The sequence below is a fragment of the Gordonia sp. C13 genome (assembly GCF_023218005.1).
GTDB lineage: Bacteria > Actinomycetota > Actinomycetes > Mycobacteriales > Mycobacteriaceae > Gordonia > Gordonia namibiensis.
Genome location: NZ_JALPSY010000018.1, coordinates 1 through 99,956 on the forward strand (window position 1 = coordinate 1; position 99,956 = coordinate 99,956).

The window sequence follows — 99,956 nt, forward strand, 5'->3', positions numbered from 1 at the left end:
ATGCGGCTCATCAGTCCCCACTCCTCGAGTCCCTCGTAGAGCGGGAAGTCGAGGGCGAGCTTGGACACCCGGCCGCGCAGGGCCGAGACGTCGGCCGACGAGCCCGCGGCGAGTGCCGTCGCGATGATGTCGGCGACCTCGGTGAACTCTTCGTCGCCGAAGCCACGGGTGGCCAGCGCCGGGGTACCGATGCGCAGACCCGAGGTGACCATCGGCGGGCGCGGGTCGAACGGCACCGCGTTGCGGTTGACCGTGATCCCGACCTGGTGGAGCAGATCCTCGGCCTGCTGGCCGTCGAGGTCACTGTTGCGCAGGTCGACGAGCACGAGGTGGACGTCGGTGCCGCCGGTCAGGACCGAGACGCCGGCCTTGGCGACATCCTCACCGTTGAGGCGTTCGGCGAGGATGCTCGCACCCGACAAGGTGCGGCGCTGACGCTCCGCGAACTCCTCGGTGCCGGCGATCTTCAGTGCGACGGCCTTGCCGGCGATCGCGTGCATGAGCGGTCCGCCCTGCTGGCCGGGGAACACGGCCGAGTTGAGCTTCTTGGCCCACTCCTGCGTGGCCAGGATGATGCCGGAGCGGGGTCCGCCGAGGGTCTTGTGCACGGTCGAGCTGACGACATCGGCGTGCGGCACCGGCGACGGGTGCAGGCCGGCGGCGACGAGTCCGGCGAAGTGCGCCATGTCGACCCACAGGTGGGCGCCCACCTCGTCGGCGATGGAGCGGAACGCCTCGAAGTCGAGCGTGCGCGGATAAGCCGACCAGCCGGCGACGATGACCTTGGGCTTCACGTCGAGGGCGATCTTGCGCACCTCGTCCATGTCGATCCGGAAGTCTTCCTTGCTCACGCCGTAGAAGGCGTTCTCGTAGAGCTTGCCGGAGAAGTTGAGACGCATGCCGTGCGTGAGGTGGCCGCCGTGGGCGAGGTCGAGACCGAGCATGGTCTCCCCCGGCTCCATCAGGGCCTGCAGCACGGCCGCGTTGGCCTGCGCGCCCGAATGGGGCTGGACGTTGGCGAAGTCGGCGCCGAACAGCTCCTTGGCGCGGTTGCGGGCGATGTCCTCGACCACGTCGACGTATTCGCAGCCGCCGTAGTAACGGCGTCCCGGGTAACCCTCGGCGTACTTGTTGGTGAGCACGCTGCCCTGCGCCTGCAGCACCGCACGCGGCACGAAGTTCTCCGAGGCGATCATCTCGAGAGTGTCCCGCTGACGGCTGAGTTCGCCGTTCATGGCGGCGGCGACGTCGGGGTCGAGCTCCGCCAGGGACATCGAGTTCACGGATGACGAGTTCGCGGTCATGGCGACAAGTCTAGGGACCTGCGCCGCGATCCCCTAACCCGCTACCAGCTCACGGCGCAGGCTCGCCGGGATGAGCGGTTCGTCGAGCAGCCGTCCGAAGGCAGCGGCGCGGTCGCCGGCGGCGTCGAGCCAGGTCTCGAGCAGTTGGTAACCCTCGACGTAGGTGCTGATGTAGGCCCGCCACAGCGGCGAGGTGAGGAAGCGCAGCATCTGCCGGGCCCGCTCGGGCGGTGCGAGCAACCAGGTCTGGAGGAAGTCGGCGACGGTGTCGGCGTCGGCGTGCTGGTCGTGCAGCATGAGGGCCGCATCCTGGCGGACGGTCAGCAGTCCGGAGGTCGCGCGTCCGACGCGAATCGCCCGATCGGCGTCGAAGCGCAGGCCGAGGTCGGCGTAGATCTCCTGCGCCCAGGCGCCCCACTCCTTGCCCATGATGGCGGTCAGGGCGTGGTCGGCGAGCCCCTCGGCCATCAGACACTGCGGGGTGTTGACGAGGAAGATCGACTGCTCGTGCTGGCCGGCGCCGACGAGTAGTTGTTCCTTGCGGCAGTGCTCGGTGTGGTGGCCGGGGTAGGCCTCGTGGGCGATCAGGTGCGGGAGCGAGGACATGTACTGCGTGAGGTCGGTGTTGATCGCGACCCGCGACCGGTAGTCGCCGAGGTAGTAGTTGAACCCCGACCACGGCTTGTCGGTGACGACCTCGAAGTCGACGATCTCGTTGTCGGGCAACGGGTACTGCGCGCGAACTCGTTCGCGCAGGGCACCGCTGAACGCCCGGACGCATTCGTCGACCTTGTCGGCGGGGATCTCGTCGGCCCGACGATGGGCGGCGTACGCGTCGCGGAGTTCGTCACCGGTGGCGTCGGCAAGGCCGAGCGCCTCGGCGAGTTCGGCGTGGGCCTGCCGGTAGCGGTCGGCGTCGGCGAGGGCGATGTCGACGTCGAAGTAGGCGCTGACCTCATCGACGAAGGAGATCTCATCGCCGGTGAACTTGCGGGCTGAGCATTCGAGCGCCCGCAGATGGGAGCCGATGAACTCCGCGCGGTCGGCGGGCAGATCTCCGGGGAGTTCGGCGCGCAACGCCCGGGCCTGCGCGGCGAGCTTCGCCGGATCGGGCGCGGGCCCGTTCGCGATCTCGGCGCGCAGGGCCGGGTCGCCGGTGAACGCATCGACGAAGCCTTCTTCCAGCCGGTCGAACGCCAGCCCCAGCCGCAGGTAGTCGGTGACGAGGTCGGGGGTCGCGTGGTCGGCCGGCATACCGGGCACGTTACCGCGAGCGGAGGCCCCGCGTGGACCCACCGCGTCGCGGCGAGCGATGGGCCCTAAGCTGTTACGCATGATGACCCGGGCAGCCGCGCTCACCACTACCCCGGAGCTGCGCTGATGGCTCGCAATGCCAGTGATCGGGACCCCAGTCTGTACCTGGAACTCGACCGCCGGCAGTGGCGCGAACTGCGTGAGTCCATGCCTCTCGTGCTGAACGAGTCCGAGCTCTCCGAGCTCGTGGGCCTCGGTGAGCAGATCGACCTCGAGGAGGTCGCCGACGTCTATCTGCCTCTATCGCGTCTGATCCATCTGCAAGTCGCTGCGCGCCAACGACTGTTCGCGGCCACCTCGACCTTCCTCGGCGAGCGTCAGATCAATCGGCAGGTCCCGTTCGTCATCGGCATCGCAGGCAGTGTGGCCGTGGGCAAGTCGACGACGGCGCGCGTTCTCGCGGCGTTGCTCGCCCGGTGGGAGTCGCATCCGAAGGTCGACCTGATCACCACCGACGGCTTTCTGCTGCCGACGGCGGAGATGCAGCGTCGAGGAATACTGCACCGCAAGGGTTTTCCCGAATCGTATGACCGGCGCGCGCTGCTCCGCTTCGTGACCGAGGTGAAGTCGGGTGCGCGCGAGGTCGCGGCGCCGGTCTATTCACACCTCGCCTATGACATCGTGCCGAACGTCTATCACTATGTGCGGCAACCCGACATCCTCATCCTCGAGGGGTTGAACGTCCTGCAGACCGGCCCGACGCTGATGGTGTCGGATCTCTTCGACTTCTCGATCTACGTCGACGCCAAGATCGAGGACATCGAGGAGTGGTACATCTCGCGCTTCCTGCAGATGCGGACCACGTCGTTCGCCAACCCGGACTCGCACTTTCACGCGTACGCCTCGCTCACCGACGAGCAGGCCACGGCTGCGGCCCGGGACCTGTGGACCTCGATCAACCGGCCGAACCTCATCGAGAACATCCTGCCCACCCGCCCACGCGCCTCGCTGGTGCTCCGCAAGGACGTCGACCACGCCATCAACCGGGTCCGCCTGCGAAAGCTCTGAAAAATCACGCCGGCGTGAGCATCAGATCGACCAGTTCCGCGCTGTGGCGGCCTGCCGCCGCGCGATCCTCCTCGGAATAGGACAGGTGCAGCGCCCCGATCCCCATCGCGAAGATCCAGTTGGCCCGCACGGATGCGATTCTCGGGTCCAGCCCGTGGTCGAGGAGACACCGGCGCACCGCTTCTCGCGCACGACGATCGGAGGTGCGGATACTCGCCTCGGCCTCCGGATCCGAGCGCGCCCATTCCCGCATCGCCCGTTCGATCATCCAGTGGCGCGGACTCGTGAGCTGAGCGATCAGGCCCAGCAGACGATCGCGTGGGGGTAGGCCGGCCAGCGCCGCGAAGTTCTGGTGCTCCTCGTCGCTCCACTCGCCCCATCGTGCGACCAGCGCCGCGCGGTAGGCCGCGATGTCGGTGAAGTGCCAGTAGAAACTGCCTTTGGTGACCCCCATGCGCTTGCAGACGGTGTCGATCTTGATCTGCTTGAACCCCTCCTCGGCCAGGATCGCGTACCCGAGCTCGATCCAGTCGTCGGCCGACAGATGGCCGCCACCTCGCTCTTGCGCTCGCCCCATTCGCTCACCCTAACTGCGCTTTCCGGCCCGAACCGGGTATCCCATACTTTTCTGTATGTTACGTTCCGATCCGTGGACACCCCGACATCCGGAACGGTGCGGATCACCGACGAATTCATCGCTGCCCTGGCCGAACGCGCCGGCCGGGCGGAAGATCTACGGCAACTGCCGGCCGAGACCATCCGCGACGCGACCGACTCCGGCCTCCTGGATCTGTTGATCCCCAGCAGATTCGGCGGACTCGAAGCACCCTTCCCCGAGATCCTCGACCATGTCCGACGCCTGGCCCATGGCTGCACGTCGAGCGCCTGGACACTGGGTTTCTACACGCTGCACGGCTGGATCACCGCGCTGTTCAGCGAGGCGGCGCAGGAGGAGGCATTCGCAGATCGCCCGTACCTCGCACCGGCGCCACTGGCGCCGACCGGGACCGCGGAGCCGCGGGAGGGCGGTTTCTCCCTATCCGGACGCTGGTCCTGGGCCACCGGCATCATGGCAGCCAACTGGGTGATGGTGGGCGCTGTCGTCACCGGCGACCGACCCGACGCCATCCTCGCCCTCCTGCCGATCGACGACGCGCGCGTGGAGGACGTCTGGCACACCGACGGCATGCGGGCGACCGGATCCAACGACGTCGTCATCGAGGACGCCTTCGTACCGGCCCACCGCACGGTCCGGGTTCGAGATCTCTACGCGGGCAGGACACCTGGCGCGACGCTGCACGACAACCACTCGTATCGCTGGCCGATGGTCCCCGCGCTCGCCCTGCTGGCTGCGATGCCCGCCCTGGGCACGGCCGAGCGGGTCGCCGACCTGTACGCGGCACGGCTCTCCGAACGCGTCCTGGCGTACCAGATGGTCAAACAGAAGGACAAGCCCGCGGCGCGGATTCGCCTGGGGGATGCCCGAATCCGACTCCGGGCTCTCCGCGGCCTCCTCGCGGAGACCACGGCGACCATCGACGGCATCCTCGCTGCCGGCGGGACGGTCGACGTCCCCACGCGGGCACAGGCACGTCTTGCCGCGGCCCGCATCGTGAACGAGTCGAGAGCCGTGATCGGCACGCTGCTCGAGGCGTCGGGCGCCAGTGTGCACTTCCTGGACCATCCGGTGCAGCGTGCGCGCCGCGACGTCGACGTCCTGTCCGGCCACGTGGTCTTCGACTACGACGAGATCAGGGAGATCGCCGGATCTCTCGAGATCGGTATGGAGATCTCCCCGTTCGCCATGGCGTAGCGCGGCTGATGCCCGTGGCACCCCTCTACCGGCTGATCCGACAGAGCGCGACGCACCCAGGCCCGATGCCTGATGTGCGAGGAGCGCAAGCGACAGCCGGCCTCGCTGCCTGAGGTGTGAGGAGCGCAAGCGACAGCCGGCCTCGCTGCCTGAGGTGTGAGGAGCGCAAGCGACGAGCCACGAAGGCCTGGTGAGACACCGTCGCCCACCTAACTACCGGTCGACGTCAACCCGACCGGCAGACTTCGATCGACGTCTACCGGTCGAGTTGAGGTTCGGCAGTCGGGATCCGGGCGCTTCTCAGAAGCTGGGGAGATGACCTCGGAACGGTGGCGGGTTGTTGCGGTCCACTCGTCGAGTCGTCGACGGCGGGTGTCGGTTCGCGCCGCCAGCTCGTCGGTGAGTCGTTGCCGGCCGGTTGTTGGGTTGGCTGGATTCAACGACGCGAACGGCGGATCAGGTCGTGTATCAACGACTTCGGAAATACAAGTTTCCCGCGTGACCGATTCCTTCCCGCTTACCGGGTAGCGCTCGCGGGAAGGAAACAGTCCCGCGGGAGGGAACAACCAGCGGTCAGCCGAACGCGGGCGACACACGCCGCTCGTCGAGCCCGGCCGGGTAGCCGCCGGCGATCGCGATCCGGTTCCAGGTGTTGATCATCGCGATCGCGGCGACGAGTTGTCCGGTCTCCACGGCGTCGAAATGTGCTCGCACGTCGTCGAACACGTCATCGGTCACCCCGCCCTCGCCGAGCTCGGTGAGTTGTTCGGCCAACCCGAGGACGGCGCGCTCCCGTGCGTCGAACACGGTTCCGGCCTCGCGCCAGGCCGGGAGCATCAGCAGCTTGTGCGGGTCGATCCGTGCGGCGAGTGCATCGCCGGCGTGCATGTGCAGGCAGTATGCGCAGCCGTTGAGCTGCGACACCCTCATCGAGATCAGCTCGCCGATCTCGGCGTCGACACCCGCCGACGACGCGCGCTGCAGGGCGACGAGAGCCTTGTAGACCGCGGGATTGTCCTGCGGAATCCACATGCGTGTCGACGGGCGGGTCCGGACACTCATCGCGCACTTCCCGCCGGGGCGTCGGCGTGGCGTGCCAACCACTGCTCGAGGGTGGTCGGGGTGACGACATCCGGGTTCGCGGGCACCAGACCCCCGCCGCGGATCGCCGGCCCGCCGACGGGCGCCCCGAGAATCCAGCGCGGCGATCCACGTTGCGCCGCAACGGCTTTTGCCACTCCGAGGAGGTCCATCTCCGCCGGTCCCGCGACCTCGATCTTACGGAGCCCACCCGCCCCGACCGGGGCGGGCGCGGTGGTGGCCGTGTCCGCGACCACCTTCGCCACGTCCTCCGCGGCCGCCGGGCGGCACCGCATCTTCGGCACGATCGCGACGGGACCGACGGCCATCCGCCCCATCATCTGTTCGGCGAGTTCGAACCACTGAACCGACGCGAGGATGGTGAGTGTCGCCGGGTCGACGACGTCGCGGTACGCGGCCTCCTGAGCCGCTTTGCCCTGGTAGTAACCGAATTTCGCGTTCACCGCCGGATCGTCCGCGTTGACGATCGAGACGCAGACGACGTGCCCCACCGCAGCTGCGGTCGCCGCCCGCCCGATGTTGTGCGCCGTCGTCCGGAAGAAGTCGACCGCTTTCTTCGCGCTCAGCGTCTCGACACTGAGGCAGTCGACCACGACGTCGGCCCCGGACATCGCCTGGGCCAGCCCCTCGCCGGTATAGGCGTCGACCCCGGCCGTCCGGTTCGCCCGCACCACCTCGTTGCCGCGCTCGGCGAGCAGATCCGCCACCCGGCTGCCCAGTACCCCGCTCGCTCCGATCACCACGATCTTCATCTCGCCCCTCCTCGCCGACTTCGTCGGTTGTTGTGTCTCCATTTGTCTTCTGGACCTAGGCTAATGCGAGATTAGCGCAAGAAAGTGGTCCAATCTGATGGAAGAAAACAGGGTCAATCAAGGCGACGTCCCTCCCGACCCGTGGGCGGAGGTGGCTGCTCGCCTCGGCGCCGATCTGTTCCTCGACCTGCAGCCGGACCCCGGGGCGAGTGCACGCGGGCGCGGTGCGACGCTGCGTCGAACGCTCATCGAGGCGCTGCGGTCGGCGATCCTCGACGGGCGCCTCCCCGCGGGCACCGCCCTTCCGCCCTACCGTTCGCTCGCCGCCGACCTCGGCCTCGCCCGAGGCACGGTGTCGGCGGTCTATCAGGAGCTGATCGCCGAGGGCTGGCTGACCGCGCGCCAGGGTTCGGCCACACGCGTGGCCGAGGGCGCAGCACGCCCCGACGCCGCCGGACGGGACGACGAACGCCCGCAGGCGCACCCGATGTTCCGCTTCCCGCACGACTTCTCGCTCGGACAGCCGTGCGCCGGCATGTTCCCGCGGACGGACTGGATCCGTGCCACCCGCCGCGTTCTCACCGACGCCGGCGACGATGCGTTCGCACCCGCGCACCCGCAGGGTCGCCCGGAGCTCCGGCACGCCCTGAGCGCATACCTGGGCCGGACCCGCGGCGTCCGCACGACCGCCGACCGGGTGGTCCTCGGGACCGCGGTACAGTCCTCGCTGGAGTTGCTGTCGCGCAACGTCTTCGGCGACGCCTTGGCGGTCGAGAGTCACGGCCTCCCCTTCCATTGGCGGGCCGTCGAACGCGGCGACACCCGAACGATCCCGATCCCCGTCGACAATGAGGGGATGGTGATCGACGACCTCGAGCGCAGCGGCGCCTCGGCGGTCCTGCTGTCGCCGAGCCACCAGTTCCCGACCGGGGTGCCGCTGTCGCCGTCGCGGCGCATGCGGGTCATCGAGTGGGCCCGGCGGACCGGGGCGATCATCGTCGAGGACGACTACGACGGCGAGTTCCGGTACGACCGTGACCCGGTCGGCGCTCTGCAGGCGCTCGGCCCGGATGTGGTGGTCCACGCCGGGTCCATGTCCAAGAGCCTCTCTCCCGCCGTGCGCGCCGGGTGGCTTGCGCTGCCCCCTCAGCTGGTGGACGTCGTGGTGGGCGCCAAAGGACTACGCGAAGGCGACGCGAGCATCGTCGATCAGCTGATCCTCGCCGAGCTCATCGACTCCGGCGCCTACGACCGGCACATCCGCCGCAGCCGGCAGGTGTACCGGCAGCGCCGCGACGCACTCGTCGAAGCCGTCACCGCATGCGGTTTCGCGCTGCCCGGCATCGCCGCCGGACTCCACGCGGTCATCCCGGTCGACCATGCGGTCGAGGGCCCACTCGTCCATGAGGCGTTCCGGCGCGGGATCGGGCTCGTCGGCTTGTCGTTGTTCCGTCACCCGGACGCCGATCCCCTGCCACACGGCGGCCTGGTCGTCGGCTTCGGAACGCCCGCGGCGTCGACCTTCACCGCCGACCTGCAGGCCCTTCGCGACCTACTTGCCGAATCGTCGGCTGCGCGCCGAGTAGTCCCGTAGCGCGCGCAGGAAGTCGACCCGGCGGAACTCCGGCCAGTACGCGTCGGTGAACCAGATCTCCGAATAGGCGCTCTGCCACAACAGGAATCCCGACAGTCGTTGTTCTCCGGAGGTCCTGATCACGAGGTCGGGGTCGGGCTGCCCCTTGGTGTAGAGGTTCGCGTCGATCGCCTCGACGGTGACCGCCTCGATCATCTCCTCGGGAGTGGCACCGGCGGCACGCTTCTCGTCGAGCAGTGCCCGCACCGCGTCGACGATCTCCTGTCGGCCCCCGTATCCGACGGCGACGTTGACGTTCATGCCGTGCCGTTCGGAGGTGCGGTCGGCCGCGGCCCGCAGCCGCCCGGCGACGGCCTCGGGCAGGGCGTCGAGGGTGCCGACGATGCGGATGCACCAGTCGCCGTCGGGCGAGGAGATCTCGTCGACGATGTCGGGCACGATCTCGAGCAGTGCGTCGAGCTCGTCGGACGACCGGTTCAGGTTCTCGGTGGAGAGCAGATAGATGGTGACGGCCTCGATGCCCAGACCCGCGCACCAGCCGAGCATGTCGGCGATGCGCTGGGCACCCACCCGGTGTCCGTGGCTGACGTCGTCGAATCCCGCCTCGCGCGCCCAGCGGCGATTGCCGTCGCAGATGATCGCGACGTGCCGCGGTAGGCGCTGGGTGTCGAGGAGTTGGATGAGTCGACGTTCGTAGATGGTGAGAGCTGGACGGCGCACCCGATCCGGCAGCAGCTTCATCCTTCGCGGCCTCGTGTCACGTGGGACACCTTACGCGCCGGGATGCGAGCAGGATGACCCCGCCGACCTCCACGAGCTTCCCTACAGGCGAGTAAGTTACGGTACCGTAGGTTCCGTGAACACACTGTCGAGCCCGCCCCCCCCGGACGTGGCTGATCGCCCCCGTCTGCGCGGCGTGATCCACCACTACTCCGCCTACGTGGCAGCGGTCGCCGGTATCGCGCTGGTCGTCGGCGCCGCGTTCATCGACGGCGCGGTCGCCGCACTGACGTGCGCGATCTATGCGGTCACCGTCGTCGGACTCTTCACGGTGAGCGCCACCTATCACCGGATTCCGTGGAAAACAGCGCGTGCTCGCATCCGGATGAAGCGTGCCGACCACGCGATGATCTTCCTGTTCATCGCCGGCACCTACACTCCGTTCTGCGCCCTCGGCCTCCCGTCGCCGACGAGTTGGTGGGTACTCGGCATCGTGTGGACCGGCGCGCTCGGCGGGTCGCTGCTGAAGATCCTCTGGCCGGGCGCTCCGCGCTGGCTGGGCGTGACCCTCTACATCCTGCTCGGCTGGGTGATCGTCGTGGTCGCCCCGGCCCTGGTCTCCCAGACCGGCTACCTGATCATGGTCCTGCTGGCCCTCGGGGGCGTGCTCTACAGCGTCGGCGGCGTCCTCTACGCGATGCGCTGGCCCAATCCGTGGCCGCACACCTTCGGCCACCACGAGGTCTTCCACCTCTGCACCGCGGTCGCCGCGTTACTCCACTACGCCGCCGCCTGGCTGGTCGTCGTCAACTGACCAGCCAGGCGCAGGGCGGAACTCAGGCGCGGGCGAGTGCGTCGAGCACGGTGGCGCTGGCCTCCCAGCCCATGCACTTGTCGGTGACGGACTTGCCGTAGACCAGCGGGGTGGCGTCGGTCGACTGCGCGCCGGGCTCGAGGAAGCTCTCCAGCATGACGCCGCTGATGTTCGACGCCTTGCCGGCCTCGCGGGTGGCACGCAGGCTCGCGGCGATCTCGGTCGCGACCTCCGCCTGGCGGACGTGGTCCTTGCCGGAGTTGGCGTGCGAGCAGTCGATCATCACGCGTGCGGGCAGTCCGGCCTTGTCGAGGGCCGCGGCCGCCGACGCGACCGACTCGGCGTCGAAGTTGGGTCCACGGGTGCCGCCGCGCAGGATGATGTGGCAGTCCTCGTTACCCGCGGTCTCGACGACCGCGCCGTTGCCGAAGTCGTCGACTCCGAAGAAGACATGTTCGGCCGCAGCGGCTTTCACACCGTCGATGGCGACCTGGACGTTGCCGTCGGTGCCGTTCTTGAAGCCGATCGGCATCGACAGACCCGACGCGAGCTGGCGGTGGACCTGCGACTCGGTGGTGCGGGCGCCGATGGCACCCCATGCGACGGCGTCGGCGATGTACTGCGGGCTGGTCGGCTCGAGGAACTCACAGCCGACGGGCAGTCCGAGGTCGATGATGTCGAGCAGCAGCGACCGGGCGGTGCGCAGGCCGCGCTCGACGTCGAAGGTGTTGTCCATGCCGGGGTCGTTGATGAGACCCTTCCAGCCGACCGTCGTGCGCGGCTTCTCGAAGTAGACGCGCATGACGATCTTCAGACGATCGGCGTAGGCCTCGGCCAGCGGTGCGAGACGACGTGCGTAGTCGATCGCGGCGATCGGATCGTGCACCGAGCACGGTCCGACGATGACGAGCAGACGGTCGTCGCGGCCGGCGAGGATGTCGGCGATCTCGTCGCGGTCGCGGGCAACCGCCAGCGCACGGCGTGCGGTCAGCGGGAGTTCGCTGCGGACGGTGTCGGGCGACGGGATCGAACGGAAGGACTTGATCCGACGATCGGAGGTCGATTCGGCCTTGTCGGCCGTGCGGGTCGGAAGATCCGGGAGAGTGGTCACGGTATGTGCCTTTCGAGGTCGTGCCCTGTCGGTGATCCGATCGGGGCACGCCTTCACAGTGGTGGAGCCCCGCTCAAAACAAAGAGCAGCGACCGTATGGTCGCTGCTCGGGCTCCGGGTGTTACGTGCGCGCGCTTGGTCAGCGCTTTATCGTGGCCCCACCCGGAGCCTCGATAAAGCGCCAATATGCGCGCACGGTGCTGATCACGGTGACAACACTAGCACAGCGGGTTCTGCGGGTCGCCGGGGTCTACGGATGACCGCGGTCGATCAGTTCACTGAGCACGATGATCGACTCGGACTTGTCGACCGGCCCGGCCGCACGGATGCGCTCGAGCGCCTGCTCGAGGTGGCGGACATCACGGGCCCGCACCCGGAGGATGGCGTCGGCCTGACCCGAGATGGTCGCCGCGCTCACGACCTCGGGAATCGGTTCCCACGACGCCTTGAGTTCATCGGGCGAGATGTTGCCCCGGCAGTACACCTGCACATAGGCCTCGGTGGTCCATTGCATGGCATGCGGGTCGACGATGGCGGTGAATCCCCGGATCACCCCGTCGGCGAGGAGACGGTCGACGCGACGCTTGACCGCCGGCGCCGAGAGCCCGACCTCGTCGCCGATCTGCGCATACGTCGCACGGGCGTCGCGGGTGAGGCAGGCGAGCACCTTCTCGTCGAGATCGTCGAGCGTACGCAACGGATGACCACCTTCCGACCCTGACATGACAATTTGTTGCAGCGATGCGCAATTCACGGCGATTGTTTGCACCAATGGCCGACGATACGCTCGATTCATGACTCTGACGAGCCCGGGCATCGGTGCGCCCCTGGTCCGGGAGGCGCGGCTACGGACCTACGCGATGACCCCACCGGTGCACTTCACCGTGTCCTATGCGATCAATCCCTGGATGGACACCTCGGTCCCCGTGGACACCGACCGCGCCCTCTCCCAGTGGCACACCCTCCGCGCGGCGTACGAATCACTCGGCCACACTGTGCATCTGGTGGACCCGGCGCCCGGCCTGCCCGACATGGTCTACGCCGCGAACGGCGGTCTCAGCGTCGGCGACACCGTCATCGCCGCGAGCTTCGCCTTCCCGGAGCGGGCCGCCGAAGGCGACTTGTACGCGGAGTGGTTCGCCCGCAATGGATTCGGCACGGTCCACCGCACCACGGGCATACAGGAGGGCGAGGGCGACTTCCTGGTCGTCGGCGACCGAATCCTCGCCGGCACCGGTTTCCGCACCCAGCGCTCCGCGCACGACGAGGTCGCCGCGATCACCGGCCGCCCGGTCATCACCCTCGACCTCGTCGACCCGCGGTTCTACCACCTCGACACCGCACTGGGCGTCCTCGACGACGCCACGATCGCCTATTACCCAGCCGCGTTCTCCGAACGCTCACGCCGCCTGCTCGACGACCTGTTCCCCGACGCCCTCATCGCCACCGACGCCGACGCCGAGGTACTGGGCCTCAACCTGGTCTCCGACGGGCTCAACGTCGTGATGACCGATCGCGCACCGCATCTCGAGACACTGCTGCACGACGCCGGGTTCCGTCCGGTGACCGTCGATCTCTCCGAGTTGCTCAAGGGCGGCGGCGGGGTCAAGTGCTGCACCTTGGAACTGAGGAGGACCCGCACCATGTCCGACACGCTCATCCCCCACGATGTGACAGCTCCCGCAGGTCCCACGATCGACGCCGAACCGCATGTGGCACAAAACTATTCCCCTATCCCCGTCACCGCTGCCACCGCCGAGGGCGCGTGGATCACCGATGTCGACGGCAGGCGCCACCTCGACTGCCTGGGCGCTTATTCCGCGGTCAACTTCGGCCACCGCCATCCGCGGATCGTCGCAGCGGCACTCGAACAGATCGAACGGGTGACCCTCACCAGCCGCGCGTTCCGCTCAGACCGTCTCGAGCCGTTCTGCGCCGCCCTCGCGGAGTTGTGCGGCAAGGAGATGGTGTTGCCGATGAACACCGGCGCCGAGGCCGTCGAGTCCGCGATCAAGGTCGCCCGTAAATGGGGTTATGACGTCAAGGGCGTCCCCGACGGCCGCGCGACGATCATCGTCGCCGGCGGCAACTTCCACGGCCGCACCACGACGATCATCTCGTTCAGCGACGACCCCGATGCCCGCACCGGATTCGGACCGTACACACCGGGTTTCGTCCGCGTCCCCTACGGCGACGCCGACGCGATCGCCGCCGCCATCGACGAGACGACCGTCGGCATCCTGCTCGAACCCATCCAAGGCGAAGCCGGCATTGTCGTCCCGCCCGACGACTACCTTCCGCGGGTGCGCACCCTGTGCACCGACAACGACGTCCTGCTGATCGCCGACGAGATCCAGTCGGGCCTCGGCCGGACCGGGCGCACCTTTGCCGTCGAACACTGGGGCGTCGAACCTGACATCTACCTGCTCGGCAAGGCACTCGGTGGCGGGATCGTGCCGGTCAGCGCGGTCGTCGCGAATCGAGAGGTCCTCGGCGTCCTGCATCCCGGACAGCACGGCTCGACTTTCGGCGGCAACCCGCTCGCCGCGGCCATCGGCCACACCGTCGTCGACATGCTGGCCGAGGGCACCTGGCAGGAACGCGCGACCGATCTCGGCGACCACCTCCACACGCGGCTGCGGGAATTCGTCGGTCACGGCGTGGTCGCGACGCGAGGTCTCGGGCTCTGGGCGGGAATCGATCTCGATCCCGCACTCGGCACCGGCAAGGACTTCTGCCTCCGACTCGCCGAGCACGGCGTCCTGGCCAAGGACACCCACGGTTCGACGCTGCGGCTCGCCCCGCCGCTCGTCATCACCGTGCACGAGATCGACTGGGCCATCGAACGATTCGCGGAGGTGCTGGGCGAACTGCGTTCCCGGTCAGCGTGATACGCGCTTGCGGTCGCGGTTGAGCCACCACGTCGACGTCGACAGGACCGTGGCGAAGGCGCACCACGCCGGATAGGCGGCGAGCGCGGCCCCGGCCTTCGGATTCACGGCCGCGGTCCGCCGTGTCAGGTCGGCACTGCTGACCGTGAGGACGGCCGATGCCACCGACGCGGTGCCCAGTGCCCCTCTACCGAAGTAGATCCAACTCCATGCCCCGTTGAGTGCGAGATTGGCACCGAGCGCGGCGATGTACGCCTGCTTCTCGTCTGCGGCCGGCCACTCGCCCAGGCCGTCGATCGTGGTGGCGGAGGTGACCGCGATGTCGGCGTAGAGGGCGGTCCAGGCCACCGGGAACACCCAGGCCGGCGGGACGAAGGGCGGTTTCTTCAGCCTCGGATACCAGGTCTCGACCGCGGGTTTGGTCACCACGCTGCCGATGGCGCCGGCTGCGGCGGTGGCGAGCGAGGTCCCGATCAGAGTGGAGATGCGCATACCCATCAATACCCGTTCCGGCGAATCCGACACCTGCGCCGTCGAGCTGCCCTCAGCCGATCTGGGCGGCCAGGTTCTCCTCGTCCGTGACCGGCAGCCCGCAGACCGTTCCCCGGCACACATAGGCGGCGTCGCGTCCGTCGACCGGACCGCGTGCGACGAGCAGCGGATGCGAATCCTGTTCGCCGGCAACGACGACCGCCCCGCCGGGGACGTGAGCCCAGGCCGCCCGGGTCAGGGAATGATCCGACGCGGGGCCTTCGGCCACGGCTACCTGGATCGGCCCGGCGACCCGCGCCGACATCACCGACATCCAGTGCCCGGCCGATCGCGGCAGCTTGGCGACGATCACCGACGCGCGGGACAGGCTGTCCTCCAGTAGTTCTGCGTAACCGACCGCCTTGGCCGAATCGGCGAGCATCGATGCGGTGAGCAGCGCCTCGGCCATGAGCGACGCCCCCGACGGGGTGGCACCGTCGATCGGATCCCGGGGCCGGGCGATGAGCCCTTCGCCGGTGGCGTCGAACCAGGCTCCGGGCGCCTCCGGGTCGGCGAAGCGCTCGACCGCGGAGTCGAGCAACCCCAACCCAGCACCCAGCCATCGGGTTTCGCCGGTCACCTGGAACAGCGTGAGAAGAGCCGTGCTCAGGGCCGCGTGGTCGTCGAGCCCGCCATCGGTCTCCCCCACGTGCCCGCCGAGCGACGATCGTCGGAGCCGGCCGCCGATGAGGTGCATGCCCAGCAGCTTGTCTGCGCACCGAACGGCGGCGTCGACGTAGGTGGCCTCGCCCAGCCCGGCACCGGCCTCGGCGAGTGCGGTGATCGTCATGGCGTTCCACGCGGTGACGACCTTGTCGTCGCGGGCGGGTTGGACGCGCCTGCCCCGCGCGTCGAGGAGAGCCGCACGTACGGCGTCGAAGCGTTCGCGGTCGTCGGGGTCGGACGGCAGTTGGAGCGTCGAGCGGCCGTGTTCGAAGGTGCCCCGCTCGGTCACGACGAACAGTTCGGCGGCCCAGCGTCCGGTCTCCGGTCCAAGGACCTCGGCGAGCTCCGCCGGCGTCCACACGTAGGTGGACCCCTCAACCCCGGCGGCATCGGCGTCGAGCGACGAGGCGAACCCGCCCGGCACCCGCAGGTCCCGCCGGAGGAAGGTGACCGTCTCCTCGACGACGCGGCGCGCCAGCGGATCTCCGGTCCGCCGTGCGAGATGGGCGTACGCCCGCAGCAGCTGCGCGTTGTCGTAGAGCATCTTCTCGAAGTGGGGCACCACCCAGCCGGCGTCGACCGAGTACCGGGCGAAACCACCGGCGAGCTGGTCGTAGATGCCGCCCCGGGCCATCGCATGCAAGGTCCTTCCGGCGGCGTCGATGGCAGCTGAGTCGCCGGTGCGTTCGGTGTGCCGGATCAGCGCTTCTCCGAGCGCCGAGGGCGGGAACTTGGGTGCGCCGCCGAAACCACCGAACTCGGGGTCCTCCTCGCCGAGGGCGGTGCGGACGCCGTGCGCGAGCAGTCGGTCGTCGACGGCGACGGTGCCCACCGGCAACGGGGCCGTGTTCGCCACGATGTGTTCGCGCACCTTGGCGGCGGTGTCGTCGAGATCGGCTCGACGCTGCGTCCATGCGTCGCTGACCGCGGTCAGAACCTGTCGGAAAGAGGGAATCTGACCGTGCGGCCGCGGCGGGTAATAGGTGCCGGTGTAGAACGGGTCGCCGTCCGGCGTGAGGAAGCAGGTCATGGGCCAGCCACCCTGCCCGGTCATCGCGACGGTGGCACTCATGTAGATGGCATCGATGTCGGGACGTTCCTCCCGATCGACCTTGACGCAGACGAAGTCACGGTTCATCTGCGCCGCGGTGGCGTCGTCCTCGAAGGACTCGTGCGCCATCACGTGACACCAGTGACAGGCCGCGTAGCCGACCGACAGCAGAACCGGCACATCGCGTTCGCGTGCCTGGTTCAGTGCGGCGTCGGACCACTCCTGCCAGTGGACGGGATTGTCGGCGTGCTGCCGAAGATATGGGCTCGTCGCCGAGCCCAGCATGTTCGACGAACCGTCAGGTGTCCGCCGGGCGTCGCTCATCGGTCCCGGTGGTGCTCGTCGCGTCCTGGTTACCGGGTGCGGCGTCGTCGGCGGCGGTGACCGGCCCCGACGGGTCGGTGCCCTCGTCGAACGCCTGGTCTGCCTCGGGGTGCTCGGTGTCGAAGGACTCGGGCAGCTTCTTTAGCTGGCGACTCATCGACCAGATCAGGAACGCGGTCCCGACCAGCAGCAACAGGATCACCAGCAATCCCAGCGGCGACGACTTGCCGAACTCCGGCCCCTGCGGCTCCTCGGCCGCGACGACCATCACGGTGTTCACGATGGCGATGTTCATGACACCTCGATTCCGGTGAACAGATCGGTTTCGGGCAGGGCGGTCTTCACGCGCGTCTTGGCCAGCTCGAACTCCTCGGTCGGCCAGAGTCGCTGCTGCCACTCCAACGGTACGGCGAAGAACATGCCGTTGGGATCGATCTGCGTCGCATGTGCGCGCAACGCATCGTCACGCTGCGGGAAGTACTTGGCGCACTCGACCTGGGTGGTCACCCGACCCATGAGGTCGCCCCGGCTCGGGTCCCACTTGCTGAGCCACTCGGTGAACGGGCTCTCCTGACCGTGGCGCTCGAACTCGTCGGAGAAGAGCTCCATCCGGTCGCGGATGAAACCGTGCGTGTAGTACAGCTTCGACACCGTCCACGGCTCACCGGTTCCGGGGAATGCGTCGGGGTCGCCGGCCTGGTCGTAGGCCGCGACCGACACCTCGTGGCACCGGATGTGATCCGGGTGCGGGTACCCGCCGTGCTCGTCATAGGTGATCATCACGTGCGGACGGAACTCGCGGACCAGACGGACGAGCGCCTCGGTCGCCTCGTCGAGCGGAACGGTCGCGAACGAGCCCTCCGGCAGCGGCGGCAACGGGTCGCCCTCGGGGAGCCCGGAGTCGACGAAGCCCAGCCACGTCTGCTTCACGCCGAGGGCCTCGGCGGCCCGGGCCATCTCCTCGCGGCGGACCTCGGTCATCCGCTCTTTGATGCCGGGACGGTCCATCGCCGGATTCAGGATGTCGCCGCGCTCGCCACCTGTCAGGGTGACGACGAGCACCTCGTTGCCTTCGGCCGCGTACTTGGCGGTCGTGGCCGCACCCTTGCTCGACTCATCGTCGGGGTGCGCGTGGACCGCCATCAGACGGAACACACCCGGCTGCGGGCCGTCGGCATGGGATTCGGTCACAGTTCCTCACCTTCGGATCGTTACTGGTCCCATGGTAGGTATTGACGCGTGAACAGTTCGGATGGGGGCGCCGCGGAGCGCCCTCGCAGCGGCCCGCGCGCGACCTACCCGGAGAATTCCGCGTCCGCTCACACCCGTCGCCGCTGGTTCCTCGCCCTGTCGATACTCGTCGTCGTGGCCGGCGTCACGCTGGCAGCGATCGGTTACAGCAAGTTCGGCACCGCGGACGTCTCCGGTGAGGCGACCGGCTACGAGATCCTCGACGACAACACCGTCGCCGTGCAGTTCACCGTCGACCGCTCCGACCCGAGCAAGCCTGCGGCCTGCGTGGTGCGCGGACGGTCGAAAGACGGCAGTGAGACCGGCCGGCGCGAGATCCTGATCCCGGCCGACCCCGCCGAGCGGATCGGCGTCCGCACCGAGGTCACCACCTCCAAGCCGCCGGTCATCGGTGAGGTCTTCGGCTGCACCGTCGACGTGCCCGCCTACCTCCAGCCCGAGTCGTGAGCACGCGGCCGACCGAACCGGGCGACGCGGCAGCACCCCGCGCCGCGTTCGCCGCCATCGGCAGCCGCTACTTCCCGCTCCTCGTCGCGCTGTTCGTCGGTGTGATGCTGATCAGCAACGTGACCGGCACCAAGGGTGTCGTGCTGTTCGATGACTGGCTCCACCTCGACGTGGGCCCCGTTCACATGCAGGGCCTGGTCACCGACGGCGCCTTCTTCCTGTTCCCACTCGCCTACGTCCTGGGTGACGTGATCAGCGAGGTGTACGGCTTCCGCGCGATGCGCCGCACCATCCTTGCCGGCTTCGCCGTGCTCATCCTCGCCTCGCTGTGTTTCTGGCTGACCATCCACCTACCCGCCGCCGATTTCTATGAAGGCCAGGAGGCTTTCGAAACGGTCGCCGGCGTCGTTCCGCAATTCCTGCTCGCCGGCCTCGCCGGATATGTGGTCGGCGAATTCCTGAATTCATTCGTGTTGGTCAAAATGAAAGAGCGTGCCGGTGAACGGCATCTGTGGGCGCGCCTTTTGGGATCGACGGTGGTCGGCGAATTCGCGGACACCCTCGTCTTCTGCTCGATCGCGGCAACCGCCCTGGGTATCTCCACCTGGGGAGACTTCGTCAACTACACGATTGTCGGATTTGTCTGGAAAACGCTCGTGGAGATCGTCATCATGCCGGTGACGTATTTCGTTGTGGGATGGTTGAAGCGAGCGGAACCCACCTACCAGGAAGCACTCGACGCGGCAACGGCTGGAACACCTGATGTGCCATAGGTCTCATCGGCTGGTATGATGATCGGATACACGGCTCCGCGAGGGGTCGTGTTGCTGCATTTATAGCAGTCCATATGCCGCGCGGTGAAAGAGTCGCATCGCGGCGCGGACAACACGAAGGAGTGACCGATGACCGACACCCAGGTGACCTGGTTGACCCAAGAGTCGCACGATCGCCTCAAGAGCGAACTCGACTCATTGATCGCCAATCGTCCGGTCATTGCCGCCGAGATCAATGAACGACGCGAAGAGGGCGATCTCAAGGAGAACGGCGGCTACCACGCCGCCCGCGAAGAGCAGGGCCAGCAGGAAGCGCGTATCCGCCAGCTGCAGGAACTGTTGAACAACGCGAAGGTCGGCGAAGCCCCTACCCAGTCGGGCGTCGCCCTGCCCGGCTCCGTCGTCACCGTCTACTACGACGGCGACGAGAAGGACACCGAGACCTTCCTCATCGCAACGCGCGAAGAAGGCGCCTCGGGCGGCAAGCTCGAGACCTACTCCCCCAGCTCGCCCCTGGGCTCGGCCCTGATCGACGCCAAGGTCGGCGAGACGCGCGAGTACTCGGTGCCCAGCGGCGCGACGATCAAGGTGACCCTCGTCAGCGCGGAGCCGTACCACGGCTGAGGGGTTGAAACCCACCACTTTTGGACAATCCCACCACCCCGAAGGGTGGTGGGATTGTCCATTTGTGGTGGGTTTCTCAGTCGGGTTGCCCGATCAGCCCAGATTCACCTTCACGCCGTCGGAGAACATCGAGTCGTGAAGCTCGATGCTGGCCGGCTTGGCGTCGGTGGGCATGTCGTAGACAACCTTGACCTCGACGGTGTTACCCGGGTTGATGTTGTCCCAGACGGGGATGTCGCCCGCGCCCAGCGAGATCTGCGCCGAGGTGTCGGGCTCGAAGCTGCGGCCTTCGGTGTCGAAGAGCTTCTGGTCGCTGGGCGAGAAGCTCTTCGGCTCCTTGCTGGTGTTGCTCACCGTCATGGTGACGATCACGAACTGGCCCTGTGCTTCCTCGGTGAGGAACTGGTTGTCGCCGACCGACGACAGCCCTGCCTCGACGTTCTTCACGACGAACTCGAACTTGCCGTCGCGCACTGGCGTGTTGAGCCCGGCGGCCTGCTCGTCGGTCTTCTCGTCGCCGTCGTCGGTACCCGATCCGGCCTGATCGCCGGAGTTCGAGCTGCCCGACGATGCAGTGTTGTCGGACGAATCGTCCCCACCGCCGGACACTGCCGCGATGATCACGATGAGCACGACCAGGATACCCACGATCCACGGCCACTTCTTTTTCTTCTTCGGCGGCTGGGTCGGCGCCTGGTACGCCGGCGGAGCGCCGTACGGCCCGGGGGCGTACTGGGGCTGCTGCCCGTAGGGCTGTCCGGGCGGGGGCTGCTGCCCGTACGGCTGTCCGGGCTGGGGCTGTCCCGGGTAGGGCTGGCCGGGCTGAGGATTCTGGGGGTCGGTCATCATGTTCCTTCTTCACTGCGGTCCCGGGAAGCGGGCCGCTCAAATGTCATTCTGCACAACAGGTCTGACGCTTCCGACGTGTCGTTTACTGAGACGAATCGAGCGCTGAATCGCGACGATCACAGTCATTCCCGAGACATTTCGGTAACGGCGAAGGCGCAAGACCAGATACTTCTGGCTAGCTGTGGTCGGCCCCGTACACGGCCTGTTCGTGGGTGAAACCCTCGAACTCCAGCTGCTCGATCAGCCCCTGTCGAGAGAACGGCGAGTACTCGCGGTACTGCCGGGCCGACTTTGCTGCCTGTACATACCAATTCACCTCGCCATCAGCCTCGAGTTGATCGACGGCGGCGGACGAGTCCGAGTATGAGAAGCCCTCGAACTCGAGTTGGCCGATCAGCCCCGACTTCGAGAAACTGCTGTACGCGAGGTAGTCCCTCGCCATGGCGACTGCGTTCGACTTCTCCGACACGAGCTTGATCATGGGAGCCTGCACGCTCGGTGACGCCTGCGAGGAGACGCTCGCGCCGACGCCGGCCACGCCCCCGATCATCATCACGAATGCCGCCAGGACGCCTGCCGCCCACGGCCATCTCTTTCTCTGGGGGTTGCTCATCGTTCTTTCCTCTCTGCTCACGGTTCTGGGAAGCGGAACCGCGTCTGAGAGCAAGGTGTCACGGGGGTACGACAAAAACGTTGGCGCACAGTGTCATCCGATCGGATGATTCCGGTCCGGACCGTCAATCAAGTCGACTTCGTTTCGACGTGCAGACGTCGATCGACGTCTGCACGTCGGGACCGAGGTTCGCCGGTCAGGCGGCCGCGAGCGTGTCCAGCCACGGAGCGAGCACACCGACCAGCTCCCGGCGTTCGAGCGTCGCCCACGTCCAGCGGACCACCACGATCCCCTGTGCGCGTAGGGCATCCTCGCGTCGCTTCTCGCGGATCAGCGCGTCGCGGGCGGTCTCTCCCGGACGCAACAGACGTCCATACTTCTGCAGCCCGTCGAACTCGCCGACAAGCTTTCCCTCCCAATCGAAATCGGCACGCGCAGGTCCATCGCTCGTCTGAAATGTGTGCTGCAGACGGGGAATCGGCAGCCCGGCCGCGATCATCTGGGCCCGACTCCACGATTCACCGATGCTCTCCGACGCGGCGTCGGCAAGTGAAAGCGCCCGACGCGCTGTACCCAGACCGCGCCATCGGCCGCGTGATTCGAGGATGATTTTCATCCGTTCCACGTCTGCTTTGAGTGCGAGAGCGCGGTCGAACACGACGAGAGCTCGTTCGAAGTCGCCGGCCATCGCGACATCGACGGCGGTGCGTTCGAGAGTGGTGACCGGAACTCCGTCGACGTCGGTGATGTCTTCGGGTGACAACGGGCCGGCGTGGACGATGCGGTGGCCGCGCACGAAACCACCGCGCTTTCGTGTCTTCGTGAGATGGACGAGGTCGCGCTCCGGATGGAGCTGTGACAGTCCGAGTAAGGCTGCCGCCGAGTCATGACTGAGCGTCGACGTGTCTCCGTCGCGCGCCGAGGTGGCGACGGCGATCGACTTCAGGCGGTACAGCTCGTCCTCGGCAGTGTCGGATTCGGGTACCGGCACGACACAGACGCCCGGCGCAAGCCGGACGAGTTCACCTCGCCGGACCGCACGCGTGCGACGACATCGTCGGATATGCCGAGCCTGAGCGTTGCCTCGCGTCGGATGAGTCCGTGTCGGTCGGCCGGGAAAAGAGTCATATGTCTTGGACGCAGCACAGCTGCAATCGGTTCACTCGTATTCGCCGGTCCCGTCGCGGAAGCGCCTGTGTGACCGACTGGTCGATGCTTGAATGGGCCGCATGGGACGTTCCTACTCGCTGGAGACCTTCGACCTCGACTTCTTCGACGACGCGCCCGTGCGCCACGTGATCGACGTTCGGCTGCCGGTCACCCCGCAGCGCGCGTGGGCGGAGTTCACCCGCCAGAACACCCTCGACTGGTGTCGCGCGATCAAGAAGATCGAGTTCACGTCTCCCCTGCCCTACGGTGCCGGCGCGACACGGAAGGCGGTGCTCGGCCCGGGCTACGTGACGCTTGAGGAAGACTTCTTCCACTGGGCCGAGGAGCCCGAAGCGGGCAGGTACCACAACGCATTCCGGGTCAAGAGCGCCAACGTCCCCGGTATCCGACGGTTCGGCGAGGCAACTCAGATCGATCCCGCCGACGTCGGCTGCCGCCTACGGTGGACCTTCGTATTGGAACTGCCCACCAAGTCGAAGGCAGTCACCGCGTTCTCCGGTCCGGCGTCGTCGACGGTGTACAAGTCGATCGAAGCGGACACGCTCAAGCACTTCGCGCATCTGCCACCGGCGACCTAGGCCCACACGGGTTCACGCGGCGAAGACGGTCCGGGTCTGCTCGTCCAGGACGTCCAGGTGAAGGGGTACCGACTCGTCGATTCCGACCTCGTCGTGCAGTGCGGCCACCAAGCGGACGGGAACCGAATCAACCTTCGGCGCAATACCTATCGGCGCCAACAGCATGACGTCGACCTCGGCCTCGACCACCGACGGACGACGCCGGGTCGAGGCATGGTCGCGGCGGAGACCCCGGTCCCTGGTCAGAATGTGGATGACCATCCCGTCGAGCTTCTTGTCGGGCAACTCTTGGAAGATCACGTCGACGTGGTGCCAGTAGAGCCCGTCAATCGACACATTCAGCACCCGTCCGGTAATGGTGTCGTCGAGACGATGACGTCCGGCCGATGTCTCGAAGAGCACCAAGCCCGCTTCGTTCCGCTCCACACATTCGAGAATGTCCCAGAGGTCCCCGGCATCGTAGGACTCGCCGGCTCCCGTCAACACCGGTACCGCTGACCTCTCGATCCACGTCAGAGGGAGGTTCGGCAGTGTCCGCACGGCATACTCCCCTGCATCCAGTGTCGTCTCCAATCGCGGCTTCGCCTTCGCCAACCGTGCCCGACGCGCATGGTGCTCCCCGCAGACCGGTCCGTTGAGCGACTCGAGTTCTTCGAGCAGCGTCTCGCAGGTACGCCGAAGCCATCGCCAGCTGTCGTGCAGATCCTGCCGGATCCGCTCCGCATGCTCAGGTCCCCAGGCCGACTCGGTTGAGTGTGATCGTCTTCCCATGCACGGCAAGGTATGTGCGTACCGATGCCCGACGACCAGATGAGTGCACAGGTGACCGCCCCATCCACAACCCGACGGTCAACCCGCCCGCAGGAATCCGGCCTCATTCAGTGCTCGGCGCACGTCCTGCTGGTGGTCGGGCCCGCGGGTCTCGACGCTGACCGTCACCTGTACCTCGCCGAGGTACAGGTCGTCGGCGACGCGTGAGTGCACGATGTCGATGACGCTCGCGCCGAGATCGCGGAGCAGTTCGAGTAGTGCGAGGAGTCCGCCCGGGCGGTCGGAGACGGTGGCGGTGAACGTCAGGAACCGGCCCGCGGCGGTGAGGCCGTGGGTGGTGACGTGGCGCAGCAGCAAGGGGTCGATGTTGCCGCCGGACAACACGACGCAGACCTTCCCCGACAAGTCGAGGGTGCCGCCGACCGCCGCGGCAACGCCTGCGGCACCGGCGGGTTCGACGACCATCTTCGCCCGCTCGAGCATCAGCAGGAGCGCCGTGCTCAGCTCTTCCTCGCTGACCGTGACGACCTCGTCGACGTACTCGGTGACGTGCGCGAACGGAACGTCACCCGGCCGGGCCACGGCAATGCCGTCGGCCATGGTGTTCATCGACGCCGCGGGAACCGGACGGGTCGCCGCCAGAGATGTCGGCCAGGCCGCGGCCTGCGCCGCCTGCACACCGATCACTCGGACGTCCGGCCTCGACGCCTGTACTGCCGCGGCGACTCCGGCGAGCAGACCGCCGCCGCCGAGTGGTACGACGATCGTGGTGACGTCGGGCATCTGCTCGAGGATCTCGATCCCGACCGTCGCCTGGCCGGCGACGATGTCGAGGTGGTCGAACGGATGGATCAGCACGGCCCCGGTCTGATCCGCGTACCGCTGGGCCTCGACGAGCGCGTCGTCCACCGTCTCGCCGGCCAGAACCACTTCGGCGCCATAGGCTTTCGTCGCCGCGATCTTGGGCAACGACGCACCGGTCGGCATGTACACGCGTGCGGTGAGGCCCAGCTCGGTCGCCGACCAGGCGACACCCTGCGCGTGGTTGCCCGCGCTCGCCGCGACGACGCCGCGGACGCGCTCCTCGGCGGTCAGTCGAGATATCCGCAGATACGCACCGCGCGGCTTGAACGAGCCGGTCCGTTGCAGGTTCTCGCACTTGAGCCAGACGTCGGCCCCGCTCCGCTCGGACAGCACGCGGGATGCCACCATCGGCGTCCGGCGGACGACACCGGACAGCTCGGTGGTCGCCTTCTCGATGTCGGCCGGGGTCAGCAGCATGGCGCTCAGCGCAGCGCGTTCTCCAGGTCACCCAGGATGTCGTCGATGTCCTCGATACCCACCGACAGTCGGACCAGGTTGGCGGGGACCTCCAGCAGCGAACCGGCCGTCGACGCGTGGGTCATCGCGCCGGGATGTTCGATCAGCGACTCGATGCCGCCCAGCGATTCGGCGAGCGTGAAGACCTCGGTGCGGGCGCAGAAGGCCTTGGCCTCTTCGATGCCGCCCTTGACCAGGACCGACACCATGCCGCCGAAGCGCTTCATCTGCTTCGCCGCGACCTCGTGACCCGGGTGGTTCTCGAGTCCCGGGTACAGGACGGCCTCGATCTTGTCGTGCGAGTTCAGGAACTCGACGACCTTCTCGGCGTTGTCGCAATGGCGGTCCATGCGGACGGCGAGCGTCTTGGTGCCGCGCATCGTCAGGTAGCCGTCGAACGGTCCGGGAACCGCGCCCGCGCCGTTCTGCAGGAAGGCGAAGGCCTCGTCGAGTTCTTCGCTGTCGGTGACCAGCGCACCGCCGACGACGTCGGAGTGGCCGCCGAGGTACTTGGTGGTCGAGTGCAGCACGACGTCGGCGCCGAGCGTCAGCGGCTGCTGCAGGTAGGGCGAGGCAAAGGTGTTGTCCACCACGAGCTTCGCACCGGCCTCGTGCGCGATGGAGGCGATCGTCTCGATGTCGCCGACGTTGAGCAGCGGGTTGGTGGGCGTCTCGGTCCAGACGAGCTTGGTCTCCGGACGGATGGCGTCACGCACCGCGGCGACGTCGGACACCGGCGCCACCGAGTAGGTGATGCCCCACTGGGTGAACACCTTGTCGATGAGACGGAAGGTGCCGCCGTAGGCGTCGTTGGGGATCACCAGGTGGTCGCCCGGACGCAGCGTCGAACGCAGCAGACAGTCGGTGGCCGCCATGCCGGAGGCGAAGGCGCGACCGTAGGTTCCGTGCTCGAGTGCGGCGAGATTGGCCTCCAGCGCGCGTCGCGTCGGGTTGCCGGTGCGCGCGTACTCGAAGCCGTCGCGCAGTCCGCCGACGCCGTCCTGGGCGAAGGTCGAGCTGGCGTAGATCGGCACGTTCACCGCACCGGTCTGGGGATCCGGGTCGTATCCGGCATGGATGGCGCGGGTCGAGAAACCTTGCCAGCGAACCGAATCCGCGGCGCTGCGTCGTTCACTCACAGTGTGGTGCTCCTATCCGACGATGGGGTGGCTCGAGACGAACGCGAGCAGGTCGTGGCGCGTGATGACGCCGATGGGCTTGCCGTCCTCGACGACCATCAGGGCATCGCTGTCGCCGAGGGCTTTGGTGGCGGCACTGACCGGCTCACCGGAACCGATGAGCGGGAACGGATCTCCCATGTGGGCCGAGACGGGATCGGCCAGGCTGGCGCGACCCTCGAAGACCGCGCTGAGCAGATCGCGCTCGGTGACCGCACCCGCGACCTCGCCGGCCATGACCGGCGGTTCGGCGCCGACGACCGGCATCTGGGACACCCCGTATTCACGGAGGATCTCGATGGCGTCGCGCAGCGTCTCCTGCGGGTGGGTGTGGACGAGGTCGGGCAGGGCGCCGGTCTTGCCGCGCAGCACGTCGCCGACGAGCGACTCCTTGGTGTTGGCGTCCAGCGGCGTGCGGAGGAAGCCGTAGCTGCTCATCCACTCGTCGTTGAAGATCTTGGCCATGTAACCGCGTCCACCGTCCGGGAGGAGCACGACGACGACGGCGTCGGGTCCCTCACGCTCGGCGACCTGGAGGGCGGCCACCACGGCCATACCGCAGGAACCGCCGACGAGAAGACCTTCCTCGCGGGCGAGGCGGCGCGTCATGTCGAACGAGTCGGCGTCGGAGACGGCGATGATCTCGTCCGGGATGTCCGGGTCGTAGGCGGCCGGCCAGAAGTCCTCACCGACACCCTCGACGAGGTACGGGCGTCCGGTTCCGCCGGAGTAGACCGAACCCTCGGGGTCGACGCCGACGACCTTCACCGCACCGTTGGAGACCTCCTTGAGGTAACGCCCGGTGCCGGTGATGGTGCCGCCGGTTCCGACGCCGGCGACGAAGTGGGTGACCTTGCCGTCGGTGTCGGCCCAGATCTCCGGACCGGTGGTCTCGTAGTGGCTCTGCGGGCCGGCAGGGTTGGCGTACTGGTTGGGCTTCCACCCGCCCTCGATCTCGCGCACCAGGCGGTCGGACACGCTGTAGTAGCTGTCCGGGTGCTCCGGCGGCACGGCGGTCGGGCACACGACGACCTCGGCCCCGTAGGCGCGCAGCACGTTGCGCTTGTCCTCGCCGACCTTGTCGGGGCAGACGAACACGCACTTGTAACCGCGCTGCTGCGCGACGAGCGCGAGACCGACGCCGGTGTTGCCGGACGTCGGCTCGATGATGGTGCCGCCGGGCTTGAGTTCGCCGGAGGCCTCCGCGGCGTCGATCATCCGAACCGCGATGCGGTCCTTGCTGCTCCCGCCGGGATTGAGGTATTCCACCTTGGCCGCGACCAGCCCGGATCCGGGCGCGGTGACGGAGTTCAGCTTGACCAGAGGGGTGTTGCCCACCAGGTCCACAACGTGATTGGCGATGCGCATGCCTCCATGGTCCCAGAACCGTCGTCGCCCCTGTCACCCGGCCGTCGTCAACCCGCGGGTCCCTTCGACACCCGGCCGACCCCTCTAGACTGGCGGCCGTGTCCGGTTTGAGTCGCAGGGTCGGTACCGACGGTCGATTCTGGGGTCGGGTCGCCCGCGACGTCGGGGCCACGGCGGCAGCCACCGCGGCCGGGGCCGGGGCGGGATGGGCGGTGTGGAACTTCCTCAACGACCAGGCCGCGACCGCCCGCACGGTGATCCCCCACCGCACCGACAACGCGCCCGACGGCGACGGCGTCTACCACCCGGACGGCCGGGTCACGCGCTACACCCGCGACACCCCGATCGATCTGTTCCTGACGGTCTTCGGCGATTCCACCGCGGCCGGGCTCGGCGTCGAGACGGCCGACGAGACGCCCGGCGTGCAGGTCGCGCGTCGCGTCGCGGCCGAGACCGGCAAGACGGTCCGCTACGCCAACAAGGCCATCGTCGGTGCGACGTCAAAGGGTTTGGCCGCCCAGATCGACGCGATGTTCATCGCCCGTGAACGACCGGATGTGGCGATCATCTTGATCGGCGCGAACGATGTGACCTCCCGCAACGGCATCCGCGCGTCGGCCCGTCGGCTCGGCGACGCGGTGCGCCTGCTCATCGGCGGCGGCGCGAAGGTCGTCGTCGGCACCTGTCCCGACTTCGGGGTGATCACCGCCATCCCGCAACCGTTGCGAACCGTGTTGCGGCAGTGGGGTCTTCGACTCGCAGCGGCGCAGCGATCGGCGGTGCGCGCCGCAGGCGGACACCCGGTTCCACTCGCCGACCTCATGGCCAAGGAATTCCGGGCCCAGCACGATTTCATGCTGTCACCGGATCAGTACCACCCGTCGGCGGCGGGATATGCGCTCGCCGCCGACATCCTGTTGCCGCCGGTCCTCGACGCCATCGGCGAATGGGGTTCGGCCCCGCTGCCCGAGCCCCCGGAAGAATCTCCCGCGGTGGAGGAGACGCGAGTGGCCACCGGACTCCGCCGCCTGCTCAAGCAGGTGTGATCACCCACCCAATGCGACCAAGCATCTGCTTGGTTGAGGTAGCGTGAGCGCATGGCTGAAGCAGTTATCGTATCCACCGCCCGCTCCCCGATCGGCCGCGCCGCCAAGGGATCCCTCAAAGACGTCCGTCCCGACGAACTGTCCCGTCAGATGGTCGAAGCGGCCCTCGCGAAGGTGCCCGAACTCGACCCGGCCGACATCGAGGACATCCACTGGGGCATCGGTCAGCCCGGCGGACAGGGCGGCTACAACATCGCCCGCGTGATCGCCGTAGAACTCGGCCACGACCACATCCCCGGCGTGACCGTGAACCGCTACTGCTCGTCGTCGCTGCAGACCACCCGCATGGCGCTGCACGCCATCAAGGCCGGCGAGGCCGACGTCATCATCTCCGGCGGCGTCGAGAGCGTGTCGAGCTTCGGCATCTCCGGCGGTGCCGACGGCGCCCCGAACTCCAAGAACCCGCTGTTCGACGACGCGATGGCGCGCACCGAACTCTCCGCCGCGGGCGACGCCGGGATCTGGCACGACCCCCGCCAGGACGGACTCATCCCGGACGTCTACATCGCGATGGGCCAGACCGCCGAGAACGTCGCCTCCTTCACCGGCATCTCGCGTGAGGACCAGGACCGCTGGGGCGTCCTCAGCCAGAACCGTGCGGAGGAAGCCATCAAGTCCGGCTTCTTCGAGCGGGAGATCGACCCGGTCACCCTGCCCGACGGCACGCAGGTCACCACCGACGACGGCCCGCGCGCGGGTACGACCTACGAGAAGATCTCGCAGCTGAAGCCGGTCTTCCGCCCCGACGGCACCATCACCGCGGGTAACGCCTGCCCGCTCAACGACGGTGCCGCCGCACTGGTCATCATGAGCGACACCAAGGCCAAGGAACTCGGTCTGACCCCGCTCGCCCGGGTCGTCGCCACCGCGGCCACCGGCCTCTCGCCGGAGATCATGGGCCTGGGCCCGATCGAGGCGATCCGCAAGGTGCTCAAGGTCTCCGGGATGTCGCTGTCCGACATCGACCTCGTGGAGATCAACGAGGCCTTCGCCGTCCAGGTGCTCGGCTCGGCCAACGAGCTCGGCATCGGCCACGACAAGCTGAACGTGTCGGGCGGCGCCATCGCTCTCGGCCACCCGTTCGGCATGACCGGCGCGCGGATCACCACGACCCTGCTCAACAACCTCCGCACCCACGACAAGACCTTCGGCATCGAGTCGATGTGTGTCGGCGGCGGCCAGGGTATGGCCATGGTGCTCGAGCGCCTCAGCTGACGCGAGCCTCGACCCCTTCGTCGACGCCCCTCGCCGCGTTCGGTCCCAGGATCGCAACGCTGCGGGGGGTTGTTCGTCGGTAGATCACCCACGCGATCACCACGACGCCGACGATGTAGATCTCGGCCGGGATCGCCCACGCGTTGTCGGTCGCGTGGTTGTCGTGGATGTAGTACTGCGAGATGTGGCCGGCGAGGTCGCCGCCGTAGCTGATCGCCAGCGCCCAGACCGCGGCGTCGAGCCATCCGCCGCGGTTACGCACCCGGAAGGTCAGCACGCACAGCAGCCCCACTGCGATGTCGTTCCACCCGAGTTCCCACTGGAACATGCCGGGGTGGAAGTCGGGTCCGATGTCCTTGGCGACCTCCGCCGCGTTCGGACCGACATGTCCGATGCCGGCCAGGATCCCGAAGATCCCGCCGGGTACGAGAATCCAGAGCATCACGAGCTCTGCCACGCGGCCGGTGGTGCGCCTGCGCGCCGACCGGTCCACCGATATGTGCACGATCGCGCCGACGATCATCAGCGCCAGCTGAAACAGGAACCACACCATGCTCGATGGTCGGCATAATCTCGATTTTCCGATGTGCGCTTGACGCCGATTTCCCCCGGACAGACGACAACGAACCCCGCACTCCGAGAGTGCGGGGTTCGTCGTCGGGTCCGGTGCGGCGGTCGGCCGCGTCGGGAACTAGTCCGAGTTGAAGTAGCTCAGCAGGCGCAGGATCTCGACGTACAGCCAGACCAGGGTGACGGTCAGACCGAGAGCGACGCCCCAGGCGGCGCGGTCGGGTGCGCCCGCGCGGATCAGGCGGTCGGCGGAGTCGAAGTCGAGCAGGAAGCTGAACGCCGCCAGCGCGATGCAGACCAGCGAGAAGATGATCGCGATCGGGCCGCCGTCGCGCAGGATGCCGGCCTCACCGGTGAACAGGCCGATGACCAGGTTGCCGAGCATCAGCACGAGCACGCCGATCATGCCGGCGAACAGCATCCGGGTGAAGCGCGGCGTGACGCGGATGGCGCCGATCTTGTAGACGAACAGCATGCCGAAGAACACGCCGAACGTACCGAGGACGGCCTGTCCGATCAGGGCTCCGGCCGAGATGTCACCGCCGACGACCAGGTTCGCGAAGACGAACGAGATCGAACCGACGAACAGACCCTCGAATGCCGCGTAGGCGAGCACGATGGCCGGGTTGTCCTGCTTGCGACCGAAGGTCGCGACCAGGACGAGGACGAGGCCGCCGATCGCGCCGACCATCATCAGCGGCAGCGCGAGGCTCGTCTGAGCGGCCTCGGTGGCCCGGCTGGAGATGCCGAAGTAGGTCGCGATCGCGACAACCGTGAGGACACCCAGGGTGATCGCGGTCTTGGTGACCACGTCGTCGATCGTGAGCTGCCGGGTGGCCGACGGTGCCTGCGGGGTGTACGGATCAGTGGCCTGACCGTATTTGTTCATCGAGACGCCGGCGCCGGCCATGCCGGCCCCGAATCCCGCGTATCCGGATTGATTGTCGCGGACCACGCCGCGCATCACCGGATTGCTGCTCTCTCGCACGAAGCGCTCCTTAATCGGTACGGATGTATACCGTCTCAACGTCGGGTCATTCCTGTGAGTTCCCTGACGGGATCACAAGACGACCGTGTCGAATGCGACTTTACCGGCCCTTGACCATTCTGTCGTTCACGACTACTCCCCGTCCTGCCCGGAGCGGAGCGTCGCCAGCCATGCCCGGGCGGATTCGGGGTCCCGATCGGCCGCGTTCACGGTCATCACCGCACGTCCGAGGCACACGGCCTTCAGCATCGACTCGGCCCGCTCGAACTGGTCCCCCCACCCCAGGCCGGGCTTGGCGAGCATCAGCGAGGCGACGCCGTGCGCAGCGGCCCAGAGTTCGAGGACGACGTCGTTCACCTCGTCACGACCGAACATGCCCTCGTCGGCGAGTTCGGCCACCGTATCCGCGAATCGCGCGTAGGCGCTGGCGGTCAGCACCTGATCGACCTTGGAGGGATGTGCCGCATCGGCGGGCTTGCCGAAGGCCACCCGGTAGAGCACCGGGGTCGCGACCGCGAAACGGATGTAGGCCAGCCCGAGTTGCAGCGCACGGTCCAGCGGGTCGGTGATGTCCTCGGTGGCGGTGGCGAGCTGGGCGTCGAGCCGCTCGAAGTACCGGGCGCACACGGCGTCGAGCAGCGCGTCCTTGTCGGCGAAGTGCAGATAGATCGACGGCGGGGTCACCCCGACGCGAGTGGCGACCGCCCGGATCGACATGGCGGTGTCGTCTCCGTGCTCGACCAGGAGCTCACCCGCGGCCTCGATGATCTCCTCGGCGAGGATCTCACCTGCCCCGCGAGGCGACCTCGCCCGTCTGCGTGTCGTCACTGCTCTCCTGCGCTCGATCCTTCTCGTGAGTTCGCTGTGGTCCGGGTGGGTCGTCCCCAGGGAGGCCGGCGACCTCCTCGGACAACCCGAAGCGGTCGTGGAGCTTCCGCAGCGGCGGCGGCGCCCACCAGTTGGCGCGTCCGACGAGGCGCATGAACGCGGGCACCAGGAACACCCTGACCAGGGTCGCGTCCATTACCACTGCCAGCGCCAGCCCAACCCCGAACATACGCATGAACGACACCTGGGAGGCCGCGATCGCGGCGAACACGATGCTCATCAACAGGGCAGCCGCCGTGATCACCCGGCCGGTGCGCGCGAGGCCCAACGCCACCGCATGGTCGTTCGCCTGGCGGGTGCGGTCGGACTTCAGCCATTCCTCCCGCACACGTCCGAGGAGGAACATCTCGTAGTCCATGGACAGGCCGAACGCCACGCAGAACAGCAGCACCGGCACGGTCGCGTTGAGCGTTCCGGTCGCCGTCGTGCCCAGGCCGTCGAGGTGGCCCTCCTGGAAGAACCAGACCATCGCACCGAAGGTCGCCGACAGCGACAGGATGTTGAGGACGAGGGCCTTCAGCGGGAGGACGACGCTGCCGGTGAAGAGGAACAGCAGGACGAACGTGGCCACGGCGATGATGGCCAGCACCCAGGGGGTGTGGGCGAAGATCGAACTGACGGTGTCGTCGGTGGTCGCCGCCAGACCGGTGAACAGGGTGTCCGTTCCCTCGGGTGCGGGCACCGCGCGCAAGGCGTCGAGCTGCTGCATACCGGCATCGCTCGTCGGGTCGCGATCGGTGGACACGTTGACGACGTGCACGTCGCCGCGACTGTCGTCCGGACTGCCGGGCGCGAGCGCCTCGCCGCGGACGAAGGTCCCCGCCGACGAGCCGGCCGAGTTGACGTCGTCGACCTGCGACAGCGCCTTCGTGTACGCGGCGAGCGACTCCGGTCCCGCCGGTCCCTGCACGACGATGGTGATCCCCGAGGAGAGATCGTCCTCGTAGCCGTCGCGGATCTCCTGCTGGATGGCGTGGGAACTCGCGGACTCCGGGAGCACGCGGTCGTCGGGGAAGCCCATCCGGAGGGACAGGAACGGTGCGCCGAGGACCAGCAAGAAGATGGTGACCACCGCGGCAACCGGCAGTGCATGTCGGAGTACCCACTGGACGAGCCGGTACCACCGGGTGTCCTCCGGCTCGCGGGGCTGCGGTGGCGGCAGACGCAACAGTCGACGCATGGGTTTGCGTGCGTCGAGGGCGTCGATCCGATCCCCGAGGACCATCAGCACGGCCGGGGTGATGATGAGCGCGGAGAACGCCGCCACCGCCACGACGCCCAGGCCGGCGAAGGCGAAGGAACGCAGGAAGTACTGCGGGAACAGCACCAGTGCACTGAGCGAGAGCGCCACGGTCACCGCCGAGAACGCCACGGTCCGACCGGCTGTCGCGAGGGTCGCGACGATCGCGTCGGGACGTTCGAGTCCCCGATCGACCTCTTCCCGATAGCGCGTGAGCAGCAGCAACGTGTAGTCGATGGCCAGCGCGAGACCGAGTGCGGTGGTCAGGTTCAGCGCGAACACCGAGACGTCGGTGACCGATCCGATCGCCCGCAGCAGCGCGAACGTCAGGATGATCGAGATGATGCCGATGCCGACGGGCAATGCTGCCGCGATCAGTCCGCCGAAGACGAAGATCAGCACGATGAAGGTGATGGGGATGGCGATCGCCTCGGCCATCAGCAGGTCGGACGCGGTCTGCTCGTTGACCTGCGAGTAGACGAGCGCCTGGCCGCCGACCCGGATCGAGATCCCATCTCGCTCGCCGGTGAACTCCTCGTCGATCTCGGCCGCCCGGGCCGGTGCGAGGTCCTCGCCCCCCTCGAGGGCGACGATGATCAGAGTCGACGCCCGGTCGCGGCTGACCAGCGCCGAGTCGAGGGTCGGGTGGGTCCAGACCGACAGGATCTGGTCCTGCACGTGCTCGTTGGTATCGAGGTCACGGATGATGTTGTCGGCCACGGCTTTCGCGGTCGGATCGCGCGAGATGTCCACGCCGTCGGGGCCGTCGAGCTTGAGGACGACCTGGATGCCGCCCCGGTTGAAGGTCTCGTCGAGCACATTGTCGGCTCGCGCGGATTCGGCGTTCGGAGCGCTGTAGCCACCTGCCAGGAGATGTTCGGCGGCGGTCGCACCGTATGCGCCGCAGACCACGATCAGGACGAAGGCGCCGAGCAGCACCCTCTTCGGCATCGCGATGATCAGCCGTGTCAATCGAACCACCGTGCGTCCCCCTCGCCTCGGTCGACTTTACGGCGTTAAGTTATCAGCAGTAAGTTATCGGGTCAACGATGTTTGCCCTGCGTGAACTTCCATCCCGAGCCCGCGGCGCACGGTGCGGAGTTCACGTTCGATGACGGCGGACTCCGAGCCGAGCAGCCCGGTCGTGCGGATGATCTCCCGCAACCGGATCGCCGGTCGTGCCACGTCGACGAGGTGATGCAACGGCGAACGACGTAAGCCCATGCGCCGCGCGACCGGTCGTTCCACCCACCGCGTCGAGATCGCGGCGAAGGACGACCGGAGGATGGGACCGGTGACCGCATCGAGCGCGGACACCAGGACCGAGGGCACCGGGATCGGCGCAGCACCGTGGACGACACCGGGCAGGTCGTAACCCTCGTGGAGCAACGCCTTGATGAGCACCTTCGACGAGTCGTCGGGTTCGAGTTCGAACTCCGCGGCGACTCGGAAGAGATCGGCCGCCTCACCGTGGTTGGCCGGCAGCAGGTCGTCGTCGACGCCGATGACCCAGCCGATCCACCGCCACAGGTGGGTGATCGCCTCCCGCTCGGCGCTGCTGTAGTGGATGCCGAGGTCGCGCGCGACCAGCAGGGGCAGCGCGAGGAACCCGCACGAGATGGTCATGACCGAGTAGGTCTGGTTGATCGGCACGCCCCACGCGGCCTCGTCCCAGCCCTGGTCCTCCCCGTCTGCGCCACGGGGATGGGTGAGGGCATCGCGGATGTAGGCATGGAGAAGTCGGATACGCAGTGTCGCAATCCAACCGGGGTTACCCGGCAGCATCGCGCCGGGCGTGGTCGCCTCCGCGACCCAACGCGCGGTCGACTGCACCCGGTCGCGGGTCCCCAACCCGAGGCGCCCGGTCGCGACCAGGGGTCGAACGAACCCTTGTGCCTTGTACCCGTAGATCAGCGATTGATAGAGCGTCGAGGACTGCAGCGTGCCGAATCGCCACCACGCGCGTGCCCCCGACGCCGCGAACGCCGCGTCGAACCAGGTCGGCGGGGTGCTCGTCACCTGCAGCAGGCGGCGCATCGACGCCGGCATCTCGATCCGGTCGGGATCATCCGCCGTCTCCGAATCCGCATGGGACTCGAGCAGATCGACGAGTGTCGAGAACGACATGCCCCGTTCTCGGGCCTCGACGACCACCGCATCGGCAAGCGGATCGCCCTGTGTCAGGCCGACCTCCAGACGGTCGACGAGTTCGGGATGCCGCGTTCGGACAGCCTCCCAGTTCCGTGCGCCGGTCACCGCTGCCGCGTCCATGTCTCCGATGATCACCCGGTCAGGTGGGCGGGTCAAGGAAGAGCGGGTCGAGGAACAGGCAGGTCACGGAGCCTGACTATGCTCACTCCGAAGCCCCCATAGCCCAATTGGCAGAGGCAGCCGACTTAAAATCGGTACAGTGTCGGTTCGAGTCCGACTGGGGGCACCGGGATTCCGGACTCAGCGCGAGGTACGGAGGTCCTGCGGCAACGCCTCGGCGATCAGTCGGGCCATGGCCTGGTTCCCCTTGAGGTTCTGGTGGAATCCGAGGTAGATGCTGGTCGGCACGAAGCCTTCGAACCACTTGTCCCGCGAGCAGGCGTCATGTCCGACGACCTGGTTCTGGATGTCGACGAAGATGGCGCGGTGCCGTTCGGACACCTTCTTCAGGATCGTGTTGTACCGACCGAGGAAGCTGTTCCGGATGAACGAGATGTCGGCGTCGCTCGCCGGGTTGGCGGGATAGCATCCGCGGTTCCCGAAGTACCCGCCCTGGCCGACCACGGCGATGACCGCCCTGGGCGCCTGCGCACGGACCGCCTTCAGCGACGAATCGACCGAGGCCTCGAGCGCACGCAGCCCGTCGTTGACCCCGTTCACGTAGAAGGGATTGGTCCGGCACTGCGAGTCCATGCCCTGGATCGGCGCGATACACCAGCGCGAGAGGTTGCCCCAGTTGGCATCGTTGGCGCCGATCGAGATCGTGATCAGGTCCGTGTCCGGACGCACCGCCTGGATCTGCGGCGGATGGAGTCCGTCGAAGCGCAACTGCGGCGCCGAGGTGATGTTCTCTCCGCGAGCGCCGACACAGGCAACCGTGCGGAACGATGTCGCGCCGATGGTCTTCGCCAGCAGATCGGGGTAGGCGGTATCCGACCGTGAGCATCCCTGGAACTGGGTGAGCGTGGTGGGGCTGGCCGCCCGCGAATCACCCAGCGCGACGTAGCTGAGCGACGTCCGTTCGCCGTCCGACGGCGCGGCGAGCGCCGGAGCGGCACCGAGTCCCACGACGACGGACAGGGCGGCCACGGCAGTCACGACACGGGCCACGACGGTGCGCGCAGAGGATGATCCGGGAGATCGCATGATCGAATTCAACCAGTAGGTCCGGCTCCCGGCTCGGTGTCATCCGTTCCGACGACGCGTCGGCCGATACACGAATCGGCCCACCTGTGCATATGCCATGCGCTCGCTCAACCGCGAACTGAGCCTGCGTGCCCCGTTGAACACGTGGGCGTCCTTGCCGACCACCACACGGACCCGCCCGGCGAGGGCGGCGTCGACGATCAGGCGTGCAGCCTTCTCCGGGGCCATCGCGAAGTTCCTCGCGAGGGCTTCGGGGGTGCCGAGAGCCTTGGAGGTGTTGCGGACCAGGTCGGTCCAGATGGTCCCCGGAAGGACCGTCGTGACGGTGACCTTCGACTTCTTTCCACGCTGATCCTGCGCGAGTCCGTAACCGAAGAACGCGACCGCCGCCTTGCTGGCTCCGTAGAACGCCGCACCGGGGAACGGCGCGAGCCCGGACAGGCTGGACGTGATGAGGATCAACCCGCCGTCGGGACGCTGTTCGAGATGCGGCAGGAAGGCCCGCGTGAGCCACACGGTGCCGTAGTAGTTGACGCGCATGAGCAGGTCGATGCGGTCGTCGTCGACGTCGGCGATCGGTTGGGTGTCCTGCGGAATGCCGGCGATGTTGAACAGCCCGTCGACGTGCTCGACGTCAGCGAGAACCGCGTCCGGAAACCGTTGCACCGCTTCGCGATCGCCGATGTCGAGCTTGTGGGCGTGGAACCGGGAGTCCCCCACGAGCCGCCCGGTCTCCGCGAGACCGACCTCGTTGATGTCCGCGCCGACCACCGTCGCACCGCGGGCGATCAGATCCAGTGCGACGCAACGGCCGATCCCGTTGCCCGCACCGGTCACCACGAAGACGTTGCCCGTCAGATCCTTGCCGTCGACGTCCACGCATCCTCCTCGACCGAGCCGATGCGGGAACCCTAGCAAGCGCTTGGTGCTGCGTCCGCCCGAGAGTTCACGACGCGGTTGGCTCGGGTCAGCGCCGGGGTGATGCAGCCGTGGTGATGTACTCGTGGGCATGTCCACCCGGGTTCTGGCCGCCGACTCCCCAGCCGCCGACTCTGTAGCCGCCGATTCCTCGGCCGCGCTGCTCACCCTCGGCATCTCGCTCTACTCGATCGCGATCCTCGTGTGCCTCGGCGTCGCGATCAATGCGGCACGGTTCCGTCGCCGTCGCCTCGCGATCACGATGGCGTGGGTGGTCGGCGTGCTGACGATCGCGGGCGTGATCATCGCAATCCTCAGCAGCGTGCACGGGGGTTGAGGCCCCGCTACTCGACCCGGAACTCACCCAGCTCGAACCAGCTGTCGCCCTCGATCGTGGTGTTGATGACGTCCGGGGTCCGCTGCAGGTACTTGGGCAGTTCCTGCTGCGCCTGCTTGAAATGCGGTGAGGTCACGTGCGCCTCGGCCGCGTCGTCGTCGAATGCCTCGACCAGCACGTAGGTGTGCGGGTCGTCCAGCGAACGCGACCAGTCGAACCACTTGTTGCCCGGCTCGGCGCGCGTCGCCTCGGTGAACTCACGCGACAGCTCCGGCCATTCGTCGGCATACTCGGGCTTGATGGGCCATTTCACGACGATGAGAATCATGCCTCGACCTTAGTCCCCGAACCTCCTGACCAACTGTCGCAAAATGCGACTGGGACGGCTGTCCCAAAACGCCTCGCCCGACGGCCTGCTCCGGCTGCCGGATTCACGAGACCTCCGACGCCTCACGGCATAGAGTGTGAAATCGACAACAAATGTCCTCACATCAGTGCGACAACGGAGGCGATATGCCGGACATCACCAAGTTCTACATCGACGGCCAGTGGGTGGAACCCGCCGAGCTCAACGTCATCGACGTGATCAACCCGGCCACGGAGAAGGCCGCCGGGCAGGTCGCGATCGGAAGCGCCGCCGATGTCGACGCCGCAGTGGAAGCCGCCCGCCGCGCCTTCGAGACCTGGGGCCAGACCACCGTCGAGGAACGCCTCGAGGTCATCAACCGGATCATCGCCGAGTACCAGAACCGGATGGGTGACCTCGCCGCCGCGGTCACCGAGGAGATGGGCTCGCCCGTCGGCCTCACCAACGCCGCGCAGGTTCCGATCGGCCTCGGCCACCTGATGACCGCCGCCGCCCAGCTGCCCGGCTTCTCTTTCAGCGAGGACCGCGGCGGACACCGCATCGTCAAGGAGCCGATCGGTGTCTGTGGCTTCATCACGCCGTGGAACTGGCCGCTCAACCAGGTCATGTGCAAGGTCGCCCCGGCGTTGGCCACCGGTTGCACCATGGTGCTCAAGCCCTCCGAGGTGGCACCGTTCAGCGCGGCCATCGTCGCCGAGATCTTCGACGCCGCAGGCGTTCCCGCCGGCGTGTTCAACCTCGTCAACGGTGACGGACCGGGCGTCGGCGCCGCGCTGGCCGCCCACCCCGACATCGACATGATCTCGTTCACCGGCTCCACCCGTGCGGGCATCGAGGTCGCCAAGACCGCGGCTCCGTCGGTCAAGCGTGTCGCTCAGGAGCTCGGCGGCAAGAGCCCCAACATCATCCTCGACGACGAAGATTTCGCGAAGAACGTCGCCGGCGGCATCGCGGCGATGATGATGAACTCCGGCCAGTCGTGCAACGCCCCGAGCCGCATGCTCGTGCCGTCCTCCCGCCTCGACGAGGTCGCCGAGATCGCGAAGTCGGTCGAGCCGAACATCACCGTCGGCGATCCGACGACCGACGTGCAGCTCGGCCCGGTGGTCTCCGAGGCACAGTTCGACAAGATCCAGGGCCTCATCGAGCGGGCGATCGCCGACGGCGCCACCCCGGTCATCGGTGGAGCCGGACGCCCGGAGGGCCTCGAGACGGGCTACTACGTGAAGCCGACGGTGTTCACCAACGTCACCAACGACATGGAGATCGCCCGAACCGAGGTCTTCGGCCCGGTCCTCGTCGTGATCGCCTACGACTCGATCGACGAGGCGATCAAGATCGGCAACGACACCGAGTACGGCCTCGCCGGTTATGTCTCCGGCAAGGACATCGACGAGGTCCGCCGCATCGGTTCGCGCATCCGCGCGGGTTCGATCGGCCTCAACGGCGCCACGGTCGACCCAGTCGCACCGTTCGGTGGCTACAAGAAGAGCGGCAACGGCCGCGAATGGGGCGACTACGCCTTCGACGAGTTCCTCGAGGTCAAGTCGCTGCTCGGCTACGGCGTCTGACGCCGCCCTCTCTCGAGAAGTCGGCGGGCACATCCACTCTGGATGTGCCCGCCGGTTTCTGTCTGCGCCCCGTCTGTCAGTGCTCAGCCGGGTCGTCGGCGCGGAAGTCGTCGCGTTCGACCACCCACGACACCGCCATCCCGGCGACGAGGCCCCAGAACGCCGACCCGATGTTCAGGACCGTCAGGTCCGACACCGAGACCAGGAAGGTCACCAGCGCGCCCATCGTGAACCGGGAGCCGAACGCTCCGCGGAACGCTCCCTGCAGCGCACCGAGAAGCGCCAGACCGCCGACCGTGGCGATGAATGCCGACGGCATCGCCTGCATGAACGTCACGAACACCGGCGCGAACACGCCGATCGCGATCGCGAGGACCCCGAAGGTCAACGCCGCGATGTAGTGGCGGTCGCGGCGGCCACCGGCGACCAGCAACGCGTTGGTGGGACCGGTCAGGCACGACGAGATCGCGCCGACCGATGCCGCGAGTGCCGACCACAACCCGCTCGCCACGGTGATCACGTTGACCGGCGGATGGTGTCCGGCGCCGCGCAGCACCGCGACGCCCTGTCCGTTCTGCACGACGATCACGGTGATGGCCAGCGGCACCACCAGTTCCATCGCCGCCCGGACGGTGAACTCCGGGACGGTGAAGACCGGCGCCGCCACGATCGACGACGCCGGGGCATCGATGTGGAATGACCCGGTCGCGACGACCGCTATCGCGCCCACCACGAACGCGCCGATGATCGGCGGCACCCGCCGGCTCACCGTCCGATGACACTGGAGCGCGAAGAAGGCGACGACGATCGGAACCGCAACCCACGGGTCTGCTCCCACCGCGCCCACGATGTCGAGGCCGAACTGCAGGAACACACCGGCGACCATGCCCATCACGATGGGCATCGGTATCGCCGACATCGCCTGTCGCACACGGCCGGTCAGACCCACCAGGACGATCAGCAGGCCGGTCAGGAGAAACGCACCGACGACCTCGGCCCACCTCAGGTGCGCCAACGCCGAACCGACGAGCACCGTGCCGGGGATCGTCCAGGCGAAGCCCAGCGGCATCTGGTACACCCAGCTGGCGACCACCGTGAGGATCCCGTTGAGCACGAAGACCCCGAAGATCCACGACGTCAGCTGCGCGGTGGTGAGGTCACCCGCCGCACCTGCCGCGAGGATCACCGCCACCGGTCCCGACGCGGCGAAGATCAGTCCGATCAGTCCGTTCGCCAGGTAGGTCCCACCCGCGTCGCGCAGCATCGACGATGGGCTCGGACGGGTGGCGGTCGGCCGTTCGAAGCCGGTTGCGTACATGCGTCTCCTCGTGTCAGGTCTCTCGGCTGAGGCTAGTGACGCATTCGGCGAGGACAAGGACACATATTCCCGGGATTGATCGCCGGTGTTTATCGCACGACGCCCACGCGGTGCAGGGACCGTGACTACGCTCGGCCTTCATGCTGATACCCACCGGCCCCGACTCGTCAACCGTCCTCGATGTCGAGGTGACCGGCACCGGCGAGCCGCTTCTCCTCATCGCCGGCATGTCCGCACATCGGGAGATGTGGACCGCCGAACTCCTCGACCGACTCATCCCGCACTTCGAAGTCGCCGTCTACGACCACCGCGGCATCGGCGGGAGCAGCCGCGCCGAGGGTTCGTTCACGATCGCCGATCTCGCCGACGACGCGCGTGGCGTCCTCGACGGCCTCGGATGGGACGCCGCGCACGTCCTGGGCACGTCGATGGGCGGCATGATCGCCCAGGAGTTGACTCTCGACCACGCCGACCGCGTGCGTAGTGTCGTCCTCGGGTGCACCACCGCGGGAGGTCCGGGCGCAATCGGTACCTCCGGCGCGCTACGACTGGTCGAGGCCATCGCCTCCCGCGACGCAGCGCGCGTCGCCCGCACCGCATTCGAGGTCAACCTGTCCCCCGAGTTCTGTTCCGGTGACGGCGCATTCGAGACGTTCACCAAGTTCTCCACACTGCGCAAGGTGCCGTCGGCGGTGGTCGCGGCCCAGGCGACGGCTTGTGCCGGCCACGACACCCGCGACCGGCTGGCCGACATCAGCGTCCCCACCACCGTCATCCACGGCGACGTCGACGAGGTCATCGGCGTCGCCGAGGGCGAGCGTATGGCCGCCGCCATCCCCGGCGCGTCCCTCGAGAAGTGGGCCGGTGTCGGTCACATGTTCTGGTGGGAGCGCCCCGAACAGACCGCCGAGATCGCCATCCGAACAGCGAAGGCGGCAGGCTGAACAGAGCGGCGTAACGCCGGTCGGGTCGTCGAACGACATTCTTGACATCGGCACCGACGCGATCCTCGGGTGGCCGCGTACGTCAGGAGCTCTATGTCGCACTCATCGCAGGCCCACCCTTCCGAGGCCCCCGGTTCAGAGGCCAACAGCCCGAAGCGCCGTCGTCTCTCGCCTCGCAGGCGGGTACTGACCGGCATCTCGGTCGTCGCCATCCTCACGCTCGGTCTGTTCGGGGCGAGCACGCTGCTCGACTCGTCGAACACCGCCAGCGCCCTACGCGGTCATCCCGAGAAGTTGCGCCCGGGTTGTACCTGGGATTCGTCCGGTTACTTCGTGCAGAACTGCAAGGTGTGGTCGGAGTCCCAGAAGCGCGACGTGATCGTCCAGATCCGCGCATCGAGCGGCAGTGACAGCGGTGTCTATCTGCTCGACGGCATGCGGGCCAGCGAGACCCGCTCGGCGTGGACCACCGATGTCCAGGCCGCCCGTGTCTACGACGCCAAGGCCGACACGACGCTGGTCATGCCGGTCGGCGGCGCGTCGTCGTTCTACACCGACTGGGACGGCGGTGCGGGCAGCGACAACACCATCATCAAGCAGGAGACCTTCCTGACCTCCGAGCTCCCCGCCTACCTGGAGAAGGAATTCGGCGTCGCCCGCAACAACAACGCGATCGTCGGTCTGTCGATGTCGGGCGGTCCCGCGGTGACCCTCGCCGAACGGCATCCCGAGCAGTTCAAGGTCGTCCAGGCGATGTCGGGTTACTACCAGACCGACAACCCCATCGGCGCCCTCGGCGTCTTCGCGACGCAGAGCCTGGTGTCGAACTACGTCAGCGGCATCGTCAACATGTGGGGAAAGCCGGGCGGGACCCGCTGGACCGACAACGACCCGTCGAAGAACGTCAGCAAGCTCGCGGAGAACGGCCAGGTACTGGTCATCTCGTCGGGCAACGGCTTCCTGACCCCGTCCGAACTGGCTAAGCTCGCCCCTCAGGACCAGATCTCGGCGATCGCGCTGGAGATCCTGTCCGCGGTGTCGACCGTGCTGATGCAGCTGCAGGCCAAGCAGTCCGGTGCATCGGTGATCTCGCTGCCCAACTATGGCGGCCACACCTGGGAGAATTGGGGTCGCGCTCTCGGCGACGGCAAGGGTCATGTCCTCGAGGCGCTGCGCAACAACCCGCCGGTCACCGCGAAGACGACGGTCGTGTCGGCGTCGGGCAGCCCCGATCCCGATGCACCCGCGAAGGTCACGATGGCCGTGAAGAAGGCCGCCGCTGCCTCCCCCGCCCTCGACGCCTCGATCCTGGCCGCCACGGAATCGACCGACGCCTCCTCCGCGTCGTCGGAGACCCCGTCGTCGTCGGAATCGGCTGTCCCGTCCGACGCCTCCGAGCCGGCTGCGCCGTCGAGCGATGACGTGTCAGCCTCCGTGCCCGCTGCATCCGAGTCGGCAGCGGCCGAATCCGCCTCCGCTGCAGAGGAATCGGCCGCGACCACGACGGACCCCTCCGCACCGCAGCTCGCTCCGTCGCCGCCGATCTCGGAGCAGCCCGCATCGTCGACGACGACCACCACCACGCAGGTTCGGTAAGCCGCTCCGGCAAGAGGATCAGCAATAGGTATCGCTGAGCGATACCTGTTGCTGACTCATCTGTCAGTCCGCGTCGATACCGACCGCAGCGGTTAGGTTTGCGAGGTGAACTCCTCCGATCTCGCCGACCTCGTCGGCACCGACACCATCGCCGTGGTGATCGCCTCCGGGCTGATCCTGGTCTGGGGTCTGGCGCTGGGCGTGTGGAAGTACCACGGAATCCGCACGTCGCCCGAGCACGCCGCGCACATCTACGTCGACATCGCTCATCGTGCGGCGCTGATGTATTCGTTCGCGACCCTCGTCCTCGCCGCACTCGTTGAGCTGAGCGCGTTCGGAGCGGTGGTCAACCTCGCGGCCGCCGCGGTGCCGATCGTGTTCTTCGTCGCCGCGATCGCCGCGTACTGCATCCACGGCGCTCTGCGCGACACCACGAATCAGTTCGAGAAGCCGATGCCGGGGACGTATCTGTTCATGCTCGCGCTGATCGTGGGTGAGATCGGCGGCGTGCTGGTGCTTCTCGCCGGCGTCGTCGTCCGCCTGACCTGACCGGCGGAAGCTCTACGACGCAGCGGGCGAGTGCCGCTCCAACCAGCTCACGACCTCGTCGAGAACCACGTCCTGCTCGGGTTCGTTGAAGATCTCGTGGAACAGGTCGTCGTAGATGACCAGCGTCTTGTCCTCCGAACCCGCGAGCCGTTCGACGAGTTCGCTGCCCTTGGGATCGGTGAGGGCGTCGGCGCCGCCGTGCATCACGAGCACCGGCAGCTGCAGTGACGGCAGTCGCGCGGGGAACGACTGCATCGTGGCGATCATCGCCCCGCCCAGCCCGGCCGGGATCTTTCCGCGCGAGACGAGCGGATCGGCGTCGTAGGCCGCGACGACGGCCGGATCGCGGGAGATGCTCGACGAACTCAGCGCGGTGGTCGGCAGTCCCGGCGCGATCCGCCCGAGAATCGGCGCGACCTTGACCGCGAGCGGAGACAGGTCGTTCCCCGGCAGCACCGCGGCACCCGACAGGATGAGACCGTCGAGCTTCTCCTGATGGTCGAGTGCGTAGTCGAGCGCGATACAGCCGCCCATGCTGTGGCCGATGAGGAACGTCGGGAGAGCGTCGTCGGAGACGTGGGCGATGACGGTGTCGAGGTCGCCGGTGAACTCGCCGAAACGGCGCAGGCGCATCCGCTTGCCGCCGGACCGTCCGTGACCGATGTGGTCGGGAATCGCCACCAGATAACCCGCGGCCACGAGGCGCTTGGCGACGCGACCGTACCGTCGACCGTGTTCGGCGAGTCCGTGGGCTATCACCACGACGCCGCGCGGATCGCCCTCGGGCCGGTGCACGTCGTAGACGATGGTCTGGCCGTGCGGTCCGCGGAAACTGTGCTCTTCCGGTGTCATTCCCTGCTCTCTCGTTGCCTGCTCGTATGCCCTGCTCGTCGAACCCGGATCAGTGGAGGCCGAACCGTGCCGCGACCGACCTGCCCGCGGACTCGAGCGCTCCGAGCGGACGAAGCGCCGCCTCCCCGATGCCGACCAGCACCTCGACCCGGGCGACGACCCGCTCGAGCCGCGCCACGACATCGGACATCCGACCGACGGTGGCATCCACGTTGTCGAGTGTTCCCGACATCCGCACGAGCGTCGCATCCAGCTTCTCGATCGTCGCATCGAGATTGCCCATGGTCGGGCCGAGGCCCTCCAGGGTCTCACCCATGTCGGCGATGATCCCCTCGAGCTGCTCGACCGTCACGTCGGCATTGAATGCCGCCTGCGCCAGCTTCTTGATGCGTTGGCGCTCGGGCGGCTTCGATGACGAGGTGTCGACCATGGGCTGGATTATCGCCCACCGGTCGCCCGCCGGGAGAGCGAACGCGTGAGGAATAGTCCGGTGCCCCCGACGGTTGAGCCACACAGAGTTGCTCAAATTTGAGCGACTACCGAACGAAGGAGCACCCCATGCCTGCCGTCTCCGCCGACACCTTGACCCTGACGCGCCTGTCCTCCCCCGGGGTCGACGCCCTCGAACGTCCCGTCCGCTCGGTCACGCGCGGACCGCGGGGGTACGAGGGAGAAGGGTTCCCGGTGGTGCGTGCCTTCGCCGGTGTCTCCGCCGCTGACCTCGATCCCTTCATCCACATGGACCAGATGGGCGAGGTCGACTACGAACCCGGCGAACCGCGGGGCACCTCTTGGCATCCGCACCGCGGTTTCGAGACCGTGACCTACATGATCGAGGGGCGGTTCGCCCACCAGGATTCCGCCGGGGGCGGCGGCCTCATCGAAGACGGGGCGACGCAATGGATGACGGCCGGGTCCGGCATCCTGCACATCGAGACACCTCCGGCCGAACTGGTCGAGTCGGGCGGGCTGTTCCACGGCATCCAGCTGTGGGTGAACCTGCCCGCCAAGGACAAGTTCCTCCCGCCCAATTACCAGAATCTCGAGGGCGGTCAGGTGGGTCTGGTGACCTCCCCGGACGCCGGGTCGCTGATCCGGATCATCGCCGGCGAGATCGAAGGCCACCGCGGGCCGGGTTCCACGCACACGCCGATCACCCTGGCCCACGCCACCGTGCAACCGGGTGCGGCGGTGTCGCTCCCGTGGAATCCCGGGTTCAACGCGCTGGTCTACGTGTTGTCCGGGCGCGGACGGGTCGGCGCCGAGGGCCGCCCGATCGAACAGGGATCACTCGCAGTCCTCGGCAAGGGCGACCGGATCACCGTGACCGCCGACGGTTCGCAGGACAGCAACCGTCCCGCGTTGGAGGTCCTGCTGCTCGGAGGTCAGCCGATCCGAGAGCGAGTGTTCCAGTACGGTCCGTTCGTCATGAACACCAAGCAGCAACTCATCGAGGCCGTCGAGGACTACCAGGCCGGCCGACTCGGCGTCGTCCCGCCGAACGCCTTGATGCCGCACACCATTCGCTGATCGATGTCCCCCGACTCAGCCGGCGACTCCGACGATCTGCAGGCCGCGTGGCGCGTCTTCATCGAGACCGCCGCGCGGCTGCAGACCATGCTCGACGACGACCTGCGCGCCACCGCCGGAATGAGTCTCGCCGACTACAGCGTGTTGCTCATCCTGCACGAGAGCGAGGGCGGCCGACTGCGGATGCGAGACCTGTCGCATCGCATGGTGTTCTCCACGTCGCGTCTGTCCTACCAGGTCGACGCGATGGTCAAACGCGGTTGGCTGCAACGCGAACGCGCCGTCGAGGACCGGCGCGGTAGTTATGCGGTGCTCACCGAGGCGGGGCGTACCGCCTTCCGCGAGGCCGCTCACGACCACGGTCGATGCGTCGACGAGTTGTTCTTCTCCTCATTGCGACCCTCCGATGGACGCGAACTGCGTGCGGTGATGGACAAACTCGCCACCCATCTCGACGCCACCCACCCGAGAGATCAGGAGACCTGATGTCGCTCACCATCATCCGGGCTGACGAGCGTCACCACTGGCGCAACGAGTGGCTCGAGTCCTGGCAGTCCTTCCCGGCGACGGGCAACTTCGACCTTGCGGCCAACGCCCACGGAGTCCTGCTCGTGCACAACGACGATCGGGTCGACGCGGGCGAGGGGCTCGACCGCCATCAGCACCGCGATGCCGAGATCGTCACATGGGTTCTCGAAGGCGCACTGCGCCACCGCGATTCAACGGGCAACGACGGAATCCTGAAACCCGGAGTGGTGCAACGCATGACGGCCGGTCGAGGGATCGCCCACAGCGAGGGCAACGCCACCGGCCGCCTCGACGGCACCGACCTGCGCGTCGTCCAGATGTGGGTCGCACCCGACGAGGCCGACCTCGAACCCGGATACGCCGAGGCCGACGTCTCCGGTGCGCTGGCGACCGGCGAACTCGTGGTGGTCGCCTCCGGACTGTCCCGCGACGCGACGACGACGCCGGTGACGATCAACAACTCCGCCGCCGCCCTGCATGTCGCGCGGATGCCGGCCGGAAAGACGGTGACGCTGCCCGACGCACCCTACGGTCACCTGTATTTCGCACGAGGGGACGTCGAACTCGACGGCACGGCCCTCGGCGAGGGTGATGCCGTACGTACCAGAAACGCCGGCGAGATCTCCGTGCACAGTCCCGGCGGAGCCGAGATCCTGTTCTGGGAGATGCACGCCGGCGTGCGCTGGTCGTCAGGTTGAGCGGGTCGCAATCTCAGACACGGAACATCTGCTGGACAGTGCGGCCGGCGAGGCCGTCCCACCGGGTGAATTCGTAATCCTCGAGAACAAGGTGTTCCAGCGGCACGCCGACCACGCGCGCTCCCGAGGCCACGGCAGCAGCGATCCCGGGGGGCGAGTCTTCCACCGCGATGCACTCACGGATGTCGACGCCCAGCTTCGCTGCCGCGAGTTCATACGCGTCTGGGGCCGGCTTGGCCCGTTCGACGTCGTCCGCGGTCACGACGATATCGAACGCGTCGAAGGACATCGCGGACACGACCATCTCGGCCAGCACCCGGGGTGACATCGTCACCAACGCGGTCGGGGTACCCTCGGCCCTCAATCCGCGGAGCATCGACTCTGCGCCCGGCTTCCACGGCAACTTTCCCCGGAGTCGGGCCGACACATCGAGGATGAACCGGCGCACGATCTCGTCGACCGTCAGTTCGGCGCCCGCGTCGATGAGGACCTGTGCCATATCGGGAAGACTGCCTCCGTTGAGTGCCAACTCGATCTCGTCGGTCCAGGCGACGTCATGGGCGTGGAGAATACCCCTCGCCGAATCGTTGTAGTACTCCTCGGTGTCCAGGATCGTTCCGTCCATGTCCCACAGGACGGCTGCGGGTTTCCGGCTCATGCGACGCCCGCCTTCGCCAAGCGTGTGGCCACGTTCAGCGCGGCACCGAGCCGCTCGACGAGAAGCTCGGCGTCTGCAACCGTGTACGTCAGCATGGGACGGATCTTCAGCGTGCTGCTCGTCGGGCCGCACACGGAGATGAGCAGACCACCTTCGCGACATGCGTTGATCAGGTCCGCGGCGAACGCCGTGCCCGGTTCCCTGGTCTCCGGATCTGCCACCAGCTCTACACCAAAATAGAGTCCAGCACTGCGGATGTCACCGACCTGCGGAAAGTCAGAGGCCAGCTCCTCCAATCCGGCCCGTACGATCGCACCGATGCTCTCGGCGTTCTCGAACAAACGGCGTTCCCGGATCTCCCTCAGAACCGCGGCGGCCGCCGCCACCGGCACACTCGATCCGCCGAAGGTGTTGAAATACGGAACATCCCGCCCGAAAGCGTCGAGTATCTCGGTGTTGGCCACCATGCCGGCCACCGGGACACCGTTGCCCATCGGCTTGCCGAGTGTGACCAGATCGGGGACTGCGTTGTCACGGGCAAATCCCCAGAACGATGTCCCGACCCGGGCGAACCCCGGTTGCACCTCGTCGGCGATCACCAGTGCTCCGAAGGCACGCGCCGCAGCGAATGCGGCCTGCAGCGCGCCGTCGACGGGAAAGACCCCGTCCGAGGAGAAGATGCTGTCGACGAGTAGTGCCGCCGGCTCGTGGCCGCGCTCGCGAAGGGTCTCGAACGCTCTGGTCACCCGGGCGGCGAACGCCTCGGCGACCGAAGAATCCTCCTCGTGCCGGTACGAATTCGGTGGATCGACGGCGATGACGTGGGCGGGCAGGCCCCCACTGCCGTCCGAGGGTGACACCTCGGCGCATGACGCCGTGGTGCCGTGGTAGGCCTCAGAGGTGACGACGATCCCGGTGCCGCCGGTGTAGTGGCGGGCCACCCGTAGCGCGAGGTCGTTCGCCTCCGAGCCGGAGTTGGTGTACATGACCCTGTTCAGGGACTCCGGCAAGGTCTGCAACAACCGTTCGGAGTATTCGACGATGCCGTCCTGCAGATAACGGGAGTGTGTCGCGAGCGTGCTCAGCTGCTTGGTCACGGCCTCCACAACCGCGGGATTGCAGTGGCCGACACTGGCGACGTTGTTGTAGGCATCGAGGTACTCACGTCCCTCGGCATCGTAGAGCCGCGTGCCGAGTCCGCGAACGGCCTGTACGGGGTTCCGGTAGAAGAGGCGGTAGCTGGTACCTAGGGTGTTTATCCTACGCTCGACGAGCGCCCGCGCAGCAGGGGCCAGTGCACCGAGACTCTCGGTGTCGAAACGGTTTCCGTCCAGGATCGAAGAGGTGCCCATTGAGCGGCCTTTCTTGGTAGAACACCGGACCGACTGCGTTGCGGATCGACCAGGTGTGCGGTGAGACGACGAGGATTCGTCAGATGTTGCCGATCCAGGCACCCCACCGTTGATCAGCTGTGCGTGAGAGCGCGCGCCGGAGTTTCCACACGCCGTACTTCTGGTAGTCGTAGTCCCAGGACTCGTTGAGCTGGGCGTAAACGATCGCCCACAGCCCCCACTTTATGTCGGCGAGGAATCCGCACACTTGTACGCGTGCAATGGTTTCGGTCGTCGCGGAGCCATAGAATTCCTCGACGCACTCGGCGGTTCGGACGTCATCGAAGAAGAACTCGGTGGTCATGACGGCGAGTTCGTAAGCCCGTTCGTTGTTCGACGAGAACTCGAAGTCGATCAGGCGCATCGGTTTGCCTTCGGCGATCAGAAAGTTGCCGGGCATCGGATCGTTGTGGCACGGCGCCATGTCGATCCCACCGGCCAGCAACGCGTCCCGTGCCGAGAAGTACTCGATCTTCAGCTGGGGCCAGAAGTGCGGTAACCGAGTTCCGAGTTCCAGTGCCTGATCGTGGTGTTCGACAATCATGTCGAGGATCGTCTTGGTACAAGGCAACGGTTCGATGCTGTTGAAGGCCCGGTACAACCGAATGATCTCACTGGCGATCTCCGGACGCTTCATGTCGCCGTTGGTGCACGCGCGGTAGTCTTCGAGGAACTCGATGATCTCGATACCCGTCGACGGGTCGAAGTGGGCGATCTTCGGACTGATCCCAAGGGCACTGGCCTGTTCAGCCGCGTGATGGGCGTTTCCGCGGTCGATGAATGCATCTGAGCCGGCGCCCGGAATCTTTAGGAAGTACGGCGTGTCCTCCCCCTCCACGTCAAGGCGCCAGTTCTCGTTCTGCAGCCCGCCGTGTACGGGCTGATACCGGATCGTACGGCCGACCCAAGCCGCCACCGGGTCCAGCGCGGACTCCACCGCGCGTTCGGCCGAGGTTCGTGCCCCGCCCCGCAACACCCCGGCGGCTTCGTGCTCGTCGGATAGCGTCTTCATCGGTCAATCCTCCTCAGCAGTTCACCAGATCGGGTACCCGACAACGCCAACCGTGCTCGCAGCAACTGCCAGTCACCGAATTTCGAATACTCGAAGGAGCCTGGGTCGAGGGCGTCGACCAGCATCCCCAACATGCCCTGACGCACGTGGTCGGCGTACCCGTAGAACAGGCACCGGGCCAACAGCGCCTCGTCGAAGCTGCCGTACGCAACCTCGAAGAGCTCACGTGCGTGCGTTTCATCCTCGGCGAGCTCGACCAGTGCAACACCCAAGTCCTGGAACGGATCGATCATCGCGGCGAGGTCCCAGTCGAGCAGAAGCAGCGAACCGTCGGTTCGAGAAACCATCACGTTCGACAGGTTCCCGTCGCCGTGTCGGAGCTCGCGATCGAAATCGGTTGCTTTGATGCGCTTCTCGGCGTCGTCGAGGACACGCCGGAAGTAGGTCAGTTCGGCAGGGACGGGGGCGCCCGCTTCGCCGAGCCGGAAGCCGAGTTCGCGGATGTCGTCGAAGACGGTGGCCTCTCGGACCACAGTGGGCTTGAGGTCACCGACGCGAGAACGGATCTCGAAATAGCTGTGGACGAACTCCGCCGTGTTGCCGTCGGCGAGGGTTGCCGTGCGATGTGTCTCGGTCAGGTCGGCCAGCACAAGCTCGCCGGATGCGACATCTGAGGACACGACCGCCGGCCCCAGCCCGGCGGCGCCCGCGGTCTCGGTGGCGGCCACCGCCGCGGGCACGTTCACATAGGACCGCGCGGCGTCGGTGTAACGGCGGACGTGGACCGCCACGTCATCGAGCCGACCGCGGATTCGCAACGTGTCCGCACCCCACCAGCTGGGGCTGGCCATGGTCGGTGTCCCATCCATCCGGTCGGACAGAACCCGCCCTCCGGAGAGTTCGAGCTTCGTGGTCATTTCGCCTCCTTCCACACGGTTCCCGGCGTCGCGCGCGGTTCCAGCGGCCAATCGGGCTCCTTGCCACGACGGGCCTCGAGCCAGCCGGCCAGCGCGAGGACGCGACGGTCCGCGTACCGCGGTCCGGCGATCTGGATCGCGACCGGGTGCCCGTTGTCCTCGCCGAACGGCATCGACACCGCCGGCTGCCCGGTCTGGTTGAACCACGCGGTGAAGCTGCAGTGCTCCAGCGGTCGGTCCTGGTTCATGCCGAGGTGCTCGGCCGGGAATGCCGCCGACGGCAGCACCGGCGACAGCACGACGTCGACGTCGCGCTGCAAGGCCGCGAAAGCCATTTGGTCAGTCGTCACGCGACCCAAGGCGCGTTCGTAATCGGTCGCGCTGAGCGGGCCCGCGGCCTCGATCCAGCGCACCAGTCCGGGTAGCACGTACCCACCGCGATCGCCATGTGATTCCAGCTCGGCGCGGGCACGCACCACGTACAACGTGTCGAGGGCGTCGTAGACGCCCGGCGCGAAGGGCGCCGGCAGCTCGATGATCTCGCAACCACCCTCGGCCAGCGTCTGGGCGGCCGCCCGTAGCGTCCGTAACGTCGGCTCGTCGGCCGGGAATCCATATCCCATGTCCGACAGGACGCCGACCCGCAGTCCGTTGACCGCGTCCAATGGCAGAACCGGCTCGTCACAATCGGTTTCGTCGGCGAGTGCCAAAGAGTCCCGCGCGTCGAACCGTCCGACCACACCGAACAGCTCGGTGACGTCGGCGACCGTCCGGCCCATCGGACCCGCGCTGCGCACAGTGCTCGGCGCGAGATGCGGGATACGGCCCTGGGTGGGTTTGATGGCGACGATGCCGCAATGGGCCGCGGGCAGACGCACCGAGCCCGCGATGTCGGTGCCGATCGCACCCCAGGTGAGGCCCGCGGCGAGCGACGCCCCGGCACCCGAGCTCGACCCGCCGGGCGTCATGGAGAGATCCCAGGGATTGCGCACGATGCCGTAAAGCGAGGACACACCGGAGGCGAGCATGCCGAAATCGGGCATCGTTGTCTTGCCCACGATCACCGCACCGGCCTCTCGCAGGCGTGCCGACGGCGGGGCGTCGACGTCCGCGCCCGGGAGTCCATCGTTCGGCTTTGTGCCATGTCGCCACGGCAGTCCGACCGCGTTCACGCTGTCCTTGACCGTGACCGGGACCCCGTCCAATGGGCCCAGTGACCGGCCGTCCTCCCACCGTCGGGTTGCCGCCTCAGCGGCCTCCCGTGCTACGTCGAAGTCGGTGGCGGCAATGGCGTTGATCGCCGGATGGACCGTTTCCAGGTGCGCGATTGTCAGTTCCAGCGCGTCGGACGGTGTGGTGCTTCCATCGGCGAATCCGCCGCGGAGCTGCTCAATTGTCGATCCCAGAACGGGAACCTGCGTCTGCTGAGGCATGCGTAAAGGTTGCATCCGAACCATTTCTGGTCCCTGGCCCAAATGTAAATTCTGCATTTCCTGGGTTCGCATGACGCGAGATTCGGTGCGAGTCTTGACAAGACACGCCGCTCGCGCGGGTCACGAGTCTGCCGGGCCAGCGCGCGGAGCAACCATTCCCCGATCTATAGAGCACGGTGAGCAGTGACCTACGAAGAGACCTTTGCCACCATTTCCCGCCTTGCCGACGACCTGGCACGCCGCGGGTTCACCAAGCTGCCCGCTGAACGTGAACTCGCAGAACGGCTGAACGTGTCTCGGTCCTCGGTGCGTCGCGCTCTCGCCGAACTCGAGGATGAAGGCATCGTCCACCGCAAGCGCGGCCGTACCGGTGGCGCGTATCTCACCGCGGCACAGTCACAGCCCGACAACACATTCGTCGACGAGGTCGACCCGGCCGAGGGCCGGCGTGTCGAGCGCCCACTCGGGACCGTCGTCGGCGTGCCGCAGATGCTGCGTTCCCAGGGTTTCGAGTCGGGCACCCGCCTGCTCTCCGCGTCCTACGAACACCCCACAGAGGAAGAGCGGCACTACTTCGACATCGACTCCGACGATCTGATCGCGGCCATCGTACGAATTCGCTTCGCCGACGGGGATTCGTTGTCTCTCGAGTCGTTCCGGGTCTCGGCCACGCGTTTTCCCCAACTGCTCGAACGCTCCCTGATCGGATCACTTTACGAACTGCTGGTCGAACACTACGGCGTACGCCCCACCACGGCCGACGAGCAGATCCGCGTCGTGTGTGCGTCACCGCGTGTCGCAGCGGCGCTGGCCGTCGAAGTGGGTACGCCCCTGCTCAAGGTCACCCGCAACACCTACGACCAGTTCGGCGAGCCGGTGGAGATGTCCGTCGACTACTTCCGCGCAGACCGGACGGTCCTGCACGTGCCGGCACACCCGGGCGATGGTCAGGAGCCGGGCGCCCATAGATTGCAGCACCGCCTGGAAATGGGCCACCACGACACCCAGCGCGAGGTCACGACCGACGCGTAACAGGTCCGTTACGACCCGAAACGTGACCAGTAATGGTCCACTCGCATGCTTTGGCTGCACACACCGACAGCGGTACGCAGATCACTTCCCTACGTATCAAGTTCGGACTGAACCTTCTTGGTGCAACCGAGCCACTTCGACACTCGTCGCCGCGCCCGACCGCGGTCTGCCGCTGGGCGATCGACCTCAAGGAAAGGAGCCGATTCCTTGACTCAGTTCATAAAGAGCCTGGATCGCAAGGTAATCAACACCACATTCGGCGTCATCTACGGATTCGCTCTGTTGATGGCACTGTTCCCCCCGCTATACCTGAGCGCCAGCGGCGTCAAGAGCCCAGTGATCTTCGGTATCCCGTGGGCGGTCATGTACTGGATCGTCAACGCTGCCCTGGTCGGCGCCAGCCTGACCGCGTTGTACATCGTGGAGAACATCCGCGGGGAGGGCGACGACTGATGGTGATCATGCTCGGAATGCTTCTAGCCTTCTACGCGATTGTGGTGGGAATTCTCTACGCCACCAAACAGAAATCGAATCCGACCTTCGAGGAGTACTCGGTCGGTGGCCGCGCATACGGCACCTGGTTCGTCGCGATGTCATATGTGAATTCGTGGTGGCCCGGTTCGACCTTCATCGCGTTCTTCGGCCTCGCCGCAGGCGCCGGCGTCTTCGGCATGTACGCACTGGCGTACTCCACACTCGGCGTCGCGTTCATGTACCTCATGGCGACCCGCGCATGGCGCTGGGGAAAGGTCTACGACCTGCGCACCCAGCCCGACTTGATGCGTGTCCGCTACCGTTCCGACGCTGTCCGCGTCATCGCCAGCGCCATCGGCGTGATCTCACTGTTCCCATGGGTCGTCCTGGGTATGCAAGCACTGGGAACCCTGTTCGAGATCGCGAGTGGCGGCGCCTGGTCGGTCATCGCGTCCCTGTGCGTGGGCCTCGGGGTAATCCTCATCCGCCAGTTTTGGACCGTCCAGATGGGTATGCGCGGCCTGATAATGACCGACATGTTCCAGGGATTCGTCGCCTACATCGTCGCAGGTCTCGTCGGCGTCATCATGCTGACCGGCGCGATGGGCAGCCCGATCAGCTGGGGCGACCTGCAGGCGATCGGCGACAAATTCCTGGTGCTCCCGGGCGGCGGCGACAAGTACGGACCGTGGTACATCTTCGCACTCGTCTTCACCGGCGTCATCGGATCGCTGAGCTGGCCCACCAGCTTCCAGCGCATCTACACCGCCTCGAGCGTGCGCACGGTTAAGAAGGGCACGCTCGCAACGATTCTCATCTCGGCGACCTTCTACACCATCCTGATGCTGGTCGGTCTCGCCGCGGTCAACATCCCCGAGGTCATGGAGAACCCGCAGGGCGCCTGGTTCACCCTGCTGGACCAGTGGGGCGGCACGTGGATGCTGGGGCTTGCGGTGGTCATCGTCTTCGCCGCGCAGATGGGTCACACCGACGCCAGCGTCCAGGTGGCCGGCCTGCAGGTCTCCAACGACATCGTCGCCACCCTGGTCCGGCGTCCGCTGTCCGACCACCAGCTGACCGTGATCGCCAAGGCGAGCATGGTGGTCTACATGCTCCTGGCCGGCGTCATCGCCTTCGCGACGTTCAACTTCGACCGTCTCCAGCTGCTCGCCCAGATCTCCTACCAGGGCATCATCCAGTTGTCGGTGCCGCTGTTCCTCGGCATCTTCTGGAAGGGCGGCAACAAGTACGGCGCGATCTGGGGCATGGTCAGCGGCTTCGTCATCGCCGCGGCGCTGACCGGCGTCTACAACGACGACATCCGCGCCCTGGGCAGCCTGACCTCGGGCATCGTCGGCCTCGCCGTCAACCTCGCGGTCTTCCTGATCGTCTCGGCGGTCACCGGTCACTCCGAGGAGGACCGCGCACACGTCGAGGAGATGTTCGCGGCAGCCAAGGGCGAGTCCGCCCTCGCCGCACTGCGGGCCAGCCGGACCGACGACATCGAGGTCGTCGCCACCGGCGACGGGGTGAGCACCGCCGCAACTGCTCAGTCCCCGGCCGAGTAGGAGACACCGACCTCCTCGTCTCCTGCTCGACACGACAAGTGGGCACGACCTTTCCGGTCGTGCCCACTTTAGTTGTGTTGCAGACCATTCCATTCCGTAACCTGCGCGTTACGACGGTATCGGGGACCAGTAATGGTTTCGACGGACATTTGTTGGGCGCCGAAAAACACTCGCGCCGAACCATTCCCACCTCCCCCTCACCCATTCAGGAGTAGTCCATGGACGCCGACCAGTACGCATGGATGTCCGCGACCAAGATCGCGGCCAAGATCGCCGCCGGCGAGCTCACCGCGCTCGAGGTCGCCGAGGCCGCCTGTGCGCGGATCGAGGCGATCAACCCGCTGATCAACGCCTACGTCCACTACGACCGGGAACAGGTCCTGGCCGACGCCCGGGAACTCGACGCCAAGCAGGCCGCCGGCGAGCCGCTCGGACCGCTCCACGGCGCGCCGTTCGCGATCAAGTGCCTCACCGAGGTCGCCGGCCTGCCCAACACGCATTCGATGACGCCGTTCGCCGACGAGATCGGCAAGGAGGACGCCGTCGTCGTCGCGCGACTCAAGGCCGCGGGCGGCCTGTTCACCGGCCTGACCAACGCGCCCGAGGGCGGTTACTACGGCGGCACCGACAGCCACCTCTACGGCCCCACCCACAACCCGTTCAAGCACGGTCACACCGCGGGCGGTTCGTCCGGGGGCTCGGCGGCCGCGGTCGCCGCGGGCCTGGTGCCGATCGCCGAGGGCGCCGACGGTGCCGGCTCTGTCCGCATCCCGTCGGCGATGTGCGGGGTCGTGGGCCTCAAGCCCTCGCTCGGGCGCATCCCGCATGCCCTGCTGCAGACCAAGTTCGAGACCTGGGTATTCCACGGCCCCATCACCCGCACCGTCGAGGACGCCGCGCTCATGTTCGACGTCATGACCGGATTCGATCCGAGCGATCCGATGAGCCTGCCCCGCGAGGTCGAGTCGTACGCCGCCGAACTCGACGGGACCGAGGGCGAGAAGCCGCTGTCCGGCCTGCGGGTCGCGTACTCCCCGGACCTCAACGTCGGCCACGTCGACCCGGAGGTCGCCGCGATCTGCCGCGAGGCGGTCACCGCATTCGAGACGCTGGGCGCCACGGTCACCGAGGCCACCCCCAACTGGGGCAACCCGGAACAGGCCATGTGGGAAGGCATCTGGGTGCCCGGCTTCGCCGCCGACAACGACCTGTTCCCGGACTGGAAGGAGCTGAGCGGTCAACTCGACGACCAGCTGATCGAGATCCACGAGCTGTCCAAGACCCTCACCGCCGAGGAGGTCGGCCGCGCCCAGGCCTTCCGCTCGCGGATGTACGACACCTTCACCGAGTTCATGGAGCACTACGACCTGCTCGTCTCGCCGACGCTGGCGTCAGCGGCCTTCCCGCTCGACCAGTTCGCCCCGGAGTGGCTGGCCGACGAGCCGCTGGAGACCCAGCTCCTGGGCTGGCTGCTGACCTACCCGTACAACATGCTCACCTCGCCGGCCATCACCGTCCCCGCCGGCTTCACCGAGGACGGACGCCCGGTCGGGCTGCAGATCGCGGCCCGCCACCGCGCGGATGCCGACGTCCTGGCGGCGGCCAAGGCCTTCTCCACCGTCCGGCCGTGGGCGGACCGCTACGAGTCCAACGTCATCGAAGGAGAGTCCAAGTGATCGACCTGACCGGCAAGACCGCCGTCGTCACCGGCGGCTCGCGCGGCATCGGACGCGCCAGCGCGCTGCGCCTCGCCGAGGCCGGCGCCTCGGTGATCATCGGCGACCGTTCCGATTTCAAGGCCGGCGACGAGTCCTGTTCGGCCGAGATCCGCCGCGCGGGCGGCACCGCGGAGTCGCGTGAGCTCGACGTCGCCGATTCCGCCGCGGTGGACCGGGTGTTCGGCGAGATCGCCGCCGAGCACGGCATCGACATCCTGGTCAACAACGCCGGCGTCCTCTTCGCCGGAAGCGCCACCGAGACCACCGACGAGATGTGGCGGCAGCAGTTCGCGGTGAACGTCGACGGGACGTTCTTCTGCACCCGGGCAGCGTTGCGGGCCATGCTCAACGCCGGCAACGGCGGCAAGATCGTCAACGTCGCCTCGATCAGCGGGCTGCGCGCCAACCCCGGCTTCGCCGCGTACTGCGCCAGCAAGGCGGCGATGGTGAACTTCACCCGCCAGGCCGGGATCGACTACGCCGCAGACGGAATCAACGTCAACGGCGTCGCGCCGGGCTTCGTCGAGACCGACATGACCTCCCTCTACTCCCCGGAGATCCGGGCCGCGCTCGAGGGGCAGACGCCCAACGGCAGGTGGGCGACCTCGGAGCAGATCGCCGACTCGGTGCTGTTCCTCGCCTCGCCGCTGTCCGACCACATCTGCGGCGAGATCCTCACCGTCGACGGCGGCTGGATGGTCGGCACCCCGGTGGTCGTCCAGTCCGCCTGACCCACACCACACACACCACGACACGCGAAGGGATCACCCGATGACTGAGACCACGGTCGAGACCACCACCACCGACACCGCCATCGACTTCCTCTACCTCTCCGAGCCCGACATGGTGGCCGCCGGCGTCACCGACATGGCCGCCTGTGTGGACACCATGGAGGAGATGTTCGCCCTCCTCGGCCGCGGCGACTACCGCATGGCCGGCAAGAACAGCGACTCCCACGGATCGATGATCTCCTTCCCGGAGGAGCCCGAGTTCCCGGGCATGCCCCGCCACACCGAGGACCGCCGCTTCATGGCCATGCCCGCCTACCTGGGCGGGGCCTTCCACTCCGCGGGCGTCAAGTGGTACGGATCGAACATCGAGAACAAGCTCTCCGGCCTCCCCCGCTCGATCCACCTGTTCGTCCTCAACGACGTGGAGACCGGTGCCCCGCGTGCGATGATGTCGGCCAACCTGCTGTCGGCCATGCGCACCGGCGCGATCCCCGGCGTCGGAGCCCGCCTCTTCGCCCCCGAGGACTCCAAGGTCGTCGGCATCGTCGGCCCGGGCGTGATGGCGCGCACCGCGCTGCAGTCGTTCGTCGTCGCCCGGCCGGGGATCGAACTGGTGAAGGTGAAGGGCCGCAGCGAGCGCGGACTCAACATCTTCCGCGAGTGGATGGAGCGCGAATTCCCGCAGATCCGTGTGGAATTCGTCGACACCAACGAGGCCGCGGTGCGCGACTCCGACATCGTGACCTACTGCACCACCAGTGGCGGGTCGCCGGAGAACTACCCCGTTCTCAAACGCGAATGGGTCAAGCCCGGCGCCTACCTCGCCATGCCGTCGTCGGTCAGCCTCGACGACGACCTGATCTCCGACGACGTGCGCCTCGTCGTCGACAACCTCGGGCTCTACGAGGCCTGGGCCGACGAGTTCCCCTACCCCACCTACGCCTCGATCCCGATCGTGGGCTGCTTCTTCACCGACCGCGTGCACGAGGGCAAGCTCGCCGAGGAACGCATTGAGGACATCGGCCGCATCCTCGCCTCGGGCGGCACCGAGCGCGACCCCGATCAGATCGTCATCTTCTCCATCGGCGGCATGCCGGTCGAGGACGTCGCGTGGGCGACCCGCGTGTACGAGCGTGCCCGCACCCTCGGTATCGGCACCTCGCTGAACCTCTGGAACACCCCGGTGCTGGCATGACCTCGGCATCGACCCCCGAAGAACTCGTCGACGTCGCCGTCATCGGCGCCGGCAGCGTCGGCGCGATGGCCCTGTGGCACCTCTCGAAGGTGCCCGGGCTGTCGGTCCTCGGCATCGAACAGTACGGCCGCGCACACGGACTCGGCTCCTTCGCCGGCGAGTCCCGGCTGTTCCGGATGGCCTACAAGGAGGGCGGCCTCTACCTCCCGCTGCTGACCGACGCCCGTCGCCAGTGGCTCGAGCTCGAACAGGAGGCCGGCACCGAGATCCTGCTGCAGGTCGGTGCGTTGAGCATCGGCACCGAGACGCAGCCGGAAATGGTCGCGACCAGGGAGACGATCGACACCTTCGGACTCCCCCACCGATACCTCGACACCGAGGAACTGCGAAAAGAGTACCCGCAGCACGACGTCCACGACTCGGACGTGGGCATCCTCGATCCCCAGGGCGCAGGGCTGCGTCCCGAGGTCGCGGTGTTGAGCGCACTGCGGCTCGCCGAGGCCAACGGAGTCCGCATGCGTTACCACTGTGCGGTCGAGGCGGTCGAACCCGGTGACAACGGCGTCACCATCCGCACGGCCCAGGGCGTCGTGCGGGCCCGGACCGCCATCGTGACGACCGGGTCGTGGGCGACGGAGCTGTTGCCCGGCGTCCGCGACCTGGTCCACGTGCAGCGCCTCGCGCTCTCGTGGTTCATGCCCACCGACATCGGCCGGTACCTGCCCGAGCGGTTCCCGGTGTTCATGCGCGACATCGGCGACGTGCACTTCTTCGGTGCGCCGTCGCTCGACGGATACAGCGTCAAGGTCAGCCCCGGCCACCTCGACCTCCCGTCCGCCCCGACGCTCGCCGAACTGCCCGATCTGCCCGACGATTTCGGCGCCCACCTCGCCGCGCAGGTGACCGACTTCTTCCCGGACATGAACCCCGAGCCGGTCCGCCTCACCGCGCACCACGAGATGTTCACCGTCGATCGGGTCCCGATCGTCGACCGGGACCCGACGGGCAGCATCGTGGCCGTCGCAGGACTGTCCGGCCACGGCTTCAAGCTGGCACCCACGTTCGGCCGGATCGCGCGCGATCTCGCCGTGGACGGCGCCAGTGCACTGTGCCCCCGCGAGTTCACACTCGCTGCACATCAGGAGCGCGCTGCCGCGCTGATCTGAGCCCGGCCTCCGCGTGAAGCTGCCATCACGGTCTTGGCGCGGGACCGATCCACCTTGTCAGGCGAGCTGCGGTGCCACCTTCGACGCCACCAGGTCGAGGTGGTCGAGGTCGTCGAGATCCAGTGTCTGGAGATACATCCGGGTGATACCGAGTTCGCGGTAGCTCTCGATCTTGGCCGCGACCTCGTCCGGCGTGCCCGCGGCGCCGTTCTCGCGCAGTTCGTCCGGTTCCCGGCCGATCGCCTCGGCGCGACGGCGGAACTCGGCTTCGGTACTGCCGCAACACAAGACGAGAGCTCCCGAGTACGTCATCGTCTCGGGACGACGCCCTGCCGTGGCACAAGCCGCGCGCACGTTGCCGATCAACTCGCGAGCGACGTCGACGGGCTGGAACACCACGTTGAACTCATCGGCGAACCGCGCCGCCAACGCCGGCGTGCGCTTCTTTCCGCTGCCACCGACGATGATCGGCGGACGCGGGTTCTGCACCGGCTTCGGGAGTGCCGGGGAGTTGCTGATCTGGAAATGCTCACCGCGGTAATCGAACTGACTGCCCTCAGGCGTGCCCCACAGGCCGGTGATGATCTCGAAGCTCTCCTCGAGACGATCGAACCGTTCCTTGATCGACGGGAACGGGATCCCGTAGGCCTTGTGCTCGGGCTCGTACCAGCCGGCCCCGAGCCCCAGTTCGATTCGGCCGCCACTCATCTGGTCGACGTTGGCGACCGCGATCGCGAACGGGCCCGGGAGACGGAAGGTGGCCGACGAGACCAGCGTGCCCAGGCGGATGCGCGAGGTCTCACGCGCGAGACCCGCCAGCGTGATCCACGCGTCGGACGGGCCCGGCAACCCGTCGCCACCCATGCCGCTGTAGTGGTCGGAACGGAAGAAGGCGTCGTAGCCGAGATCCTCGGTCGCCTTCGCCACGGCGAGCAGCTGATCGTAGGTCGCACCTTGCTGGGGTTCGGTGAAAATTCGCAATTGCACAGTTTCAACTTACGCGCAATGGGCATCCACCTCGTGCGGGACGATTTCCCCGGCCGCCCATCCGGCCCCGCGGCGAATCCGAATCGCATATGCACGACACCTCAACCCGGTACTCGCCGAGTACTCGACAAAGGAGTCCGAAAATGAAGACAGTTGCGCGTACAGCCCTCGGTTTTGTCGTCGCGGCGGCAGGTGCCACCGCGGTATCGCTCGCCGCCGCCCCGTCGGCCGGTGCAGCACCGTCGGTGTGTCCGGCCCTGCCCGGTCAGAGCTCCTCCACGACCTCCTGCAGCGCCGAGTCGGGCCCCAACGGTCTCGCGCTCGCCATCACCGACAACGGCGGCAAGGCCACCTCGACTGCGGACAACTTCGCCGGACCCGCGGCCATCGCACTCGGCCCCGGTGCGACCGTGACCATGACCGGTGTGCGCGGCGGCCTGGCCATCGGCATCGCCGGACCGGGCGCCGAGGTCGTCGTCGACGGCAAGAACGCCCCGACCTGCAAGGGCGGCCCCGCGTTTGCCGGCGATTTCCAGACCTTCAAGGGTTGCAGGTCCTGATCCTTCGCACCCACGGGTGCGAATGAGGCGACCGGCCTGGAGCCCTAGGGTCGGCCCGCTTCCACGATCTTCGCTGCCAGCAGCTTCGGATTGGTGAACATCACCTCATGCGAACCCGGCAGCTGCACGAGCCGGTACATACCCAGCCGCGACGACATCCGCGGGTGCCAGCCCCACTCACCCGGCGGAAGCGCGATGTCCTCCGTCGCGTTGATGTAACTCTTCGGGATCTCACTCTGGTAGAACCGCGTGAGGTCGAGTTTGTCGGCCATCGGCTGCAGCGGTTCCGGCGACAGCAGCTCGTAGGTCCGCGTCGCGGTCTCCAGATCGGCGTCCTGGATGAAGGCCTCCCGCCACACCGGGAACGGCAACATGACGGTGTTGTCATCGGTGGCGGCCGCCAGGCTCGTGAACAGTTCCCGGTAGTGAGGCGGAGCCTCGTCCATCAGGCTGTTGCCCGGCTGCGGCACAAAGGCATTCCAGAAGATCAACCGCTGAATCCGCTCGGGGATCTCCTCGGCGAGACGGGCGATCACGGTACCGCCGTAACTGTGACCGAGGAGCACGAAGTCCGTCAGATCGTTGCTCTCCACATAATCGACGATCGATTTCACACAGTCATCGTGGGTCACGTTCTTGTCGACCCCCTTCCCGTGACCCGCAACGGTGGGACCGTATGCGGTGTGGCCGAGAGCCTCGAGTTCGGTGATCACCGGCTCCCACAGCGGACCGTCGTGCCAGGAACCGTGAATCAGGACAAACGTAGTCATACGGACAACGTATACGGCTCCTCACGGGATTTTCGAGCCATCCAAACCGAGGTCACGGTATCCGACGTCGCCATCCACACTCTCCGTTACGGCACGGACGTACGCATCGACCCGGACCCGCTGGGGGCCTGGGTGCTCGTGTCCACACCGATGCGGGGCAGGCTCACGATCCGGTCGGGCGCCGAATCGCGCACCCTCGGGCCGGGCGAATCCGTCGCCATCGACTCCTATCGCGCGTTCGAACTCACCTGGCGGCAGAACTGCCAACTCCGAACTCTCCGACTACCTCTCACCTCCGTCGTCGAGGCCGCCCAACTCGCGGGCGCCGACACCACTCGCCCGGTGCGATTCGGACTCGGCGACCCCGCGACAACGGCCTCGGCGCGCAGCTGGCAGTCCGTCGTCGCACTCGCTGAACGGGATGCCCGGATGGCCGGCGAACTGAGCCGTTCACCACTACTGAGCGAACAGATGTCGCGAATGATCGCGACCACCCTCGTGGCAACCCATCCGCTACTGGCCATCCCCGGCGACGACCGACCGGCTGTGCCGCGCCAGATCCGCAAGGCCGTCGAACTGATCGAACGCACGCCGGACGAGGACCTCACCGTCACACGGCTCGCCGTCGCCGCAGGGGTCGCGTCCGCGCACTGCAGCAGGGATTCCGGCAGCATCTGCAGATGAGCCCGACGGAGTATCTACGGCAGACGCGTCTCGAACGCACCCACCACCAGCTTCTCCGAGAGAACCCGTCCACCGTCACCGTCGCGGAGATCGCCCACTCATGGGGTTTCGGCAACCTCGGCCGCTTCTCCCAGATGTACCGCCGACGCTACGGAAGACTGCCGTCACAGACCCTTCGTGACTGACGCCGAAGTCGTTCAGGAGAACAGGCCTCGCAGATAAGCGGCCTGCCCGATGTGCTGCGCGTCGTCGTCTACGACACTGACCAGCCGGACTCCGAGCGTCACCGGCGGGTCCCAGTTGGTGTCGACGACCCGGTCCAGATCTGAATCCGCCAGTGACGCAATGTAGTCGACACTGACCGCGTGGGTGGCGTCGTAGTAGTCCCGGAGCAGACCGGGATCGTGGACCACCACTCGGGCCACCTCGTCGGCCGAATGCCCGTATCCGATGTCGGCCGGCGGGATCGGCAGACCGAACCGGTCGGCCCATCCGCCGGTCACCCACACCTCGTCGGTGCCGGCGACATCGGCGATGTGAGAGTCCTGAACACGCGAGAGATGCCACACCAGCCAGGCGATGGTGTTGGAGCCCGGGGCCGGCGCCCGGTTCAGGACCTCCGAATCCACGTCGTCGAGCACCGCGTGAACATTCTCGGAGATGCGTCCGAGACCATCGATTAGCACATCTGTGGCGCGCATGCGGCAATTTTAGTTCGCCGTGCGCGCAAAGATGGCGGGTCTGCAGATCCGTCAGCATCATTCTTCCGGTGTCTGAACAGAACCAGCCTGCCGTGACCCCCGACAGCGGCGCGCGCTCCACCCGAAAGATCCGCTTCAACGCCTTCGACATGAATTGCGTTGCGCACCAGTCCCCAGGCCTGTGGCGCCATCCGAGCGACCGCTCGTGGAACTACAACACCATCGACTACTGGGTCGATCTCGCCCGCCTGTTGGAGACCGGCGGCTTCGACGGCCTGTTCATCGCCGACGTCCTCGGGACCTACGATGTCCTGTCCGGCACCGATGAAGCCGCGATCCGCGAGGGCGCCCAGATCCCCGTCAACGACCCGCTTCTGCTGGTCTCGGCGATGGCGCACGCGACCAAGAACCTCGGATTCGGCGTCACCACCGCGACCGGTTTCGAGCATCCCTATCCGTTCGCGCGCCGCATGTCGACGCTCGACCACCTCACCCGGGGCCGTGTCGGCTGGAACGTCGTGACCGGCTACCTGCCGTCGGGTGCGCGCAACATGGGCGACGACGACCAGCTCGCGCACGACGACCGCTACGACCACGCCGACGAGTACCTGACCGTGCTCTACAAGCTCTGGGAGGGTTCTTGGGAGCGGGACGCGGTCCGGCGCGACCGCGAGGCGGGCATCTTCGCCGACTCGGCCAAGGTCCACCACATCGGACACGAGGGCAAGCACTTCAAGGTCCCGGGCATTCATCTGTCCGAGCCGTCGCCGCAGGGCTCGCCGGTCATCTACCAGGCCGGTGCCTCTCCTCGCGGGCGCCGCTTCGCGGCAGAGAACGCCGAGGCCATCTTCGTCGCCGCGCCGACCAAGGCCATCCTGCGCGACGTCGTGAGCAAGATCCGCGAGGAACTCGTCCTCGCCGGGCGCGACGCCTACGACGCCAAGATCTACACGCTGCTCACCATCATCACCGACTCGACGCCCGAGGCGGCGCGCGCGAAAGCCGCCGAGTACCAGTCCTATGCGAGCGAAGAGGGCGCACTGGTGTTCATGTCCGGATGGATGGGCATCGACCTCGCGAGCTACAACATCGACGAGCCGATCGGCAACGTGGAGAGCAACGCCATCCAGTCGGCGGTCGCCGCGTTCCAGCAGGCCTCGGAGAGCGGCGAGGAATGGCGTGTCCGCGACATCGCGGCCTGGGGCGGCATCGGCGGCATGGGACCCGTCCTGATCGGCTCTGGCGACGAGGTCGCCGAACAGTTGCAGGACTGGGTCGCCGAGACCGACGTGGACGGCTTCAACGTCGCCTACGCCGTCACCCCGGGTTCCTTCGAGGACATCGTCACCCACGTGATCCCCGCGCTCGAGCGCCGCGGCGTCTACGACCGTGAATACGTCCCGGGCACGTTGCGGCACAAGCTCTTCGGTCGTGGCGACCACCTGCCCGAGAACCACCGCGGTTCGACCTACCGGGTCGGCGGCGTGAACTCCACGATCGACGACTCGATCCGTGAGCGCAACCGCCTCGCCGCCGCCGGAACGAAGTGATCGGGACCGCACGATGATCGAAGTCGTTGGACTCACCAAGGTTTTCGGGGTCGGATCGCCGAACCCGACCACTGTTCTCGACGAAGTGGAGTTCACCGTCGACTCCGGCGAGATCTTCGCCGTCGTCGGACCGTCCGGCGCAGGCAAGAGCACGCTCGCGCGCTGCCTCAACCTCCTGGAACGCCCCACTTCGGGCAAGGTCGTCGTCAACGGTGAGGACCTCACCGCCCTCGGCACCTCTGGACTGCGCGACGCCCGCCGCCGGATCGGCACGGTCTTCCAGTCGGCGAGCCTCCTCTCGCGACGGACCGCCGCCCAGAACGTTGCCCTTCCGCTGGAGTATCTGGGGGCGACAAAGGTGTCCACCCGGTCACGGGTCGCCGACCTACTCGACCTGGTGGGCCTGGCCGACAAGGCCGATCTGTACCCGCATCAGCTCTCCGGCGGCCAGCGTCAACGTGTGGGCATCGCACGTGCTCTGGCGCTGAAGCCGTCGGTGCTGCTGTCCGACGAGGCCACCTCCGGACTCGACCCGGCCGCCACCGACACCTTCCTCCGGCTGTTGACCGAGGTCCGGGACGAGTTGGGCCTCGCGGTCGTCTTCATCACGCACGAGATGGACACCATCGTGCGCGTCGCCGACACCGTCGGTCGACTCGACCACGGCCGGATCGTCGAACACGGACGTCTCGAAGAGCTCGTGCTGGACCCGAATTCCGTTCTCGGACGGGCTCTCCGGCCCCGTGGCCCCAGCGCGTCCGCGACCGGCGACCAGACCGCGATCAACGTCGTCTACAACTCGACGACCGTGCCGGCCGACTGGCTCACCCGCCTCGGCGGGAGCCTGGGCATCCCGATCTCGGTCCTCGGAGCCAACGTCCAGACCATCGACGGCACCGCCTTCGGCGATCTCACCGTCTCCGTCCCTGCCGGCCATGCGTCTGCATTCGTCGGTGCGGCAAGCGAACTCGGACTCGCCGCGCGCGTCGGAGAAGCACCTGAACCGGACACCGATCCCGTCGGCGGTCTCGAGCACCGGGCCGACGGCGACGCGCTCGAGAAGAAAAAGGCGGAGGTGGCAGCATGAGCACGATCAACCTGGCGGCCATCACCGTGCCGCTCGACGAGATCCCCGATCTGCTGTGGCCGGCGTTCATCGACACCGTCCTCATGGTCAGCATCGTGATGGTCGTCGTCCTCGTCGTCGGCGTCCCGCTCGGCGCGCTGGTCCACAACCTCGCGCCCGGTGGGCTTTTCGAAAACCGGGCGCTACACACGCCGCTGTCGTGGGTCATCAGCATCGGCCGCTCGCTGCCGTTCCTGGTGCTGATGACGGCGATCATCCCGTTCACCCGCCTCGTCACGGGCACCAACATCGGCATCGCCGCGGCAGTCGTCCCGATGTCGATCGCCGGTATCGCCTTCTTCACCCGCATCGTGGAGAACTCGCTGCGGTCGGTGCCGGCGTCCACCATCGACGTCGCCCGGGCCTCAGGTGGCTCGAACGCCCAGATCATCTGGAAGGCACAGGTTCCCGAGGCGCTGCCGAGCATCGTGGGCGGCCTGACCATCAACACCATCGCGATGATCGAGTACTCGACCATCGCCGGCACGATCGGCGCCGGCGGCCTCGGCTACGTGGCGGTCACCTACGGCTACCAGCGATTTGACCAGGGCGTGATGGTCGCGACGATCATCGTCCTCGTGATCACGGTCGCGCTCATCCAGCTGGCCGGCGACGCGCTCGCACGCAGCCTCAACCCGGTGACCTCCAAGCGCGTCAACCACTGACCCGGGGCTCCCCCGGGTCACCGCACGTACACCCCTCGCATCACCTTCACCACACACTTGAAAGGTCCAACCATGTCTCAAGACACCGGTTCCGCCACGGGCGTGTCGGGCACATCGTCCGAAACACCGCCTCCCGCAGGCAACTCCGACATCGAGATCTCCAAGCGGCGGCGCTGGCCGCTGATCGCCGGCGCCCTGGTCGTCGTCGCCGTACTCGCCGGTGTGCTCGGCTGGCGTTTCCTCGGCTCGGATGAGGCCTCCCCCAACGAGACCCCGGGCGCGACGCTGACCGTGGTCACCGCCGAGGGCAACGCCGCCGAGCAGGCCCTCGTCGAGTTCATCGCCGAGGAGGTCGCACCGAAGTACGACATCAAGGTCGCGTTCAAGGGCCTCGCCGACTCGACGACCCTGAACCGCGCGGTCAGTGACGGCGAGGTCGCCGGCACCATCTACCAGCACAAGCTGTGGCTGTCGCAGGTTCTCGAGGCCAACCCTGACTTCAAGGAAGTCGCCGCCACCCCCGTCTTCCGTTGGGGCTTCGGCATCTGGTCGGACAAGTACAAGACCCCCCAGGATCTCCCGCAGAACGCAAAGGTCTCGCTCTACTCCGATCCCGCGAACGAGGCCCAGGGTCTCTGGCTGCTGGAGCGCGCCGGCCTGATCACCCTCAAGCCCGGCATCGACAAGTGGAAGGCGACCCAGAAGGACATCGCCACCAACCCGCGCAACCTGCAGTTCGTGCTGCTCGACTTCGCCGCGCAGTCACGGTCGCTGGCCGACCTCGATGCCACTGTCGGCTACACCGAGTACTACCTGGCCGCGGACATCCCGATCGAGAAGCAGATCTACGCTCCCCCGGCCCCCGACGAGTTCGCCGGACAGCTGACCATCGGCACCGAGTGGGAGAACACCGACAACATCAAAAACCTCGTCGCCGCGTTCAAGGATCCCGCTGTGCAGGAGTTCCTGGCCACCGATCCGCAGGTGAAGAACATCCTCCTGCCGCTGTAGGTCACGATCTGTGACGCGTTTCCAGGCACCACCGCCGGGCGCCCGGGTCGCATTCCGCGATCCGGGCGCTTCCGCATAGGCTCACCGGCGTGGAGCGCAAACATCATGGTCACCCGCACTCGCTGACCGACATCTCCCACACGCTGTCCCCGTTCGCCCGGTGGCTGGTCATCGGGACACTGGCGGTCACCGCGGTGGCCGTGGCCATCGGCATGGTCGTCCTGTGGCCGTCGGATTCCGAGCATCCGGTGCCCACCCAGTTCCGGTCGGCCGACGGCGGGTCGATCCAGACGGTCAACGGCGAGGTCGTCGACCAGTTCCGCGCCAACTGCCTGAACCCGGCGGCGGGCTCGGTCCTCGAGACCGCCGACATCCCCGTCAACCCGGTCGCCGGCGGTCCCTGCATCCTCAACGCGGTGCGCTTCGACTCCGGCGAGGTCGAGGGCCGGTACACGGTGTTGGAGATCCCGACCAAGGGCGCGCAGTCCGGCGCCGAACCGGGCCCCGCGGGCGCGCCCGTACCGGGATCGCTCGCCGAACCCCAGGCCGGTCAGCCCACGCTGCACGTCGGCGACGCGATCCGACTGTCCACGGTCCCCGGCCCGGAGGGCAACCGGTACACGTTCTTCGACTTCCAGCGGGGTACCGCCACGATCATCTGGGCGATCCTGTTCATCGCAGCGATCGTGCTCGTCGCGGCATGGCGCGGCTTCCGGTCGATCATCGGCCTCGCGTTCGCCTTCTTCGTCCTCGGTGGGTTCACCCTGCCGGCCATCCTCGACGGTTCGTCCCCGGTCGCCGTCGCGGTGGTGTCGTCGGCGGTGATCCTGTTCGTCGTGCTCTACCTCGCGCACGGCGTCAGCCTCCGCACGAGTTCAGCCCTGCTGGGCACGCTGACCTCGCTGGTGATGGCCGGCCTGCTGAGCTGGCTCGCGATCGAGACGATGAACCTGACCGGCCTGTCCGGCGACCAGACCACCAACCTGCAGGTCTACCAGGGCAACATCTCGGTCAGCGGCCTTCTGCTGGCCGGGTTCATCATCGGAACGCTCGGCGTGCTCAACGACGTGACCATCACGCAGGCGTCAGCGGCCTTCGAGTTGGCCGCCGCCGGTGAACCCACCCGTCTCGCGACGTTCAAGGCCGCGATGCGCGTCGGCCGCGACCACATCGCGAGCACCGTCTACACACTGGTCTTCGCCTACGCCGGCAGCGCCCTGCCGCTCATGTTGCTCTTCTCGGTGGCCCAGCAACCGCTCGGCGGTCTGCTCACCACCGACGTGGTGGCCGTCGAACTGGCCCGATCTTTCGTCGGCGGCATCGCGATCGCCCTGTCGGTTCCGCTGACCACGGCGATCGCCGCAGCCCTGTGCCGGCCCGCGGGCGCACCGTCAGCCGCGCCCGCACCCGCGGTGAGCTGAGCCCGGGTTCCCATTCCCCGGGTCGGGTCAGCACCGCCCCTTGGGCAGCTCGGCCAGGTTCTTGCCGAGCCAGTTGCCCAATCGGGTGAGCATCTTGGTGCCGTCGGTGAACGATCCGCTCTGCGGGATCGCCGCCATCGACACCGCGACCTGGCCGTCGACCGTGCTGATGATGCCGAGCTGACGCACCAGGTGGCCGCCGGATTTCGACGTGGCCGGTCCCCAGCCGCCCTTGACTGCGGTCACCGCTCCCTTGTTCCGGCCGACCTTGGCGATGCCCCACTGCTGATTCGGGGCGACGTCACTCATGAGGCGGATGATGTTCTCGCTATCGGGAAGACACGGCAGGTGCGCACCGAACAGCGCTTGATCACGCAGCGCCCACGAGGTGTAACCCGGGAACGACGCCGGAGTGTCGACCTCCGACGAGACGTGGGTCCGGGTGTCGTGCCCTTCGCGGAGCACCGCGGTCACGGCGTCGACGGAGGCGTGACCACCGCCGAGCGCACCCCACAGCTCACCCGCGGCGTCGTTGTCGGAGAAGGTGATCGCCTTGCTCTCCATCACCGCGACGGCCGGCCCCCGCTTGCGTTGGGCCGCCAGCGAGACCGGCACCTTCATCGTCGACCACGCCCGCCCCGCCTTGAGCGATCCCAGCGAGATGACCTGGTCGCCGCCGATCGGCGCGATCGCGACGCCGAGCTGTCCGGGCAGCGACTTCTTCATCGACTTCTGGAGTGCGGCGTAGCTCTTGGCCAGCTTCTTCTCGACGGGCTCCGGCGGGGTGAACCAGGACGCAAACGGTTCGGGCAGCGGCGGGAGCGCTGGGAGCGGGACCGCGTTCGCGCTCCCGGTTCCGACGACGACGGACATCATCAAGGCTCCGATGACCAACGCGAACCGAGTCACAACTTTCACAATATTCTCCTGAGTCACTTTAGAAACAGAAGACTACTGCGACCGTTGGACGGGTGACCAGCTCGTATACCCAATCGGGACCTTGTCGCGACCGGGAACCGTCGTCAGGCGGCGCAGCGGCCGCGCGGCAGCCGGGTCATGTTGGCGTCGAGCCAGCCGGCCACCGCATCCAGTGCCGCGATCCCCGCGGTCATCGATCCGCCGACCGCGCTCATCGACACCGCGGTCCGCTGACCGTCGCGGTAGGTGAACAGGCCGATCTGTCGCACGAGGTAACCCTCCGACATCCCCGGGCCCCAGCCGCCCTTCACGGCGGTGGCCCGAGGCGCCTGCATGACCTCGACACCCCATTGCTGGTTTCTGCCGACCTCCCCCATCAGGGTGACCACCGACCGCGCACCGTCGAGGCATGGGAGGTGTGCGGTGAAGGTCGCGGCGTCGGGCAGTGCCCAGATCGTCTGCCCGAAGATCGTGTACCCCGGCCGGCGTGGCGTCGCGGGGACGACCGTGGTGGTGTCACCACCGTCCCGCAGAACAGCGGTGACCGCGTCGGCTGCCGCCTGGCCGCCGCCCAGCGAGGACCACAGCGCCTCGGCGGAGCCGTTGTCGGAGTTGATGATCGCTGCAGAGGCGGCGGGGATCGGCCCGTTCTGACGTTCGGCGGCGACCGCAAGCGGCACCTTGATGGTCGACCACGCAACCCGAGGGGTGGTGTCCCCCAGGGTCAGCGCGGGGACCGCATCGCCACCTACCGGCGCGACCGCGATGCCGACGGTCAGCCCGGTCGACGATGCGACTTTCCGGAAGCTCGCGGCGAGCGCGCCGTACGACGCAGAACCCGACGGCGCCCCGGGAGCCCCGACGGAGGTCGACGGTGTCTGCGGCACCGACGGCGTGGAGGTCACGGTCACGGTGACAGGGCTGATCGGAGCCGGATCGGCGGGGGTCGTGCACCCGGCGGCGACGGCCACGACACAACCGAGGGCGATCGCCACGAACTTCATCCGCTGTGGAGTCGTCATCAGTAGATGTGCACCACCGCGTCGTTCCCGCCGCGGCACGTGACGATCGCACCCTCGGGAACGCAGCTCATCGCATACGACTGACCGGTGACCGGACTCGCCGCGGTCACCACCCGCGGGGACCGGTCCTGTCCCGCGCGGAAGTATGCGTCGCGGACCGCGAAGGCGAACGGACAGCTGGTCACCGACGTCCCCACTCCGACCGTCCCGTCGCATGGCGCGGATCCCGGCGGCGGCGCCGCCGGAGCGCGGGGCCCCTGGGGTGCGTTCTCGACGGTCGGCGGGGCGACCGTCTCGGTGACGGTCGGGGTGTTCGGCTCGGCGGCCTGCTCCGAACTGCCGCCACCCGAGTCGGCGAGCAGGATGCCGACGACGACAGCGATGCCCACCAGAACGATCGCGATCAGCCCGAGGAGGATCGGTATGGCGGCCGAACGCCGGCGCCTCGGTTGCGGATAAGGCGGATAACCGGGCGGTGGCCCGTAGGCCGGATACTGCTGGGGTCCCGAATACTGCTGGGGTCCCGAATACTGCTGGGGCCCTGAATACTGCTGGGGCCCTGGATAATACGGCGGAGCCGCGATCTGCTGCGACTCGCCGAAGGTCTGCGGACCGGACATCTGCCGGGTTCCGGGGGCGTTCTCGGGACCGGTCGTCTGGCGCACCTGGGTCGGTTCGTGGGCCGAGTCGGCGGGAGCGATGACGGTGTGGGGCGCCTTGATGATGCTGGTCGCCGGGTCAGCGGGCGCCTTCTCGAGCGAGACACCGGTCAGTGCTGCACGGGCGGCCGCCGCCAGTTCCCGCGCCGACCGGTAGCGCTCGGACGGGTCGGCGGCGAGGCCCTTGCGGATGACCGCGTCCATCGCCGGAGGGACTTCGGCGTTGACCGAACTGGGCGCGGGTGGAGGCGACAGCACCGCCGCCTTGATCGCGGCACTCACGGTCTTCGCCGGATGGGGCACCTGGCCGGTGAGGCATTCGAACAGCACACAGGTGAGCCCGTAGATGTCGGTCCCGGGGCCCGGTGATGCCGCGTCGAACAACTCGGGCGCCATGTACGCGATCGAGCCGACAGCGGTACCGGTCTGGGTGAGATGGGTGTCGTCGGCGCCATGGGCGATTCCGAAGTCGACGAGATAGGCGAAGTCGTTGGCGTCGACGAGGATGTTCTCCGGCTTGATGTCCCGGTGTGTCAGCCCGTCGGCGTGCGCGGCGTCGAGCGCTGCCGCCACCTGCTCGACGATCGAGACCGCGCGCGCCGGTTCCAGTCTCGTCTCGCGGGTGAGCAGTGCACGGAGGTCTTCACCGTTGACCAGGCGCATGTCGATGAAGAGCACGCCGTCGATCTCGCCCCAGTCGTGGATGGGGATGACATGCGGTTCGCCGAGACGTGCGGCGGCATGCGACTCCCGGCGGAATCGCTCCTGGTACATGGCGTCGTCGGCGAGACCCGGATTGAGCAGCTTTACCGCGACGACGCGTTCCTTGGTGGTGTCGTAGGCGCGATAGACCTCACCCATGCCGCCCCGGCCGAGCAACGCGTCGAGACGATATGGCCCGAACTGCGTACCGACCCGGCTTCCTGTCATGACCAGCAGCATAAGCAGACCGACTTACACTTCTCTGTCGCCTGGTCGATCGCATCTGTCGCCCGGACGATTGCGTTCGGAGGCCGTCGGAGCCGGTGACTACCCTGAGCACCATGCCCTCGCTGACCAAAGGCCAGAACGGACCGCTGCCGACCTCCCAGATCGTCGTCACCGTCGACCTCGCGACCGCCGCGGACGTGTCGGCTCTGCTGGTGACCGACCGCGGCGTCGTCCGCAGTGACAACGACTTCGTGTTCTACAACCAGCCCACCGGCCCCGGTGTCTCGCTGCAGCAGTCACCCAACGGCCCTGCGCGCTTGCACATCTCGACCAACCAGATCCCGGCGGACATCGACTCCGTCCGTGCCGTCATCACACTCGACGACCCGAGCTCGACCTTCGGCCGGTTCGCGCCGCCGGTCGCGCGCGTCACCGATGCCGGGGGCCGCGAACTCTACGACTACACCGTCACCGGCCTCACCTCCGAGTCGGTCGTCATCGCCCTCGAGATCTACCGCCGCAATCTGGACTGGAAGGTGCGCGCCGTCGGGCAGGGTTATGCCGGCGGCTTCGCCGACCTCGTCCGCGATCACGGTGTCAGCGTCGACGACGAGCCCACCCCCGCGCCTGTCCAGGCCGCGCCGACATACGCACCGCCGGCCACTCCCCCGCCGGCCCCGCCCGCTCCGACTCCCCCGCCGGCACCCACACCGCCGCCGGCTCCGCCCCGGGCACCGGAGATCAGCCTGAGCAAGGACCGCCCGGTCAGTCTGACCAAGGGTCAGAAGGTCACGCTCCGCAAGGAGGGCGGGGTCCGCCTCACCAACATCCGGATGGGCCTCGGCTGGGACCCGGTGACCCGCCGGTTCGGACGGTCGAGCGCCATCGACCTCGACGCGTCGGTGCTGATGTTCTCCGGGGGCCGGTGCGTCGAGACGGTCTACTACGGCCACCTCACGAGCGACGACCGGTCGATCATGCACTCCGGCGACAACCTCACCGGCGAGGGCGAAGGCGACGACGAGGTCATCAACGTTGCGCTGCAATCGGTTCCGGCGCACATCGACGCCCTGATGTTCATCGTGACGTCGTATCGCGGGCAAACCTTCGAAGAGATCGACAACGCCTTCTGCCGGCTCGTCGACAACACGACCTCGGCCGAGCTGGCGCGCTACACCCTCAAGGGCGGCATGCCGTTCACTGCGGTCGCGATGGCCGTCATCAGCCGCGAGGGCGGCGAGTGGAGGCTGCGCGCGATCGGCGACGGCTTCAACGCCAAGACCCCGAAGAAGGCACTGCCCCACGTGGGCAGGTACCTGTAGGACGCACATCGCGTTGCGTTCGGCCCCGGGAGCCGGGATCGAACGCAACGCGATTGGCATACAGGAGGATTCAGATCACGCCGTGCAGCGGCGGGTCCTCTCCACGGAGAAGCCAGCGACCGATGTGCTGGTACTTCCATCGAACCGGATCGTGCAGTGTGTGGGTCCGCGCATCGCGCCAATAGCGGTCGAGCCTGGTTCCGGCTGCGGCGCTGCGGGTTCCGCTCACCTCGAACAGTGCCGACGCCACCGGCGTCGCGACCCGGTCGGCCACGGCCTTGGCACGCGCCACCGCGATCGACGCCTCGGCGACGAGCTTACGAGGCGAACCGGCGGAACCGGCCACGGCCTCGTCGACCCTGCGACCGGCCGCGGCGAGCATCGCCTCGGCGGTCGCGACGTCGACCTCGAGTTCGCCGAAACGCTGGACCACCAGCGGATCGTCGACGGCACGGTCGACGCCCGCCTCGAACCACGGACGGGCCTTGGTGCGCACGAACTCGACTGCCTCGGTCAGCGCGCCGCGGGCGATGCCGACGTCGATCGCGACGTGCAGCAACTGTGCGTAAGCACCGTAGGCGGTGGGTGCCGACGTCGCCGATGCCCGGGCCACGAGGTCGTTTGCGGTCACCTCGACACCGGAGAACCGGACGGTTCCCGAGCCGGTCGTCCGCTGCCCCACGGCATCCCAGTCGTCGACGATCTCGACGCCCGCCGAGTCCGCCGGGATGAACGCCACGTACTCGCCGGGTGCGAGGTCGCCGGCAGGCGCTTCGAGCTTCGCCAGGACGGCGAGAGTGTGCGCGAACAGCGAACCCGTGCAGTAGAACTTCTCACCGTCTAGGACGAACCGGCTGGCGTCGCCGTCGACCGGGGTCAACCGGGTCGAGATGTCGGCGATGGTCTTGCCGCCGCGCTCCGACTGGGCGTTGGCCACCCGGCCGCCGGCCAGGACGTCGGTGAAGATGCGTTCGGCCAACGCTTCTCCCGCGGAGAGGCGTACCAGGTTGAGGTAGACGAAGTGGCTGTGCGGGATCTGCGCGATGCTCGGGTCTGCGGCGGCGAGGATCGAGACGACCTCGGCGAGCACGCTCGGCGCAACGTCGAGTCCACCGAACCGTGCGGGCACGGTCAGAGCGAGAAGTCCCGACTCCGAGAGGCGGTCGATCTCCGCGTGCGGCAACCGCCGATCGCGGTCGCGCTCGGCGGCACCGGTCGCGAACGCCGCGGCCAGCTCCCGTGCCACGGACAGGGCTTCGGCGGTCGACCCGATCCGGCTCGCCGAGTCGGGTCGGACCTGACTGACAGCGGTCACAGCACTGCTGCGGGTGTCTGCGATGCCTCGAGTTCGCGCACGAGCGGGAGCACCTTCTCGCCGAAGTACTCGATCTCCTCCTGGAAGTGCAGGAAGCCACCGAGGATGAGGTCGACGCCGAGGCGCTTGTAGGCCACGATGCGCTCGGCGATCTGCTCCGGCGTGCCGATCAGCTGCGTCTTGAAGCCGTCGTTGTACTGGACGAGATCCTCGAACTTCGAGTCCGCCCACATGCCCTTCTTGTCACCGGTCGAATTGCCGGCCTGCTGCACGGCATCTCGGAATCCTTCCACCGCAGGACGATTCGCCTTCTCGACGATCTCGCGCAGGGTGTCGCGGGCTTCCTTCTCGGTGTCACGGGCGATGATGAAGCCGTTCAGGCCGAACTTCACCGAACGGTTGTGCGCCTGGGCGACGGCACGCAGGTCGTCGATCTGCTCGGTCACGCCGTCGAAGTCCTTGCCGTTGGAGAAGTACCAGTCGGCGAAGCGGCCGCCGTTGTTGCGCGCTGCGGTCGAGTTGCCGCCCTGGAAGAGCTCCGGGTTCGGACGCTCGGGGGTGTTGAGCGGCTTCGGCTTCAGGGTGAAGTCGTGGATGCGGTAGAAGTCGCCACGGTAGTCGACGTTGTCCTCGGTCCAGATCTTGCGAATGACCTCGAGGAACTCGCCGCTGCGGCGGTAGCGCTCGTCGTGCTCGAGCCAGGGCTCACCGAGGTGGGTGAACTCGTCCTTGAACCAGCCGCTGACCACGTTGATGGCGAAACGACCCTTGGACAGGTGGTCGGCGGTGGCGCCGAGCTTGGCGAGGACCGCCGGGTGCCACAGGCCGGGGTGCACCGCGGCGATGACCTTCAGCCGCTGCGTCGCGAGGAGCAGTGCCAGGCTGAAACTCGTCGACTCGTGCTGGTATTCGGCGCCGTAGCTGGCTTCGTAACGGACCTGCGAGAGCGCGTACTCGAAGCCGTTGTTCTCGGCGGTCTGGGCGAGCTTGATGTTGTAGTCGTAGCCCCAGTCGGTGCGCTGCTCGATGGTGCTGGTGACCAGGCCGCCGCTGACGTTGGGCACCCAGTAGGCGAACTTGATCTCGTCCGCGATGGAGTCGGTGGACATGGTGTTACCTCCGGAGGTGGGTTCTCAGGTGGAGAGTGGATCGGTCAGGACGGTGCGATCACGACGAGGCGGCCTGGAGCCGGGGCAGGAACGCGGTGCGAACCTCTTCGCTCGGACGCGCATCGGCCGCGTCGAGCAGGCCGCGGCGGGCGAGAGCCGGTCGGACGCCCTCACCGAAGTGGTAGGCCTCCTCGAGGTGCGGGTAGCCGGACAGGATGAAGTGGTCGAGACCGAGGGCTGCGTACTCACCGATGAGTTCCGCGACCTCGTCGTAGGAGCCGACGAGTGCGGTGCCGGCACCGCCGCGCACCAGACCGACGCCGGACCAGACGCCCGGGTGGATCTCCAGCGAGCGTGGGTCGGGCGAAACCTCGAAAGCGGCTCCGCGGCCGTGCAATTCGGACATACGGCGCTGGCCCTCGGACTCCGACTGGGCGAGGTTCCGCTGCGCGGCGGCGACCTGTTCGGGATCAAGGTTGTTGAGGAGACGTTCGGCCTCGGCCCAGGCCTGCTCAGAGGTTTCGCGGGCGATCACGTGGAACCGGATGCCGTGGTCGAGGGTCCGGCCCTGGGCTGCGGCGAGTCCGTTGATCCAGGCGATCTTCTGGGCGACGGCCTCGGGACGCTCCCCCCAGGTGAGGTAGGTGTCGGCGTACTTGGCGGCCACGTCACCCGCGGCAGGCGACGACCCACCGAAGAAGACCGGCGGGGTCGGGGTGGGGCGGCGACCGAGGAGGGCGTTCTCCACGCGCAGGTGCTTGCCGACGAAGTCGACGGGCTCGTCCTGGGTCCACAGGCGGCGGATGATCTCCAAGTATTCGCCGCAGCGCTCGTAGCGGGCGTTCTTGGCCAGGAAGTCGCCGAAGGCACGCTGTTCGCTCGACTCGCCGCCGGTGACGACGTTGATCAGCAGGCGGCCCTCCGAATGCCACTGGAAGGTCGCCGACATCTGCGCTGCGAGCAGCGGCGAGATGAGGCCGGGACGGAAGGCGATCAGGAACTTGAGGCTCTCGGTCGAGTCGATGAGTGCCGCGGTGGTCAGCCACGCGTCCTCACACCAGAGTCCGGCCGGGGTCAGGACGGCTTCGAAGCCGTTGACCTCGGCTGCGCCCGCGAGCTGCTTGAGGTAACGAAGGTCGGCCGGCCGGTCCCCGTTCATCTGGCTGCCGTGCCCGCCCGCGATCAGATTGCGGGAGTCACCGTAGGTGGGCAGGAACCAGTGGAAATGCAGAGACACCGCGAGGGCACCTTTCGTCGTAGAGCGTCGGGGGTGGAGCGGCAGGCGTGACCGGCAGCTGGGACCGAAGACCCGCGCTGCGACACACATGTCGAGTCCAAGTGTTGGACACCGGTTGGACGCGAGGCCACAATTGAAATCTGCGTGACGCCAAGTGGACAACGGTCCGCCCTGTTCTGTAGAGGCAGCGTCTTCGCAGGTCAGAGGCGCGTTCGGGGACGGGAGCCCGTCGACTGACCACACCCGCCACCGACGAAGTCCGCCAGCAGGTCCCGAATACCGAAACAGCGCCCCACTCTTCGGAGGGGTCCGGTCAGGTCATGTCACCGGAGGTGGGCTTCACTCCGACGGTCGCCACTGCCCCATCCCGAGGAACACCATCACCAGTTGCCGTTCGGTGCGCTCGACGATCTGCTTCTCGGCGCCGCGTCCGCGGTACTCGCCGTCGAGCAGATCGGCCACGGCGGTCAGCATGATCGTGACGATGAGTTCGGCGGCGATCTCGAGGTCTTCCGGCTGCCACGGGGCGAGGTCGGGGATCCGGGCGAGGTCGATCGTCAGTTCCTTGGCGAAGAGCCGGAGTTCGGTGTCGATGGCGCGGCGGATCTCCGCGATACCGCCGTGCTGCTCGCGGATCAGGAAGCGGAACTGCGATTCGTTCTCGCGAACGTGACGCAAGAGGATGTCGAGTGAGTTCTTCGCGGTCGGCATCGCCTGACGTGCGGCGAGATCACGCCGCCCTTCGCGCAGAGCTCGACGCAGGACCCGCATCGAGTCCTCGACGACGGTGACCCCGAGATCCTCCATCGAGGCGAAGTGCCGGTAGAAGGCCGTGGGCACGATGCCCGCACCGCGGGCCACCTCGCGCAGGCTGATGCTGCCGAAGCTGCGGTCGCCGACGAGGGACCTCGTGGCGTCGAGGAGCGCCTGGCGCGTCTGGTTCTTCTTGTCCGCACGCGTCTGCGCATCGCGCTGGTCCGAACTCCGCGTGCGTGTCACACAGCCGAGTGTATTCGCCGCGACCTCCTACCCCGGCCTCGACCTCCCGATGATCGTGACGGCCATCACAGGAATCTCCGCTTGACGGGTACAGGCGTCAACATGTCACACTCGTTTGTGTACACCTGTACACCGACATTACGTGAACGGAGCCCATCCATGAGCATCCGCACCTCCCAGAACCCGACCCCGGGCACCGCAGCCGGCAGCCCCGGCCGCTGGAACCGCCTGGTCGGCTCGATCGTCGAGGCGGCACTGTCCCCGCATCCGGTCGACCGTTATCTCGAACTGCTCGATCCGATGCTCACCTGGCGCGACCTGCGCGGCGAGATCGTCCGGGTCGAGCATCCGACACCCCGCACAGTGCGTCTCACCATCCGTCCGACACGTCAGTGGCGCGGCCATCAAGCTGGACAGTTCGTGCAGGTCAGCGTCGTGATCGACGGCGTCCGGCACACCCGGTGCTTCTCGCCGGCCAATGCCGCCGCCGGCCCGGACGGCGACATCGAACTCACCATCACCGCCAACGACGACGGCCTCGTCTCCAAGCACCTGGCCGCCGAGGCCCGGACCGGCGATGTGGTCGGCCTGTCCCAGGCCGACGGCGAGTTCGCTCTGCCGGAGACCGACCCGACCTCGGCCGTCTTCATCAGCGGCGGCAGCGGAGTTACACCTGTGCTCTCAATGTTGAGGACACTCGTGGCCCGAGACTACGCCGGACCGATCACCTTCGTGCACTATGCGCGCACGGCGTCGGAGGTCGCGTACCGCGCCGAGCTCGCCGCCCTGGCGGCCGAGCATCCCAACCTCGATCTCCGGATGCACCACACCCGCGAGGAAGACAACGGCCACTTCACCGTCGCGCACCTCGACGACATCCCCGGCCTGGCCGACGCCGATGTGTTCGTCTGCGGGCCCCGGCCCCTGATGAATGCCGTCGCCGAGGCGCATGCCGAACTCGGCATCTCGCAGCCGTTGCACAGCGAGGCGTTCACCCTGGCCGCACCGACGGTCGTCGACCCCGATTCGGTCGAGGGCGAACTGACGTTCTCACGGTCGGGTGCAACGGCGACCAACGACGGTCGTCCGATCCTCGACCAGGCCGAGGCCGCCGGGCTCACCCCGGAATCCGGTTGCCGCATGGGGATCTGCTTCTCCTGCACCGCCGTGAAGAAGTCGGGCTGCACCCGAAGCGTGCTCACCGGCGAGACCGACACCGAGTCCGACACCCAGATCCAGCTGTGCATCAACGCCCCGGTCGGTTCCGTCGACATCGAGATCTGACGGTCGGCCACCTCGCCGACCTCCACCCATTCCACTCCTACCCAGCAGGAGGCACACCATGACCATCGACATCGCCCAGGACACCCGTCCCGCACCCACCGAGAACCTGCCGGCCGTCGTCGAGGCCGAGAACGTCACCGCCGAGAACACCGACCCCAACACCGTCGTCCTGTCCTATGAACAGGTCGAGGCGCTGGGACGCGACCTGGACGAGCTTCGCTCGCGGATCGTCGCCGACCTCGGTCAGAAGGACCGCGACTACCTGTACTCGGTCATCCGCGCCCAGCGCGGGTTCGAGATCGGCGGCCGCGCACTCATGTACCTCGGGTTCTTCCCGCCGGCCTGGATCGCCGCCGTCGGCGCACTCTCCGTGTCGAAGATCCTCGACAACATGGAGATCGGCCACAACGTGATGCACGGCCAGTACGACTGGATGCGCGAGGACACCTACAACTCCCGCGAATTCGAGTGGGACACCGTGTGTCCGGCCGACCAGTGGAAGCACAGCCACAACTACCTGCACCACACGTTCACCAACATCCTCGGCGAGGACCGCGACATCGGTTACGGCATCCTGCGGATGGCGCGCGACCAGAAGTGGAATCCCTACTACCTGGGCAACCTCGGCTACGCGACCGCCCTCATGCTCCTCTTCGAGTGGGGCGTCATGCTCCACGACCTGGAGGCGGAGAACGTGATCCAGGGCAAGCGCAAGTGGAGCGACATCAAGGGCCTGGTGAAGGGCATGTGGCGCAAGGCAGGTCGACAGGTCCTCAAGGACTACGTCGTCTTCCCGGCGCTGACCGGCCCGCTGTTCGTCCCGACCCTCATCGGCAACGCCACCGCCAACCTGGTGCGCAACGTGTGGACCTACTCGATCATCTTCTGCGGCCACTTCCCCACCGGTGCACAGACTTTCACCCCGGAGGAGTGCCAGAACGAGACCCGCGGCCAGTGGTACCTGCGCCAGATGCTCGGCTCGGCCAACATCACCGGCAGCCCGCTGTTCCACATCATGAGCGGCAACCTGTCGCACCAGATCGAACACCATCTGTTCCCGGACATCCCGGCAAGCCGCTACCCGACGATGTCCGCCGAGGTGCAGGAGATCTGCGAGCGCTACGGCCTGCCGTACAACACCGGCTCGCTCAGCCACCAGCTGGCGTCGACCTGGAAGAAGATCGCGAAGTTGTCGCTGCCGAACTGGATGACCCGCGACGATGACGACCTCACCGTCATCGTCGAACGCGAGAAGCCTGCGTCGGCCGCCTGACCTGCGCATTTGAGAACCGTTTGACCGACTGGTCCCGGGGGTAACCTCGGGACCAGTCGCGTTTCACAGGCGCGCACGGACAGGCACACGCCGGGGGCAAAACCCTTAAGAACCCAGGGGGTCACAGATGGTCGACAGCATCGAACGGAACAAGGACCTGATGCAGGAGCTGATCGAGTCCACGGCAACCCACGTGGGTCGCATCGCCACCATCATCACCGGCGCCGTCGCCGGGGTGACCCGCGAGATCGGCGAGATCGTCACCGACGGGTTCGAGATGCGGGAGGCCGCACGCAAGGCCAAGGCCGACCTCGCCCAGGACCGTGAGTGGGGGATCATCGACGCCGAGTTCGCCTACGCAGAGACGATCAACGACGCCGACCTGTCCGAACCGTTTTCCGAGTCCGAGCAGGCACGAAAAGTCACAGGAGTGGACATGGACGAGATCCCCGATCGCATCGACGTCGGTGAGCAGGCCGGCATCGACCAGGAGGGAGAGGTCTCCCGGGAGGCCGAACTCCCCAACGACGGCGGCGTGACCGACCAGGACGAGCCCGACGTCGACGACCCGCGGGAGATCGCCGCGGAGGAGCCCCGGATCGCACCTGACACCGATCACTTGTGAGACGACGCTCACCCTCTTGAGATCTGGGTGGATAGAACCTTTGCCAAACGACGGACGCACCCGTAGCTTGGTCCTGGTTTTCCTAGTTCATGGAGGTTCTGTCGATGTCGGTGCGTGAGGTTCTCACCTTTCCCAACCCCGTGAACGACTACGCGGCCCGCACGACCGCCGGCCTGGTCGTCGTGCTGGCCGTCATCGCGGTCGCGGTCGACAACCCGACCCTCTACGGCATCCTCGCTCTCGGCTTCGCGCTACGCGTGGCGTCTGGCCCGACCCTCTCCCCCTTCGGACAGCTCTCGGTGAAGTTCATCGTCCCTAAGGTCGTCCGCAAGGAGAAGCTGGTCCCCGGACCTCCGAAGCGCTTCGCCCAGACCATCGGCCTGGTGGTCAGCGGTACGGCGTTCGTGCTGAGCCTCTTCGGTTTCGGCTTGGCCGCGCAGATCACCACCGGCGTCCTGATCCTCGCCGCGACGCTCGAGTCGGTCTTCGGATTCTGCCTGGGCTGCACCATCTTCGGCTTCCTGCAGCGCGCGGGCATCATCCCCGAGTCGGTGTGCGAGGCCTGCAACAACATCTCGCTGCGCAACCCCGCAGCCGCGGCCTAGCCGCAAACCCACCCTTTATCGCCAGATCCACCACCCGCTCGGGTGGTGGATCTGGCGAAAAGTGGTGGGTTTCCGCTGCTCCCTGAGGAGCCCGGAGCGTGCGGAGGGCGTCTCGAAGGGTCAGTCGGATTTCACCGCGCGGTCGGGCACGGTCATCGCCATCATCATGATCTCGGTCTCGCTGTAGTCCCGGCCGGGATGTTCGGCCGCGAGGTGGGCCTGGACCTTGGGGACGAAGTCGTCTTCGAGGGCGGTGATGGACTCGCCACAGGGGCAACGCAGGTTGTATGCCATGCGTCACATCCTATCGGGACCGGTCCGTCAGTCCAGGATGCCGAGTGCGATCCCGTCGAGGATGTCGTGCTCGCTGACGACGAGTTCGGTGATGCCCGCCCGTTCGGCCAGCACCTTCGCCAGTTCGAGCGTGACCAGCGATCCCCCGCCGATGACATCGACGCGACCGGGGTGCATCGGCCCCAGCGCAGCACGGTCGGCGCGGGTCATGTGCACGAGATCCCAGCACACGCGGTCGAGGTCGGCCAGCGAGATACGGGAGAGGTGGATCTTCTCCGAGTCGTACTCGGTCAATCCGGCGCCGAGCGCGGCAAGCGTCGTCATCGTCCCGGCGACACCGACCCACGTTCGTGCGGGCTCGACGGGCACCCGCGCGAAGGCCTCGGCCAGTCGTTCGGCGGCGAACGCCTGGGCGGCGGCGATCTCCTCGGTTGTCGGCGGATCGGATGGCAGGGTGCGTTCGGTCAGACGCACGCACCCGATGTCCGCCGAGTACGCGGCGTGGACGCCATCGGTGTCGCCGAGCACCACCTCGGTCGAACCGCCCCCGAGGTCGGTGACCACGAAAGGCCCACTGGCGGGGTCCAATTCGCCGACGGCTCCGCGGAAGGACAGTCGCGCTTCCTCATCGCCCGAGATGACCTCGGCGATGGCGCCGTCGGAGACGCAGCTCAGCAGGTCGGCGGTCATCGCGAAGAATTCGTCGCGATTCGACGCATCGCGTGTCGCCGACGTCGCGACCATCCTGACCTTCTCGACGCCGAGCGATTCCATCGTCGTGACGTAGTCGGCGAGCGCGACCCGGGTGCGTTCGATCGATTCCGGGGCGAACTGTCCGGTCGCGTCGACGCCGTAACCCAGTCGTACGACGCGCATCTCGCGATGCAGGTCGACGAGGCGGCCGTCGTCACCGGCCCGGGCCACGAGGAGACGGATCGAGTTGGTTCCGCAGTCGACGGCGCCGACGATCGTCACGCGTCGTCTCCGGCGGTCTCCGTCGGCGGCAGTGTGTCGGGCCAGTCGGCCGGGATCGCGGTGCCCCGCAGGCCGTTTGCGGCAGCCAGTGCCACCGCCTCGTCGCCGAACGGGTTGAGACCCGGCCCCTTGGCGAGCGAGTGCGCGATCAGCACGTGCAGGCACTTCACCCGGTCGGGCATGCCGCCGCCGGTGAAGTCGGTGCCCAACGACTCGATGGCGTCGCGCTCGGCGAGGTAGTCCTCGTGCGCACGACGATAGGCGGCCGCGAGCTCCGGATCGGACGACAACCGCGCGGTCATCCCCCGCATGACGCCCGCCGATTCCTGACGGCTGGCCTCGGCGGTGAGCCGCGGATCGGTCAGGTAGTACAGCGTCGGGAACGGCGTGCCGTCGGGCAACCGCGGCGCGGTCTTGACGACGGCCGGCTGGCCGTCCGGTGTGCGATAGCTGATCTCGATGACGCCCCGCGGCTCGCGTCCCAGCTGCGCTGCGACGGTGGCGAGGTCTTCTTCTGACACGCTCACGGTCTCTGGCCTCACTGCGCGGCGGGCGGAGTCGACAGGGTGTCCCAAAGGTTGCCGTACCAGGGTGCGCGGGCGCGCTCCTCGGCACGTTCAGCGGCCTCACGGCGGGCCTGGCCGGCGGGGAACAACATCACGAGCGGGATCTCTCCTGGCTTGACGAACTGCAGACGCGTCCGCGCCTGAGCCTCGATGTAGGCGGGGTCGTTCTGCTCGTTGACTTTCTGCTGGTAGTCGGCGACCTCGCGCCGCAGCTGTTCGTTCGACGCGGTCAGCTGCCGGAACTCCGACCGCTGACTGAAGTACGTCCGCAGCGGCATCGCCAGCGTCAGGGCGACGACGCAGACCACGACGACCGTGATGACGAGTGTCGCCACGGTGCCCGGGGTCATCTCGAAGCGTCGCAGACGAGCACTCAGTCCGGACCGCATCCCGTTCCGGGACGCGGTCGCCCGGGAGCGACGCACCCGCTCGGCCGACGGTGCGGCGGTGTCGGTCGCGGACGCCTTGGCTTCGGCTGCGGTGTCCGCAGTGGCGTCGCCGATCAGCTCCTGTTCACCGGTCTCGACGACCGAGACCGGCGCGACAGGCCGAGCCGGACGTCCGGACCGATCGTGCCGTCGCGTGCGACGGGCGTCGCGTGCGCGCGGATCGGCCTTCCGATCACGCGCACGCTGACGCCCGTCACCGCGGTGACGTCGCTCCGAACCCATGAAGACAGCTAATCACGAACCAAACGAGAAACGCGGGAAGGCGAGGTCCCCCGCGTAGCGTGCCGCATCTCCGAGACCCTCTTCGATGCGCAGCAGCTGGTTGTACTTGGCGACACGCTCGGAACGAGCGGGCGCACCGGTCTTGATCTGACCGCAGCTGCAGGCGACGGCGAGGTCGGCGATGGTGGTGTCCTCGGTCTCACCGGACCGGTGGCTCATCATCGACTTGTAGCCGTTGTTGTGCGCGAGGGCCACAGCGTCGAGGGTCTCGGTCAGCGTGCCGATCTGGTTCACCTTGACCAGCAGCGCGTTGGCGATGCCCTTCGAGATGCCCTCTTCGAGGCGCTCGGGGTTGGTGACGAACAGGTCGTCGCCGACGAGCTGCACCTTGTCGCCGATCGACTCGGTCAGCTTGGCCCAACCGGTCCAGTCGTCCTCGGACAGGCCGTCCTCGATCGACACGATCGGGTAGTCGCTGATGAGCTTCTCGTAGAACGACACCATGGCGTCGGCGTCGAACTCCTTGCCCTCGAGCTTGTAGACGCCGTTGGAGTAGAACTCGGTCGACGCGGCGTCGAGCGCGATGACGACGTCACGGCCGAAGTTGTAGCCGGCCTTGCCGACGGCCTCGCCGATCACGGCGATGGCGGCCTCGGTGTTCGGCAGGTCGGGGGCGAAGCCGCCCTCATCGCCGAGCGCCGTGTTCAGGCCCTGCTTGTGCAGCACCGACTTCAGCGCGTGGTAGACCTCGGCGCCGCAGCGGAGGGCTTCCTTGAAGGTGGGAGCACCGACCGGAGCGATCATGAACTCCTGGAAGTCGATGCCGTTGTCCGCGTGCTCACCGCCGTTGATGATGTTCATCATCGGGACCGGCAGGATGTGGGCGTTGGGGCCGCCGATGTAACGGAACAGGGGCAGACCGGCCGACTCGGCCGCGCCCTTGGCCACCGCGAGCGACACACCGAGCAGCGCGTTGGCGCCGATGCGGCTCTTGTCGGGGGTGCCGTCGCAGTCCAGCAGTGCCTGGTCGACGAGACGCTGTTCCTCGGCCTCGATGCCGATCACCGCGGGTGCCAGCTCGCCGAGGACGCCCTCGACGGCCTTGGTGACGCCCTTGCCCAGGTACCGCTCGCCGCCGTCACGGAGCTCGACGGCCTCGTGTTCGCCGGTGGAAGCGCCCGACGGAACGGCGGCGCGGGTGAAGGTGCCGTCGTCCAGGACGACCTCGACCTCGACCGTCGGGTTTCCCCGCGAATCGAGAATCTCGCGCGCACCTACCTGCTCGATGATTGCCACGGCTGAACCCCAATCTCGGTGGACGTGCCGGCTGTGATGCCGGTCGGTAGGTCAAAGAGTAGTGGCTGCATCCACGGTCCACGAGACAAGGTCTCGTGGTACGGCTGCAGCCGCCCGGCCCCGGGCTCAGAAACGGACGTTGATCGAGTAGGCATTGGCGTGATCGCGCACGTCGAGGACATAGGCCATCGAGTTGTTGTACGTGCGGACCGCCTTCTCCCAGCCCTCGGCGACGGTCATGTCGTTGCCCGACGAGACGCACAGGTAGCGGGCGGCGGACAGCGCCGCGTCGTCGATGTTGTCCGGGTCGGGGACGCCGTCGCCGTTGGCGTCCACGCCGTAGCGCTTCCACGTCTCCGGGATGAACTGGAAGGGGCCCATCGCGCGATCGTGGGTGGGGTCACCGTCGAGGCTGCCCCCGTCGGTGTCGCGGATCTCCATGTTGCCCTTGGTGCCGTCGAGCTGCGCGCCGCGGATCGGCGGGCTCACGTCGCCGTTCTCGGCCACGCTCGAGCCCCGGTAGCGCCCGTGCTTGCTCTCGACGCCCGCGATGCCGGCCAGTGTCGTCCACGCGATGCCGCATTCGGGGTGCTGCTGCCGCTGGATCTCCGCGGCGTTGCCGTAGGCCTGCAGGGACACGATGGGGATGCCGGTCGACTCCGAGATGGGTTCGGCCCACGCGTGCATCTTGTCGGCGGTGCGGCCGGGCGCGTTGATGTCGATGTAGGGCTGCGGCACACCCGCGCCGGGCGGGATGCCCTCGGGGATGTCGGGCCTGTTCAGCGACGGGAGATCGATGCACGCGGAGAGCAACACCGATGAGGCGATCGCCACCCCGCCCGCGACCAGCCCGTTCCTCCACGAGCGACGGTTCCGCCCCCGGCCCAACACACGCATTCCCCGTTCCACTCCTGTCTCGGATCTCCCGGCGAGCCGACGCCCGTCCGAGCGACCACGATCGCACATGTCGCCGCATGCTCTCCTCCGCAACACACAGCGACCCGGTCACAGGGGACAACTGTCGGCGGCCGGCTTCGGTTCCCGACGCCCCGTCAGCCCTCCGACGCGGCGTCGCCCACCGTGCGGAATCCGATATTGCTCGTCGTCGAGTTCGGGGTGTTCGACGATCTCGCCGCAACGCGGTAGCGGTTGCAGTACGAGTCGTGACAGAGATGGCTGCCACCGCGGAGGACGCGCAGGGTGCCCCGGGTCGGTCCGGTGGGGTCGACGGTGGCGGAGGTCCGGTAGTACCGCGCGCTGAACCGGTCGGCGCACCACTCCCACACGTTGCCCACGCACTGGTAGAGGCCGTATCCGTTGGGTTCGAAGGTGCGCACGTCGACGGTGCCGACGTGTCCGGTCGGACGGTCGGGGAACTCGCCGCGAAAGATGTTGCAGCGCGGATCTTCCGGACTCGGACGCGTGTCGCCCCAGGGGTACCGCGCACCGTCGCGGCCACCGCGTGCGGCGTACTCCCACTGCGCCTCGGTGGGCAGCCGCCGGCCGGCCCAGGAGCAGTACGCGAGCGCGTCGTCGTGGCTGACATGCACAACGGGATGAGTGTCCTTACCGGTCAGGTCGCTGCCCGGTCCCCCGGGATGCCGCCACGATGCACCGGGTGTCGCGAGCCACCACGGGGTCTCGGGAACGGGCTCGCCGGGCGCGGTGGCATAGCTGTGGAAGACCGCCGAGATACCGGCCCGTTCGGCGTCGGTGACGTACCCGGTCGCCTCGACGAAGGCGGTGAAGGCGGCATTCGTCACCGACGTGACGTCCACCGAAAACGCCCTGAGTTCGACGCCGTGCACCGGGACCTCCCCGTCGGTGCGATAGCCCTCGTCGTGCGCATCGCCCATCCGGAAACGCCCTGCGGGCACGTCGACTGTCGCCACACGGTGCTGTCCGCGCTCCCCCACCGACGGCCGGCTCCCCCCGTCAGCGTGGGATCCCGCGTGTCCGGGCGGGTGACAGCAACTCACCCGTCCATGATGCCGCGATCCATCAGGGCACCGAGGATCAGCGAGGCGAGCCGGTCGATGTCGGCACCGGTGGTGTCGAACCGCAGATCCGGCTGCTCCGGGCTCTCGTAGGGAGCGTCGATGCCGGTCAGGCCGCGCAGTTCGCCGCGACGCGCCCGTTCGTACAACCCCTTGGGGTCGCGGCGTTCGCATTCGCTGACCGGGGTCGAGATGTGCACCTCGATGAACTCCAGGTCCGCCGCGCGGTGGAGTTCCCGTGCGATCTCCCGATCCGACCGCAGCGGCGACACCATCGACGCGATCGAGATGACCCCGGCGTCGGCGAAGAGTCGCGCGACATGGCCGACACGGCGGATGTTCTCCGCGCGGTCGCCGGCCGAGAACCCGAGGTCGTCGGAGATGCCGTGCCGGATGTTGTCGCCGTCGAGGAGGTAGGCCACACGGCCGCGGCTGACGATGGCGCGTTCGAGTGCCACCGCGACGGTCGACTTGCCCGATGCCGGTAAGCCGGTGAGCCACACCGTCGCCCCGCGCTGACCGGTGTGCGCCCAGCGTTCGGCGCGCGCGAGCGAACTCGGATGCCACTTGATGTCGTTGCGGGTCGCCTTGCCGGGCACGACCTCTCGCGGCTCCAGGATCGTGCCCGCGCCGACGGTGTCGTTGGACGCCTCGTCGATGAGGATGAAGGCGCCGGTGTCGCGGTTCTGGTCGTATGGATCGGCCGGCACCACCGACGACGTCCGCAGGGTGATCGTCCCGATGTCGTTGAGCACCAGCTCACTCGGACCCACGTGTTCGATCAGGGTGTCGGGGTCGAGGCGACGTTCGAGCGACTGGACGGTGGCACGCACCGTCGAGGGCCCGTGTTTGAGCGCGACGCGATCGCCGGCGCGCAACGGCGACGTCGACAGCCAGCACACGTGGGCGTCGATCTCACGGGCGAGTACCGGAACGTGCGCGCCCTCGGCTCCGCTGACGACGATGTCTCCGCGACCGATGTCGATGTCGTCGGCGATCTGGATGGCGACCGAGAGTGGCGCGACCGCAACCTTTCTCGTCTCGTCGAGGGTGTCGAGGGCGGTGACCGTGGACCTGCTGCCCGACGGCAGCACCACGATCTCGTCACCCACCTGCAGGGTGCCCGACGCGAGTCGTCCGGTGTAGGTACGCCGGTGGGATTCACTCGGCCGCGACACCCACTGGATCGGCAGGCGTAATTCCTCGGTAACCGGTGCGGGCGCATGCAGTTCGACGGTCTCGAGGTAGTCGAGGAGCGTCGGGCCGTCGTACCACGGGGTGTTCGTCGAGCGGTGCACCACGTTGTCGCCGTGCTTGGCGGCAACCGGCACGGCGACGATCTCGTCGATGCCGAGTTGCACCGCGAGTTCGGCGAGGTCGGCGCGGATCTCGTCGAACCGGTGCTGCGAGAAGTCGACGAGGTCGATCTTGTTGATCGCCGCGACCACGTGGGGAACACCGACGAGGGTCGCGATGCGCGCATGGCGTCGGGTCTGCCGGAGCAAGCCGTGGCGGGCGTCGACCAGCAGCACCGCCACGTGGGCGTTCGAGGCCCCGGTGAACATGTTGCGGGTGTAGCGCTCGTGTCCGGGGGTGTCGGCCAGGACGTAACTGCGTGTGGGCGTGGAGAAGAAGCGGTACGCGACGTCGATGGTGATGCCCTGTTCGCGCTCGGCGCGCAGGCCGTCGGAGAGCGCCGCGAGGTCGACGTCGCCGTCCCCGTCGGTGACCGCTTCGAGGTGGTCGGTGGGCAGGCTGCCGGTGTCGTGCAGGATGCGACCGATCAGCGTGGACTTGCCGTCGTCGACGCTGCCCGCGGTCGCGATGCGGAGGAATTGCCTTGTCGCGCCGACGGTCGGATCGCTGGGGTCGACCGTCTGAGGAGAGGTGGTGGTCATCAGAAATACCCTTCGCGCTTGCGGTCCTCCATGGCAGCGCTCGACGTGCGGTCGTCGGCGCGGGTCTCACCGCGCTCGGAGACCGTCGCCTCGCGGATCTCGGCGATGATCTCGGGGATCGTGGTCGCCCTCGAGCGGACCGCACCGGTGATCGTCAGGTCCCCGACCGTGCGATAGCGCACCCACTCGGTGGTCACCTCTTCCCCGTCCCGGGGCTGCGAGAACTCCGAGACCGACAACAGGATGCCGTCCCGTTCGAAGACCTCACGCTCGCCGGCGAAGTAGATCGACGGCAGTTCGAGGTTCTCGAGTTCGATGTAGCGCCAGATGTCGGTCTCGGTCCAGTTCGACAACGGGAACACGCGGACGGACTCTCCGCGGCGGATGCGCCCGTTGTACAGCGACCACGGTTCGGGACGCTGCGCACGCGGGTCCCACTGCCCGAACTCGTCACGGAAGCTGAAGATCCGTTCTTTGGCCCGGGCGCGTTCCTCGTCGCGGCGGGCACCGCCGAAAGCCGCGTCGAAACCACCCTTTTCGAGTGCGTCGAGCAGCGTGCGGGTCTGCAGCCGGTTGCGCGACCCCGAGGGATCGGTGGACTCCGCGACGCGCCCGGAGTCGATGGACTCCTGGACCGAGGCGACGATCAGTTCGATGCCGTCGGGGTTGTCGGCGGTGGGCGCGACGCGTCGATCACGGAACTCGATGACCTCGCCGAAATTGTGCCCGGTGTCGACGTGCATGATCGGGAAGGGCAAGGGTGCCGGACGGAAAGCCTTCTCCGCCAGGCGGAGCAGCACGATCGAGTCCTTGCCGCCGGAGAACAGGAGCACCGGGCGTTCGAGTTCGGCCACCACCTCGCGGATGATGTGCACCGATTCAGCCTCCAGGACCCTGATCGCGGTGACGTGATCGATGTCGTCGGTCGTCTGGGGGGCTGCAGCCTGCGGGGCTGCGGTCTGTGGAGCTGTGGTCACAGCGGATATCCGTTCCGTTCGGCGTCTTCTCGGTAACGCTGAGCCCATTCCTTGGACCGCGAGTTCGACTGTGGTTTGAGCGGTGGCGGCGGCGCCAGCGCCGGGTCCTGGCCGATCTTCTCGAGCACCCGCGCAGCCGCCTTGGTGGGATCGTTCACCAGATCGCGGAACTCGATGTCGAGCGGCTCGATCCCCTCGGCGGCGAACCAGTTGCGCCACTGCCGTTCCTGTTCGATCAGGATGCCGGCGAGATGCGCGATGCCCTCGGCGTGATACACCGCCGCGTCCTCGTCCTCGCCGTCGGAACCGTCGTTGCGCCACACCCGGGTCTGCACCGCGCGCCACATCGAAACCGCCTGCGGCACCACGTCATCGCGGTACACGTGCACGTACACCGGGTCGGCGCCGTCGAAGATCCACCGGATCGCGGTCCGCAACGATCCCGAACCCACACGACCGCGGGAGATCAGCAGCGGTGTCTGATTCCACATGAGCTTGCCGCCCCACACCCCGTTGGCGCTGCGACCGGCCGCCAAGATGTCGGCGCGCCAGGTCTCGGCGTCGCGGGTGTCGACGGTGCCGGGATCGATCGGATCCAGGAGTTCCAGGATCGTCGGGTCGGTGACGCCGGCGAACCACTCACGCGGCTGAGGCGATTGCGACGAGGAGGCGAAGTACTGGAAGAACTCCTCCGGCGTGCCTGCGACGGAGGTCGCCGACAGGGACTCGACGAGCAGTGTGCTGCCGCTGCGCTGGCTCGCGCAGACGAGGTAGTTCGACGGCCCCGCAGCGGGCGTTGCTGACATGCAGCAGAGTCTATAGATCCGAAAACCCCTCGCAACCTGGGTTTTTAGGCGCAGCGAGGCGAAAACTCTTGACACCGGACACCGGTCGTGAGTGTCCCCGGCCGGCGCCGGTTTCGGTTCAGCGGCCCCCGGAGGTGATCTCCCCGGCCAGCTCGCGTTTGGACCCCTGCGGACGACGGGACGGCAGCGCCTCCTCCTGGGGTTCGACCTGCGCCGCCTTGGCGTGGAAGGCCTCCATGAAGCGTTCCGCGATGGCCGTGCCGGTGGCCTCGTCGGGTAGCTCGTCACCGGTCTCGCTGCGCCATGCAGACAGCGTCGCGGCGAGCGTCGCGCGGACCTCTGCATACGACGGGTCGTCGGCGACATTGTTGCGCTCATACGGATCGGAACTCAGGTCGTAGAGCTCGATCCGCGGCCGGTCCTGTTGGATCGCTTCGGAATCCAGCGATCGCGCGGACAGGCTGTCGGCTATGTCGAGTGGCAGCAGGAGCGCCGGCCGGGCCGCGAAGTTCTCGATGTAGCTGTACTCCTTGGTGCGCACGGCACGGATCGGATCGAAGGCGTCGTGGTAGGTCTTCTCGGTGAAGACCTCGGTGCGTACCGCAGGCTCGCCGAGCGGCTCGACGAGGGCCCACGCGTGGGAGTCGCCGTCCACGTCGTCGGGGATGTCGACGCCCAGCAGGTCCAGCAGCGTCGGGGTCAGGTCGACCCCGGAGAACAGATCGTCGTAGACCTGCGACTCGATGTGCCGCTGCGTCGGCGGTCGCATGATGAGCGCGACGCCGGTGCCCTCCGCGTACAGGGTCGACTTCGCCCGCGGGAACGCCAGTCCGTGGTCGGTGATGAACACGATCCACGTCGAGGAGTCCAGTCCCAGTTCGGCGACGGTGTCGAGCAGACGACCGACCGCGGCGTCGGCCTTGGTGATCGAACCGTGCAGACCCGCGAGGTCGTCGCGGACGTCGTCGGTGTCGGGCAGGAACCCCGGGACGGCGATGGCGGTGGTGTCGGACGGCTTGTACTCGTCGGCCGGATACGGCCGATGGGTCTCGAAGAAGCCCGCGGTCAGGAAGAAGGGCCGATCCTCGTTGGCGTGACGCCGGAGCCAGTCCTGGGACTGCTCGACGACGTAGTCGCATCGCGAGTCGGAGACGTCGACCGAATCGAAACCGAGTCGCTGCGGGTCCGCGCTCTCGTGTTGCATCCCGAACAGCGCCGACCGGTACCCGGCGCCGGCCAGCAGCGACGGCAGCGTCCGCACGTCGGCGTGGTACTCGAACCCGTGGTGCGCGAGACCGACGAGCCCGTTGGAATGGGGGTAGCGCCCGGTGAACAACGAACCGCGGGCCGGCGAGCACAGCGGCGCGGTGGCATGGGCGTCGGCGAAGCGGATGCCGTCCGCGGCGAGCTGATCGAGGGTCGGCGACTCGACACCGTCGGCGCCGTAACACGTCAGGTGACGTCCCAGGTCGTGCCAGTGGATCAGGATGACGTTCTCGCGTGGCATGCCCCCATGATGACGCAGGTCGCCGCCCGCGCCGTCGTCACAACTGCCCGCGATCCCGACATACCGCGCACGGCAGTGACCTAGGAGTTGAAATCACCGTGCGCCGAATCCGGGGTCGGGTTCGGCGCAGGCCCCCGCTAGGGCGATGTGCCCTACGCAGCCTCCCGCCCGAGGTCTAGTCTCTGTATGGCTAGCCTTACAGAACCATCGGCGCCGGCCGCGCCGAGAGACGGACGAACTGAATGGATCACCTCACGGCACTCGCCTCGAGTGGCGTACACGTGTTGGCCGCCGCCGACGGACCGTCGGTCTGGACGCAGATGTTCGGTAGCGCGCTCATCGGACTCCGCGAAGGACTCGAAACCGGGATCGTCGTCATGGTCCTCGTCGCCTTCGTCGTCAAGACCGACCGCCGGGACGCCCTGAAGTGGATCTGGGCGGGCGTGGCCGCGGCAGTGGCGATGACGCTCGTGGTGTTCCTCGTGATCCACTTCGGCACCTCGACGATGACGCCGCTCGCGGCCGAGACGATCGCCGGCGTCGCGTCGCTGGTGGCCGTCGCGATCGTGACGTTCATGGTGCTGTGGATGAGCGAGGCCTCCTCCCACATCTCCGCAGACCTCAAGAGCGGGATGTCGAAGGCGCTCCTCGCCGGTGGTGCGTCGGTGCTGGGTCTGTCGTTCCTGGCCGTCGGCCGTGAGGGTTTCGAGACCGCCCTCCTGATGGTCGGGTATGCCGAGAGCGTCTCCGGTGGATTGTGGCCGCTGCTCGGCCTCGTCGTCGGAATCGTTGCCGCGATCGTGTTGACCGTGCTGATCTACCGCGGCGCCATCCGCCTGAACCTCTCGGTGTTCTTCACTTACACAGGCCTGTTCCTGATCATCGTCGCCGCCGGAATTCTCACCTACGGCGTCCGCGCGCTGCAGACGGTGGGCTGGCTGCCCGGCCACGACAACATCGCCTTCGACGTCTCCGGAACCTACGACGCCTCGTCCTGGTACGGAACCGTCCTCGGTGGCATCTTCAACGTGCGACCCGATCCGACTGTCCTTCAGGTGATCGCCTGGATCGTCTACGTCGTCGTCGTGACCACGATCTTCTTCCGACGCCAACGCGCGAGCCATCGGGCCGTTGCGCAGAAGACCACAACCCCCGACGAGAGCACCGCACCCGCGGAGCCCACCCCCGAAAGGAATGCTCAGTGACTCGTAGACCCGTGGTGGCCGCAGCTGCGGCCGCGGTGGTGATCGCCCCCGTGCTCCTCGCCGGCTGTACCGAGAAGAGCAACTCCGAGGGCGCGATCGCCGTGACCTCGACCGCCGACGCCTGTGATCTCGCGACCACCGACGCGACGACCGGCAACGTGGACTTCACGGTCACCAACTCCGGCGACAAGGTCACCGAGTTCTACGTCTACGGGAACAACAACCGCGTCCTCGGCGAGGTCGAGAACATCGGGCCCGGACTCTCCGGCAATCTGACCGTCGAGATCGTCGAACCCGGCACCTACACGGTGGCCTGCAAACCCGGCATGGTCGGCACCGGCATCCGGACCGAGCTCAACGTCGGCGGCGAGCGCAAGGAGAAGGCCGACGTCCCCGCCGACGTGACGGCCGCCAAGGCGCAATACCTCGAGTACGTCCGCAACCAGCTGAACACCCTGCACGCCCAGACGACATCGTTCGTCGACAGCGTCAAGAAGGGCGATCTCGACGCGGCGCGTGCGCAATTCGGTCTCGCGCGCACGCCGTACGAGCGGATCGAACCGGTCGCCGAGTCCTTCCCCGATCTCGACCCCGCCATCGACATGCGGTGGGACGACACCGAGGACGGCACCCAGCCGTTCACCGGATTCCACCGCATCGAGCGGTTCCTGTGGCCGCCGCAGGCCGACGAGATCGGCGACGCACCGGGCCAGATCACGCCGTCGGATGCCGCGAACGCGAAGGAGACCGACAATCCGCAGGCCATCGCCGAGATCGCCGACGGCCTGCTCGCCAACGTCACGAAGCTGCGCGACGAGGTCAACTCCCCCGACTTCGACTTCGAGACACTGTCGTTCGTGAAGGGCCCGCAGGCGCTGATCGACGAGGTCGCCGCCACCAAGGTCGACGGTGAGGAAGACCGCTACTCGCACACCGACCTCTGGGATTTCGCCGGCAACCTCGACGGCTCGGAGACCGCGATCGCGACGATGCAGCCGATCATCGCCGCCAAGAACCCGGCGCTGATGGACAAGATCACCGCCCAGTTCGCGACGGTGCGCGACTCGGTGAACTCCTACCGCGACGGTGACGGCTACGTGTCGTACACCGAGGTCACCCCCGAGCAGCGCAAGGAACTGTCGAATCAGATCGATGCGCTCTCGGCCACCCTGTCCCAGGTCCCGGGAATCGTGCTGCAGCAATGAGTGATCCGGCCCCCCGCCCCGACGACGCGCAGCCCACCGAACCCGTAGGCCACACGAAGAAGCGACGTGGTCTGTCGCGTCGTGCGATCCTCGGCGGAACCGGCGCCGGTCTGCTCGTCGCCGCGGGCGGGGTGGCCGTCGGCCGTGCCACCACGCCGGCGCCGGCGGCCGATCACGTCGTCGAGTTCCGAGGCCCACGACAGGCCGGGATCATCACCGCCGCACAGGATCGACTCCATTTCGCGAGCTTCGACGTCGTCACCGACAACCGCGACGAACTCATCGCCGTGCTGCAGCGTTGGACCGACGCGGCCGAACGCATGACCCGCGGTGAGGAGACCGTCCCCGACGGCGCTACCGGCCTCGGTGAGTACACCCCGCCCGGCGACACCGGAGAAGCGTTGGGGCTGAGTGCCGCTCACCTCACGCTGACGATCGGCTTCGGTCCGGGGTTGTTCGGCCCCAGCGCGTCTGCCCCCGACCGGCCCGACCGTTTCGGTCTCGCCGACCGTCGCCCACCAGCCCTCGTCGATCTGCCGATGTTCGCGGCGGAGAAGATCGATCCTTCGAAATCGTACGGGGACATCTGCGTGCAGGCCTGCGCCGACGACCCACAGGTCGCCGTCCACGCCATCCGCAACCTCGCGCGGATGGCGGTGGGCGTCATGGCCATCCGCTGGTCGCAACTCGGGTTCGGCCGCACGTCGTCGACGACACAGTCCCAGGACACCCCTCGAAACCTGTTCGGTTTCAAGGACGGCACCGCGAACCTGCGCGCCGAGGACACCGACCTCCTCGATCGCTGGGTCTGGGTTGCCCCGGAGGACAATCCCCCGGCGGCGCAGTGGATGACCGGCGGCACCTACCTCGTCGCCCGGCGGATCCGGATGGACATCGAACCGTGGGACCGCGCCAACCTCTTCGAACAGGAACAGATCGTCGGACGCACCAAGAGATCCGGCGCCCCGCTGGGCAAGTCCGGCGAGTTCGACGACCCCGACTTCGCGATCACCTCCGGTGGCACCCCGATCATCGCGCGCAACGCCCATGTCCGGCTGGCACATCCGGACAACCTCGGCGGGGTGCGAATCCTCCGCCGCGGCTACAACTTCACCGACGGCACCGACGGTTTCGGCCACCTCGACGCCGGCCTGTTCTTCATCGCCTTCAACCGCGACACCGGCAAACAGTTCGTGCCCATGCAGCAGGTCCTGTCCCGCCAGGACGCCATGACCGAGTACCTCATCCCCAACGGCTCGGCGAACTTCGCGATCCCGCCCGGCCTCGAGCCCGGCGAGTGGTGGGGGCAGCGGCTCTTCGAGTGAGTTCCCGCGTGCGGGTTTCCTTCCCGCCCGCACAACTCCCTCCCGCTGGCCAGACCTGACACGCGGGAAGGAAACCGGCCCGCGGGAAGAAAATCGGCAAGCGGGAAGTCGGGTCCGCCCTCAGACCCCACCCCGTCGGCGGCTTTTGGTGAGGTGCACCGACGAGTTCGACCCTCGGCCTCCTCGGGGCGGGCACCCTCGCCGTCGAGCACACCCGCGCGATCGCCCGGGTCCGGCATGGGCACGGGCCGACTCGTCGTCGACAGTCGCGCCACCGCGCTGGCCAAGTCGGGGGACGTCCTGCTCGCGGTCTCCGAAGGACACCTGGCCGAGGACGCCGTCCCCGTCGAGTTGGGGACGTGATCGTCGATCCCCGACTCGGCCGAAGCAGCGACGACGACATCACCCTGTTCAACTCCGTGGGCATCGGCCTGCAGGATCTCGTGATCGCCCGCCTCCTCGTCGACGCCGCCCTCGCGTCTGACATCGGAACCAGAGTAGAGATGAGCGCATGAGCGAGAACGCATCACAGCAAGGGTTCCTGACGCGAGCCATCGGAGGCGTCGAGGAGGCCGAGGCCCTGCGGGTCATGCGCACCGCAGTGTCGTCCCGGTAGTACGCCACGCGCGCGCTCACGAAATCCGTTCGCGCTCACCCA

Annotated in this window: 99 protein-coding genes, 1 tRNA gene and 1 pseudogene; 45 read left to right on the forward strand and 56 right to left on the reverse strand. The window is 67.5% G+C overall.

The window, feature by feature from the left end; genetic code table 11:
• Positions 1–1,304 (reverse strand): serine hydroxymethyltransferase (gene glyA, locus M1L58_RS14580; RefSeq protein WP_282578735.1); only part of this gene is annotated, 1,304 nt, incomplete at its 3' end.
• Between the two features lie 33 nt (positions 1,305–1,337).
• Entirely contained in the window at positions 1,338–2,558 is a 1,221-nt protein-coding gene (locus M1L58_RS14585; RefSeq protein ID WP_248659425.1) for a DUF2268 domain-containing protein, read from the reverse strand.
• Between the two features lie 126 nt (positions 2,559–2,684).
• Between M1L58_RS14585 and coaA the strand changes: the two genes are divergently transcribed.
• Complete coding sequence (gene coaA, locus M1L58_RS14590; RefSeq protein ID WP_006866043.1) at positions 2,685–3,626, forward strand: type I pantothenate kinase; 942 nt, start codon at positions 2,685–2,687, stop codon at positions 3,624–3,626.
• Positions 3,627–3,630: 4 nt separating this feature from the next.
• Here coaA and M1L58_RS14595 read toward each other — a convergent pair whose 3' ends face one another.
• A complete protein-coding gene (locus M1L58_RS14595) occupies positions 3,631–4,203 on the reverse strand; it encodes a TetR/AcrR family transcriptional regulator (protein WP_248659426.1) in 573 nt (190 codons plus the stop codon).
• 72 nt (positions 4,204–4,275) lie between these two features.
• Here M1L58_RS14595 and M1L58_RS14600 point away from each other — a divergent pair, with 72 nt between their 5' ends.
• Complete coding sequence (locus M1L58_RS14600) at positions 4,276–5,439, forward strand: acyl-CoA dehydrogenase (protein ID WP_248659427.1); 1,164 nt, start codon at positions 4,276–4,278, stop codon at positions 5,437–5,439.
• A gap of 573 nt (positions 5,440–6,012) precedes the next feature.
• On the opposite strand, the gene M1L58_RS14605 is transcribed toward M1L58_RS14600, so the two are convergent.
• Positions 6,013–6,501 (reverse strand): carboxymuconolactone decarboxylase family protein, encoded by a 489-nt coding sequence (locus M1L58_RS14605; RefSeq protein ID WP_248659428.1) that lies wholly within the window; start codon positions 6,499–6,501, stop codon positions 6,013–6,015.
• Positions 6,498–7,292, reverse strand: coding sequence for an SDR family oxidoreductase (locus M1L58_RS14610; RefSeq protein ID WP_248659429.1), 795 nt, complete (start codon positions 7,290–7,292; stop codon positions 6,498–6,500). The genes M1L58_RS14605 and M1L58_RS14610 overlap by 4 nt, the downstream gene beginning before the upstream one ends.
• A gap of 97 nt (positions 7,293–7,389) precedes the next feature.
• Here M1L58_RS14610 and pdxR point away from each other — a divergent pair, with 97 nt between their 5' ends.
• Complete coding sequence (pdxR, locus tag M1L58_RS14615) at positions 7,390–8,886, forward strand: MocR-like pyridoxine biosynthesis transcription factor PdxR (protein ID WP_248659430.1); 1,497 nt, start codon at positions 7,390–7,392, stop codon at positions 8,884–8,886.
• Here pdxR and M1L58_RS14620 read toward each other — a convergent pair.
• Entirely contained in the window at positions 8,845–9,627 is a 783-nt protein-coding gene (locus M1L58_RS14620; protein WP_006866049.1) for an isoprenyl transferase, read from the reverse strand. The two genes, pdxR and M1L58_RS14620, sit on opposite strands and share 42 nt — an antisense overlap.
• 115 nt (positions 9,628–9,742) lie before the next feature.
• On the opposite strand from M1L58_RS14620, the gene trhA reads away from it, so the two are divergent.
• Positions 9,743–10,420, forward strand: coding sequence for a PAQR family membrane homeostasis protein TrhA (gene trhA / locus M1L58_RS14625; protein ID WP_248659431.1), 678 nt, complete (start codon positions 9,743–9,745; stop codon positions 10,418–10,420).
• A gap of 22 nt (positions 10,421–10,442) precedes the next feature.
• Here trhA and M1L58_RS14630 read toward each other — a convergent pair whose 3' ends face one another.
• Positions 10,443–11,531 (reverse strand): 3-deoxy-7-phosphoheptulonate synthase, encoded by a 1,089-nt coding sequence (locus M1L58_RS14630; protein WP_248659432.1) that lies wholly within the window; start codon positions 11,529–11,531, stop codon positions 10,443–10,445.
• 250 nt (positions 11,532–11,781) lie between these two features.
• A complete protein-coding gene (locus M1L58_RS14635) occupies positions 11,782–12,228 on the reverse strand; it encodes an Lrp/AsnC family transcriptional regulator (RefSeq protein ID WP_006866052.1) in 447 nt (148 codons plus the stop codon).
• A 97-nt stretch (positions 12,229–12,325) separates the two neighbouring features.
• On the opposite strand from M1L58_RS14635, the gene rocD reads away from it, so the two are divergent.
• Complete coding sequence (rocD, locus tag M1L58_RS23350) at positions 12,326–14,422, forward strand: ornithine--oxo-acid transaminase (protein WP_282578736.1); 2,097 nt, start codon at positions 12,326–12,328, stop codon at positions 14,420–14,422.
• Here rocD and M1L58_RS14645 read toward each other — a convergent pair.
• From M1L58_RS14645 to mca, 4 genes are read right to left on the reverse strand one after another with little or no spacing between them, the layout of a single operon-like run.
• Entirely contained in the window at positions 14,414–14,914 is a 501-nt protein-coding gene (locus M1L58_RS14645) for a TspO/MBR family protein (protein WP_248659433.1), read from the reverse strand. The two genes, rocD and M1L58_RS14645, sit on opposite strands and share 9 nt — an antisense overlap.
• Before the next feature lie 52 nt (positions 14,915–14,966).
• Positions 14,967–16,955, reverse strand: coding sequence for a thioredoxin domain-containing protein (locus M1L58_RS14650; protein WP_248659488.1), 1,989 nt, complete (start codon positions 16,953–16,955; stop codon positions 14,967–14,969).
• Positions 16,956–16,968: 13 nt separating this feature from the next.
• Entirely contained in the window at positions 16,969–17,289 is a 321-nt protein-coding gene (locus M1L58_RS14655) for a hypothetical protein (protein WP_154882946.1), read from the reverse strand.
• On the reverse strand, positions 17,286–18,185 hold the full coding sequence (gene mca, locus M1L58_RS14660; protein WP_006866057.1) for a mycothiol conjugate amidase Mca: 900 nt from the start codon (positions 18,183–18,185) through the stop codon (positions 17,286–17,288). Before mca ends, M1L58_RS14655 begins: the two co-directional genes overlap by 4 nt.
• A gap of 48 nt (positions 18,186–18,233) precedes the next feature.
• Here mca and M1L58_RS14665 point away from each other — a divergent pair, with 48 nt between their 5' ends.
• The 3 genes from M1L58_RS14665 to greA all read left to right on the forward strand — a co-directional run bounded on the left by M1L58_RS14665 (position 18,234) and on the right by greA (position 20,089).
• Complete coding sequence (locus tag M1L58_RS14665) at positions 18,234–18,692, forward strand: DUF4307 domain-containing protein (protein ID WP_006866058.1); 459 nt, start codon at positions 18,234–18,236, stop codon at positions 18,690–18,692.
• A complete protein-coding gene (locus M1L58_RS14670) occupies positions 18,689–19,465 on the forward strand; it encodes a queuosine precursor transporter (protein WP_248659434.1) in 777 nt (258 codons plus the stop codon). Before M1L58_RS14665 ends, M1L58_RS14670 begins: the two co-directional genes overlap by 4 nt.
• Positions 19,466–19,594: 129 nt before the next feature.
• Entirely contained in the window at positions 19,595–20,089 is a 495-nt protein-coding gene (greA, locus tag M1L58_RS14675; protein ID WP_006866060.1) for a transcription elongation factor GreA, read from the forward strand.
• Between the two features lie 93 nt (positions 20,090–20,182).
• Here the strand turns inward: greA and M1L58_RS14680 are convergent, their stop codons facing one another.
• From M1L58_RS14680 to M1L58_RS14690, 3 genes and pseudogenes are all read right to left on the reverse strand, one after another.
• Positions 20,183–20,935 (reverse strand): DUF4352 domain-containing protein, encoded by a 753-nt coding sequence (locus tag M1L58_RS14680; RefSeq protein WP_248659435.1) that lies wholly within the window; start codon positions 20,933–20,935, stop codon positions 20,183–20,185.
• Between the two features lie 178 nt (positions 20,936–21,113).
• The gene (locus tag M1L58_RS14685) at positions 21,114–21,551 is read right to left on the reverse strand and encodes an Ltp family lipoprotein (RefSeq protein ID WP_248659436.1); all 438 of its coding nucleotides are present in this window, start codon (positions 21,549–21,551) and stop codon (positions 21,114–21,116) included.
• A gap of 196 nt (positions 21,552–21,747) precedes the next feature.
• Positions 21,748–22,679, reverse strand: a pseudogene (locus M1L58_RS14690) (type IV toxin-antitoxin system AbiEi family antitoxin domain-containing protein).
• Between the two features lie 101 nt (positions 22,680–22,780).
• On the opposite strand from M1L58_RS14690, the gene M1L58_RS14695 reads away from it, so the two are divergent.
• Complete coding sequence (locus M1L58_RS14695; protein ID WP_248659437.1) at positions 22,781–23,299, forward strand: SRPBCC family protein; 519 nt, start codon at positions 22,781–22,783, stop codon at positions 23,297–23,299.
• Between the two features lie 12 nt (positions 23,300–23,311).
• Here M1L58_RS14695 and M1L58_RS14700 read toward each other — a convergent pair whose 3' ends face one another.
• The 4 genes from M1L58_RS14700 to M1L58_RS14715 form a co-directional block, all read right to left on the reverse strand.
• Positions 23,312–24,070, reverse strand: coding sequence for a hypothetical protein (locus M1L58_RS14700; RefSeq protein ID WP_248659438.1), 759 nt, complete (start codon positions 24,068–24,070; stop codon positions 23,312–23,314).
• Positions 24,071–24,148: 78 nt separating this feature from the next.
• A complete protein-coding gene (gene ilvA, locus M1L58_RS14705) occupies positions 24,149–25,351 on the reverse strand; it encodes a threonine ammonia-lyase (RefSeq protein ID WP_248659439.1) in 1,203 nt (400 codons plus the stop codon).
• A gap of 5 nt (positions 25,352–25,356) precedes the next feature.
• Complete coding sequence (locus tag M1L58_RS14710; protein WP_006867499.1) at positions 25,357–26,529, reverse strand: cystathionine gamma-synthase; 1,173 nt, start codon at positions 26,527–26,529, stop codon at positions 25,357–25,359.
• 12 nt (positions 26,530–26,541) lie between these two features.
• The gene (locus tag M1L58_RS14715; RefSeq protein ID WP_154882955.1) at positions 26,542–27,936 is read right to left on the reverse strand and encodes a cystathionine beta-synthase; all 1,395 of its coding nucleotides are present in this window, start codon (positions 27,934–27,936) and stop codon (positions 26,542–26,544) included.
• A gap of 98 nt (positions 27,937–28,034) precedes the next feature.
• Between M1L58_RS14715 and M1L58_RS14720 the strand changes: the two genes are divergently transcribed.
• Together M1L58_RS14720 and M1L58_RS14725 are read left to right on the forward strand one after the other, a co-directional pair.
• Positions 28,035–28,982, forward strand: a complete 948-nt coding sequence (locus M1L58_RS14720) for an SGNH/GDSL hydrolase family protein (RefSeq protein WP_227026365.1) — start codon at positions 28,035–28,037, stop codon at positions 28,980–28,982.
• Positions 28,983–29,033: 51 nt separating this feature from the next.
• Positions 29,034–30,257, forward strand: a complete 1,224-nt coding sequence (locus M1L58_RS14725) for an acetyl-CoA C-acetyltransferase (RefSeq protein ID WP_248659440.1) — start codon at positions 29,034–29,036, stop codon at positions 30,255–30,257.
• Here M1L58_RS14725 and M1L58_RS14730 read toward each other — a convergent pair.
• From M1L58_RS14730 to M1L58_RS14750, 5 genes are all read right to left on the reverse strand, one after another.
• Positions 30,250–30,810, reverse strand: a complete 561-nt coding sequence (locus M1L58_RS14730; protein WP_248659441.1) for a DUF6790 family protein — start codon at positions 30,808–30,810, stop codon at positions 30,250–30,252. The genes M1L58_RS14725 and M1L58_RS14730 overlap by 8 nt on opposite strands.
• A gap of 138 nt (positions 30,811–30,948) precedes the next feature.
• Positions 30,949–31,815, reverse strand: a complete 867-nt coding sequence (locus tag M1L58_RS14735; protein ID WP_006867494.1) for a Bax inhibitor-1/YccA family protein — start codon at positions 31,813–31,815, stop codon at positions 30,949–30,951.
• Positions 31,816–31,947: 132 nt separating this feature from the next.
• Complete coding sequence (locus M1L58_RS14740) at positions 31,948–32,643, reverse strand: TetR/AcrR family transcriptional regulator (RefSeq protein ID WP_248659442.1); 696 nt, start codon at positions 32,641–32,643, stop codon at positions 31,948–31,950.
• A complete protein-coding gene (locus M1L58_RS14745) occupies positions 32,600–34,924 on the reverse strand; it encodes an MMPL family transporter (protein WP_248659443.1) in 2,325 nt (774 codons plus the stop codon). The genes M1L58_RS14740 and M1L58_RS14745 overlap by 44 nt, the downstream gene beginning before the upstream one ends.
• Before the next feature lie 54 nt (positions 34,925–34,978).
• A complete protein-coding gene (locus tag M1L58_RS14750) occupies positions 34,979–36,214 on the reverse strand; it encodes an oxygenase MpaB family protein (RefSeq protein ID WP_248659444.1) in 1,236 nt (411 codons plus the stop codon).
• Between the two features lie 92 nt (positions 36,215–36,306).
• On the opposite strand from M1L58_RS14750, the gene M1L58_RS14755 reads away from it, so the two are divergent.
• Positions 36,307–36,380, forward strand: a tRNA-Leu gene (locus M1L58_RS14755).
• 14 nt (positions 36,381–36,394) lie between these two features.
• Here the strand turns inward: M1L58_RS14755 and M1L58_RS14760 are convergent.
• Positions 36,395–37,300, reverse strand: coding sequence for an SGNH/GDSL hydrolase family protein (locus M1L58_RS14760; RefSeq protein WP_248659445.1), 906 nt, complete (start codon positions 37,298–37,300; stop codon positions 36,395–36,397).
• 39 nt (positions 37,301–37,339) lie between these two features.
• Positions 37,340–38,179 (reverse strand): SDR family NAD(P)-dependent oxidoreductase, encoded by an 840-nt coding sequence (locus tag M1L58_RS14765; protein ID WP_248659446.1) that lies wholly within the window; start codon positions 38,177–38,179, stop codon positions 37,340–37,342.
• Positions 38,180–38,309: 130 nt separating this feature from the next.
• Between M1L58_RS14765 and M1L58_RS14770 the strand changes: the two genes are divergently transcribed.
• Positions 38,310–38,555, forward strand: coding sequence for a hypothetical protein (locus M1L58_RS14770; protein ID WP_248659447.1), 246 nt, complete (start codon positions 38,310–38,312; stop codon positions 38,553–38,555).
• A gap of 7 nt (positions 38,556–38,562) precedes the next feature.
• Here M1L58_RS14770 and M1L58_RS14775 read toward each other — a convergent pair whose 3' ends face one another.
• On the reverse strand, positions 38,563–38,883 hold the full coding sequence (locus M1L58_RS14775) for a putative quinol monooxygenase (RefSeq protein WP_006867487.1): 321 nt from the start codon (positions 38,881–38,883) through the stop codon (positions 38,563–38,565).
• A gap of 185 nt (positions 38,884–39,068) precedes the next feature.
• On the opposite strand from M1L58_RS14775, the gene M1L58_RS14780 reads away from it, so the two are divergent.
• Positions 39,069–40,493: an aldehyde dehydrogenase family protein gene (locus tag M1L58_RS14780; protein WP_248659448.1), complete on the forward strand. Its 1,425-nt coding sequence runs from the start codon at positions 39,069–39,071 to the stop codon at positions 40,491–40,493.
• A 76-nt stretch (positions 40,494–40,569) separates the two neighbouring features.
• Here the strand turns inward: M1L58_RS14780 and M1L58_RS14785 are convergent, their stop codons facing one another.
• Entirely contained in the window at positions 40,570–41,811 is a 1,242-nt protein-coding gene (locus M1L58_RS14785; protein WP_248659449.1) for a benzoate/H(+) symporter BenE family transporter, read from the reverse strand.
• Between the two features lie 140 nt (positions 41,812–41,951).
• Between M1L58_RS14785 and M1L58_RS14790 the strand changes: the two genes are divergently transcribed.
• The 3 genes from M1L58_RS14790 (at position 41,952) to M1L58_RS14800 (ending at position 44,900) form a co-directional block, all read left to right on the forward strand.
• The gene (locus M1L58_RS14790; protein ID WP_248659450.1) at positions 41,952–42,755 is read left to right on the forward strand and encodes an alpha/beta fold hydrolase; all 804 of its coding nucleotides are present in this window, start codon (positions 41,952–41,954) and stop codon (positions 42,753–42,755) included.
• Positions 42,756–42,848: 93 nt separating this feature from the next.
• The gene (locus tag M1L58_RS14795) at positions 42,849–44,351 is read left to right on the forward strand and encodes an alpha/beta hydrolase (protein WP_248659451.1); all 1,503 of its coding nucleotides are present in this window, start codon (positions 42,849–42,851) and stop codon (positions 44,349–44,351) included.
• Between the two features lie 105 nt (positions 44,352–44,456).
• Positions 44,457–44,900: a hypothetical protein gene (locus tag M1L58_RS14800; protein ID WP_248659452.1), complete on the forward strand. Its 444-nt coding sequence runs from the start codon at positions 44,457–44,459 to the stop codon at positions 44,898–44,900.
• A gap of 12 nt (positions 44,901–44,912) precedes the next feature.
• Here the strand turns inward: M1L58_RS14800 and M1L58_RS14805 are convergent, their stop codons facing one another.
• The gene (locus tag M1L58_RS14805; RefSeq protein WP_248659453.1) at positions 44,913–45,752 is read right to left on the reverse strand and encodes an alpha/beta hydrolase; all 840 of its coding nucleotides are present in this window, start codon (positions 45,750–45,752) and stop codon (positions 44,913–44,915) included.
• Positions 45,753–45,801: 49 nt separating this feature from the next.
• Positions 45,802–46,182, reverse strand: coding sequence for a hypothetical protein (locus tag M1L58_RS14810; RefSeq protein WP_006867480.1), 381 nt, complete (start codon positions 46,180–46,182; stop codon positions 45,802–45,804).
• Between the two features lie 128 nt (positions 46,183–46,310).
• Between M1L58_RS14810 and M1L58_RS14815 the strand changes: the two genes are divergently transcribed.
• The 3 genes from M1L58_RS14815 to M1L58_RS14825 are packed head-to-tail and all read left to right on the forward strand — an operon-like array spanning position 46,311 to position 48,508.
• Positions 46,311–47,282, forward strand: a complete 972-nt coding sequence (locus tag M1L58_RS14815; protein WP_248659454.1) for a pirin family protein — start codon at positions 46,311–46,313, stop codon at positions 47,280–47,282.
• Positions 47,283–47,285: 3 nt separating this feature from the next.
• Positions 47,286–47,768 (forward strand): MarR family winged helix-turn-helix transcriptional regulator, encoded by a 483-nt coding sequence (locus M1L58_RS14820; RefSeq protein WP_248659455.1) that lies wholly within the window; start codon positions 47,286–47,288, stop codon positions 47,766–47,768.
• Positions 47,768–48,508 carry a pirin family protein gene (locus M1L58_RS14825; protein WP_248659456.1) on the forward strand — a complete coding sequence of 247 codons (741 nt, stop codon included), beginning with the start codon at positions 47,768–47,770 and terminating at the stop codon, positions 48,506–48,508. Before M1L58_RS14820 ends, M1L58_RS14825 begins: the two co-directional genes overlap by 1 nt.
• A 13-nt stretch (positions 48,509–48,521) precedes the next feature.
• Here the strand turns inward: M1L58_RS14825 and M1L58_RS14830 are convergent, their stop codons facing one another.
• The 5 genes from M1L58_RS14830 to M1L58_RS14850 form a co-directional block, all read right to left on the reverse strand.
• Positions 48,522–49,166 (reverse strand): HAD family hydrolase, encoded by a 645-nt coding sequence (locus M1L58_RS14830; RefSeq protein WP_182372578.1) that lies wholly within the window; start codon positions 49,164–49,166, stop codon positions 48,522–48,524.
• Positions 49,163–50,518, reverse strand: coding sequence for an aspartate aminotransferase family protein (locus M1L58_RS14835; RefSeq protein WP_248659457.1), 1,356 nt, complete (start codon positions 50,516–50,518; stop codon positions 49,163–49,165). Before M1L58_RS14835 ends, M1L58_RS14830 begins: the two co-directional genes overlap by 4 nt.
• 79 nt (positions 50,519–50,597) lie before the next feature.
• Positions 50,598–51,569: a choline kinase family protein gene (locus M1L58_RS14840; RefSeq protein ID WP_006357669.1), complete on the reverse strand. Its 972-nt coding sequence runs from the start codon at positions 51,567–51,569 to the stop codon at positions 50,598–50,600.
• Positions 51,566–52,486 (reverse strand): phosphotransferase, encoded by a 921-nt coding sequence (locus tag M1L58_RS14845; RefSeq protein ID WP_248659458.1) that lies wholly within the window; start codon positions 52,484–52,486, stop codon positions 51,566–51,568. Before M1L58_RS14845 ends, M1L58_RS14840 begins: the two co-directional genes overlap by 4 nt.
• The gene (locus tag M1L58_RS14850; RefSeq protein ID WP_248659459.1) at positions 52,483–53,919 is read right to left on the reverse strand and encodes an amidase family protein; all 1,437 of its coding nucleotides are present in this window, start codon (positions 53,917–53,919) and stop codon (positions 52,483–52,485) included. The genes M1L58_RS14845 and M1L58_RS14850 overlap by 4 nt, the downstream gene beginning before the upstream one ends.
• Before the next feature lie 183 nt (positions 53,920–54,102).
• Between M1L58_RS14850 and M1L58_RS14855 the strand changes: the two genes are divergently transcribed.
• The 7 genes from M1L58_RS14855 to solA all read left to right on the forward strand — a co-directional run bounded on the left by M1L58_RS14855 (position 54,103) and on the right by solA (position 61,803).
• Positions 54,103–54,951, forward strand: a complete 849-nt coding sequence (locus tag M1L58_RS14855; RefSeq protein ID WP_248659460.1) for a GntR family transcriptional regulator — start codon at positions 54,103–54,105, stop codon at positions 54,949–54,951.
• A 207-nt stretch (positions 54,952–55,158) separates the two neighbouring features.
• A complete protein-coding gene (locus M1L58_RS14860; RefSeq protein WP_006357665.1) occupies positions 55,159–55,404 on the forward strand; it encodes a hypothetical protein in 246 nt (81 codons plus the stop codon).
• Positions 55,404–56,993, forward strand: a complete 1,590-nt coding sequence (locus M1L58_RS14865; RefSeq protein ID WP_204717673.1) for a sodium:solute symporter family protein — start codon at positions 55,404–55,406, stop codon at positions 56,991–56,993. Before M1L58_RS14860 ends, M1L58_RS14865 begins: the two co-directional genes overlap by 1 nt.
• 218 nt (positions 56,994–57,211) lie before the next feature.
• Positions 57,212–58,669 (forward strand): amidase, encoded by a 1,458-nt coding sequence (locus M1L58_RS14870; RefSeq protein ID WP_248659461.1) that lies wholly within the window; start codon positions 57,212–57,214, stop codon positions 58,667–58,669.
• Entirely contained in the window at positions 58,666–59,442 is a 777-nt protein-coding gene (locus tag M1L58_RS14875) for an SDR family NAD(P)-dependent oxidoreductase (protein ID WP_248659462.1), read from the forward strand. The genes M1L58_RS14870 and M1L58_RS14875 overlap by 4 nt, the downstream gene beginning before the upstream one ends.
• A gap of 40 nt (positions 59,443–59,482) precedes the next feature.
• Positions 59,483–60,637: a tyramine oxidase subunit B gene (locus M1L58_RS14880; protein WP_248659463.1), complete on the forward strand. Its 1,155-nt coding sequence runs from the start codon at positions 59,483–59,485 to the stop codon at positions 60,635–60,637.
• Positions 60,634–61,803 carry an N-methyl-L-tryptophan oxidase gene (gene solA, locus M1L58_RS14885; protein ID WP_248659464.1) on the forward strand — a complete coding sequence of 390 codons (1,170 nt, stop codon included), beginning with the start codon at positions 60,634–60,636 and terminating at the stop codon, positions 61,801–61,803. Before M1L58_RS14880 ends, solA begins: the two co-directional genes overlap by 4 nt.
• 57 nt (positions 61,804–61,860) lie before the next feature.
• Here the strand turns inward: solA and M1L58_RS14890 are convergent, their stop codons facing one another.
• Positions 61,861–62,790: an LLM class F420-dependent oxidoreductase gene (locus M1L58_RS14890; protein ID WP_006357659.1), complete on the reverse strand. Its 930-nt coding sequence runs from the start codon at positions 62,788–62,790 to the stop codon at positions 61,861–61,863.
• 143 nt (positions 62,791–62,933) lie between these two features.
• Here M1L58_RS14890 and M1L58_RS14895 point away from each other — a divergent pair, with 143 nt between their 5' ends.
• The gene (locus tag M1L58_RS14895; RefSeq protein ID WP_006357658.1) at positions 62,934–63,350 is read left to right on the forward strand and encodes a DUF6764 family protein; all 417 of its coding nucleotides are present in this window, start codon (positions 62,934–62,936) and stop codon (positions 63,348–63,350) included.
• Positions 63,351–63,394: 44 nt separating this feature from the next.
• Here M1L58_RS14895 and M1L58_RS14900 read toward each other — a convergent pair whose 3' ends face one another.
• Positions 63,395–64,120, reverse strand: a complete 726-nt coding sequence (locus tag M1L58_RS14900; protein ID WP_248659465.1) for an alpha/beta fold hydrolase — start codon at positions 64,118–64,120, stop codon at positions 63,395–63,397.
• Here M1L58_RS14900 and M1L58_RS14905 point away from each other — a divergent pair.
• Together M1L58_RS14905 and M1L58_RS14910 are read left to right on the forward strand one after the other, a co-directional pair.
• Positions 64,097–64,804, forward strand: coding sequence for a cupin domain-containing protein (locus M1L58_RS14905; protein ID WP_248659466.1), 708 nt, complete (start codon positions 64,097–64,099; stop codon positions 64,802–64,804). The genes M1L58_RS14900 and M1L58_RS14905 overlap by 24 nt on opposite strands.
• Positions 64,801–64,989 carry a helix-turn-helix domain-containing protein gene (locus tag M1L58_RS14910; RefSeq protein ID WP_248659467.1) on the forward strand — a complete coding sequence of 63 codons (189 nt, stop codon included), beginning with the start codon at positions 64,801–64,803 and terminating at the stop codon, positions 64,987–64,989. The genes M1L58_RS14905 and M1L58_RS14910 overlap by 4 nt, the downstream gene beginning before the upstream one ends.
• A gap of 12 nt (positions 64,990–65,001) precedes the next feature.
• Here M1L58_RS14910 and M1L58_RS14915 read toward each other — a convergent pair whose 3' ends face one another.
• Entirely contained in the window at positions 65,002–65,505 is a 504-nt protein-coding gene (locus M1L58_RS14915; RefSeq protein WP_006867472.1) for a mycothiol transferase, read from the reverse strand.
• A gap of 92 nt (positions 65,506–65,597) precedes the next feature.
• Here M1L58_RS14915 and M1L58_RS14920 point away from each other — a divergent pair, with 92 nt between their 5' ends.
• From M1L58_RS14920 to M1L58_RS14940, 5 genes are all read left to right on the forward strand, one after another.
• Positions 65,598–67,055 carry an LLM class flavin-dependent oxidoreductase gene (locus M1L58_RS14920; RefSeq protein WP_308221820.1) on the forward strand — a complete coding sequence of 486 codons (1,458 nt, stop codon included), beginning with the start codon at positions 65,598–65,600 and terminating at the stop codon, positions 67,053–67,055.
• 13 nt (positions 67,056–67,068) lie between these two features.
• Entirely contained in the window at positions 67,069–68,142 is a 1,074-nt protein-coding gene (locus M1L58_RS14925; protein WP_248659468.1) for a methionine ABC transporter ATP-binding protein, read from the forward strand.
• A complete protein-coding gene (locus M1L58_RS14930; RefSeq protein WP_006867469.1) occupies positions 68,139–68,846 on the forward strand; it encodes a methionine ABC transporter permease in 708 nt (235 codons plus the stop codon). The genes M1L58_RS14925 and M1L58_RS14930 overlap by 4 nt, the downstream gene beginning before the upstream one ends.
• Positions 68,847–68,918: 72 nt before the next feature.
• Positions 68,919–69,857, forward strand: coding sequence for a MetQ/NlpA family ABC transporter substrate-binding protein (locus M1L58_RS14935; RefSeq protein ID WP_248659469.1), 939 nt, complete (start codon positions 68,919–68,921; stop codon positions 69,855–69,857).
• 89 nt (positions 69,858–69,946) lie between these two features.
• Positions 69,947–71,278 carry a YibE/F family protein gene (locus M1L58_RS14940; protein WP_248659470.1) on the forward strand — a complete coding sequence of 444 codons (1,332 nt, stop codon included), beginning with the start codon at positions 69,947–69,949 and terminating at the stop codon, positions 71,276–71,278.
• Positions 71,279–71,305: 27 nt separating this feature from the next.
• On the opposite strand, the gene M1L58_RS14945 is transcribed toward M1L58_RS14940, so the two are convergent.
• The 3 genes from M1L58_RS14945 to M1L58_RS14955 all read right to left on the reverse strand — a co-directional run bounded on the left by M1L58_RS14945 (position 71,306) and on the right by M1L58_RS14955 (position 74,819).
• Complete coding sequence (locus M1L58_RS14945; RefSeq protein WP_248659490.1) at positions 71,306–72,151, reverse strand: hypothetical protein; 846 nt, start codon at positions 72,149–72,151, stop codon at positions 71,306–71,308.
• 149 nt (positions 72,152–72,300) lie between these two features.
• On the reverse strand, positions 72,301–73,218 hold the full coding sequence (locus M1L58_RS14950; RefSeq protein ID WP_248659471.1) for a hypothetical protein: 918 nt from the start codon (positions 73,216–73,218) through the stop codon (positions 72,301–72,303).
• Positions 73,218–74,819 (reverse strand): protein kinase domain-containing protein, encoded by a 1,602-nt coding sequence (locus M1L58_RS14955; RefSeq protein ID WP_374112730.1) that lies wholly within the window; start codon positions 74,817–74,819, stop codon positions 73,218–73,220. The genes M1L58_RS14950 and M1L58_RS14955 overlap by 1 nt, the downstream gene beginning before the upstream one ends.
• A gap of 101 nt (positions 74,820–74,920) precedes the next feature.
• Between M1L58_RS14955 and M1L58_RS14960 the strand changes: the two genes are divergently transcribed.
• Complete coding sequence (locus tag M1L58_RS14960; protein WP_248659473.1) at positions 74,921–76,129, forward strand: TerD family protein; 1,209 nt, start codon at positions 74,921–74,923, stop codon at positions 76,127–76,129.
• A 70-nt stretch (positions 76,130–76,199) separates the two neighbouring features.
• Here the strand turns inward: M1L58_RS14960 and M1L58_RS14965 are convergent, their stop codons facing one another.
• From M1L58_RS14965 to M1L58_RS14980, 4 genes are all read right to left on the reverse strand, one after another.
• On the reverse strand, positions 76,200–77,444 hold the full coding sequence (locus tag M1L58_RS14965; protein ID WP_248659474.1) for an SfnB family sulfur acquisition oxidoreductase: 1,245 nt from the start codon (positions 77,442–77,444) through the stop codon (positions 76,200–76,202).
• Positions 77,441–78,553 carry a dimethylsulfone monooxygenase SfnG gene (gene sfnG, locus M1L58_RS14970; protein ID WP_006867461.1) on the reverse strand — a complete coding sequence of 371 codons (1,113 nt, stop codon included), beginning with the start codon at positions 78,551–78,553 and terminating at the stop codon, positions 77,441–77,443. The genes M1L58_RS14965 and sfnG overlap by 4 nt, the downstream gene beginning before the upstream one ends.
• A gap of 58 nt (positions 78,554–78,611) precedes the next feature.
• Positions 78,612–79,790 (reverse strand): LLM class flavin-dependent oxidoreductase, encoded by a 1,179-nt coding sequence (locus M1L58_RS14975; protein WP_006867460.1) that lies wholly within the window; start codon positions 79,788–79,790, stop codon positions 78,612–78,614.
• Between the two features lie 339 nt (positions 79,791–80,129).
• Positions 80,130–80,789, reverse strand: coding sequence for a TetR family transcriptional regulator (locus M1L58_RS14980; protein WP_006867459.1), 660 nt, complete (start codon positions 80,787–80,789; stop codon positions 80,130–80,132).
• 159 nt (positions 80,790–80,948) lie between these two features.
• Between M1L58_RS14980 and M1L58_RS14985 the strand changes: the two genes are divergently transcribed.
• The 4 genes from M1L58_RS14985 (at position 80,949) to M1L58_RS15000 (ending at position 84,576) form a co-directional block, all read left to right on the forward strand.
• Positions 80,949–82,073, forward strand: a complete 1,125-nt coding sequence (locus M1L58_RS14985; RefSeq protein ID WP_248659475.1) for a ferredoxin reductase — start codon at positions 80,949–80,951, stop codon at positions 82,071–82,073.
• Positions 82,074–82,131: 58 nt separating this feature from the next.
• A complete protein-coding gene (locus M1L58_RS14990) occupies positions 82,132–83,346 on the forward strand; it encodes a fatty acid desaturase family protein (RefSeq protein ID WP_248659476.1) in 1,215 nt (404 codons plus the stop codon).
• A 127-nt stretch (positions 83,347–83,473) separates the two neighbouring features.
• Complete coding sequence (locus M1L58_RS14995) at positions 83,474–83,971, forward strand: hypothetical protein (protein ID WP_127963472.1); 498 nt, start codon at positions 83,474–83,476, stop codon at positions 83,969–83,971.
• Between the two features lie 104 nt (positions 83,972–84,075).
• A complete protein-coding gene (locus M1L58_RS15000) occupies positions 84,076–84,576 on the forward strand; it encodes a DUF4395 domain-containing protein (protein WP_248659477.1) in 501 nt (166 codons plus the stop codon).
• Positions 84,577–84,696: 120 nt separating this feature from the next.
• Here M1L58_RS15000 and M1L58_RS15005 read toward each other — a convergent pair whose 3' ends face one another.
• The 11 genes from M1L58_RS15005 to M1L58_RS15055 all read right to left on the reverse strand — a co-directional run bounded on the left by M1L58_RS15005 (position 84,697) and on the right by M1L58_RS15055 (position 95,563).
• A complete protein-coding gene (locus M1L58_RS15005) occupies positions 84,697–84,870 on the reverse strand; it encodes a hypothetical protein (protein WP_006867454.1) in 174 nt (57 codons plus the stop codon).
• Between the two features lie 27 nt (positions 84,871–84,897).
• Positions 84,898–85,845: a Ppx/GppA phosphatase family protein gene (locus M1L58_RS15010; protein WP_248659478.1), complete on the reverse strand. Its 948-nt coding sequence runs from the start codon at positions 85,843–85,845 to the stop codon at positions 84,898–84,900.
• Positions 85,842–86,372: a DUF501 domain-containing protein gene (locus tag M1L58_RS15015; protein WP_248659479.1), complete on the reverse strand. Its 531-nt coding sequence runs from the start codon at positions 86,370–86,372 to the stop codon at positions 85,842–85,844. Before M1L58_RS15015 ends, M1L58_RS15010 begins: the two co-directional genes overlap by 4 nt.
• Positions 86,373–86,383: 11 nt before the next feature.
• Positions 86,384–87,082, reverse strand: coding sequence for a septum formation initiator family protein (locus M1L58_RS15020; RefSeq protein ID WP_248659480.1), 699 nt, complete (start codon positions 87,080–87,082; stop codon positions 86,384–86,386).
• Positions 87,083–87,094: 12 nt separating this feature from the next.
• Positions 87,095–88,378, reverse strand: coding sequence for a phosphopyruvate hydratase (gene eno / locus M1L58_RS15025; RefSeq protein ID WP_006867450.1), 1,284 nt, complete (start codon positions 88,376–88,378; stop codon positions 87,095–87,097).
• A 126-nt stretch (positions 88,379–88,504) separates the two neighbouring features.
• The gene (locus tag M1L58_RS15030) at positions 88,505–89,275 is read right to left on the reverse strand and encodes a lytic transglycosylase domain-containing protein (protein ID WP_006867449.1); all 771 of its coding nucleotides are present in this window, start codon (positions 89,273–89,275) and stop codon (positions 88,505–88,507) included.
• A 155-nt stretch (positions 89,276–89,430) separates the two neighbouring features.
• Positions 89,431–90,270 (reverse strand): formylglycine-generating enzyme family protein, encoded by an 840-nt coding sequence (locus tag M1L58_RS15035; RefSeq protein ID WP_280985365.1) that lies wholly within the window; start codon positions 90,268–90,270, stop codon positions 89,431–89,433.
• Positions 90,271–90,353: 83 nt separating this feature from the next.
• The gene (cysC, locus tag M1L58_RS15040) at positions 90,354–92,273 is read right to left on the reverse strand and encodes an adenylyl-sulfate kinase (RefSeq protein ID WP_248659481.1); all 1,920 of its coding nucleotides are present in this window, start codon (positions 92,271–92,273) and stop codon (positions 90,354–90,356) included.
• Positions 92,273–93,250, reverse strand: coding sequence for a sulfate adenylyltransferase subunit CysD (gene cysD / locus M1L58_RS15045; RefSeq protein WP_308221819.1), 978 nt, complete (start codon positions 93,248–93,250; stop codon positions 92,273–92,275). Before cysD ends, cysC begins: the two co-directional genes overlap by 1 nt.
• The gene (gene stf0 / locus M1L58_RS15050) at positions 93,247–94,056 is read right to left on the reverse strand and encodes a trehalose 2-sulfotransferase (protein ID WP_248659482.1); all 810 of its coding nucleotides are present in this window, start codon (positions 94,054–94,056) and stop codon (positions 93,247–93,249) included. The genes cysD and stf0 overlap by 4 nt, the downstream gene beginning before the upstream one ends.
• Before the next feature lie 118 nt (positions 94,057–94,174).
• A complete protein-coding gene (locus M1L58_RS15055; protein WP_248659483.1) occupies positions 94,175–95,563 on the reverse strand; it encodes a sulfatase family protein in 1,389 nt (462 codons plus the stop codon).
• Between the two features lie 242 nt (positions 95,564–95,805).
• Here M1L58_RS15055 and efeU point away from each other — a divergent pair, with 242 nt between their 5' ends.
• The 5 genes from efeU (at position 95,806) to M1L58_RS15075 (ending at position 99,813) form a co-directional block, all read left to right on the forward strand.
• On the forward strand, positions 95,806–96,768 hold the full coding sequence (gene efeU, locus M1L58_RS15060; protein WP_154884691.1) for an iron uptake transporter permease EfeU: 963 nt from the start codon (positions 95,806–95,808) through the stop codon (positions 96,766–96,768).
• Entirely contained in the window at positions 96,765–97,973 is a 1,209-nt protein-coding gene (gene efeO / locus M1L58_RS15065) for an iron uptake system protein EfeO (RefSeq protein WP_006867442.1), read from the forward strand. The genes efeU and efeO overlap by 4 nt, the downstream gene beginning before the upstream one ends.
• Positions 97,970–99,298: an iron uptake transporter deferrochelatase/peroxidase subunit gene (gene efeB / locus M1L58_RS15070; RefSeq protein WP_248659484.1), complete on the forward strand. Its 1,329-nt coding sequence runs from the start codon at positions 97,970–97,972 to the stop codon at positions 99,296–99,298. Before efeO ends, efeB begins: the two co-directional genes overlap by 4 nt.
• A 237-nt stretch (positions 99,299–99,535) precedes the next feature.
• Positions 99,536–99,661: a hypothetical protein gene (locus M1L58_RS23355; protein WP_282578738.1), complete on the forward strand. Its 126-nt coding sequence runs from the start codon at positions 99,536–99,538 to the stop codon at positions 99,659–99,661.
• Complete coding sequence (locus M1L58_RS15075; protein ID WP_248659485.1) at positions 99,658–99,813, forward strand: hypothetical protein; 156 nt, start codon at positions 99,658–99,660, stop codon at positions 99,811–99,813. Before M1L58_RS23355 ends, M1L58_RS15075 begins: the two co-directional genes overlap by 4 nt.
• The last annotated feature ends 143 nt before the right edge of the window (positions 99,814–99,956 follow it).

Bases quoted from the DNA above. Each gene is read 5' to 3' on its own strand.
- M1L58_RS14585 (WP_248659425.1), bottom strand. From the start codon at position 2,558: ATGCCGGCCGACCACGCGACCCCCGACCTCGTCACCGACTACCTGCGG.
- coaA (WP_006866043.1), top strand. From the start codon at position 2,685: ATGGCTCGCAATGCCAGTGATCGGGACCCCAGTCTGTACCTGGAACTC.
- M1L58_RS14595 (WP_248659426.1), bottom strand. From the start codon at position 4,203: ATGGGGCGAGCGCAAGAGCGAGGTGGCGGCCATCTGTCGGCCGACGAC.
- M1L58_RS14605 (WP_248659428.1), bottom strand. From the start codon at position 6,501: ATGAGTGTCCGGACCCGCCCGTCGACACGCATGTGGATTCCGCAGGAC.
- M1L58_RS14610 (WP_248659429.1), bottom strand. From the start codon at position 7,292: ATGAAGATCGTGGTGATCGGAGCGAGCGGGGTACTGGGCAGCCGGGTG.
- pdxR (WP_248659430.1), top strand. From the start codon at position 7,390: ATGGAAGAAAACAGGGTCAATCAAGGCGACGTCCCTCCCGACCCGTGG.
- M1L58_RS14620 (WP_006866049.1), bottom strand. From the start codon at position 9,627: ATGAAGCTGCTGCCGGATCGGGTGCGCCGTCCAGCTCTCACCATCTAC.
- rocD (WP_282578736.1), top strand. From the start codon at position 12,326: ATGACTCTGACGAGCCCGGGCATCGGTGCGCCCCTGGTCCGGGAGGCG.
- M1L58_RS14645 (WP_248659433.1), bottom strand. From the start codon at position 14,914: ATGCGCATCTCCACTCTGATCGGGACCTCGCTCGCCACCGCCGCAGCC.
- M1L58_RS14650 (WP_248659488.1), bottom strand. From the start codon at position 16,955: ATGCTGGGCTCGGCGACGAGCCCATATCTTCGGCAGCACGCCGACAAT.
- M1L58_RS14655 (WP_154882946.1), bottom strand. From the start codon at position 17,289: ATGAACATCGCCATCGTGAACACCGTGATGGTCGTCGCGGCCGAGGAG.
- greA (WP_006866060.1), top strand. From the start codon at position 19,595: ATGACCGACACCCAGGTGACCTGGTTGACCCAAGAGTCGCACGATCGC.
- M1L58_RS14680 (WP_248659435.1), bottom strand. From the start codon at position 20,935: ATGACCGACCCCCAGAATCCTCAGCCCGGCCAGCCCTACCCGGGACAG.
- M1L58_RS14685 (WP_248659436.1), bottom strand. From the start codon at position 21,551: ATGAGCAACCCCCAGAGAAAGAGATGGCCGTGGGCGGCAGGCGTCCTG.
- M1L58_RS14695 (WP_248659437.1), top strand. From the start codon at position 22,781: ATGGGACGTTCCTACTCGCTGGAGACCTTCGACCTCGACTTCTTCGAC.
- M1L58_RS14700 (WP_248659438.1), bottom strand. From the start codon at position 24,070: ATGGGAAGACGATCACACTCAACCGAGTCGGCCTGGGGACCTGAGCAT.
- ilvA (WP_248659439.1), bottom strand. From the start codon at position 25,351: ATGCTGCTGACCCCGGCCGACATCGAGAAGGCGACCACCGAGCTGTCC.
- M1L58_RS14715 (WP_154882955.1), bottom strand. From the start codon at position 27,936: ATGCGCATCGCCAATCACGTTGTGGACCTGGTGGGCAACACCCCTCTG.
- M1L58_RS14725 (WP_248659440.1), top strand. From the start codon at position 29,034: ATGGCTGAAGCAGTTATCGTATCCACCGCCCGCTCCCCGATCGGCCGC.
- M1L58_RS14730 (WP_248659441.1), bottom strand. From the start codon at position 30,810: ATGGTGTGGTTCCTGTTTCAGCTGGCGCTGATGATCGTCGGCGCGATC.
- M1L58_RS14750 (WP_248659444.1), bottom strand. From the start codon at position 36,214: ATGGACGCGGCAGCGGTGACCGGCGCACGGAACTGGGAGGCTGTCCGA.
- M1L58_RS14760 (WP_248659445.1), bottom strand. From the start codon at position 37,300: ATGCGATCTCCCGGATCATCCTCTGCGCGCACCGTCGTGGCCCGTGTC.
- M1L58_RS14770 (WP_248659447.1), top strand. From the start codon at position 38,310: ATGTCCACCCGGGTTCTGGCCGCCGACTCCCCAGCCGCCGACTCTGTA.
- M1L58_RS14775 (WP_006867487.1), bottom strand. From the start codon at position 38,883: ATGATTCTCATCGTCGTGAAATGGCCCATCAAGCCCGAGTATGCCGAC.
- M1L58_RS14780 (WP_248659448.1), top strand. From the start codon at position 39,069: ATGCCGGACATCACCAAGTTCTACATCGACGGCCAGTGGGTGGAACCC.
- M1L58_RS14785 (WP_248659449.1), bottom strand. From the start codon at position 41,811: ATGTACGCAACCGGCTTCGAACGGCCGACCGCCACCCGTCCGAGCCCA.
- M1L58_RS14790 (WP_248659450.1), top strand. From the start codon at position 41,952: ATGCTGATACCCACCGGCCCCGACTCGTCAACCGTCCTCGATGTCGAG.
- M1L58_RS14795 (WP_248659451.1), top strand. From the start codon at position 42,849: ATGTCGCACTCATCGCAGGCCCACCCTTCCGAGGCCCCCGGTTCAGAG.
- M1L58_RS14805 (WP_248659453.1), bottom strand. From the start codon at position 45,752: ATGACACCGGAAGAGCACAGTTTCCGCGGACCGCACGGCCAGACCATC.
- M1L58_RS14810 (WP_006867480.1), bottom strand. From the start codon at position 46,182: ATGGTCGACACCTCGTCATCGAAGCCGCCCGAGCGCCAACGCATCAAG.
- M1L58_RS14815 (WP_248659454.1), top strand. From the start codon at position 46,311: ATGCCTGCCGTCTCCGCCGACACCTTGACCCTGACGCGCCTGTCCTCC.
- M1L58_RS14820 (WP_248659455.1), top strand. From the start codon at position 47,286: ATGTCCCCCGACTCAGCCGGCGACTCCGACGATCTGCAGGCCGCGTGG.
- M1L58_RS14825 (WP_248659456.1), top strand. From the start codon at position 47,768: ATGTCGCTCACCATCATCCGGGCTGACGAGCGTCACCACTGGCGCAAC.
- M1L58_RS14830 (WP_182372578.1), bottom strand. From the start codon at position 49,166: ATGAGCCGGAAACCCGCAGCCGTCCTGTGGGACATGGACGGAACGATC.
- M1L58_RS14835 (WP_248659457.1), bottom strand. From the start codon at position 50,518: ATGGGCACCTCTTCGATCCTGGACGGAAACCGTTTCGACACCGAGAGT.
- M1L58_RS14840 (WP_006357669.1), bottom strand. From the start codon at position 51,569: ATGAAGACGCTATCCGACGAGCACGAAGCCGCCGGGGTGTTGCGGGGC.
- M1L58_RS14845 (WP_248659458.1), bottom strand. From the start codon at position 52,486: ATGACCACGAAGCTCGAACTCTCCGGAGGGCGGGTTCTGTCCGACCGG.
- M1L58_RS14850 (WP_248659459.1), bottom strand. From the start codon at position 53,919: ATGCCTCAGCAGACGCAGGTTCCCGTTCTGGGATCGACAATTGAGCAG.
- M1L58_RS14865 (WP_204717673.1), top strand. From the start codon at position 55,404: ATGGTGATCATGCTCGGAATGCTTCTAGCCTTCTACGCGATTGTGGTG.
- M1L58_RS14870 (WP_248659461.1), top strand. From the start codon at position 57,212: ATGGACGCCGACCAGTACGCATGGATGTCCGCGACCAAGATCGCGGCC.
- M1L58_RS14880 (WP_248659463.1), top strand. From the start codon at position 59,483: ATGACTGAGACCACGGTCGAGACCACCACCACCGACACCGCCATCGAC.
- solA (WP_248659464.1), top strand. From the start codon at position 60,634: ATGACCTCGGCATCGACCCCCGAAGAACTCGTCGACGTCGCCGTCATC.
- M1L58_RS14895 (WP_006357658.1), top strand. From the start codon at position 62,934: ATGAAGACAGTTGCGCGTACAGCCCTCGGTTTTGTCGTCGCGGCGGCA.
- M1L58_RS14900 (WP_248659465.1), bottom strand. From the start codon at position 64,120: ATGACTACGTTTGTCCTGATTCACGGTTCCTGGCACGACGGTCCGCTG.
- M1L58_RS14910 (WP_248659467.1), top strand. From the start codon at position 64,801: ATGAGCCCGACGGAGTATCTACGGCAGACGCGTCTCGAACGCACCCAC.
- M1L58_RS14915 (WP_006867472.1), bottom strand. From the start codon at position 65,505: ATGCGCGCCACAGATGTGCTAATCGATGGTCTCGGACGCATCTCCGAG.
- M1L58_RS14925 (WP_248659468.1), top strand. From the start codon at position 67,069: ATGATCGAAGTCGTTGGACTCACCAAGGTTTTCGGGGTCGGATCGCCG.
- M1L58_RS14930 (WP_006867469.1), top strand. From the start codon at position 68,139: ATGAGCACGATCAACCTGGCGGCCATCACCGTGCCGCTCGACGAGATC.
- M1L58_RS14935 (WP_248659469.1), top strand. From the start codon at position 68,919: ATGTCTCAAGACACCGGTTCCGCCACGGGCGTGTCGGGCACATCGTCC.
- M1L58_RS14945 (WP_248659490.1), bottom strand. From the start codon at position 72,151: ATGTCCGTCGTCGTCGGAACCGGGAGCGCGAACGCGGTCCCGCTCCCA.
- M1L58_RS14950 (WP_248659471.1), bottom strand. From the start codon at position 73,218: ATGACGACTCCACAGCGGATGAAGTTCGTGGCGATCGCCCTCGGTTGT.
- M1L58_RS14955 (WP_374112730.1), bottom strand. From the start codon at position 74,819: ATGCTGCTGGTCATGACAGGAAGCCGGGTCGGTACGCAGTTCGGGCCA.
- M1L58_RS14960 (WP_248659473.1), top strand. From the start codon at position 74,921: ATGCCCTCGCTGACCAAAGGCCAGAACGGACCGCTGCCGACCTCCCAG.
- sfnG (WP_006867461.1), bottom strand. From the start codon at position 78,553: ATGTCCACCGACTCCATCGCGGACGAGATCAAGTTCGCCTACTGGGTG.
- M1L58_RS14985 (WP_248659475.1), top strand. From the start codon at position 80,949: ATGAGCATCCGCACCTCCCAGAACCCGACCCCGGGCACCGCAGCCGGC.
- M1L58_RS14990 (WP_248659476.1), top strand. From the start codon at position 82,132: ATGACCATCGACATCGCCCAGGACACCCGTCCCGCACCCACCGAGAAC.
- M1L58_RS14995 (WP_127963472.1), top strand. From the start codon at position 83,474: ATGGTCGACAGCATCGAACGGAACAAGGACCTGATGCAGGAGCTGATC.
- M1L58_RS15000 (WP_248659477.1), top strand. From the start codon at position 84,076: ATGTCGGTGCGTGAGGTTCTCACCTTTCCCAACCCCGTGAACGACTAC.
- M1L58_RS15005 (WP_006867454.1), bottom strand. From the start codon at position 84,870: ATGGCATACAACCTGCGTTGCCCCTGTGGCGAGTCCATCACCGCCCTC.
- M1L58_RS15020 (WP_248659480.1), bottom strand. From the start codon at position 87,082: ATGGGTTCGGAGCGACGTCACCGCGGTGACGGGCGTCAGCGTGCGCGT.
- M1L58_RS15030 (WP_006867449.1), bottom strand. From the start codon at position 89,275: ATGCGTGTGTTGGGCCGGGGGCGGAACCGTCGCTCGTGGAGGAACGGG.
- cysC (WP_248659481.1), bottom strand. From the start codon at position 92,273: ATGACCACCACCTCTCCTCAGACGGTCGACCCCAGCGATCCGACCGTC.
- stf0 (WP_248659482.1), bottom strand. From the start codon at position 94,056: ATGTCAGCAACGCCCGCTGCGGGGCCGTCGAACTACCTCGTCTGCGCG.
- M1L58_RS15055 (WP_248659483.1), bottom strand. From the start codon at position 95,563: ATGCCACGCGAGAACGTCATCCTGATCCACTGGCACGACCTGGGACGT.
- efeU (WP_154884691.1), top strand. From the start codon at position 95,806: ATGGATCACCTCACGGCACTCGCCTCGAGTGGCGTACACGTGTTGGCC.
- efeB (WP_248659484.1), top strand. From the start codon at position 97,970: ATGAGTGATCCGGCCCCCCGCCCCGACGACGCGCAGCCCACCGAACCC.
- M1L58_RS23355 (WP_282578738.1), top strand. From the start codon at position 99,536: ATGGGCACGGGCCGACTCGTCGTCGACAGTCGCGCCACCGCGCTGGCC.